This window comes from Microbulbifer sp. VAAF005, assembly GCF_030012985.1.
In the GTDB taxonomy this organism is placed as follows: domain Bacteria; phylum Pseudomonadota; class Gammaproteobacteria; order Pseudomonadales; family Cellvibrionaceae; genus Microbulbifer.
In genome coordinates, this window is record NZ_CP120233.1 from 1,211,103 (window position 1) to 1,326,445 (window position 115,343).

The window sequence follows — 115,343 nt, forward strand, 5'->3', positions numbered from 1 at the left end:
TTGATATTTTCGTTGTTCTGATTCATCAGATCAGCAACGCCCTCTGCACCTGCAGAGAAGGCACCACCAAACTCAGTGATATCAGCACCAACAATGAAGACGCCTTTACCGCTGGTCAGCAGTACACCTTTTACACCATCCGCTGCTTCGATAGCATCCAGCGCTTGGGAGAATTCAGAAACCGTCTGACGGTTAAATTTATTGACGGATTCGCCTTGCAGGTCGAATTTGAGCTCGGCGATGCCGTTATCCAGCATCTGTACCGTGAGCGCTTTGCCACTAAATAACATTGATTGACCTCTTTTATTCTGGGCCGCGATCCTGGGCCCGGGGTCGGAATTTTTGTGCAACCAAGGGCCGCCCCGCACAGCGCGGTGACACTTAGGCCCAATTTGGTCAGCCGTAGTATAGCCAGATTCAAACGATTGTTTGAATACTATTTCTTACAAATGGAGTGGCACCAGGAGTGCCAAAGTACAGAAATTCGCCAGTTTGCGAACGGAAAGAAATTAAAGCTGGGCTAGTCTATCTCGGATCGTGCCGCCCTATCAGCCACTTGGCACGAACTCCCTCTTTTCTAAACCATCTTTCAGGAATTGGGCTCTTGAAGGTCGGGATGCCCATAAGCCGGCATCATTGCGCTGACAACTACACAGTCACAGCGACCTGTATTTCGAAAGCGGTGCGGACGCTGAGCATCAAAATAATACCCATCGCCGGTACTCAGCAGGGCAAAGTCGGAGCCAACCGTAACCTCCAGGTCACCACTGACAACCACCCCACCAATCTCCCCCTCAGCAGATTCGAGAGAAAAGCCGGTGTCATCCCCAGCGGGAAACACTTTCCACAATAGCGACATGCCGCAGTTTGCTTTTGCCCCTCCAAACAAACGGCAGGATACAGTACCGTGACCGATGTCTGGCACTTCACTTCCACGAAAAAAAATCTGTTTTGCGCCCGACATCTCTAGGGAAAAGAAATCGGTTAGCGACATAGGTATTGCACCCAATATCTTCTGTAGCGAACCGACAGAAGGGCTAACCTTTCCAAGCTCTATAAAAGAAATTGTTGCGTTAGTCATCCCAGCCCGCCTCGCCAATTCCCTCTGCGAAATACCGTAAATGTGGCGCACCATTTTTAAACGGGCGCCAACATCCTCTTCAGGATCATCCATGCTCCCCAAAAGCTCCTTTTGCGTTATTTTCCCTCAGGTAAAAATCAACACATTTGAGGTATTACTTGAAAACCAATCACACCATATCTTCAAATGGATTTCCATTTGGCAGCTTCACTGGCGGCATCCCGGGCAAACATATTTCCTCTTCTGAGATAGCTATCTCATTTTCGTCGATCATGCCCTCACCAAACCGATAAATAACATCCAGTTCACCGCGAGAAGCCTTGGCATTGTATTTGTCACTCTGCTCTACAACTTTCTCATTTAGCACTTGAGAAGCTGTAATCGCAGACTTGCCATGACGCTTTTCCATCATTGTTTTTGTAATCTGGGGCGACAAAATTGTCGCTGTCGCATTATTACCACCAAAACCTTTTGAGTTTAGGAACGCAAGATCCAGCGTTCCCCGCCCTCTATCCGTATGCTCCAGAGAGATATCAAGATGCTTACAATGAACATCGTCAGCGATGCGATCAACGGTGGTCACTCCCGGGAGTATGCCGCGATCAAATACACCTAACGCTGTAACTAACTGATCCCCACTGGCTGAAGCGACGGTATGCCCCAAAAAGGCCTTAACCGCACAAATCGGCCATTCAGTAATGCCAAATGCGCCGGCCAAACGATCAAAAATGGCGGACTCAGTAACTCGATTTTGCGGCGTACTGGAGCCATGGGCCTGCACAAAGCTGCGACGCCGCAAACTATCCTCACCCACAATTGCCCGCGCCTCCGCCATTGCTCTGGCCATCGTCAGGTAATTCCCGGGACCCGGCGCAGAAATCGATTTCTTTGTGCCGTCGGCATTGGTAAACACACCGGCAACCGAACCATATACAGAAGCACCCAACTCGAGCGCCAGAGCATCGTCCATTAAGATGACCCACTGGGTACCCTCACCCAAGGTAAAGCCACAGTTCTCACCGAACGGGCGACTGGTGCGTCGATAATCAATTTCTCCGGGGAAAAGCTTGCGTAAATTCTCGGTAGTGGCAAGGGCACCCATCGTTGAATAGCCATCGACAACTTCAGGCACAAGGGGCGCCTCAGCCGCACCAATTACAGCGACCCGCGCCCTACCCGAGCGAATATCTTCAACGCCAGCGCGAAGGTTGTACAGGAAGGTCGCGCAAGCACCGGCAACAGCGCCGGTAGAACCGACATTTCCGAGCACATAAGCGTTAACAAAATCCGCTGGCATACTATTTAAACCAAGCGCTAGTTGTTTAGAACTTACGCGACTACCTCGCAGGCGAGACTGCAATAGACCGCCGTTACCAAATGGGTCCAACTGACTCATTGCCGAGGCGGCATAGAGGGCAATATTCCCCGGCCCAGCCGCAGACACAACAGTATCCCAGTCAACCCCCAAAGACTGCACCGCATCTGACGCACCCAAGAGGGCCAGCTGCAACCCCCTGGGATGAAATCGAGAGTTATATTTAGTGCCCGGTTCAAATCCAGTTGGGAGCTGGCCGGCGGCGGCCACACTTATCTCGCGGTGGCTATCCAACAAAACTGACAGCTCAGTTGTGGTGACTCGAACCCTACCGCCCTGGATATGCTCCAAGTGCCAATGAGCTGGCACAGGCTGCGGAAGTTGCCGGGTGGAAATTTCGAATGTCAGGCCCTGGGGGTTTGCAAGCTGGGCAGACTGATGGAAATGGCACTTGCGGTAGTCGTAATAGCGACTCTCTAGTTCGCGCACCAATGTACCATCCAACACCTGCTGCTCAAGGGCAGGATCCAAAATGCCTTCGGCGTTGTCTCCGGTTCGCAAGCCCATCAGGGCAGCCAGGTCGGAAAGAGTGCTATCCCGCTCTTTCTTACTCAGTTTGTCTAGCACGAGGCGAGAGTACCCCTTATGGAAAGAACTACGTCCAGCAGGGTTGAATCCACCGAATGCGGTGATTACGGGAAGGCGCTGCATCCTGACCTCCAGCCAAGTACTTAACACTATAAAAATAAGAGATGCGAGTGTAGGGGGTGGCGATTCTGTCCAGTTATGGGCATACTGGCCAGCAAAATTGAGTGTTTTGGCCAATAGCGCAAGTGCGCACAGATATGTAATGCGAACAGTAACTTTTCTACTTATCGACCAGATGCTGGCAACCGGCACCGTTCTTCCCCTCGAGATGCTCCGTGGCGCAGAGAGTCGCGCAAGAGTGGAGGGTATCAAGGGCAACCTAAAATTGGTGACCGCCAGTCTGGATGGGACACCAGTAAATACCCGCTGCGGATTTACCCTTCAGCCGGATGTCGCTCTCAGCGATGCACCAGACAGCGATCTAATCTACATCCCGACCATGTGGCGCAACCCCCGCCCCGCCCTAAAACGAGGCGGAAAAATATTAGAGTGGCTGCGCCAGCAGGAAAAACAAGGGGCCGCTATCAGCGCTGTGGGTACCGGGGTGTGCTTTCTGGCCGAAGCAGGTCTTCTAAACGGTAAGCCCGCAACTACCCACTGGCATTATTTTGATCAATTCAGCTCAGACTATCCAGAGGTAAAGTTAAAGCGTCAATATTTTATCACCCAAGCAGACAAGCTTTTCTGTGCAGCAAGCGTCAATGCCTTGGCAGACGTTACCGTTCACATGATTCGCCAACTGTATGGACCAGCCATTGCCAGCCATGTGGAGCGAAATTTCTCTCACGAAATTCGCCGCCCCTTTGAAGAGATCGCCTATTCTGAGGGATCTGTTCAGCTACATCCAGACGAAGATATCGTTCAAGCCCAAGCCTGGCTCAAAGAACACTGCAATACTGAAGTACGCCTTAGCGAAGTGGCACAACTCTTTGACATGAGCGTGCGATCATTCAATCGCCGGTTCAAACTAGCAACAGGACAGACACCCTTGCAATACTTACAAAATGTCAGGGTTGATATGGCGCGCGAACTTTTGCAATCAAGTAATTTATCGGTCAATGAAATTGCTGAAAAAGTTGGCTATCAGGATATGGGGCATTTCACTGCACTTTTTAAAAAGTTTTTGGCAACCACCCCCAGCGAATACCGCACTACGGTGCGCGCTAAACTATTCAGGGTCAATACTTAATTTTCTCAGAAAAATAACATCACTATGGACAAACTGGAGCTCGGCACCTAGTGACCGAGCCAACCACTCAAATGTCTTCACACTAAAAAAACAAATGTGTGTAGGATCTCTAATGTAGTGCCAATTGGCGAAACGCTCCGCAGAAATAACCAATTTGGTCATCAGGGCCATAACACCTCCGGTGCGCAACCTACCCCAGAGGTTCTCGATCTCCGCTCCAGGCTGCCCCAAATGCTCGATCACCTCTGTTGCGACGATAAAGTCATAATTCCCATGCAGCGCCTTTTGAGCTGGCGCATAAAAATGATCATACAGATCGACTCTATGCCCATTGCCCTCTAAAATTCTGGCCAACAAGGGGGCCGGCCCGCAACCAAAATCCAGACCATAACAACATGAGCCCTTCAGCTCTTTTAGCAAGGGCTGCGCGCAACGACTGAGAAATTGACGGTAACCTTCATCCTCTATCGAATTCTCATGAAGGTCGTAGTAAGCTTTTTCTTCATCGGGACTTAAGTGGAATTTCGGGGGAACAAATACGAGCGCGCAGTTATCACACTGATGATAGCTGCGGAATTTATCTCGATGGTAAGGCTGCACCGCACGATGGCGGCACAGCGGACACTGCAGTGACAACTTACGCTACTGCCGCACTGGACTCGGTGTCACTCTTTGCATGCTGGAGAATATTGCCTTCTGTAATCGAGATTTTTCTCGGCTTCATTGCTTCAGGTATTTCACGCACTAACTCTACATGCAACAACCCATTCGCCAACTTTGCATCAGTTACTTTTACATGATCAGCGAGCTGAAAGCGCCGCTCAAAATTTCTTGCGGCAATACCCCGGTGTAAATACTTCCCCTGACCATTATTTTCCGGCTTAGTACCGCTAACCACTAAACGATTTTGCTCTACTTGAATATCAAGTTCAGACTGCTCAAAGCCGGCAACAGCCATAGTAATTCGGTAACTATCATCACCGGTTAACTCTATATCGTATGGGGGGTAGGAAGGCTGCTTTTGCTCGCTAGTGGTCATTGCATCAAGCAGGCTGGCCATACGGTCAAAGCCAATAGCAGATCGATAAAGTGGGGAGAAATCAAAATTACGCATTATCATATCCTCAGTTCAGAGCAATATTTGAAACTACGTCCGTCAAATGACCAGACTCTTTTCAGGGGCACTTTCTATTGAAGCTACCGCCTGCATAAAAGAAATATGGGCAGAGATTTCTTATTCAAGGGTGAAAGATAAATTTTATGTCAAAAACTCACAAAAAGCTTCTCGAGCCCACCTGCAGAATTTTTATTGGCATCCAGCTAGATGAAACGACACAGGAGTTTTTAAATAAGTTAACGGTCGCCATAAAGCGCAAACAAGATGCTGCATCAATTACCAGCACTCGCTGGATAACCCGCCAAAACCGTCATATCACCCTTTGTTTTCTAGGCCAGTTACCTATTGAAGTAATCCCTCTACTTAAAACCGGGCTCACATCCATTGCAGAGGCCACAACTGAATTGAAAACCAATTTTTTTAAACTCGGCACCTTTCCGGGCAATGACGCTCACTTAATTGCAGCAGAAGTTGTGGCTACCCAGCAATTGGAGGCTCTACATGAATCCATCAAGCAGCTAGCCAAAAGGCTATCCTTACCGGCAGAGAGCCGGCGCTATCGTCCGCATATCACCCTATGCAGGAGCGGTAAGCAATTTCAATGGTTTTCTCCATTGAAGCTTGAGCACCCACTAACACTAAACAACATCACGCTCTACCAAAGCCAACCCAGCCAATATGGCAGCCGCTACTCTCCCCTGCAGACAACAACCCTACGCCCACTAAAAAATTCAAACGCACAATTATAATCCTGCGGAATTACAGAACTTTACCTGGTACCCAAAAGTAAAAAAGCGAACCAATGGCTCGCTTTTTTACTTAACGGTATAACTGGGGTGGTCAGTTTAACTCTGCCAATACATACTCTGGGTACATAACCAACCGCGGCCTAGATAGGCGGCGCGCATCAAAAATAAAGACATAGCGAGCACCATCGTCCTCAGCCGGGATAGTGCGGCGGAATTTCCAGGTATTAATCTTGTAAGTTTGTCGGCCTGATTCAACAGTAGTCACCAGGCGATACTGATTTTCACCCAGAAATTCAAAAGGAACCCTCTCTCCACCAATTGGGCGCATTTCAAGGTTATTAAATGTTTTCCTGTCGTTACCCTCTTCATCAGCCAAGAGGTCATTTAGGCGCGCCGTCTCACGCTTCACATATTCCAGCAGCTCGCCGTCAATCTCGCGCTTGATAGTAACCTCTTCCTTCGCCGGTTCTTCACGCTTTGGCGGTTCAACTTGAGCCCGAATTTTAGGGGGCTTGGGCTTTTCAGTTACTGCGGCGGCTTTCGCCATTGCAGCTCTTCTTTCAGACGCCTCCGCCTTTGCAAGCATATCCTCGACCATCGCACTGATTTTATCCTGCTGAGCAGAAATCTTCGCTTTAGCATCAACAACTGCCCGCTTCTCCTCAACAAGTTTTTGTTGCAATTGCTGATGATTTTCTTTGATGAAGTCAAGGCGACGTGAACGGCTATCCACCCCCTCTCCGCCATAGCAAATGCATGCTTGGCCTTCTTTAAACGGCGCTCAGTGTCGGAGTTGGAGCTTGACTCGTGAGCTCGATTCGCTTGGTTGAGTTCCTGGCGACTCGCCTCATATTCCAGACGCAACTCATCAAGGGACTTTTGGGCTTGCTCGAGCTTATATTCATACGAGAGCAGCTCATTCTCAATATCTTCAAGCACAACACTCCTGTTTTCAAGAGACTGCTCTAGCCGCGCAAGGCGGTTTTTCTCCGCCGTGAGGGGCGTTTGCGCTTGTGCCACTGCCCCACCTATAACCACTAAGCCCGCCAAAAGAAGCGAGCAACACCGCTTTACCGCCATCGTCCTGAACCCATTTCTCGAATTGATGTGTTTCGTATGTTGGAAGCGCAGTTTCTCTATGCCTTCTAGCAAGGTGAAGATACTGCACAATGCGGTCAATTTTACGCACGGAGCAAGCTATCGGCAATGACCTTGCGTCCATCTGAGCCTACCGGCTGATCAATTAACCTTCAAATACACAATGTTGAGTCACTAAAGTGACACAGCGCCCAAATTTATGTGAAATTTTTCCGCAATAGCGCTTGATTTTTTTTTCAGCGGAAGCATTATGGATACCAGGGAGAAGATCGCTGGACTCAGCGGAAACCCGACCCGGACGTAAAACACCCATAGCTGCTTTGTCAGCAAACAATCGTTGCGATTCCGGCAGCTCGGCGCTTCAACTGCAGCCTCGAACCCTCCCACTAGGGCGCCCTACCTTCTTTACAGCAAACCGCAACAGCGGCCTGCATGGTTTCTTTTAACCGGAGGTATGTGCCCATGAAATCAGCGCCTAACGATAACATTGTGTTCCGCGACATCGACAAGTCAGCCGCCCTGGCGACTACCGTGTCCAAGAAATTAAACAAGCTGGAACGTTATTGTGGCGACATCATACATAGTCGCGTTGTCCTCGAAGCCCCCCATCAACACAAAACTAAAGGCAGACACTTCAAGGCATCATTAGAGCTTGCCATTAGCGGCAATCCCGTGACTATTAGTAGTGAGAACGAATCGATCCACCGAGCCGTAAACGACACATTTGCCTCTGCCGAACGCTGCCTAAAAGAGCGCAGCGAACGCAAGAAAACTCGGCGACACCAAGCCATACAGGAGGTGATGGTGGTGGAAGAGCCTAGCTAAAAATCGCTATATAATTAAAAGGCGGCCCATCCGCCGCCTTTTATCACCCTCCTCAAGCGCAACTCTTATACAAAGATAACAGCTCACATTTAAGCGCTAGGCGTCCTCATTGTCACAAACTCCTCAGCTGCTGTAGGGTGAATACCAATTGTTGAGTCAAAGGTACTTTTAGTCGCCCCAGCCTTCAAAGCAATAGCAATTCCCTGAATAATCTCTCCCGCGTCATCCCCTACCATATGCACGCCAATCACCTTATCGCTGGCAGCATCCACAACCAACTTCATAAGTGTCCGCTCTGAATTGCCACTAACAGTGTGACGCATTGGTCTAAATTCAGACTTATAAATGGTGACACTAAGACCAGAGTCTCGCGCCTCCTCCTCCGACAACCCCACAGTACCTATATTCGGCTGACAGAAAACCGCTGTCGGAATATTGTTATAGTCAATCTCTGCAGTTTCACCTGTGCGCCAATGCTTCACCAAAGCCATAGCCTCTGCCAAAGCAACAGGAGTAAGCTGAGGCTCGCCAGTTACATCCCCCAGCGCATAGATCGACTGTACACTTGTCCTAAAATTATCATCGACAGAGATTGTTCCATCTTTGTGCAAGACAACCCCCTGCTCCTGAAGCCCCAACCCTGCAGTGTTGGCGACACGCCCAGTGGCATACAGCACCATATCCACATTAATACTGGAGCCATCATCAGCATGGGCAAGTAAACTACCATCCTGGAGCTTTTCGATAGACACAACGTTATGATTGAATTTCAGCTCGATTTTTTTCTTCTGCATTTCATCGCGAACAAAAGAGCGAATATCGCGATCAAACCCCCGCAAGAACAAGTCCCGACGATACGACAGGTGCACATTTGCTCCCAGGCCAGCAAAGATACCTGCAAATTCAACAGCTATATAACCGCCTCCAACAACCAATACACGCTTGGGAAAAGCCTCCATTGAAAACACTTCATTAGAAGTCAGCGCAAACTCACGGCCAGGAATGTCCGGGATAAATGGCCACCCGCCAGTCGCCACCAAAATACGCTCTGCAGTGACTTCTTTACCATTGACAACTACGCTATGGGGCCCATTAATGCTGGCTCTACCATTCAGAGTTTCCACCCCAGAATTTTCCAGCAGGTTGCGATAAATCCCATTGAGCCGGGCTACTTCTTTTGCGTTGTTATCCCGGAGTGTCGACCAATCAAACGCAACATCCGCACAGTTCCAGCCATATGCCCGGGCATCAGAAAAATCTGCAGAGTAACCACTCGCATACACAAATAATTTCTTGGGAACACAGCCTACATTTACACAAGTTCCTCCCATGTAACGGTCTTCAGCCACAGCGACCTTCATACCTTGAGCCGCAGCCATCCTGCTCGCACGAACGCCTCCAGAACCTGCACCAATAACGAACAGATCAAAGTCATACTCAGCCAAAATACACTCCCACTTAGCGATACTTTCGAATACTTTTTACACAGCAAAATATTAAGTTTGTCGTGCACAACCATTTCAAGCTGACAATTCTTACTTAATAACCATTGACACTTGACTTTGCATTAGATATTCATGTGACTGCTGTCACAGATATCAGCCCGCCAAGGACATTGCACAACAAAAAAGACCTTAGGCGGATAAAATAACAGCCATTAATAAGAGCAAAACCTATGGGCAATAAAATGAGATACTCAAATGCATTGATGCAGCGCGCCCTATTGCTTACCTCTCTACTGCTCATCAGCAATTTAAGCAGCGCAAAGTCTCACCCTTCCTATCTATCAGAAAAATACTGCGGCGATGTGGTTGAGCAGTTTGTCGGCTCAGGCATGCGCAGCCTCGACAAGTATATCAATCACAATTTCAACCCCGAATACACGGGGGGAATTCGCAATACAATACAGTTTCTGGAACAGCGGTTAGACTGGCTGAGCGAATGCGATGACTACTTAACGGACACCACAAAAAACTCAGTATTTCACAGTAAAGATGACACACAAAAAATCTTTTCAGCCATCAGAGAATTAGCCAAGGAACTCCAACACGTCCGGTCTGGTGTTGAATATCGGGATGAATCGGGAAATAACAACCCCGCACCCTTTATACAACGCCGCTATGAAACCTTGGCCCAACTGGTTGATCGGCATCACACTCGTATACTGATGAAAAAACAGTTTCAATAAGTTGCTGACTAAGGGGGCAGGTTTTCGCCCCCTTACATCAAATAGGCAGCCCAAGAGATTTGCTTACGATCTCAGTAGCTACTCGGTACCCGCCTTCCGAGCCCTTGCTTCCTTTCGCGAGCTAAGCCCAACCATAGAAAACAACTCGGGCATCTTCTCTTTAAGGCCACCACCAATACGGGCCATAACTGATCTCAGGCGAGGGCGCTGCTTTTCAGTAAAAGGGATTGGTCGACAGCTTTGCATTGTCGCCAAGCCGATACGCGCAACAAACAGACTGGCTCCGACCCCCTGCCCCAAACGCACAGAGACTGTACTGAGCATGCTATCGCCAACAAGTTCCGGCCACATTTCACTGATCGCATACTCACTCGCGCCAGTGTAGGCGACCAGAGACAAAACCCTCTTGAACAAGCGCCATCGCACCACTAGAGACGGCTGCACGCCATAAATTTGCGCCACATCATCAATCATTCGCAGTGACTGCCTCAGGGCAACCAGAATATCGATACTGGCAAAAGGGCTCAGCCCAACCAGTGCACCAGTGCTCGTTGAGTGGCGTACGACTCTCCTTAGAGCCTCTTGGTCAAGGGCATTTAAGAAGGTAACCTCTAAATGCTCTAACAGCTCACTGCTATCGTAATAGTCAGCTGCCTCATCTAGGACTCGATTGAGCAGCACCCCCTGGGGCTTACCGGCAAAGTGCTCCTGCAAATTGCGTCTGAATACTTGCGCCTCTTGGTGACTGCGACAGTCTCGGACTTCAGTAGCAATGGCTTGAGTTTTCTCAAGCTTATTCAGTGGGCGCCCCGCTCGGAAAAACTCCCACACGGAACTGCCAATGATTACACCGAAGCCCGCCATCAAAACGGCCACAAAAAGTCCCAGACTCCAATGCTTGTCTACAGCCCATTGATAAAGTCCATAAAACTCCCATCCGACCACGGCCACCACTACTGCAAGCGCAGAGAGCACTGCTGGCTTTAGCCACTTAAACCGGAAAGTGGGTAGGCGCAACTCGGAGAAAGCAATCCGATCTGGAAGAGACTCTCCAGTAGTTATGGACCTAGGAATCTCCCCTGACTCTTCCGCAAGCGGTTCCACCCGCGTCGCATCTCTGTGCGGGACCTCCTGCCCGGGCTCATCTAGCGACTCGATACGTGTTTCGCGACGGTACTCAGTATTTTTATCACTATTAATCAAACCTTATCTCCCAACAGAAGGTTCAAAAGAGCATCCACCCGTATATGTGGAATATGTCCTGCCTGCATTCCCACTGGAGGCCGCAGCTGTGGTGGTGCAGCTCCCGCATAGTGGCTCCACCCCTGCTCTTCATAGGGCGCCTGGGCAAAAATTTCCGCATTCTCAAAACCTAAATACTGGCCCTCGAGGTCATAACCCATCAGCATTCTCCGTCCATTCTTCTGCCCCTCTCTAGAGCAGCGAACCGCGGCAACCGCCTCACTAAATACCGGCAAACCCCGGTGGCGGGCATCGGAGAAAGTCTGTTGTAACTGCTGGCCTAGAAGCTGCCTCAAAGCATCGTGGTCGGCAGCAAGTACCTGATCGACTTTAGTCGCAGCAAAAAGGAGTCGATTAACCTTTGGGCGCCATAGTTTGCTTAAAAACCCCGATTCGCCATAGCGGAATGTATCGGCGATATGAGCAAATGCCAGACGCATATCTTCCAGGGACTGTTCACCAGCAAATAGAGTGCCAATCATATCTACCAGTACCAGTTGTCGATCGATATGTCGAAAATGGCTGTCTACAAAGGGTTTTACCTGCGCCTGCACATAGCGTTCGTAACGCGCCTGCAAAACCTTAAAAACACTACTCTCAGACAAAACAGCTAACTGCCCAGCATCTAAACCACGCAAATCCAGGAGTGGAACTACCCCGTACGCCTCCTCATCTAGCAGCGCTCTACCAGGCTGTAAATAACTGAGATTCAACTTGGTTCGGCAACTCAGGAGATAAGCTCTGTATTCCCCCCATAATTCGTCCAAATTTACTTCACTGGCATTCGCCTGGGGGGACAGTGCTGCCAGCTGAGCTATCAACCGGGGGGCCAGCATTGATCGCGCATCTGTAGAAAATAGGTGTGCTTGATGACGACACCACTCTGCATAGTCCATACGCAATAGCGGCAAGTCCATCAACCATTCCCCTGGGTAGTCACGCAACTCCACTACCAACGTCTTTCTACCATTACCCCGAAAACGGCGCCGGCTGCGTAAATGGATGTGTAACTCCATAGCCGAAGCATCTCTAGTGCTCTGTGGCCAACTAGGTGGCTCAGCCATCAGTGCCGACAGGCAGGTCTGGTAGTCAAACGGCGCCAAACCAGAGTCCAGCGCTGGCTTCAACTCTGCCCCCAACAGATCGCCATTGAGTGCAGGGGCAAAACCAGGTAATTGGGACTTCTCCGGATTGCAGAGTTGGTATATCAGACTGGTGAGAAACGTGGACTTCCCAGCACCACTGAGCCCAGTGATACCGATACAGATGCGTCGGTCCAACAAGCGCTCGGCGGCCCAGTGGGATTTATCCTGGGCCTCTCGGCTCCAGCGCCGTAGCTTTTCTTTTAAATGTGGGCGAGATTGACTCTCGCGAGACATAGAATCTTCGCGGTCCAGCGACACACACTCTGTCACTTTGGGTTCCATATAAAGCTGACTTCCAGAAATGGGGATAGGGAGGATGATGGAGGCTCAAGAATACCCCCAAAAAGAAATAGGCGCACAGCCCTACTGGCCGAACGCCTTAGATGCAAGGGGGCTCAGGAGCCGCGCTTAGTCAACCAGCGCTACGTCTCCCGACCCCATTACTGAGAAGGAGTCACTTCCCGGCCGTTTCAAGACAATATCTCCCGATCCCATTATTGAACCGCTGGCATTATCGGCGCGCAGACTGCGGCCAATAAAATCACCTGAACCCATGAGGCGAACGTTCACATCGGCAACTCGCCCGCCAACCAATATATCGCCGGAACCTTGTATCTCCGCAAGTAAACTCTCACCGGTAATAGTACTTATCTTCATGTCGCCAGAGCCAGTCACCGCTACTTCCCCTTTGACAGTCAATGCCTTATTGAGGAACAAATCACCGGAACCAGTAACATACGCTTTCAAGGATTCCGCAGCGACCTTGTCGATATTGATCATTCCTGAGCCCGTCACCCCCAAAGTTAGGCCTTCACTCTCAACACTTGAAGATCTAGCCTCACCAGAGCCAGTCACCTTAAGCGCCTCAACTTTAGGCATAGTCACGGTGAAGTTAACTTCATCTCCTTGCCCTCGGGATATGGTGACAAATCCAAAAAGGTTCTGGGTGTTTTCCTCCACAGATAACTCCAACCTTTCCCCTTTTACCTCAACTTTGACGTAGGGCATTGTGCTGACAGGGCCGACAGCGACAACCTCAAAACTGTCCCCCTGAATCAACTTCAAGTGAGAACTTCCCTTGAGAGACACCTGAGTGAACCCTTCCATATCGAAACGCTTAGTTTCCATTTCTTCTGCCTGGGCATTAGTGCAAAACGCAGCGACTGTAGCGAGGACTACTAGCAGCGGGGCAAAGAGCGTCTTCTTCAAAATCATCATTAGAGGAATCTCATCGTTGTTACCAGTTCATACCTATGTGACTCAGTAAGCGGGGGACTTGGATGCAGTGTCCCACAAATATTTTGGGGACACCATATGACCGACCAGTCTAAAAAATCAATCTTAACGTCCTAGCCGCACTCCGCCTCGCTAAAGCCCAGTTCCTTTAAGGATTGTCGAATCTTTTCCGCCTCATGTGCCAACTGCTCTGAAGAAGCAGGCTTTTGCTTAGAGAAGTCAAAGTCTGACAATTCATCTACGGGTATCAGGTGGATATGGGTATGTGGCACTTCAATCCCAGCGATCATCACACCCACTCGCTTCGGTGAGTAAGTTGCTTTCAGCCCTTTCGCCACCTTTTGCGCAACCAGCATTAGATGAGTCGCCAGCTCCTCTGGAACATCATCCCAATGATTAATTTCCTCAACAGGGATGACCAAACAATGACCAGCCTTTATGGGTGAAATGGTCAAAATAGCTACGACCTTTTCATCTCTCCAAATAAAATTGCCAGGTAAATCGCCATTAATTATCTGAGTAAAAATACTTGCCATAAACTTTCCCAAAAGGTTGAATTTTTTTATTTGGTTCAAACGTGCAGTCTAACACCAAGCGGAAAAAATAAAGTGTAAAGACACGGAAAATACTTGCACAAACACTATTTTTCCTCTTTGGCGAAATAAGCCTCTAATATATGACAACCTGTCGAACAGAATGACAATTTTCTTAAACCAAGTTGGCATACAGAAAGAATATGTCTTAGGCTCGTCACCAATTAATGCTGTACCGCCATTGAGCCAATGCACATTGTGCTTCTTGTAACCAAAATACTTTTTCGGCTCTGCGGGTAAACTTTAAATCAGTGCCAACTGCTCACCGGGGGAGAGATATGGAAAGCCTGTTGGATCAGGTCGGTGGTGCTAAATTTGTTAACCGTACAGTCAGTGAATTTTACGGTGCTCTCAGCCACCACCTTTCAGCCTACGAAACTTGCGATTTCCGCAAACAGTTAAGTCGCCAAGCCCAATTTCTAAGTCACGCATTATCGCCAACACCGGAACCAGACCGGAGTAGTCGCGCACGCTTTTTAGCCAGGGGACTAAACCCTGAGCTCTTTGATTCAATGTTGGAATATTTTGAGGGGCGCTTGTTAGAGTTGGGATACCAGCCGGACTTCAGCACAGAGCTGGTTACAGTCGTAACCAACCTCTATGGCGGTTGTGAGCAAGACCTATCAATCGCTTGCTAATCTTTACCAGCAGCGCGAACGCACAAGTTGCGGCGCGCCGCCCCTGTCAATACAATTGCGCTTCACAGCCTTTACCCCCCGTTTTATTGCGCAGCGGTAAGCGCTCATTCACATACTCTTTTATATCAGAGATTATTCATGAAGATTGCCAACCACACAGTTGTGGAGATCCACTACACCCTGAAAGATGCTGACGGAACAGTCATTGACTCCTCAGCCAATGGAGAGCCACTCAAATATCTGCAGGGGGTCGGCAATATCATTGCAGGGCTTGAGCGCGAAATGCTGGAAAAGGCACCTGGTGACAAATTTACCGCAGTAATTGCTCCAGAAGACGGCTACGGGGAGCAAAACCCAGAGCTGATCCAGACTATGCCCCGCAGTGCCTTTGGCGGTGTTGAAGAGTTATCTGTAGGCATGGCATTCCGTGCAGAGAGCACCGAAGGTCACCCGATTGAAGTGGAAATTATCGACATCGACGGCGACGAAGTCACTATCAATGGCAACCACCCCCTCGCCGGCGTTGAGCTGCACTTCGAAATCGAAGTTGTTTCTGTGCGCGAAGCGACTGCTGAAGAGGTTGACCACGGTCACGTGCACTGATCCCATGATATGAAACGCCGCCAGTCGCGCGGCGTTTCCCCCTTCCTCAATGTCATTGCCAAACAACATCATCCTGTTTGATAGCATCTGCAACCTGTGCAATCGCTGGAGTCAACTAATACTCAAGCGCGACAGAGAGCAGCGCTTTACCCTGTGCCGAGTGCAGTCCAATGCAGGCCAACACTTCCTTAAACAGCTGAACCTGCCGCTGGACACTTACCAGACCATGATTTTGCTGGAACGACATGGTGGCACTTACCAATCCTTTTACAAAAGTGAAGCGGCACTGAGAATTGCCAGCCGCCTACCACAACCCTGGCGTTTATTGGCCATTTTGCGCTACATTCCCCGCCCGGCAAGGGATTGGCTCTACGACTTGGTTGCTCGAAACCGCTATCGCTGGTTTGGTCAACGGGAAAGTTGCCTATTGCCGTGTGACGCTGACAAACAGCGGTTTTTGGAAGATGTACCTGAAGAGACCCCAGATGAGCTTGTCTGACCAGTATTTACAGCGATTTGGCGGCATTGCTCGCCTGTATGGCGATAAGGCCCTCGAAATTTTATCCTCTGCTCACATATTGGTGATCGGTATTGGTGGCGTAGGGAGCTGGACCGCAGAGGCCTTGGCGCGAAGCGGCATTGGTCAGTTGACGCTAATAGACTTGGATGACGTCTGCATCACCAATACCAATCGTCAGAGCCACGCACTCGCCGATACTGTAGGCCATATCAAGGTCGAGGTGATGGCAGAGCGCCTACGGCAGATTAACCCGGAGATTACAGTTCATACGGAAGAGGACTTTATCGCTAATGACAATTTCTCAGAGCTGATCAATCCCGATATACACCCTATCGATGTGGTGATTGATGCAATAGATTCTGCACGGGTAAAAGCCGCCCTGATCGCTTACTGTAAAGCCCGAAAAATACGCTTGATAACGGTTGGTTCCGCAGGAGGTAAGCGCTCCCCCGATCGCATTGAGTGCGCCGATCTCGGCCGTACAATTAATGATCCGATGCTGGCAAAAGTCCGCCAACATCTATACCGCTTTCACAACTTCCAGAAGAGTCGCAAGCGCCAGTTTGGCATCGATGCGATCTTTTCCACTGAAGCAATGGTATACCCGCAGCCAGATGGGCAAGTATGCCAGCAGAAGAGCGCTATGCAGGACGGTGTTAAATTAGACTGCAGTGGCGGCTTTGGTGCGGCAACTATGATTACCGGCACCTTTGGGTTTTTGGCCGCCAACCGGGCCATCGAGCGACTTCTCCAGGCAAAAAACTAAGCCGGGGTTAATTGAGCCCTCAGCTGATCGCGGTAGCGCCTGCTCACCGGGATCAGCTGGCCGCCAACCAAGTGAATACGCGCATCACCGCTCTCCAGGGGTTCAATCTCCGCAATAGAGTCCAAGCGCACAATATAGGAGCGGTGGATGCGAGCGAATGATCCTGGATCCAAACGCTCCAGTAACTTGGTCATAGTCTCCCGCAGGGGGTAAATTCTATCGCCCAAGTGCAGATTGACATAGTTGCCAGCAGCTTCTACCCATTCGATATCCTGCACATTAACCAGAAATTCTTTTCCCAGCTTTTTCACCAGAAGACGCTCCGGCCTTTCTACTGGCTCAGCAGCATCTCCCTCATCTGGCTCCTCTAGTAAGCGCGCCTCACCCTGTAAACGTACCAACAAAAAGCGGTACAAATAAACAGAGCTTAAAAGAGCGGCATAGGTTTGAATATCTTTGAGATATTCATAGAAAAATTCTACAGGCCAGTTACCAAAGTTATAGGAACCATCATTGAGGTGATAAATGACCGTCCTCATAAACACCATGCCGGAAACGTGGATCAAGGACCAAGGCAAAGTGAAAAATAAATGTATGGCCAAGCTCTGCCGAACTCTCCCCTTGCGCAGGGGGAAATAATGATCAAGAAGCAATATCAGCGGAAATAAGATTGCGATCATTAGGATACTGGTTCCCTCCCACACCAGAAATTCCCATGGCTGAAAAATAGAACCCCAGCGGCGGTGATCAAAGTATGCCAAAGCGAACTGAACAAGCCATTGGCCGACAAAAAACAACAACCAGAACCCCACCTCAAACTGTCGCCGGCGCGCCAAATACTGCTGAACCGTCATTGCTCCTGAACCAGTATAAAATTCATCGGCAGTCTACCCCCGATTCACCCCCAAAAACCACCACTGGCCCCTAATACCGCACAAACCGGCACTTTGGGATAGCTAATGGCAGTTACTAACGGGAGCATAGCGAGCGACTAAAACAGCCTTGAACGACGAAACCTATGCAATCAATAACACAGAGACGCCACGATATTGACGCCCTTCGTGTACTAGCCTTTGGCCTACTTATTCTCTACCACCTGGGAATGGCCTATGTCGCGGAATGGGGGTGGCATGTAAAAAGCAGCTACCAAAGCGAGCCACTACAACTGGTAATGCTAGCGGTTAACCAGTGGCGGATGCCGTTGTTGTTCCTGATTTCAGGTGCAGCCAGCTATTTTCTCTTCCACAAGCTGGGCACTGGGGATTACTTACTGAGAAGAATGAAACAACTATTGATTCCGCTGGCATTTGGAATGCTGGTGGTGGTTCCACCCCAGGCCTACTATGAAGCGCTAAGCAACGGCATTGTTGAGCCTGGATACTTATCATTCCTGCTGAAGTACTTCTCGTTCAGCCCCTGGCCAGAGAATGCCTTTGCTGGGAGTGAGTTTGGCCTGACCTGGAACCATCTGTGGTATCTACCCTATCTGGCATGCTACACCCTGGCCCTTATTCCTCTAGCCCTGTGGTTTAAACACCAACGGTGGCTGGGCCGATTCATGGAGAATATTAAATCTTGGCAACTGCTAATTCTGCCGCTTGTACCCATGATGGTGTACGGCCTGGTCCTATTTCCGCGCTTTGGTGGGATAAACTATGCCGTCGTCGACGACTGGTACACCCATGCCAGATTTTTTACTTATTTCTTCTGCGGCTACTTGCTGGTCAGCAGTAACGCCCCCTGGGAAATACTGGCAAGACTGCGCAACCGCTTGGTTATTGCAGCGCCCCTCACTTTCGCCCTATATCTATTATTTGATCGAGTACTACCTGATAGCAGTATTCCCGCCCAAAAAATACTGCTTTTTACTGTTATCTATACAAATCGATGGGTATGGATCCTGGCTGTTTTAGCCTGCGCTTATCAATTTTTCAATAAGCAATTCCGCTGGTTACCCTATGCCACTGAAGCGGTTTATCCCTGGTATATCCTCCATCAAACCATTACCGTAATCGCTGTGTATCAATTAGGGCAACTCGCCCTGGGGCCCATCCTGGAGCCCTTACTAGTATTATTAATCACTATTTTTGGCTGCTGGGCTTCATATGAATTTATCATCCGAAGAAATCCAGTTTTGCGGCCGCTGTTTGGTTTAAAGCCTATTTCCAATATCGGGCCTATTGCGGTGGAGCCCCCCATACCCCGCTCCAGTTAAGTTAATGGGAGGTCTGCTCCACCAGATTCAAAGCACGTTGCAGCAATGCGTAAAAACCATTGCTGCGCGATTCACTTAAGTGCTTACCGAGTCCCAGCTCAGCAAATAACAGGGAAAGATCTCTCTCTCGAATCTCAGTAGCCGTGCGGCCATCAATTTGTGAAAGTAATAACGCACCCAGGCCTTTTACAACCCGGCTGTCGCTTTCCAATCCAAAATAGTGCCTACCACCCTCTGTCCGGTGCGCTAACCAAGCTGCAGACTCACAACCCCGCACCAGGTTTTCTTCGGTACGTATCTCGGGCTTTCGGGCAATAGTTTTACTCCACAGCATTAATTCTCTATAACGTCCCTGCCAGTTGCGCTGGGAAACCAAACTCTCGAGTAATAACGAGGAAAAATCATCCCTGGCCCATTCATCACTCTGAATACTATCCCCCTGTTCAATTGACTTCTGGATCTCACAATACTCTTCCAGGGCCTGCAAAAAAGCCTGAATATCACTATCGGTATTGTAGGCTGCGACTGATGCTCGGACCGTCACCAAATCACCGCTCTCTTTACCTAACAATTGTGCACAGTGATGGCCTACTCTCACTGCAATATCGCGCTCGTCCAGCCAGTGCATTAAATCGGCAGCGCTACCATGAATAGGCACAAAAGAGACAATACCCAGATTGTGGCGCACTTGGCTGATAACCCTAAAATTGGGGGACGCTATCAGTTCGCGATGTATCCATCGCACCAATTTCTGCTCATGCGCCGCTATTGCGACCCGATCTTGCTGCTCAAGAAATTCCAGTGCCGCTCCAAGACCCGCTATTGCCGCCAGCGGAGAAGTGCCTGCCTCAAATTTGTGCGGCAAGCCTGCATAATGACTCGTTTCAAGCTCAACATCGGAGATCATTTCTCCACCACCCAGCCATGGCGGCATAGACTCCAAAAGTGTTTCCCTACCGTATAAGAAACCAATTCCTGATGGGCCATAAAACTTATGTGCGGAGGAAACAAAAAAATCACAGCCAATTTTCTGTACATCAATCACTTCATGAGCTGCCAACTGGGCGCCATCAACAATCCACATCAAGTGCTTTCTGCGCAGCAATTGCCTCACTGCAGCCAGGTCCGGCCGCAATCCGAGTGCGTTGGAACCGCCGGTCAGGGATACAATTCTTGTGCGCTCATTCAGCACTTCTCCCAGGCGATCAAATTCCGGGACACCCGCTACATGGGGTACATAGCGCAAACTCAAATTGAATCGCTTGGCCGCCATCTGCCAAGGGATAATATTTGCATGGTGCTCCGCTGTTGAGATGACAATTTCGTCCCCAGCCTGCAACTCACTACACAGGCTGTGCGCCAACAAATTCAATGCCTCAGTAGCACCGCGACAAAATACAATTTCCCTTGTGCTGGCAGCATTAACAAACTGTGCCGCTTGGCGACGCACTCGCTCCACCATTTCTGTAGCCTTACGCGCCAAACGGTGACTGGAGCGATGCGTATTGGCATTGCTGTGCACATAGTAATCGCGTACAGCATTAATCACTGCCTCTGGCTTCTGCGTCGTTGCAGCATTATCCAGGTATACCAACTCCTTATTCTCCTCTTGAGCAAAGAGGGGAAATGACTGCCTGAATGATTCAGCGGAAAAACTCATAGGGAAAATAACTTCTCAGTATTTCGACAGGTAGCATTGGCGATTTCCCGCACGGAAACTCCCCGCAAATCAGCCAGTGCTTGTGCAATTTTAGAAAGGTTTTCAGGGCTATTACGCATACCCTGCTGACCTGAAAGGGGCATATCCGGGGCGTCCGACTCAAGCAGTAATCTCTCCATCGGCGCACGTGACACAGCCCGTCGGGTTTTCGCTGCCCGTGGGTAAGTAATTGTTCCACCGATACCCAGATAGAAACCGCGCTTCCAGTACTCTTGCGCCATTTGCTCACTTCCACTGAAAGCGTGGATCACACCTCCTCGCGGGAGCTTGAATTGCTTTAACAGCCTCAGGAGTTCATTGTGGGCCCGGTGAACATGCAGAATAATCGGCAGTTCATGGTTACTAGCAATCTCCAAATGAAGCTTGAGAATATCTTCCTGCTTATTCAATTCAGTGCCGATAGAGGCATCCAAGCCACACTCTCCAACAGCGACACATGAGTATTTCTCAAGGCTCTCACTAAGCCGTACTCCCAACTCCATCAGGTTTTCCCGCCAGCTGGAATCTTGCGGGATTTTCTTCACCCACCAAGGGTGAACACCAGCAGCCATCATCCAACCGGGCTGTTCCGATACCAGAGCGCCCAACGACTGCCACTGAGCCTCGCAAACGCCAGGGATAATGACCCTATCTATTCCGGCATTGAGACATCTTTGCCACACCTGGTCCCGGTCCAGAGAAAAAACCTCAAAATCAAAGTGGCAATGGCTGTCTATAAATTTCACTTGTGATACCCATTATTCGCGCGCATATTAGCATGAAGTCGCCTTTTCCTCTGGTACACCTGTGATTGAATCTCTTTTGCCGATCGCCCTTTTTGCTTTCTCAGCCAGTATTACACCGGGCCCTAATAACCTGATGATTATGTCCTCAGGACTCAATCACGGCATCTACAGTTCAACACCTCACCTACTGGGAATTTGGCTGGGATTTCCCGCCATGGTGGTTGCCATTGGCTTGGGACTGGGAACAGCCTTCAATCACTTCCCTTTTCTGCATGAAGTTATTCGCTGGGCAGGCATTACCTATTTACTCTACCTGGCATGGATAATTGGTTCGACCCGGGAAATGGGTTCTGGAAATTCAAGCCAACCCCTGAGCTTTACCCAGGCGATGGCTTTTCAGTGGATCAATCCTAAAGGCTGGATTATGGCCACTGGAGCACTGGCTGCTTTCACCAATCCCGGCACAGAAATATGGTCAGGAGTTGTTAAGGTTGCACTGGCATTTATCACCATTGGCGGGCCTTGTGTTGCCATTTGGCTATTCTTTGGCGTTGGGCTAAAACGGTTCCTGACTGAACCACGCTACTTGCGACGCTTTAACATTGCTATGGGATTGTTGCTTGCTGCAAGCGTTATCCCCCTGGCCCTTGAGGGGCTTACCCCCTTTGGCACAGCCACCTGAAAGGCCTCTTCAATAGCTAAAGCTCGGGAGCCTTCAACTCCCGAGGCGCTCAAAGCTAGGAAAAACTAGCGAGACGCAGCCTGGAAACGGCTTGCTGCACGAAGCTCGGCTGAGTCCTGTAACCAAACAATATCTTCAGCCTCTACTTGCTGCCCTGTTATCCCTGATAACTGATCACTGAGTACTTCTAGTCGGGTATTCTCATCGACGCCTTCCACTGGAAGTCGAATCCAGACCTGCCCCTCTTCGTCTGTAACCTCCGCAGGTGCCCCCTGTTCAGTGCTGCTTAAATGGCGATCAAACACCGAGCTGTGACCTGGCGGCAAATAAATAGTGCCATTGGTAATATCGACAGCGAAGGCCACTATGCCCGGCAGCAGGCCAAATAGCAGGCCTGCGCCGTCCAAGATTACGACCGCAGGATCAACTCGCCCACCCGCCTGCCCTTTGCGCTCCGGGTATAAAAAGTAGCCACAGGCACTCAAATTCAGCACAGAAACAAGTACTGCAGATACCGCAATACCACGCTTAACCACCCTATTCATGTGTCACCTCTCACGACAACCCCTGTTCGGGGCTATTATTTGTTCTCTCTCAACCTACATAGGCAGTAGGATTTAGTTGCTATCAGTATCAATTCACGTCAGATAGTCTTCAGACCAAAAGATCACCAAATTTACGCCGTTCCAAACGTTCGTACAACATTAACTGGAATGAATTGCCTAAACTTTAACCAGCACCTGCTACGGAATGTTATGGAGATTTACTAATTTCTGACAGTGTGGAGTGACGCACTTGTGATCTGACCGGGCAGTAAGCAGTCGCCTGGGGTCCGACACCGGAAATTTCAGGGAGCAGTAGTCGTAGCAGGTGCCGCCAGGGATTGGCTAAAGCACGGTATCCTTATCGATGCCGTGCTTTTCTATTTCACTAAATAAGGGATATTTCGTCCTATCGCACCCAAAATTGGCGAGATCCCCTACCTTTCTTCCTGGAAAATTCCCCCTACCGCTGTATCCTGCGCCCAAGAACAAGAGTGGAGCTCTCTACATGTATATCAGCAGCGCCTTTGACAGCGGCAACATCGAAGTTATCAATACCGACAGCAATCCAATTGAGCTGGCAATCCGTCAGGATAACAATTCTGACTTCTACCAATGGTTTCACTTTCGTCTGGAAGGAGATATTGGCACCAGCTATCCCTTGCGTATCGTTAATGCCGGCAAATCCGCCTACCCGGAAGGCTGGGAAAACTACCGCATCTGTGCCTCTTACGATCGCCAAAATTGGTTCAGAATTGGCGCCAACTACGACGGCAATACTCTGGACTTCACTGTAACCCTGGATGAACCCAGTATCTATCTCGCCTATTTCGCCCCCTACTCCTGGGAACGCCACCTGGATCTGCTTGCTTGGGCGCAGAGCCACGACCTGGTCAAACTGCAAACTCTGGGTAAAACCCTTGATGAGCGTGATATGACTATGCTCACGGTTGGCAACGCCGACACCGCGAAACATCGTGTTTGGATGATTGCCCGCCAACACCCAGGAGAGACCATGGCGGAATGGTTTGTTGAGGGCTTCCTGGAAACGTTGCTCGACCATGCCAATCCTACTGCGCAAAGCTTGCTGGCAGATACAGTATTTTATGTAGTACCCAATATGAACCCCGACGGCAGCGTTCGCGGGCATCTGCGCACTAACGCTGCGGGCGCCAACCTGAACCGTGAGTGGCTCAACCCCACAATGGAGCGAAGCCCGGAAGTCTTTTTGGTCAAGGAGAAAATGTTGGAGCTAGGAGGGGATATCTTCCTGGATATTCATGGTGATGAAGCCCTGCCCTATAACTTTGTTGCGGCTTGTGAAGGCATTCCCGGCTATGACGAGCGCCACGCCAAGCTGGAAGAGACATTTAAGCAAGCTTATGAGGCAGTCAGCCCCGACTTCCAAACGGAGCATGGATATGAGCTGGATAAACCCGGCGAGGCAAATTTGACAATTGGTACCGCCTGGGCTGGACATCAATTCCGCACCCTGGCTCTAACATTGGAGATGCCGTTTAAAGACAATGATGACCTGCCCGACTTGATCGAAGGTTGGTCTCCAGCGCGAAGCCAACAACTCGCTCGCGATATTCTTTTCCCAATTCGCGAAGTGTTAAAAACACTCAAATAATCTCTATACGGTGAACTAAATCACCGTTACCAGTAAGAGAAATTAATTTGAGCTGGGCTGTTTCAAACAGCAGCCCAGTTTTAGAGAGACTTTTCTTATTGCAATTATTGATTTATAAAAACCGAGTAGGCGTTTATTTTTGAGCCAAAAGTCACAGGACAGCCTCTATATTTCAAAGATTGCAGAGATCATCAAAACAACATCTCTAACTTTTCTTATTACACTGTGATTTTTTTAATAATACAGCTACAGCAACCAACAAAAGAAAAGTAAATACCACCAACCCCCACATCACCGACTGAAAAGCCTGGGCAAAAGCCTCATTAAACATGTTAGCGATGCGACCGTGCAGAGCAGCAGACACCCCCATTGCGCCACGCTCTATCCTTTCAGGGTTAATCAGCAATGCTTCGATATATTTTTCCAGTACACTGGTAATCTGCACCCCACTTTCCTGCAATTGATTTAGCAAAGTCTGTTTTTCCATTATCCGGAATACAGTACCCACTACAGCCAAACCAAGTGCTGCGCCTATGTTTTGTATGCCCCACAACATTCCGGTTGCTATACCTGCACTATTAGGCGGCAAAGCGCCAATAGCGATTGGCGCTGTCGCACTAAATACAAACCCCCAAGCCACACCGAAAGGTATAAAAGCCAGCAAAAGCGTCGAAAAATTGGTATCCACTGAGAATTGTGTCATTACGATTGCCGCAATCAAAATACATATGACACCAATTAAGATTGGAGCCGCAGGTGCGGAATTAGCCGCCATTCTGCCCGCCACAGGAGATACCAAAGCCATTACCAAGGTAATAGGGAGCAAAATCAAGCCGGACATTACCGTTGTATCCTGACGTACAATATGCAAATAAAATGGTAATAAAAAGAAAGCAGAAATGAGAAATATCAACAAACTAAAATTGGTTAAAACACAAGCGGAAAATAGCGAATTCTTAAAATAGGCAAAATGGATCAACGGTTGCTCCAGTTTTCGCTCAACACGAAAAAGGGCAATAAAACTCAATATAGAAATAACCAGTAACAACAGTATCGGCCAGCTCAACCAACCCACTTGCGCCCCTTCAACTACTAACACCACTAGCGAACCCACACTAAGCGCAAGAAGTATCATTCCACGCCAGTCAATATAACTTTTTTCTTTATCTAAATTTTGCGGGCTCCGCATCACAAAAAGACCAAGCACCATACTAACCAACACAAAGGGGATATTAATAAAAAGATCGACCTCCAAGACAAATACTCACATAGGACCCCACCCAATACCGGACCAAGAGCAAAGCCGACAGCCAATACCGACATCCACCATCCCATTGCAAATCCGGCTTCTTTTTCTACAAAAGTGTGGGACAGCAAAGCAATATTATTCGGCACGATTATGGCAATGGAGACACCTTGAAAGGCCCGCCAGACAATTAACCAAAGTGGATCCTCAGCCAACCCCGCGAAAAGGGAGCTAACTGCAAGTAATACCCATCCAATATTGAGCATCTTCAGGGAGCCCACAATATCCCCCAATCTCCCCATACTGGCCATCAGGATACATAGCATCAACATAAATATATTCATAACCCACTGGGTTTGAATAAAGGATGCACCTAAACTCTGCTGGATTGTCGGCAGCGCAATACTGACAATGGTGTAGTCCAACCCCAAAATAAAGGTGGCTGGAAAGGAGCCAAGCAAAACAACCCACTTATTCATTAGTCGCATAATTCCCCTTATGCAGCTTGTTAATTAAAGCAAGGAAAGACCCTGAATAATTTATCGGCATTTATTGCTGAGAGAGCTACACAACCCATCCATTATCAATAGAATTATGATGCCACCAGAAAACAACAAGAAACCAACCCTCTTCACATAGACAAAAAAGTCCAATTCGTAGTAAAAAGCAAAAATAATAAAAACGGTACCTTAAGGCACCACACACCAATAAAAATTAAAAAATATTCACTAGCGTCTACTGCAAAGGTAGCGTATCTACTTAGTCCGGAGAAAAATAATGAAACACACTATCAGACAGATGATCCTATCGATTCTATTTGTACTTTCCTTCGCCTCTCCCCCCTTTGGGCCGATAGCATTTCTGATTTCCAAAACAGCTGGACAGGCACAGCCTTGGATCTACAGCGTCAAATAGACAACCACACTCCCATGAGTGAAAACAATATTTTGGGGACACACAATTCTTACAACTCAGAAGTGTATCGCGCCTGTAACTTCTCAGTGGGATGTCGCTACCTGGACCCTCAACAGGAGCATTCCATAAAAGATCAATTGCGCATGGGAGCTCGCTTTATAGAACTGGATGTCCATTGGACAACGAAAATGGAGAGCCTTTTTTCCTATCCCAAAAGATTACTTCTGTGCCATGGGCTCTGCAGTATCAATGACAAGTACGCGACTGAAGGATTTAACGAAATAAAGGACTGGCTAAATGACAGCGCCAATCAGGACGAAGTCATCATTTTATATATCGAGGACCACTCTGATGGGCGCCATCAAGATCTCTACAACCAAATAACCGATCGATTCGGGGATAAGATTTTCTACAGTGGCGGCTGCCAGAGTATTCCCAGTAGCCTTACAAAAAATGATGTGCTTGCTGCAGGGAAACAAGTCGTCGTGTGGAAAGATAGCGGCTGCTCTGGAAATGGTGACATGAAGAACATGGCCTTCACCGGATTAGGGGAAATCGGTCGAGTGTGGGAAGACAGCACCACTATTGGCACTATAGGAGAAATTTTTAGCGGTGGTATTGAACGAATCACAGCCGACGATGTGCGCAATGGCTTTGCTATAGGCCACAACATAATCAACCTCGATAATATGAATACGACCGATGGGCGCATCGCTGCAGCTATTTGGTCATGGGATCAGAATGAGCCAAATAACTTGAACAATGAGGACTGCGCTATGCAGTGGGGCAACGGGCGCTGGAATGATGCCAACTGCAGCAACCAATATAGCTTCGCATGTAAGAACACGGCTGACGGTAGCTGGCTGGTCAGCGCCTCAACAGGCCCATTCTCTTATGGTGCCGGGGTGTGCCAAGCACTGGGCAATGACTACGTGTTTTCCGCCCCCACCAATAGCCAGGACAACCAAGCCCTTAAAAGCGCCAAGGAAACCACTGGCTATGACAAGGTATGGATTAACTATCAGGACCAGATAACTGAGGGCCAGTGGCAGCACAATTAACCTCAAAAATCTCGACTTGAGGATTTAGGCTGGATAGGAGGCTAAGCCCGAGCCTCCTATCCAAGGCGAGTTTTATTGAAACCTCTCAAACACAAACCCTGTCACCATATTCAACTAAATTACCAAAACGGGAATATAGCTCTGGGCCCAGCCACACTCTACTCTCCACTGATCGCTGATATGTCGTTAGTTAAGACAAGATCAGGCATAATCTGCCTCCTAACAAGACTGTCAGGACAAAATTATGCGAATTCCTACCACCTGGCGCCGCCTTGGCTTGGCTATAGCCATCGGCGGTGTTATCAGCGGTTGTAGCAAGGGCAACGAAGAAGTCAGCTCACAAGCGCACTCCCATAAAGAACATATCGAGCACAGCACTGAAAAGCTCGATCTAGAAGCCGCTGAGAAGGCTCAAATTGATACTGTCGCCGCCGACCTGCACAAGCATGTCGCCGTATTGGCCTCCGATGAATTCGAAGGCCGCGCTCCCGCCAGTAAAGGTGAGGAGCTGACGGTAAACTATCTGGCAGAGCAATTTAAGGCGCTCGGACTTACCCCTGGTGCCGTAGATTCCGACGGTAACCCCAGCTGGTTCCAGGAAGTCCCCATTGTAGAGATGGATATTCAATCCACTTCCCTTACTATTCAGGGCGAGGGTGTAGGCCAGGTTCTAAAACCTATTGACGACATGGTCGCGTTTACCCAGCGGCAAACCAGCGCATCCAGCCTTAATGAAAGCGAATTGGTTTTTGTCGGTTACGGCATCGTAGCTCCAGAAAACAACTGGAATGACTACGCAGGTCTGGATATGGAAGGCAAAACCGCAGTCATTCTGGTGAATGACCCCGGCTATGCCACCCAAGATGAGGCTCTATTTAATGGCAATGCCATGACCTACTACGGTCGCTGGAGCTACAAGTTTGAAGAAGCTGCCCGTCAGGGCGCCGCAGGGGCCATTATTGTCCATGAGAATGGCGCTGCCGGTTACCCCTGGGAAGTAGTGAGCGGCTCCTGGTCTGGCGCCCAGGTAAGCCTTGAAGCAGAAAACAAGAATATCGATCGCGTGGCGATTGAGGCCTGGATCACCAACCAGGCAGCGAAGGATCTGTTCCAGGCAGCAGGTCTCGACTTGGCCGAAGAAATGGCAGCGGCAAAAGCATCGGGATTCAAGCCTAAGTCACTGGAACTCAAAGCCAGCATCGAACTCAGCAACAGCCTTGAGAAGTCCAACTCTCGCAATGTTATTGCTAAGTTACCCGGCAAAAAGTACGCAGATGAAACCATTGTTTACACTGCCCACTGGGACCACTTAGGGGTCAACAGAAATGCTTCTGGCGAAGACCATATCTTCAATGGCGCAGTGGACAATGCCACCGGCACCGCTGGACTACTTGCTCTTGCAGCCCAAGCAGTAAAAGAGGATCAAGCTGATCGCTCCCTGGTATTCGTTGCAGTAACTGCTGAAGAGTCCGGTTTACTCGGCTCCAAATACTATGCCGCCAACCCAGTTGAACCTCTGGAAAAGACGGTTGCCGGCTTTAACTTCGACGCTATGAATGTCTTGGGCCCCACCAAAGACATCACCGTCGTAGGCTTCGGCAGCAGCGAGCTGGAAAATCTCTTAGAAGCAGCCGCCAAAAAGCAGGGCCGCTATCTGGCTGCTGAAGAGCACCCGGAACGCGGTTACTTCTATCGTTCAGATCATTTCAGCCTGGCAAAAGAAGGCGTGCCAATGCTGTATTTTGATTCCGGTAGCGAAAACCATGAGCACGGCCGGGAGTGGGCACAATCCAAGGACAAGGAATATCTCAGCCAGCACTACCACAAGCCGGGAGATGAATACGACCCCAACTGGAACCTGAAAGGCGCTGCTATGAACTTGCAGCTGGGCCTGCAATTGGGCCTGAAGTTGGCAAACAGCCGCGACTGGCCCAACTGGTATGAAGGCAATGAGTTCCGAGCTATTCGCGACGCCAGTGCCGAAAGCCGCAAATAACTAAGCAGGATACACATCCCGCTTTTCCTTGGTGGCACCTCCTCGGTGCCACCAAACTTCCCACCCCAAACATCAACTCTGCATTAGCTGCAGGTGCCTCTCCCTGAATCGAAACCAATAAAAAAAGCCCCACTGTCTCCAGCAGGGCCTTTTATGCGAATGAGCTCTTTAGCTAAATAGCGACTTAAGCAGCGCTAGTAGCCTCAAGCTTTTTCAACTCTTCATCGCGAAGTTCGCGGCGTAAGATTTTACCCACATTAGTTTTGGGTAAGTCCTCACGGAACTCCACATGCTTCGGCACTTTGTAAGCCGTCATATGCTCACGGCAGTAGGCGACAACTTCATCTTCAGTCAAAGATGGATCAGCCTTCACCAGGAAGAGCTTCACCTGCTCACCACTTTTCTCATCCGGGATACCGATAGCGGCAGCTTCAGTGACCTTCGGATGCGCGCTGATCACGTCTTCAATTTCATTGGGATATACATTGAAACCGGACACAATAATCATGTCCTTCTTACGATCTACGATTTTGATGTAACCATCATCCTGAATAACAGCCATATCGCCGGTATTCAACCAACCCTCACTGTCGATGGTATCCGCTGTCGCTTCCGGACGCTGCCAGTAGCCTTTCATCACCTGAGGTCCGCGCACGCACAGCTCGCCAGGAGAGTTGTTTGGCAGGTCATTGCCATTCTCATCGACAACCTTGACCTCAGTACCGGGAACAGGAACACCCACTGTGCCCAGCTGAACACCATCAGTAGGGTTAAATGAAACAACCGGGGAGGTTTCAGTCATACCGTAACCTTCCATGATCATACAGCCGGTCATTTCCTCCCAGCGCTTAGCCGTATCGCGAGTTAACGCCATGCCACCAGAAGCTGTTGAGTGCAATTTGCTGAAGTCCAGTTCAGCAAAATCCTTGTTGCGCATCAGGCCATTGAACAGGGTATTGAGCCCAACAAATCCGGTGAAACGCAGGCCTTTCAGCATCTTCACAAAACCCGGAATATCCCTCGGGTTGGGCACTAACAACGAGTGGTTGCCCGTGGAGAATAGGCACATGCAGTGGATGGTAAATGCGTAGATATGGTAAAGAGGCAAAGGTGCAATATAGAACTCCTCACCTTCTTTCATACCACTGGCAAATGCGATACGAACCTGCTCCATATTCGCAACCAGATTGCCATTTGTTAGCATTGCCCCTTTGGCAACCCCGGTAGTACCGCCGGTATACTGCAGAACCGCAATATCTTCTTTGGTGCGCTCAACATCCTTATGAGGACGCTCAGCGCCTTTTGCCATGGCATCGCGGAAGCTAACTTCATTGGCAAACGAAAATTCGGGCACCATTTTCTTAACGTACTTCGCCACACTGTTGATCAAGGTACGCTTCAGCGGACTGTGCAGATCCGCAATCTCAGTAACAATAACTTGTTTTACATCGGTTTCAGCAACCACCGCAGCAGCGGTATCGGCAATATTCGCCAGTACGATCAGAGCCTTGGCCCCTGAATCATTCAGCTGATGCTTAAGCTCGCGCTGCGTGTACAGCGGATTGGTATTTACTACAACCAGACCTGCGCGCAGTGCACCAAAAACAACTACTGGGTACTGCAGCACGTTGGGCAGCTGGACAGCGATGCGATCACCGGGCTTCAAGTCGGTATGATTTTGTAAATAAGAGGCGAATTTTCCACTTAGCGTGTCAATATCATTGATTGAAAGTGTACGCCCCAGGCATGTGAAAGCCGGCCGGTCACCGAATTTGGCGCAAGCGCCTTTAAAGACATCAAGTATGCTGCGATCAATGTCCAACTCTCTTCTCCCATTCCTGATTGTTGTCGTCGCTTGCCCACACCTTCCGTCTCCATAGGCGAAAGCTGCCATATCTCTGGGCGAGCGAGAATTTATTTATTGTTTGTAGTATCTTTGAGATGGTGAAAAAGAAGGTTTAAAACCTCTCTTTACCGATCTCCCTCTTCACTATTCGCAGGAAATAAACCTGCCAATGCTGCGGCCAACTCGCGATTTCCAGAATATTGAACATCCCCCAAAAGGAAGGCGTGACGCCCACTTAATTGACCGTCCAATATAGCACTGAGAGTGCTGTTTTCCATTTCCAATGTTAGTTCTGGATTATCAGTCTGACCAAATTCGGAAATCACTTTGTAATTTTTAGATACTTCGGTGACATAAACATAGAAGTCACAGGCATCTGGCAGCCGGAACTGTACCCGAGCCAGCGGGTACGAACAAGCTAAGTGACACAGGCGCTCTTGAACCGAATCCGGCAATTGCATCGGAAATTCTCCGTTTAAGCCGCTTTATTACTCACAAAAAAACCGCCGGCATTTGCCGGCGGTTTTAATTTCAGAGCGGGATCAGAATGCAAAATGCTCGGCATCCAATTCCATCAAGTTGCCTGCTCCACTCAACATGGACGTTGCGTGGCTGGAAGTGCGAGGAAGGATACGTTCGAAGAAGAAACGCGCGGTAGTAATTTTCGCCTTGTAGAAATCTTCTTCTCCAGTGCCCGCTGCCAGTTTTTCATTGGCAACTTTAGCCGCCTGTGCCCACAGGAAGGCCAGTACGGTGTAGCCGGAGAACATCAGGTAATCTACGGAAGCAGCACCTACTTCGTCTGGGTTTTCCATAGCTTTGCCGCCAACGTGCAAGGTCAGGTCGCCCCACTGTTTGTTCAGCTCTTGCAACTTAGCAACGAATGGCGCCAGTGCTTCGTTATCAATTTCCGCCTGGCAGAATTTGTGAACCTGCTTGGTGAAACCGCGCAGCAATTCGCCCTGGGTCATCAGAACCTTACGGCCCAACAGATCCAGAGCCTGAATACCAGTGGTGCCTTCATAGATAGTGGAGATACGCGCATCACGTACGTTTTGCTCCACGCCCCACTCGGCAATATAACCGTGGCCACCAAAGCACTGCATACCCAGGTTGGCAGATTCAAAACCGGCTTCAGTCAAAAACGCTTTCGCGATCGGCGTCAGGAACGCCAGCATATCGTCAGCGGCTTTCTTCGCGTCAGCATCGCCTTTGTGAGTGATATCAACCAGCTGTGCACACTTAACAACCAGCATACGACCACCTTCGGAGAAGGCTTTCTGGGTCATCAGCATGCGGCGCACGTCAGGGTGAACAATAATCGGGTCAGCCGGGCCTTCCGGGTTTTTCACGCCCGACAGAGAACGCATTTGCAGGCGATCTTTTGCGTAAGCCAGGGACTTCTGGAAACCGATCTCGGAGTGAGCCAGGCCTTGCAGAGCAGTGCCCAGGCGCGCAGTGTTCATAAAGGTGAACATGTAGCTCAGGCCTTTATTCTGCTCGCCGATCAGGAAGCCTTTAGCACCGTCAAAGTTCAGCACTGCAGTGGCGTTGCCGTGAATACCCATTTTGTGCTCGAGGGAACCACATACCACACCGTTGCGCTCACCGGCAGAGCCATCAGCGTTCGGCAGGAACTTGGGTACGATAAACAGGGAGATACCCTTGGTGCCAGCAGGTGCGTCTGGCAGGCGGGCGAGTACGATATGAACAATGTTGTCAGTCATATCGTGCTCACCGGCGGAGATAAAGATCTTAGTGCCGGTAATCGCGTAGGAGCCATCTTCATTCGGCTCGGCCTTGGTGCGCAGAATACCCAGATCAGTACCGCAGTGAGGCTCGGTCAGACACATAGTGCCGGTCCAGCTACCTTCAACCAGCTTGGTCAGGTAAACCTGCTTCTGCTCTTCAGTACCGTGCTCTTCCAGGGTGTTCATGGCACCGTGGGACAAGCCGGGGTACATGCCCCAGGACCAGTTGGCGGTGCCAACCATCTCGCTCATGATAGTACCGAGCGAGGGCGGCAGGCCCTGGCCACCGTACTCAGGATCGTGAGGCAGCGCAGCCCAGCCACCCTCTACAAACTGCTGGTAAGCTTCTTTAAAGCCTTCCGGGGTAGTAACTTCACCGTCTTTCCAGGTGCAACCTTGCTGGTCGCCAATTTGGTTCAGTGGTGCAATAACGTTTTCACAAAACTTTGCACCCTCTTCCAGGATGGCATCCACGACATCAGGAGTAGCCTCCTCATATCCAAGTGACTCATAATGCTTTTCTGAGTCCAGCATCTCGCGCATTACGAAACGCAAATCACGCAGTGGCATTTTGATATCGGTCATCCTGATAACCTCAATTCGCTTATGTTTGGGACCGGAGGTAAAACCATCCAGTCATATTTATGACTAATTTCTAAGATTGGTTCATCATAGTAGTAAGCGAGCAGCCCCCTCTATGGCCAAACCCGTCCAAAGCGGTGACAAATCGAGGCGAGAGGATGAAAAAAGGTGACTGGCCCAGTCAAATATCCAGGCCAGCTGCGGCGCGACCACCCCGGCGATACTCGCCTGGCGTAATTCCCGTCCACTTTTTGAAGGCGCGGAAGAAAGCACTGGATTCATCGAACCCAAGCATCTCTGCGATCTGCCCATTGGAAAGATCCGGGCAGCTCAGGTAGTGGAAAGCCGCTTCCATCCGACATTCGTCTTTGAGCTTCTGGTAGGAGGTGCCCTCCTGTTGCAGGCGACGACGCAACGTGGTGACCGACATATTGAGCCTCTCCGCCACCGCCTCTGCGGCAGGCATGGACTCACTCACGTCCCGGTTCAAAATGGTTTTCACTTTGGTCTTGATACTATTGGCACTGCCGTCGCTAATTACCAGGTGATAAGGAGCGGTGCGAATAAAGTCCTCGACCATCTGCGGGCTTTGCACCACAGGGTATTCCAGGTAGCGGGTATCGTATTCGAGCGCATTAAACGGCTGCTCAAATAACAACTCATTGGCCTCACTCTGTGCGAGACTGCGAAACTCTTCCGGGCAAGCAAATGAAAAGTGCAGCCTGGCCAGCGGAATCTCCCGCCCTGCCAGCCAGCAATAAAACCTGTGCCAAACCGCTAAGGTTGTACGTACCACACTGGGGCTTGTGTTATTCAGCAGCTGCTCAAATTCGCCTTTGCCCAGCGAACTGATCCCGCAAATTTCAACCCGCTCGCGCCCATGGCCACCTTCTCCGAGTACCGGCTTCACCTTAAAACCTCGGCAGATTTCCATAAATTCGGCACAGAGCGTAATCGCCTGGCGGAGGGTTGCACAGTTCACCACCGCCAGACACAACAAGCGAAAAGACCCGGAACGGACCCTTCCACCGCTAAGCATGCCAAACCACTCATTTTGCGCCAGCCACATCACGCGCTGGTACAAGCGGCCGTACTTCACTGCTGAAAATGCGGATACGCCCTGCAATTCAGACTCATCGATATCGACAGAAGCTAAAAGCTCCTTGCGATCACACCCATGCTTGGTCGCCTCTTCGAGCAGTCGCTCGAGGTAGGCGATAGGGATGCGAATATCCTCTTCCGTTGACGCCATCTATTATTTACGCCTGCGCAACCAATTCAATAAAGCCCCGCACCCAAACGCCAGAGCAATGATGACAAGCAATATCACCAACAGAAGAATGAAATAGGTGACAACATCCTTAACGGGCAGGTCCCAGCTGTAGACTGCCGCCACTACAAAGGCGACACAGGCGAGGACACTGGTAATAAAGGAGCGGCGACTTCTTTTAGCCATGACGATCTGGATACATTGATTTTCAAAACAGGTGAGACTGCCACATTTTGTGGCGCTACCATTGTATTGTCGGCACCCAGTACCGACGCGGCGTCGAATCGTGAGGGATTGGCCGGTTCCTGTCAACGCCGCAGGAGGCACCAATGAGCAGAAGAATGCTGGAACCAGAGGATCGAGCCACGCTGTTAAGGCTTTTGCACTGGCTTATGTGCCTGACCGCCATTATATCGTTAATACTGTTGGGAATCGCCTTTTTTGCCCCTAGCTGATCAACCCACCCTTAGCCAAATGGGCGGGATCTAACAATTCCTCAAGCGTTTCTCTATCCAGGTCCGTCATTTCAACAGCAACATCCAGCACTGGCCTACAGCTGGCATAGGCGGCCTTGGCAATCTCCGCCGCTTTCAGGTAGCCAATCACTGGGTTAAGGGAGGTCACTAAAATGGGGTTGCGGCCCAGGGTTCCCTCAATATGCGCCCGATTCACCGCGAAACTGGCAACGGCTCGATCAGCCAGTAGGGTCGATGCATTGGCGAGCAGGTTAATACTTTCCAGCAGCGTACTGCCTACTAAAGGCAACATAACATTCAATTGAAAATTGCCGCTCTGTCCCGCCACGGTCACTGCGGTGTCATTACCCATCACCCGGGCACAAACCATAGTAACTGATTCGGCAATAACCGGATTCACTTTGCCCGGCATAATGCTGCTCCCTGGCTGCAAGGCCTCCAGGGCGATTTCGGAGAGACCAGCAAGGGGACCGCTGTTCATCCAACGCAAGTCATTGGCAATTTTCATCAGGGAAACTGCCAACACCTTGAGCTGCCCGGACAATTCCACCGACGTATCCTGACTGGAAATTGCGGTAAAAAAGTTCTCTGCCGGGCGAAACTGATGAGATGTGTGAGCGCTGATTTTTTGCGCGAACAGCTCGGCAAAATCCGGGTGAGCATTGAGCCCGGTACCAATCGCCGTACCGCCTTGAGCCAGCTGGGCAAGCCGAGGCATTACCGCGCGAATTCTCTCCCGGCACGCCTCTATTTGCGCAGCCCAACCTCCAACCTCCTGCGCCATTGTCATAGGCACTGCATCCATCAGATGGGTGCGACCGGTTTTTACAATACTTTCAAGCTCCGTGGACTTGTCGCACAAGTCAGTGTGCAAATGGCGCAACGCAGGCAGCAGGGTGTCTCGCACTGCAAGCAGGGCGGACACATGAATTGCGGTGGGAACCACGTCATTACTGCTCTGACTCATATTCACGTGATCATTGGGGCTGATGGTTTGATCACTGTGCTTTTCTGCGAGGTGAGCGAGCACCTCATTAACATTCATATTTGAGCTGGTACCAGAACCTGTCTGGTAAATATCGACGGGAAAATGAGTGGCATACTCCTCATCACCGAGACTGTCGCAGGCATTGATAATGGCCTCAGCTTGCGCTTTATCCAACAACCCCAAGTCCCGGTTGGCCTCCGCAGCAGATTTCTTTATCAACACAATGGCGCGGATAAACTCTGCCGGCAAGCCGTGACCACTGACAGGAAAATTCTCCACGGCGCGCTGGGTTTGCGCGCCATACATCGCCTCAGTCGGCACCTGAACTTCGCCCAGGCTGTCCTTTTCAGTGCGGAATTCGCCACCCATTTCACTCTCCCCAGATGCGCTTAATGCATCGACAGAAGGTTATTTAGCCGCTGCAGCCCTACTCGACCACGACGGTAATTTTCTTGGACATCACAGGCTCTTTATGTGGCACATGCATATAGTTGCCCAGAACCAGTTGTAGCGTATGTTTGCCGGGTGGCAAGGTAACTTGAGTCTCGGTTTGCCCGCCACCAAAGTGAATGATGTTCTTACTCGCCGGCAAAGGCTTGCTCATATCCGGCATATCATCCACATCAATCAGCAGATGATGGTGGCCGGTATTCTCTTGATTGGTACCCGCCGGTGCCACCCCCATACCAGACAAACCAAACTTCACCGTAAATGTCTGGGGCACCTTCTCTCCATCTTTCGGCGAGATAATATAGACCTTGGCATCTGCTGGGGCCTTACTGCTCATATCCATTTTGCTTTCGTGCTCAGACGCATGTAACAGCGGCGACAACATCAGTGCGCTGGCAAACAGCAGAGAACTGGATTTAATCATGTGTATTCCTTCCTGATAGGGCGCCCAGATCGCGCCAATTCTTATAATCTGGCTTTACAGCTTCTCGGCCGCGGCACCTTGGTACCGTTCGGCAAAGACACTTTAACAGACCAAAGTTTCAGTTCCAGAGACTATCAGGGAATATAGTTGCGGAAAGAAAAAGAGAGATAGGATTTGTGACAGCGCTACTTATTTAAATCTGCTTTGCGGCAATTAGGCAAGAGAGAGCCCGGACCAACCGGGCCAGAAAAATCAGATACTCACCCGACCCTCTTGGGTCCATTCGCAGCGAACCTGCATATCGCCGCTGCCAGGCTCGTGATAGAGGCCAGCGGACTCCCAGCTGAAAGAGTGAACGCCGGAAAGCTCAGTTTCCAAATGCACAGTTGCCGAAACCCAATACATACTCTTCAGCAACTCTTCAAACTTCTGTATCCACAAATCCCACTCGTATTCTACCGCCCGATAGGAAGCGCCAAAGTGGATAACATCGGTTTGGTACTGAGATTGCTTCACCTTAATGGTGGGAATAGCAAACATATCCCGGCACAGGAATGGCCATTCATCAGCACTGGGCAGAGCGAGCACAGCATTGCGGTTCACCCTGCGCCGATCGCTGCCGCCAGCGAGGCTATTGCTGTCTTTGATACAACCGTAAACGATGGATTCCTGATCGCCCTGAAGCATTAATTCCATTCCTTACCACAGTGCCACTGGACATCAGGTACCCAGGGCAAAACAGATCTAAGGCATCAACTTTAACGGCGAAGCGACCAGAAAGCCACAAAACAAAACACGAACCTGCAAAGTGCTCAAAAGTTCGGCTATTCAGTTACTAATGGTGCCCCGCCTAAAATACCAGGACTAAATCTCATAGCCCCTTTCGCGCAGCATATCCAGAAGAGCCTCTTCATCCATAACCGTGATACCCAGCTCCTGTGCTTTGGTCAATTTTGAGCCGGCGCCTGGCCCGGCAACCAGAGTGCCGGTCTTGGCGGAAACACTTCCTGCAACTTTCGCACCCAGCCTCTGTAAGTAGTCTTTTGCTTCACTGCGGGACAGGGTTTCCAGTTTGCCGGTAAGCACCCAGGTTTCCCCTGCCAGGGGCTGATCCTGCTCGTCACTCTCTTCCGCTTGCCAATGCACACCCGCCTGCTGCAGTGCCTCCACCTCTTCTTGGGCATGAGGCTGCTGAAAAAACTCAGCAACAAAATGAGCGACCACTGGGCCCACATCTTCAACTTCCTGCAAAGCCTCGACATCTGCCGACATTAGCGGATTCAATTCACCAAAGTGCCGCGCCAAATTACGCGCTGTAGCCTCACCCACTTCCCGGATACCCAGGGCATAGAGGAATTTAGGCAGCGTGGTCTCTTTACTGCGCTCCAGTGCATCAAGGAGGTTCTGGGCAGACTTTTGCCCCATTCGCTCAAGTCCCGCCACCTGCTCCAAATTGAGGTGGTAGAGCCCGGACACCGAGTGTAACAAGTCCTCATCTACCAGCTGCTCTACCAACTTGTCTCCCAGACCATCAATGTCCATCGCTTTGCGCGAAGCGAAATGCTTGATGGCCTGCTTGCGCTGGGCACTACAAATCAAGCCACCGCTACAGCGGACCACCGCCTCACCGGGCGTGGATTCCACCGGCGAACCGCATACCGGGCAATGCGTGGGGAATTCAATAGCGTGACCACCCGGCTTGCGCTTGCTCTCCACTACAGAAACCACCTGCGGGATAACGTCTCCAGCACGGCGAATAATGACGGTATCACCCACCTGTACGCCGAGGCGCTCGATCTCATCTCGATTGTGCAGAGTTGCATTGGAAACGGTAACCCCGCCGACAAACACCGGCTGTAGGCGAGCAACTGGGGTAACCGCACCGGTGCGCCCTACCTGGAATTCAACATCCAACAATTCAGTCATTTCCTCCTGAGCGGGAAACTTATAGGCCATGGCCCAACGGGGTGCGCGGGCAACAAAACCGAGACGGCGCTGCAGGGGAATACTGTTGACCTTAAAAACAATACCGTCGATATCATAAGCGAGGTCCTCGCGCTTCTCGCCGATTTCCCGGTAGTAATCGATGCAGCCCTGAATATCCTTAGCGACGCGCATCTCCCGGTTTGTACGGAAGCCCCAATGCCCCAACAGCTGCAAAGTCTCAACGTGCTTTTCCGGCAGCTCACCGCCCTCTACAAGGCCAGTGCCATAAACACACAATTCCAGCGGTCTCTGCGCGGTTATGCGGGAGTCCAATTGACGCAAACTACCAGCAGCGGCATTTCGAGGATTTACGAAAAGCTTCTCACCCGCTGCGGCCGCTTTGCGATTCAATTCGGCAAAGCCCGCTTTCGGCATATAGATTTCGCCGCGCACCTCCAATACATCCGGATACTTTTCAATACCATCTGCTTGACGCAAACGCAGAGGTACAGATCCCACGGTGCGTACATTCTGGGTGATATCCTCACCCGTCGTGCCATCCCCTCGCGTTGCCGCTCGCTCAAGCACGCCGTCGCGAAATAAAAGGCTGATAGCGATACCGTCTAACTTGGGTTCACAGGCGTATTCCACCGGCCCTTTACTGTTGAGGCGCTCACACACCCGGCGGTCAAACTCCAGCAACTCTTCATCATTAAAGGCGTTATCCAAAGACAACATCGCCACCTCATGGCGAACTTCCTGAAAAGAGGAGAGCGGCTCTGCGCCTACCCGCTGGGTGGGAGAATCCGGTGTCAGTAGCTGAGGGAATTCACTTTCCAGGTCCTGCAACTCGCGCAGGCGCCGGTCGTACTCAATATCCGGCAACTCGGGATCATCAAGCACATAGTATTGGTGATTCGCACGCTGGAGAATTTCATGTAATTCCTGAACACGTTCGCGCACTTGAGGGGAAATAGTTTGATGAGTCATCGGCAATTCGAGTGAATAAAAATAATAGTTAGAAAATTATTTCGATTTTACATGCAAATGCGGCCCGAGCTTACGGCTAATTTCCAAAATGAAAATCAGCCGGCATCCCGGGCCGCATTAAAAATGGCAACAATTATTTAGAGATTGCGAGCTAGCTTTGCGCCATCGCTAAAGTCCTGCGGCGCTGGTACTCCACAACCCGCTGACGATAATGCTCCGCCGTTTGCGCGGTAAATACACTGCGATTCTCATCCTTCAATTCGCCACCGAGCAGCTCGGCAATTTTGTATGAGGTGGAAAGCAGTTGATCGAAAGCTTTAATCGCCTCGCCTTCCACAGGTAGTGTCAGGAACAGGCTAACGCCCGGCGTGGCAAATTCTTCCATCTGGGCCAGATCGAAAACGCCGGGCACAACAATATTGGCGAGACTAAAGATAATGGCCCCATCAGCACCGCCGTGCTCATGGTAGTGAAAAATATTCATTTCACCAAAGCGCATGCCACAGGCAACCATTACCCGAAGTAAGTCATTACCCTCGAAGTAATCCCCTTCTGGCGCCATTACATTAATCACCAACACCTCACGGGTGGGAGCAGCTTCACCAACACTGCCAGAGCTTGGAGATTGAGAAGATCGCTCGGGTTGAGAATCCTCATGCACCGCTTCATGCTCAGGACCGTGAGCGCTATCCATCGCATTTAGGCTTTCAGCCTCATCCAATGCAGGCTCATAGCGTTGCTCTTCACCAACCGACTCCATCAGGGTGGGGACTTGCTCTTCCAAATCGAGGATACCCTGCTCTTCCGGGCTCCTCTGGGGGTTGCTGCCGGCGAGCGGTTTGCGCGAGGAAATAAAGCTCTCCTGCACCTGGCGATTCACATGTAGCGCATCCTCTAGTGGACGGCGCTGAACAACGCGAGCCTGCCCGGGCAATTCGCTGTTTGCGGGCTTAGGCTCCCGCGTCTCTGGGGGTTTGCGGACCGGAGGCTCTTCTTCAGCCTTCTCTGAGACCGGGTCAGCTTCATTTTTTACTTCAGATTGCATGGCCCGCGACAGATTGCGGGAGACCTTAACTGCCGCGCGCTGTCGCAAGATCGCTCGGCGTATGCCATCGACCACAACGACCAGCAGAACGACAACCAGGATTGTAACCAGCCAGTTATCCATTTTTTAGCGCCTCTCCCTTTACGCCCTTATGCAGAAGCCAGCTCGGCTGCTTCTTCCACATTCACCGACACCAGTCGGGATACACCCGGTTCGTGCATGGTAACCCCCAGCAACTGATCCGCCATCTCCATTGCGATCTTGTTGTGGGTAATATAGATGAACTGAACGTGTTCTGACATTTCTTTAACCATTCGTGCGTAACGACCAACGTTAGCATCGTCAAGGGGAGCATCCACTTCATCCAACATACAGAAAGGTGCTGGATTCAGACGGAAAATCGAGAATACCAAAGCGATCGCCGTCAGCGCTTTTTCTCCACCCGAGAGCAGATGGATTGTGCTGTTGCGCTTGCCCGGCGGGCGAGCCATGATCGCGATACCAGTATCGAGCAGATCTTCACCGGTAAGTTCCAGATAGGCATTACCACCACCGAAAACTTTCGGGAAGAGTTCCTGCAGGCCCGCATTTACCTGATCAAAAGTTTCCTTGAAGCGGGTTCTCGTTTCCTTGTCGATTTTCTTAATTGCATTTTCCAGGGTCTCCAGCGCTTCCATCAGATCCCCATGCTGGCGATCCAGGTAGTTCTTGCGCTCAGATTCCTGCTTATATTCATCGATAGCGGCGAGGTTAATCGGCCCGAGACGCGAGATACGCGCAGCTACCAACTCCAAATCTTCCTGTACCTGTTTAATCGTCAGATCGCCAGGTAACTGTTCGAGCAGCTGATCGATATCGTGCTCGCTCTCGCGCAGCTGCTCTACTAATCCGTTTCGTTGCACTTCCAGAGTCTGCGCAGCGAGACGCTCCTGCTCAAGTTGCGCGCGCACCCCCTGAAGAGCCGCCTCCACTTTGTGGCGCTCCTGTTCCTGCTCACGCAGGCCAGTCTCCACTTCTTCCAGCTTTTTGCGCGCATCGGCGAGTTCCGTTTCCACCTCAATACGCTCGCCGAGTTTTTCTTCCAACTCAGCCTGAAAATCCTGGGAGGGGTCCTGGGTCTCCTCCATTTGCTCCTGCAATTGCTGACGACGACTGCGCAACCTTTCCAGCTGCTCGCTCATCACCTGCAAAGTGCGCTCGAGAGACACCATTTGGGTGCGCACTGATTGCTCGCGCATAGCCAGTTCATGAGCGCGATCCTTGTCCTCCCGCGCACGCTGGCGCACGGCATCCAAAGCTTCGCGCAATTCCTCCCGGCGTGCCATTAGCGTTTCGCGACGATCGGTATCATCGCTCATCGCTTCGACAGCTTCCTGCAGCATTAGACGAGCTTCCGACAGGGACTCCCCTTCCAGCTCCTGCTGCTCACGCACCTCATCGATTTCCTGCTCAATTCGGATACGGCGCTCATTCATCTGCTCCGCACGCGCCCGTCGGGCGGACAACTGGCTGCGCAGCTCTGCCTCGCGACGCCCGAGCTGGTCGGACTCATTGCGAGCCTGTTCGATGGAGCGCTCGAGATCGACCGTTTGCGTGCGCAGGGACTCGCGTCGCTCGGCAATACTCTCTATCTGCTCCTCACATAGGGCCAACTCCTGCCCCAGGGTTTCAAGATCCTGCTTGCGCGCCAGGACCCCTGCCTCTGCATCACTGGCACGATTCACTCGCAACCAGTTGGGGCCGAGCCAGAGCCCATCGCGAGTCACAATAGACTCATGAGCTTGCAAACTCGCTCGCCTGGACAGCGCCTCTGTCAAATCCTCTGTGGTATAAATTCCCGCCAAGATGCCGGAGAGAGATGCCGGCCCCTGAACCATATCCTGCAGCGAAGGAAGCACTCCCTTCGTGCAGCTATTTACAGCACTGTTATCGATCAGAACCGCTTGACCGCTTTCCAGTGCCGCCAATCCTTCAGCCACGGACTCGAGCTGTTCGACACATACCGCCTGCAATTGGGGGCCGAGGATAGTTTCAACTGCGGTTTCCCAGCCGGGCTGGGCTTTAATCTGGTCGGCGAGCCGGGGCTTGTCAGCCAGGGCTTGCTGCTGCAGCCAATTCTCAACTGCCTTGCCTTGCCCTAAAGCAGCTTGCTGCAAGGCTTCCAGAGACGCCTGACGGCCTCGCCCGGTTTGCAGCTGCAAGCGTAACTGATCGAGTTCGGTAGCCAGCTCCCGCTCCTGCACACGGAGACTGTCCAGAGACTCGCGACGCTCTGCCGCTTCCTCGCGGCGCTCTTCAGCCTGCATTTCCAGCTCGGCCATCTGCTCGTTCAGCTGCAGTGTCTCTTCATCGTCGTCAGAGACCTGGAGGCCGGACTGCTCCGCCAATAGCTTATTGATCCGCTCCAGCAGCCGCTGGCCAGAAGTTTCCAGGTGCTGGATTCGGGATTGTTGCACTTCAGCTTTCTGACGGGAGCCAGAGGCACCCTGGTTAAACTGGTCCCACTCGTTCTGCCAATTGCGCATCTGCTCTTCAGATTCGAGCAGCGCCGCAGCAGATTCCTCTTCTGCTGCCAAGACCATCTCCAGGTCCGGCAGGATAATCTCAAGTTCCTCCTCAAACTGGGCCGCTTTTTCGCGATCCACTTCGAGGTTGGTCTCCGCCTCGCGATATTCCTGTTCGGTTTGCGCCAAATCGGAATGCAGGCGAGTAGAGCGCTCACGAGCGTGGGCAATGCTCTGCTCCAAGCGGGCGATATCTCCACCGACGGCGTAGAAGCGCCCCTGGACTTCGTTAAAGCTGTCAGATAGCTCGTGGTACCCCACGCGCTTTTGCTCAATGCCTGTGTCACAGGTGACCTGGCGGGTAACCAGCTCTTCAACGGTGAGTTCAAGCTCACCTATTTGTTGCTGCTTGGCCTTGGATTGGTCATCCAGTTCGCGGTATTTGAGTGCCTGTAAGTTAGCCTTGTGGCTGCGCTCTTCCTCTTTAAATCGGCTGTATTTTTCCGCTGCTGCGGACTGTCGCTCCAGTCGGGACAACTGACGATCCAGCTCATCGCGGATATCCGTGAGGCGCTCAAGGTTTTCCGAAGTCCGTCTCATCCGGTTTTCGGTGTCCCGGCGGCGCTCCTTGTATTTGGAGATACCGGCGGCCTCTTCGATATAGACGCGCAGCTCTTCGGGCTTGGCTTCGATCAACTTGGAGATCATGCCCTGCTCAATAATGGCGTAACTGCGCGGGCCCAGGCCGGTACCCAAGAAGAGGTCGGTTACATCGCGGCGGCGGCACTTCTCGCCATTCAGGTAATAGGTGTTCTGTGCTTCCCGGGTTACCTTGCGCTTGACGGAAATCTCCGAGAAAGAGGCATAGGCTCCAGAAAGCTTGCCCTCAGAGTTATCAAATACCAACTCTATCGAGGCCTGCCCCACGGGCTTGCGGCCACTGGAGCCGTTGAAGATAACGTCCGTCATCGAATCGCCGCGCAGGTTCTTTGCGGAAGATTCCCCCATTACCCAGCGCACCGCATCGATGGTGTTGGATTTACCACAGCCATTGGGACCCACCACCGAGTTGAGGTTTGTCGGAAAATAGACAGTGGTAGGGTCAACAAAAGATTTGAAGCCCGCTAGCTTGATGCACTTCAGACGCATGTATTTATAAACTCGATATTTTTCTCTGCCGGGCGGGACACCAAACCTTCAATCTTACTTGGTGTCGCCAGAGCATTCAGCGCTATTCTTCACAGTAATGTTCAGTCGGGATTATCAATCCGACCAAGCAGCGGTCAAGTCAAACATGACGATCGCTACCAAATGCCAACTTGCCCCAATAGAACTCATCAATATCGGGGCAATGTGAGCTTGAGGCCAATTAGACGCAAGAATGCCATCCGGCCGCAAATAAAAATGAGGCCACAGCTTACACTGTGACCTCATTTTCGACAGTCACAGCCAGTTACAGCTGACTATCGATGGCTATTGACTGAGTTTCACTCCAGCGGGATTTAGGTAATTCACTAATCACTCCTTGCCAATCCCCTGGAGCTGGACGCGCATCCCCCTTAATGGCCAGTCGCGCCACCAACTGTACAGAGTCGACAGTGGCGATGGAGCTTCCAGGCATCATTGCTCGGGACTCATCCAGCACAACCTCTGCCGGTAACTGCCCAGCCGTGAGGCGCACAATAGCCAGAGGCATCGGGCTCGCAGCACTGCGTGCATAGATAAATACCGGGGTAGATTCTGGAGCTTCAACCCCCTCCCCCAAACTGACCTGAACTCGAATCTGCGGGCCTTTCTCTTTCGTTTCTACCTTTGCCTGCACCGCTACAGCCTCACCGCTGTCTGCCAAAGCGCTCTCGGCCCTGGCAACGCCAGCCTGAAGCGCCTCTGCTGCTGCAGATCCTGGGGGAAGCTGGCTAAGTGCTAGCTGCCAATGCTGGCGAGCCTTGCGGTAGTCCCCATCTTCAAAAGCGGCAATACCCGCCAGGCCCAGCACAGTGCCATTGGATGGCTGCACCTGTAACACCTGCTCAATCAAGGAGCGGATTTCATCGGTAATCTTGGAACCGCCTTCAAAAAACAGCGCTTGCGCCAGCTCAGCTTTAACATTGGCCGCCTGGGGCTCGCGAGCCACAACATAGCGATAGGAATCTACCGCCCCAGCCAAATCGCCACTCACCAGTAGCCGCTGCGCCAATATATAGCGACTGCTAAGATCATCTGGATGAGTTTTAGCCCGCTCCTGCAACTGACGGGTGATTTTTGCCTCTTCCTCCGAAGAGGTGTGCCCACCTTGGCTCGCCACCATATCGCGATACAAAGCTACTTCGGACGGTCGGTCGGAAAACCCGTAGGCAGCTGCTGCAATTGCAGGCACCAAAACCGCCAGCCCGATTAGCAATCGGCCGCCACCCTGCCTGGCTTCACCAGATTGACTTTCCTGCTGAGCCGCCAGCAGTTCCCGCGCGAGATCTGCCTCCAGCTGGGCAAACTGCTTTTCATCCATCGCACCGCTCTGCACCGCAGCGCGAAGTTCTTTACTGCGCTCCCGGTAGAGCGCTGCCATAGCCTCTCGCTTGCTACTACCGCTGCGACGTCTGCCTGCAGCTCTCAAAGCAGGAATCAGAAATACAAAAGCTACCAACAGTAGCAGTAGGGCTACACCAAACCAGATATCAATCATTTACCTTCCTTCCCGCTATCACCTTCATCTACAGCTCCTTCTCCCAACAACTGCTTTAATCGACGCCGCTCATCATCAGTGAGTTCCCCACTGCCGTCATCTTGGCGAGCCCCGGTACCACTTTTTGAGCGCATCACGATCACAATCAAGGCCAGAAGCCCGAAAACGGCAAAGACTCCCGGAGCCAACCACAGGATCAAAGTATTTTTCTGAACAGGTGGGCGGTAGAGCACAAAATCCCCATAGCGGGCCACCATGTAGTCAACGATTTCCTGGTCCGTAAATCCCTCCTCCAGCAAACGGCGAATTTCACGGCGCAAGTCCGAGGAAATAGACGCATCGGAGTCTGCCAGGTTCTGGTTTTGACATTTGGGGCAGCGCATCTCTTCAATAAGCACGCGATACCTTGCATCCAGCTCGGGAGAGGACAATTTTTGTGTCTCAACTACCGCATGTGCAGCGATGGACAGGCAAAAAATACCGAATACCAGTACAAGTTGGGCCAGCCAGGTCTTCTGTGTCACAGCTTTTCTCACGCTCTAACTAACGGGAATTGGGGCGATTATAACAGTGTCACCCCCCGGCGGACACGCCCACGAATTCACACAAAAGCGCGTTAACTCATTGAAAGACAAAAAAAAATTCAAAAAAGGCGTTGACGCCACGAAGAATATCATTAAGATACGCAGCTCCTGACACGGGGTGGTTAGCTCAGTTGGGAGAGCGACGGCCTTACAAGCCGTAGGTCACAGGTTCGACCCCTGTACCACCCACCACTTCTCTTACTCTTGCCCAGCAAGAGAAGCAGGAATGCGGACCGGTAGTTCAGTTGGTTAGAATGCCGGCCTGTCACGCCGGAGGTCGCGGGTTCGAGTCCCGTCCGGTCCGCCATATACAAAAAAGCCCTGCTGCAAGAGCGGGGCTTTTTTGTTTGTGCCTCATATCTTTTCATTTTTCTCATATTTTATTTTCAGTTGCTTACGCTGGAAACTTGAAAGAGCCACAAAAAAATAACCAAATCTCAGCGTAAAAAAATAGTGCGAGCCCCGTGCTGGCAAAATTTTTCTGCAACAATTTTCTCTAGCCTGAATTTTTATTTTCTGAATTTCTACGCAGCTGATTTTGATCGATAAAAACAGCTTAAAGAACCCTCAAAAAATCCTCTAATTAATTAATTTTTAAACAATTTTTGGATGTTTTTTATTCTTAAAAAAAATTTTTAAAAATCTCCCAACAAAATTGTTGACCGCAAAAAAAATATCATTAAGATACGCAGCTCCTGACACGGGGTGGTTAGCTCAGTTGGGAGAGCGACGGCCTTACAAGCCGTAGGTCACAGGTTCGACCCCTGTACCACCCACCACTTCTCTTACTCTTGCCCGGCAAGAGCAACCAAAGAGAAGCAGGAATGCGGACCGGTAGTTCAGTTGGTTAGAATGCCGGCCTGTCACGCCGGAGGTCGCGGGTTCGAGTCCCGTCCGGTCCGCCATATACAAAAAAGCCCTGCTCGCAAGAGCGGGGCTTTTTTGTATATGAAAAATTCAAAACCACTTTTCAATACACAACCACCTCCCCACTCCCCACCACAAACTGTGCAGACCGACTAACAAAACTAATAGAAAACCGGGGCAATGAAAGTAGCACCCTGTTTTATTACCAAATATTGCCAATAGACGAGCAGCAATTTCTTCAAATACACACCCACTTCTCACACTTAAAGCCAGACGCAAACTTTTTTAGAAAAACTTCCCTAAGTTGTTGACCTAAGTAAAAAAATCATTAAGATACGCAGCTCCTGACACGGGGTGGTTAGCTCAGTTGGGAGAGCGACGGCCTTACAAGCCGTAGGTCACAGGTTCGACCCCTGTACCACCCACCACTTCTCTTACTCTTGCCCGGCAAGAGCAACCAAGAGAAGCAGGAATGCGGACCGGTAGTTCAGTTGGTTAGAATGCCGGCCTGTCACGCCGGAGGTCGCGGGTTCGAGTCCCGTCCGGTCCGCCATATACAAAAAAGCCCTGCTCGCAAGAGCGGGGCTTTTTTGTATGCGCTAATTAGAAAAGAGTTTGGTTTTTTAAACTTCAGCTGAAGCCGCCTGGCTCTCCTCCCATTCCCCATCCACTGCTTCTTCGCCGCCATGCAATAGATGCATCAATCGCTCCAGCTCCGGCATTTCGTTAAAGCACTCCGCCTCACCAGAAATTTCATCCCAGGATGCTTTGGATTCAGTGCAAAGATGGGCCACGACCTTCCCATCGATATCCCCCTCCAGCAATCCAGCAGGCACCCAGAAGTGCGTTGTATTACTCATTAAGTGAGGAACTGTACTTCCGCATCCACCGCAAAAGTCAGATCGATAGCCCGTAGGAGTCCGGAATGAAGAGATTCTGTCTAAGCCCCGCACCCAGCGAAACTGATCCCGGCTAATAAACATGGCAGTATCCGAGGCGGAACCACTCAATTTGCGGCAGAGCGAGCAATGGCATTGGTAAAGGTTTGGAATTGGCTCTTCCAGCTGGAACTCAACCCCACCGCATAGGCACTTACCATTCATCCCTTTCTCCTTCCGCAAAACTGTTATTCGAAGTCGTCCATGAAATCGCAATAGGTTAGCAACAATATCTCAGTCCTACCCAAGACTCCTATAGACACACAGTGAAGTAAATGCCATTTGGCGCCTCATTCAACGAATATCATTAAATATCCAAGGATCTGGGGTTTAGCTTCGCCGTGAGGATATGATCCTCCCAACATCCATTGATCTTCAGGTATTTTGCCGCCCTACCCTCGACAACGAAGCCCAGTGCCTCCAGTAGAGCAGCCGACCTATCGTTGCTAGGCATGTAGTTTGCCATCACCCTATTCAAATTTAGGGTGTCAAAAGCATAATCAACGACATGACGACACAAGCTCCCCATTAAGCCCCGCCCCTCGTGGGACTGGTCAACTGCATATCCCATATTACAGGCCTGAAATGGGCCTCGGATGATATTCGTCAAGGAGCAAACACCCAGTAATTGATCACACCCGGACTCTAATGCAGCAAACTTTAAAATTCCTCCAGAGCTTATGCGTCGAATCCAGGACCCGGAACTGTGAAAACCGGGCTCACGAATGGGCTCCCAGCGCTTCAGGTGCTCTTCATTAGATAAATAAAAAGCAGATATGGCGGGCGCATCTGTCACTCCGAGCAAACGTATTTCCACCAGTCGATTACCTCACCATTCACATTCTGATTAAGCTCAATCAACCCATTCATACCGGCACTACTATTCAATTGACGGTAAAGAGTCCCGCTGACCGGGAAGCTCACGAAGAAATTCCCAACCCCGGGTCCTGCCGCTCTCATAACCTTCCTCGAGCAACTCTGCTTCCTGGGTAAAACGCTTAACCGGGAAATTGTCTGGAGGCGCAATAACCGAAACCTGGCACCCCTCTGGAGGCACCTCGATAAACTCCAGAGCCCGATTATATTTCTCCCCCTCTCCAGCACGGCCTCAAATAGCCGGGCATGATCACGGAAAAACTGTTTGATAAACTTTGGAGCAGGCCCCTTAATTTTCCGATACCCCAGAGGGCGCGAAAGAATAACGGTTATATTTCTGGCCCCCTGCTGATAGGCCTGAATAATCGGTATCGAATCAGCCAGGCCACCATCGGTCATAGGCTCCCCATCCACTTCAGGAAACCCCCGGTAAGCAACCGGAATGGCACAAGAAGCCGGGAAAACCTGGTGCATGTTTTCCGGAGTTACTTTCAGGTATCTAGCCTCCCCCGTGTTGATACTGGTAGTCACGGCATAAAGCGGTATTCCATTCTCAACATAACTATCGACACTGAGCGGAATATCCTGATATGACGCATGCCACAACCAGCCAATATCACAAAAATGACCGCCTCGGAGATAGCGGCGCCAGTCAATGAAGTCCGCCCGCCGGGCATGGTCCATTAGTATTTGCCGACTTCGCCCATGGTTTCCCGCCAGATAACCAATCAAGTTGGTGGAGCCTGCGGATACACCGATCGCAAAATCAAATGGCCGATAGCCCGCCTCCAAAAATGCATCCAATACGCCTGCAGCGAAAATCCCCCGCATAGCACCCCCTTCGACCACAAGGGCTGACTGGGAATTCTCGTTAATCAAAATACAGTCTTCCATAGCGAGCAACCGTTAAAACCAAACCATCTCTACCTTTGCCAAGCAGATTCCAATAGCACTATGATTGAGGCATTCAGGTAATCCGTTGAGTTAAACCAAGTATGCCAACAATTGCGTTTAAAGCGCCGTGGAGCCGCCAGCTCCAAATTATCAGTGCCATATGCACATTACTCCTACTGGGACTGCCGCTCTTTCTGGCATCGAGAGCACCAGCTGCTCCATCTACCCTCTATAGCATTGCCATAGCACTTCCGCCTGCAATACTGGCTCTCAGCGCCTTCTTTGCCATCCGTGGTTACGCCATCAAAAATGGCAACCTCTTGATATTGCGCCCGGGCTGGAAAACCACCATCTCCTTGGAGGGGCTATCTGAAGCATTCCCCGACTCAACCGCCATGCAAGGATCAGTCCGCATCTTTGGCAACTCCGGCTTATTTGGCTATATAGGCCTGTTTCAAAACCAAAAATTGGGGCGCTATCGTGCATTTGCTACCGATCAGCAAAAATCTGTCGTACTGCGTCTGGCTACACAAACTATCGTGATCACCCCCGATAAACCGGAGCGGGCAGCGGACATTCTCCGCCAACACTGCCAACTTCAACCCAATCCAAATTAATTGCTCCGACAACAACGCCACACGAATAGGCACGAGAAGTCGACAGGAAGTTCAAACCGATGAAAAAGTTCGCTTTTATAATTGCCGCCGCATTTACGCTGCTATCAGCAAGTGCTCACTCCGCTTGTGTGATTTTATTGCATGGACTAGCCAAATCAGATAGCTCAATGGAGAAACTGGCAAAGGCCATAGATGCCGAAGATTTCCAAACGGTCAATATTGATTACCCTTCGACCAAGCACTCCATTGAAACCTTGGCCAGCATGGCCATAGCGCCTGCTGTCGAGGAGTGCGGTAACGCGCAAGAGATCAATTTTGTCACTCACTCCATGGGCGGCATTCTGGTAAGGCAATATCTACATTCAGCTGAAATCAAAAACCTGAATCGCGTTGTCATGTTGGGCCCACCCAATAAAGGCAGCGAAGTAGTTGATAAACTGGGAACATTCCCCGGCTTCAAATTTATGTTTGGCGATGCTGGGCTACAGCTGGGTACTGGTGAGATGAGCGTCCCCAACAAGCTCGGTAGTGCAGATTTTGATGTAGGTATTATTGCCGGTACTCGCAGCATCAACCTGATTCTATCCCGCCTTATCCCAGAAGCCGATGATGGTAAAGTCTCCGTATCCAGCACAAAACTGGATGGCATGAATGATCATCTGCAAATGCCAGTGACCCATGTGTTTATGATGAAAGATAAAAAAGTTATCTCTCAAGTTATCCATTATCTCAAGCATGGATTCTTTCATAGAGCCGGCAATCAGGCATCCAATTAAAATTAATCGATCTTATAAATAATCTATACCTTTTAACTCCAATCACATTACAAAATTAGTGACAATAATTTGGAATTCACCTTTATGCAGTGGCAATGGTGCAGCTTTAAAGAGCTTACGCTCAGTCAACTTTACGAAGTTTTGCGAGTAAGGCAGGAAGTTTTTACGGTAGAACAAGATTGCCCCTATCAGGATGCCGATGGCAAAGACCAACACTCCTGGCACCTGATCTGCTGGGAGGGAGACGAAAATAACCCGCAGGTTATGGCCTACCTGAGAGTTGTTTTCCCAGGCCTTAAATACCGGGAACCCTCGATAGGAAGAGTGTTAACCGCAGAAGCCAGTCGCGGAACAGGCCTGGGCAAGGAGCTGATTCGCCGAGCCGTAATGCACACATGCGAAGAATACCCCAACACTGGTATTCGCATTTCAGCTCAACAACATTTGGATAGATTTTACGGGGAGTTTGGTTTTGAGCAGGTGTCTGAGCCGTACCAGGAAGACGGCATCCCGCATATCGAGATGCTTCGCCCCGCACATAACTGAGGGGGCGCTAGGGGACTGCAGGGTTACTGCAGCCCAGGAAATTAATTGCTACCCAGAGGACTGGCACTGGCAGGCACAGGCTCACTACCTCTCTGGCGAGCCTTGCTGTAAAAGCATGAAGCTGCAATGCCTGCAGCAATTATCAGCCAAACAGCATTAGCTACCAGGGACGCCCGCACAAAGGAGTCCCCACCAAATTGCGCAACATGCACCGCTACAGCTCCAACACAAGCGAGAATGGTTGCAATCCGCAGAAACATGGACCACTTAGCCACAGTCCCTACAAACGCCGCCACAACACTTAGCAGCAAAGTCACCAACCAGAATACCTGTGCCGCATTGAGCTTAAAGGCCAGGTAGGTAACCGCACTCAGCGCTATAGCAAATGGTATACCCCATACCTGAGCAGTCCAGACTCGCTCAAGGCGCACAGCAGGATTACCACGTTGGCGCTTGCGTACGAACCAGATATTAATACCGGATACCACCAGCAGGCACATCCCCACCCCTAACAGAAAGTAGGCGATTTTCACCGGAAAGCCTGAAAAGTGGCCAAAGTGTAAGCGGTAAGTAGAAAGATAAACCTGCTTGGCCCCATCGCCCTCAGACCAGCCCTCTTTTTGAATCAGGCTGCCGTCGGGATTAAAGTGATATCGCTCACCCCAGACTAACCGCTCAGGAACCCGAGTCCACACCTCAACAACCTGACCCTCGCGCCCTGGGAATGCTACCTCAATACGGGTGCGCTCCTCCTCTGGTGCGATGCGATCCATCGTTGCCAAGATCGCAGCGTAGTCTGGATAATCGACTTCAGGAGCATTTTCCTCCATCACTGGATGGTCCGCATAGAGCATATGCTCGACCTTTTCCGTATCTCCATCAAAGAATACGCCGGCAATTGCAAAAGCAGCTACCTGGGACAACCCAATAAAAGCACCCGTAATAGCGATAGCAAGATGGAAAGGTGAAGCCCAAACACCCAACCGATTATGTAAATCCACTTGCTGCAAGCGCTTAGAGCCCGCAAGACGAAAAGAAAAAGCATCTTTAATGATTTTTGGATGGGCCAACAAACCGGAGACAATCAATGCTGACATCACCACACCGATTAGGCCAACCAGTATAACTCCATAGCCAACCGGGAGGTTGAGCGCAAAATGCAAATAGGCTAGGAAGTGGGTCCATTCGTGTTCAACTTTACCAAGCAGGGAGCCATCTTCAGCGACATACCGCTCCATATCACCAACTTCAACCACCAATCTAGGCATATCCTGATTGGGGATGGTGAATTTGATTGACTCGAGATCTTCCTTTTCTTGCTTGGCCAGCGCGATAGCATTCTCTGTCGCAGTCCGGTACACAGAGGCTTCAACATTAAGGTTTTCCAACTCTGAGGCCTGCTCCCAGCGTTCGAACTCATTGTAGAAAACCGCCAGTGTTCCGCTGACACAAACAATATATAAAAGGGTGGATATCGCCAGACCGAGAACTGAATGCCCATCAGTCATATTACGGACAAAGCCAGGGGTCGGTTTAAAGGAAAGTTTCACGTTAAATTCCTGCTCAAGTCCGTTGATTTATGCTGCCGAAGCCGGAAGCGAAAATGCCAATAACAAACCGCTAACCGCTGAGAACGCCAACAGGGCAGCCGAAGGGCGTAATAATTTTTTATCAGCGCAGCACCAAATCATCGCCAGGGTCCAAATGGTCACTGACATGAAGGCACCACCAACTAATCGGGCAGCTTCAGAAAATCCGGTAAAACCGAAGAAAAGCAGACCGGCGATTAGGCCACTAGCAGTGGGCAACAGAAAGGCTGCCATAAAACGCATGAAGCCCCGCAACCACAATAGAAGCAGGGCTTGAGATTCGGGTGTCCCCGAGCGCTGTTTTTCAATCGGCCTGGGACCCTTGGGCCAGTCTGCCTTTAGAGCCAGCAGAGCAAAGGCCCCCAGCATCACAATCAGAGTGGCAATACTAATTCCGAATTCCACTCCAACAATTGAGCTCCAGCCAATGGCCGATAACACCATGGCAGCCCAACCACCCCACCTGCGTACTGGCTCTGCCCCACTACGGCTCCAGGCGGAATAAAGGAGCAAAATACCAGCTAAAGCAAAAGCACTGGAGGCACCGGCAATCATATAAAAAGACATTGGTATTACCATCACAGCGGGATTCAATTCCCGTCTGATTGCTAAAACGTAAAAAAGGGAGCCTGCCCACAGACTCCCCCTGCGGACAAACTCCCTGCCTACACTAACTTAGAAGGTGTAGCGTGCTTCCGCAGTTACGTAGCGACGCTCACCGTAGAAGCAGTCACCTCGGCTCAGACAAGCGGTAGTGTGAACTTCATCGGTCAAGTTCTTTGCATTCAACTGGAACTTCCAGCTTTCCAGGGTATAGCCGATAGCGGCATCATACAGAGTGTATGACGGGTTATAGGACGGGAAGGTTCCGGTTGAATCTTCGACACCGGTATAACTTTGACCCACATAACGAACACCGATGCCGGCATTCAAACCAGGTAACAGGTTGCCAAAGTCATAGTTCCCCCAGACGGAAAACTGCTCTTCAGGGACAGCTTCGATATCCTCATCAATGTTGAGGCTACTGTAGTTGGCAACCAGACTCAAATCACCAAGCTTACCTACTGCCTCCAATTCAAAGCCATCGAGCTCGGCTTCGCCAAGTTGGGTTTGGTAGCCCTCATTATCGTAATCGTCTACTAGCAAATTCTTCTGCTTGATTTCAAAAGCAGAGGCTGTAATCAACAGATTGGTACCTTCAGGTTGGTATTTGATACCTGCCTCTACCTGCTCCCCCTCAACTGGCTTGAACGGAGTCTCATTCGCATCAGAATCGTTTACAGGTTCGAAAGATTCAGAATAGCTTACGTAAGGTGTGATACCGTTATCGAAGGCATACATTACACCAAAGCGCATAGTCGTAGCATCATCCTCAAATGAAGAATCACCAGAGTCGGACTTCGCATTATCGCGACGAATTCCAGTGGTGATAATCCAGTTTTGAATGCTCATTTGATCCTGGAAGTAGAATCCAAGCTGCTCGGTATCTGTACTGCTCTCAGACCAGTAATCAGTTAAGCCTTCCAAGTCATTCAAGCTACTCAGACCAGCAGGCACGTAACCGTAAACCGGGTTAAAGATATCAATGGTCCCGCCGTAGCCATACAAATACAGACGATCATTGGTTGTTGTTGCATCCTGGCTATCCAGACCAAAAGAAACCTGATGCTCCAATGCGCCTGTGGCAAACTCCCCAGACATACGCAAATCGAAGATGAGCAGGTCGCTTGTCGCATCACTCATGTAGATAGTACGTGTTGCTTCACTGATATCCGGGTTGAGGCGCGTGGCATCAAAGTTGGTCCACATAGAGTTGTAATCAACTTCCCCTTCGGAGTAACGCAATCCGGCATTTAATGCCCAGCTATCACTGAAGCGGTGATCAACCCAAACACTGTAAGAGGTTTGCTCTGTATCATATTTATCCCAGCCCGGCTCACTTAAGAAAGTATCGGTGGGAATATCACCGTTTGCGTTATCAATCAGGGTACCGCCCCAAGGCAAAAATGCGGTGGTAGTACCAGATTCATCTTTTTGATAGGAGGTCAGGAAAGTAACTTCAGTATTAGCACTCGGGCGCCAAGACACTGAAGGCATAAACAGGGTGCTGTTATCATCTACATGATCAACTTGAGCATCCGCATCACGGTCATATCCAACTACACGATACAGCCATTGCTCGGAACTATCTATCGCTCCAGTAACGTCACCAGCAAAAACGAGACGATCGTAGTCGCCAGCCTGAACCATCACTTCGCCACCAAACTCATTTTTAGGGCGCTTAGAGACCAGGTTCACAATACCGCCTGTAGAACCCTGACCGTAAAGCACGGAAGATGGTCCTTTTAGGATTTCAACGCGCTCAAAAGCATACGCATTAGCGCGAGAGCTGGTGTAACTACCAAAGATAGACTGCAGGCCGTCAATAAACATAACCGGATCTACGCCGCGAACTGTCGACCAGTCACCGCGCGCATCCACACCATAAGTCCCACCATTAACGCCAGCGACATACTGCAAAGCATCTTGAACGGACTTGGCACCGATAGAGTCCAGGAAGTCTTTATCCCGTAAAGAGATGGAAAAAGGAGTCTCATCAACCGGAATATCCAGCTTACCGATAGAGGTTTGGCGAGACAGGTTCAATTCACCGGTTACATTTACCTCTTCAATACGATCATCTGTGTTATCCGCAGCAAACGCTACAGAAGAACCGCCCGCAGCAATAGCCAGTGCCAACAAGGAACGGCTGATTCCAGAAATTACAGGAGAAGCTTTTTGCATACTTTTCGTTCGAGCGGTACTCATAGAGATCTCTCAATGCCAACTGAATTTAGATAGATCACGTTTTAGGTGTGACCTTGATAACTGGTCGCGAATCCTAATAGGAATCGTTATCATCTACAACATTATTGGAACATTTTTTTACTAAAAATGTCCTCGCGGCAGTTAATGACAAAAATACCAGCAGAGAAAGACAATCTCACAGCAGCTAAATTGCACGTTTTTACCAGTTAATTCAGACCTAGAATGGGGCTCAGGAGGTTTAGATTCGGCTTGAACACAAGAAGATAGCTGGATGACCGCTCAGCAGCCGCCATCCAGTTTAGTATTTTATTTTATTCGACCAATTCGCCTAGGGGTGCTCCAGCCACTCAAGGGTAGGTATAACTAGCCTGCACTCCCAAAGGCATTCCCAGTGTCCAGTAAGCCACCAGGAACAGCGACCAGCAAATCAGGAACACAATGGAGTACGGCAACATAATGGATACAAGTGTCCCAATACCCGTTCCCTTCACATAGCGCTGGCAGTACACAACCACCAAGGGGAAGTAAGGCATCAACGGGGTAATGATATTGGTGGAGGAATCACCTACCCGGTAAGCGGCCTGGGTGAGATCAGGGGAGAAACCGATCTGCATCAACATAGGCACAAAGATGGGGGACAGCAGCGCCCACTTGGCAGAGGCAGATCCCACAAATAAGTTGATAAAGGCTACCAGTACAATAATGCCCATCAGGGTAATCGGGCCCGGCAGCTCCATCGCCGCGAGCAAGCTCCCTCCCTCTACCGAAAGCAGCGTACCCAAACCGGAGCGGGCAAACTCAGAGATAAACAACGCACAGAAAAAAGCCATCACGATGTAATAAGCCATGGAGCCCATGGTTTTGGACATCGCATCAATAACATCCTTACTCTGGCGGAAGGTACCGGCCGCATAGCCAAACACCACACCGGGAATCACAAACAGCAGGAAGATCAGCGGCACAATCGACTTCATAATCGGCGCTGTGAAGGAGGCTAATTGCCCTTCTGCATCGCGCAAGGCTGAGGTTTCCGGCAGCATCCAGGCCACAAGCCCGACGATACCCGCCACCATCACAGTTACAGCCAGGTACATGGCTTTTTTCTCGCGGGCGCCCAGCTCCTGCATTACTGGCATATCCGCTTCATCGCCATCCACCTCTACATTCTTGAGGCGGGGCTCGATGACCTTATCCGTCAACCACCACCCCAACAGGGTCACCAGCAGGCAGGATGCCGAAGTGAAGAACCAGTTATTAAGGGGGTTTACCTGCATTTCCGGGTTGGCGATTTGTGCCGCTGTCTGGGTAAAGCCTTGCAGTAAGGGATCAATCGCTGAAGGAACAAAGTTGGCAGAGAAGCCGCCTGAAACTCCGGCAAATGCCGCAGCGATACCCGCTAAAGGGTGGCGCCCTGCCGCATAGAAGATCACCCCTCCGAGAGGAATTACCAATACATAACCCGCATCTACGGCTGTATGGCTGACGATGGCCACCAAAATCAACATAGGTGTCAGCAGCATCTGCGGCGTTACCGCCAGCAGCTTTTTCAATACCGCATTGATAAAGCCACTCTGCTCAGCCACACCGACCCCCAGCATGGCTACCAACACCACCCCCAAGGGCGCAAAACTGGTAAAGGTAGTTACCATACCAGATAGGAAGCGGGCCAATTCACTACTGGAGAGCAGGTTGGTTACCTGTATCGCCTCGCCGGTAGCGGGGTGTAAGGCTTCGAAGTTAACACCGGAGAGAAGCCAGGAGAGCACCCAGATTCCCACCATCAAGATCAAAAACAGAACAGCGGGATCGGGTAATTTATTACCGACAACCTCAATAAAATTGAGCGCTCGATTAATCCAGCCATTTTTATTATCGGCACTATTGCCGGCATCAGGATTTGCCTGAACGTTTTCCATGTTTGCACCCTGTACATTTATTATTTTTTATTAAAAAGGAGGCCGCTACTCCATGGCCTCCTGCTTTTTCAGGAAAAGCTCTAACCTATCTTGCGGATACCAACCGCGTGACGCAACTTCTCGATAAAGGGCGCAGAGTAAGCGCGAGCCTTAATAGCCCCCTTCTCCAGCTCCGTTTCAATTTGGTCTGGGTTAGCCAGCAGCTCATTGTAGCGCTCGCGAGCCTCACCGATCTGGCCGTTCACCAGCTCAAACAACTGCTTCTTGGCCTCACCCCAGGCAATGCCCTCTTCAAAAGCTTTGCGCATTTCTGCTGTCTGTTCTTCGCTGGCAAATGCCTGCCAAACCTGGAATACAGTGGAAGTATCCGGATCTTTTGGCTCACCCGGCTCCAGCAGGTTGGTTTTGATCTTATTAATGTGCTTTTTCAGCTTCTTCTCAGGAAGGAACAGCGGAATAGTGTTGCCGTAACTCTTACTCATTTTGCGGCCATCCAGGCCTTGCAACACAGCTACGTGGTCGTCAACTACCGCTTCTGGTAAAGCGAAGTGCTCACCGTAGTGGTGGTTGAAGCGCTGGGCAATATCCCGGGCCATTTCGATATGCTGTACCTGGTCTTTACCCACCGGCACCTTATTGGCGTTGAACATCAGGATGTCCGCGGCCATCAGGATCGGGTAGCTATACAGCCCCATGGTGACGCCAAAATCGGAATCTTCGCCATCGGCGCGGTTGGCATCTACCGCTGCTTTATAAGCGTGGGCACGGTTCATCAGGCCCTTGCCGGTCATACAGGTGAGCAGCCAGGTTAATTCAGGAATCTCATGGACGTCGGACTGACGGTAAAACACCACATTGTCGGTATTCAGGCCCAAGGCCAGCCAGGTTGCAGCGATCTCCAGGGTGGACTGATGGACCTGTGCCGGGTCCTGGCACTTAATCAGTGCGTGGTAATCGGCCAGAAAGTAGAACGATTGGTTGTTTTCATCCTGACTCGCGGCGATCGCCGGGCGGATTGCACCCACATAGTTCCCCAGGTGTGGAGTACCGGTTGTTGTAATACCGGTTAATACGCGCTGTTTCGTCATAATTCCTTCGTAGTCTGTACTGTCATCAGGCAATAGAGACCGAATCATACCCCTTTAGTGCCCAGGGGTGTATCAACCAAAGGTACCGACTCCCCATAGCTGTACCAACACGCGGCCAACGTTAAGCCTCAACCGCCACTTTGGCGGAACCCTGGAATTGGCGCTGATATTCGCTGGGTGAAATCCCAAACGCCCGACGGAAATGGTGTCGCAAGGTCGCGCTACTCTCAAAGCCAGCCAGTTGGGCTGCTCTGTCTACAGACTCCTTACCGGACTCCAGCGCCTTCTGCGCCGCCCGCAAGCGCTGCTGAATCAGCCACTCCTTGGGAGCAATTCCCATCGACTGGCGAAACTTTCGGTCAAAACTACGGCGGGATAAATGAGCGCGCTGCGCCATATCATCAATTTTGATAGCGCCATCCAAATTGCCAATCGCCCAATCCAGCGCGGCGGAGAAGTGGTCTGGCCGTTTGGCAACCGGCATCTCCACATATTGGGCCTGGCCACCCTGCCTATGGGGTGCCATCACCAGCCTGCGAGCCACCGAATTGGCCAATTCATAACCATGGTTGCGCCGTAAAAACTCAATCCCCAGATCAATGGCCGCACTACTACCCGCAGCACACGCCAGTGCGTCCTCCCACACGTAGAGAACATCTCCCACATACTCCACCGCAGAGAAGCGCTCACGAAAACGCTCCGCAAACAACCAATGGGTAGTCGCCTGCCGGCCGTCAAACAGTCCCAATTCCGCAGGCAGAAAAGCACCGGAGCAAAAAGTTAGAATCTGGCGGCCGGCAGCGGCAAACTCAGCGACCGCCCTATATACCCGCTCTAAATAAGCATCTTGTGGTTGTGCATTAGTCGACCAACAGGGAATCACCAGCAGATCATAATCCATCAAACTCTCTACCCGCCGACAAGCCAGAGCCAGACCGCCGGTCGCCAGAGGGCTTTCCTCAGCGAAAGTCACAATTTCACCCGTATAGAGCTCGCTAAGTTCAGGGCGGGGTAGGCAAAAGAGTTCGGTAGCGCAACCGAGTTCGAAGAGTGAGACCTGCCGGTGGGCGAGAACAGCCACTTTCTGGCTCTTATTAGGCTTTTGTGCCAACGTCGACATAGGTACTCCTAACCCCCATAAATTAGGTTAACGAATAAATCCAACCCAGCATACCCAGTTGAGCAGTTATTGAAAGCAATGCCGGGAATAAAACCCTCAACCTTTGAAGCATTATTTAATCGGTAAACCACCATCATCCTCAGATAAGTAAAGCCGCACCCCACTAGCCAAAACCGACCCACAAGTTTGTACGCAGAATTGGCGCAAAATTAATGCTATCTGGCTCAGAGGCGGATCGCCCGGAAGCAACCAAAAAGGGACACTAACGCCACTTGGAAACCTGACGAACACCGAGAAATCACCGGGAGTAATATATGAGCTCAGCCGTAAGTAGAGTGCCCGCTGCCAACAGCCAAGATGCGCTAAACCACTTTCAAAACCTCCTATCTTTTGAAACAGACTGCTGGGATGTACACCACGCAGTCAGCCAGAATCGCAAGGATTTCGTACTTTTAGATGTGCGAGGTGAAGAGGCCTATAAAAATGGACATATACAAACGGCTGAGTCCTTACCATACAGCCGTATCAATAAAGACAAGCTGAGCGAATACCCTTCAGATACTTTATTTGTTGTCTATTGTGCAGGCCCTCACTGTAATGCGACAGAAAAAGCAGCTATCAGGCTGGCCACACTTAACAGGCCGGTCAAGAAAATGATCGGCGGCATCACCGGATGGTTAGATGAAGGGTTTACCCTCATCCAAGAAACAGCCAAATCAATTTAATTCCTATTGTTGACCTCTTGCAGGATGACATAGCTTGGCATAAGGATGTGTCAAGCTATTAACCGCCGGCTCAAAGAAATACTGATTAAATGGTACTGATATGTTTGTTCGCCATGCCCACCCCACTGACTGTTTTTATCTTTACAATATGATGCGCTGCTTAGCCAGGCATAATAATTCAACGGACTCTTTCCATATTACCCAAATTGAATTGCAAAATAGGTTGTTTCAGAGGAAAGAGCATCAAGTACTGGTTGTGGAACAAGACCACAACCTTGAGGGGTATATCAGCTTTAATATTATCCCAGAAAGTGAAAGCTCGGCGGCCTGGGCTATTATCAGTGAGCTATATATCGGGGATTGCGATACAAACCGAAAAGAAGAGATTACCCAAGCCCTATTGAGTGCAATTGCGAAAGAAGCTCGGAAGTATCGCTGCATGGATATAAGGTGGAATGTATCTTCAAAGGGGCATAAATAAAAACTGGCTTTTTAGCAAGGGTTGCAAGTTCAACTTGTAATATAAAAAAGATGGAGAATTCTAAAGCTCACCTGACAGAAAATAATTAGCCCTTCCGCCACCTAACTAGCTTTGATATTCAAAAGAGCCTTTTGGCAGCAAAGAGACACTCGAACCAGAGTGCGTATATCGCCTGCCAGCCAAAGGCTAAAACTTTATGTTTGGAGTCTAGTTTCTTAATCGCCTGCCCCCCGGAATTGTCCCCCTTACGACATATTCAAGCCTCCACTTTCTGTTTCTTTTTGATCCTCACATAGACTTCTTCACGGTGGATAGGCAGTGACTTGGGTGCACTTATACCTATCTTAACTTGATTACCTTTTACCTCCAGCACTGTGACTGAGACATTTGCTCCGATTCTTAGATGCTCACCTGTCCGTCGCTTTAAAATCAACATTCTCATTTCCTTCAATAATCAAAGTTTGGGCACTTCCGGGATGGGGGAACTTGTGATTCAACGTTTGGAGGAAATATGGGGTGGTGCGCGAGGACAGTAGACAAGGAAGAGGAAAAGGCGGGCGCTAGACTTCCAGAGCTCGGGAATTGATCCCAAACTGCTGAATGTACTCCACTTTATTGAAGACGAGTGGGTTTCTAGCGTATTATCCATATAGCCAGTGCGTCCTGAGTATTTTTTTTTATAAATAAAAAAAAATACGTGCTATCCAGGAGATGGAGGTCGGCCCTCCGTTATCGCTTTGCAGGAAGTGATAACAAACCCCCTCAAGGTGATCGGAGTAAAGAGCTTTGGTTAGAAGCGCTTGAGGAAAAGGCGTACGAGATACGTCAGGTATGTTGTGTAGAGACGAATGCAAATGAACCACTGATGAGGTGTCGAAAGCGTATTACCAAGATGATGTCAAAACCCGTGCACTGGCTAAGTGCGGGGATAAGCTTGGAGGTTACCTGTTTACCGACCGAGTGGCATCCGGCATAGAGGTGGCGTGAACACACAACAGGCTTTTGGGTGGAACAGGAGAACCTGTCGTCCAGGTGTTAAGGAAGAGCGTCAAGTAGAGGCCCTGCAAGACGTTGAGTACCAAGACTGGTCACAGGGGCGGAACAACCCGTAGTAGTGGAGAAGCGGCTGTAATGGACGTGGAGCGAAGGGGTTGTCGTATTCGGCGACTAACCGTGTAATCAACCCAGATGGGGAGGAATTAACGATTAGCGCAAAGCCATTCAATATTCCCAAGCGAGCGGTTTGGGAAGCGTGGAAGCAGATCAAGGCCAATGGCGGCGGAGCGGGGATTGATGAGATAACGATAGAGCAATATGAATCGAATCTCGCCAAAAACCTGTACAAGCTATGGAATCGGATGTCATCTGGCAGCTATTTTCCATCAGCCGTCAAACGAGTGGATATTCCGAAACTCGATGGCAGCCTGCGACCACTGGGTATCCCCACAATCGAAGATCGCATTGCGCAAATGGTGGCTAAGCAACTGCTGGAGCCAGAATTGGAGAAGGTATTTCACCCTGACTCCTACGGCTATCGGCCAGGCAAATCTGCTATAGACGCAGTGCGCCGAGCTCGACAACGATGCTGGGATAGAATCTGGGTAGTTGATTTAGATATCAAGGGTTTCTTTGACAATATTAATCACGAACTCCTGCTGAAGGCATTAGATAAACATAATAATCATCAGTGGGTCAGGCTCTATGTACAGCGCTGGTTAACGGCTCCAGTACAACATCGGGACGGACAGCTTGAAGAGCGAACACAAGGTACTCCACAAGGGGGTGTAATCAGCCCTCTACTGGCAAACTTGTTTTTGCACTACGCGCTGGACGCCTGGATGGTGAGAACGCACAGAGATATTCCTTTTGAGCGTTACGCGGATGATGCTGTTTACCATTGTCGTAATCCTCGAGAGGCGGATCGCTTACTGGCGGCTCTAAAAGCACGCTTGACTACCTGCGGGCTTGAGGCTCATCCAGAGAAAACGCGCAAGGTCTATTGCAAGAACAGTAATCGTAAAGACTCCCACCCAGTGATCCACTTTGACTTTCTGGGCTTTCGATTTGGTCCCAGAAAAGCAAGGAATCGCCAAGGACAGATCTTCACCGCATTTAGTCCTTCAATGAGCCCTAAGGCCTTCAAGAGGATTAAGGATAAGGTCAGGCAATGGCGAGTAATAAACTGGGTGGATCGATCACTATCTGAAATGGCAAAAGTACTTAATCCCGCAATACAGGGTTGGCTGAACTACTATGGTCACTTTGGGCGGAGATATGGTGTTTATCGACTTCAGAAGTATCTTGACCAAACGCTGATGCGTTGGGCCAGGAAGAAGTTTAAGCATCTGAAGCGAAGCTGTTTCAAAAGTTGGGCCTTTATTGGAAAAGTTCGTCAACAAATGCGCGGCTTGTTTGCACACTGGAGAATGGGAAGATTGAAAATGTGCTGAATACGAAGAGCCGTATGAATTGAGAGGTTCACGTACGGTTCTGTGAGAGGTCGAAGGGGAAGTTCCTTTGGTCTACTCGACTTTTGATAGTGTCTGTATCAATTTGGTTAGCTGACCCCGGGTGTTGGTAGCACCTTGGGTCAGCGCCTTTTACTTACTCTTATGTCACGCTACCGTTCTCCTTTTAGGGGATGGGTCTTTTAGAAAACTCTCAGCTCTCTCTAGGCTTTCAAGCCTGTAAAGCCGCTTTAATCAGCTCACTCAATTACGGTCAAAATACTAGAAATATCTATCGATTTTACGCAGCTTTGACATTAAAACAAACTTAATAAATTCCAATAAGATCATTTTCGTGCCTATATTTTTTATATTTCCGACTTGGAAAATCTTAAACAACAACCAGATACTGCTATTTAGATTGGAACTCCTACTATGTTTTTTAGAAAAGCTTGAAGGATAGAGTTCTAAATATCATAGCTAGGGAGAGCTTGCAGAATCAGGTTAAAATTTCATGTGAATAAAATTCACGCATATTGGTTTGGTCGTCGCATTGATGCAGGAATAAATTATGGTATTCAAGCTACCACTGGTGCCAGCCTTGGGTCACTGTTATATGACGCTTTGAATGATGATGCGACGGATGACTTTGGGGAGAAAGCCGCCCGGCACCATGCCAAATGTAGTAAAATTCTTGAAGAAAATCCGCTCCAACCCGGTAGTGGATACACTGGTGATAGTTATACAAATCATTTCCACAAATGCGCTCAAGAATGCATGAAAGAAGACGATGACTGTAAATAGGTAACTAAGAAATGGATAACGATATAGCCTATAAAGTTCAAAAGAAAATTTACAGCGAACACCCTGACATTGAAGAAAACATTGACAACAGAACAGACAAGTATGGTCAGCTAATATCAGGCTAATTTTCTGATAAAAGATGATTCAACATTTGTTCGTGTCTATTCAAAAAATTCTTTGTGACACTGTAGTGTTCAGTATCTTGATAGCTCACAGTGTCAATTCCATTTTCTGAAAAGTGATATATCTTCGCATTCGGATATGCCAGTAAGATAGGTGAATGTGTCGCGATTATGAATTGCGAGTCATCTTTGACCAAATCATGAATTGCCGTTAAAGCTGCCAATTGTCTTGTTGGTGAGAGTGCAGCTTCCGGCTCATCCATTATATACAACCCTTTTCCTTTTAGTTTCGTAGTCAAGGTCGCCATAAATGATTCACCATGGGACTGTTCGTGTAGCGACTTGTTTGAATAGGTTGTGTAGTATCCAGTTTCATCCATCAGCGTGGCTAAATTGTAAAAACTTTCTGCCCTTAGAAAATATCCATTTCGGGGATGTTTGAAACTCTTTATTGTTTTAAGGCATTGATGAAGATTTGAATGCGAGCGCCTTGTAGAAAAGGTCGAATGCTTCGTACCTCCTTCAGCGTTAAACCCTAATGCAACTGCAATGGCTTCGATCAAAGTTGACTTACCAGTACCATTTTCACCTATAAAGAAGGTGACATTAGGGTGAAATCTTAGTGAAGTTAAGGTCTGGACGGCAGGTATGCTATATGGATAGATATCGAAAGAATCGATACCATCCCTTTTAAGTTGGATTTCGCGCAAATACGGTAGGTCTTCAATGGTCATTTCGAATTCAACTAAGCCTATTGCTACTTTGTTATTCTGATTAACCAGACTTCAGTTCTGGGTATTCATCGAATATTGGGTTCACTATGTTCAGTGGCATGCCCCCATCAATAATGCCACTAAACTTCGATAGTTTTTAAAATCCTTGTCAGTGCATCTCCCGAACCAGACTAACGGACTGATCAAGTCTGCCGCAAATTCGATATTAAATCAGCTATTTGAGAAGCCATTTATTTATCCATGCTATTCACAGTCATCGTCTTCTTCCATGCACCCTTGAACACATTTGTGGAAACGACTTGTATAACTATCACCAGTGTATCCACCACCGGGACGGTGCGGATTTTCTTCAAGAATTTTACTACATTTGGCACGACAGCGGGCGGCTTTCTCCCCGAAGCCATCAGTCGCATCATCATTCAAGGCGTCATATAATAGTGACCCAAGGCTGGCACCAGTGCCAGCTTGAATACCGTAATTTATCCCTGCACCAATGCGACCACCAAACCAATATGCACCGCGTACTGCTGGATGTGCAAGTATCTCACCTGTTGGGTCGGTATGTTCTTACCCATCCGTACAGGTGATTCAAACCATTGACGTACCCATAGTCAGGGATAGCTAAGCCAATTTGCGTGGCGATTCGCCTTTGCGGATCACTAAAGTCCAGTAGGATGCCACGGGGATCGCTTTGAATATGCCGTCCAATATTGGGGTCATAGTCCCGGAAGTAGTTGTAATAATGCGCAGTTTCAACGCCCTTGAATAGCTAATCTCAATCTGCGCCACTGGCATATTGTTGAGATAGATATAATCGACCTGGTTTTAGATCTCATTGCCATCAGCAGCGATATTGGTCTCCGCCAGGTATTGGCCACTCAGATCATAGTGCAGCAGGTTATCTTCTGTTTTATCTGTGTGTACTCGCTGGCCAAGGGCATTGTAATAATAGGTACCCTTAAGGGTGCGATCTTCGCTATAGGTTTTAAGGCGATTGGCATGATTACAGGTATACTGCTTGGCACCCTCAGCCATGCTAATCGTGCTGCCCACCTCATCGGTCACCCAGGTCTCACTACCTTTGCTGATCAGTCGGTTGGAGCTGGCTTCATAGCTATAAACAGTACTGCTCTCAATATCACCGGTGCTGGTAGCGTCCTGCTGGGTGCGATTGCCCACCGAGTTGCAGTAATAGCTGTTTTCGCCCTCGACATAGCCTTCATCCGTAAGCCGGTTTAACTTATCGTAGATAAATCTCCGGTCCTTGGCGTTATCCAGGTTATCCGCTATACAGGTGATATTGTTGGCTAAGTCATAGGTATAAAACTCAGAGCGAACATTACCGATCCCCGAGGCACTTACAGTTTCCAGTCCGCCATCCAGGTCGTAGCTATAGCTCTGGCTGATACCATTGCCGTAATCCATAGAACTAATACCGCCGAAAGGCTCACAATTTTGGATACCCAGAATTAGCTAGCCAAAAATCTACCAGATACCGACTCGCAAACACAGATTTTGGGATTGCTAGTTTTGTGAAAAAAACTAGAAGGGAAAGACAACTAAGGGATAAAGCGAACTTTAAGAAACGACAAAGCCCGGCGCTGCTGAGCTTTGTCGTTTAGTGGTTAAGAAGAAGCCTACCCTTTATTCAATTCGCAACGTAGCTGCACAAAAGACCCTATTTTATTTCAACTCTACAATCATTCGGCGCCCAGGATCCCCCCCTTAAAATTATTCCCGGAATTCCAAGTAAGTTATAGCAGACTGAATTGCCCCACCATACAAAAAAGAAAAAGCGCCCCACGCTAGAACCTGCCCCCAAAGAAAACCTGCTTGGTACTGACTAAGTATCGCCGCAATAAAACCAGGTAGAAATATAGCCTCTAAAATAACACTCGCTATAAAACTTACGCCCCACCCGCCGAAAACAGCCAAACAAATTCCGCAAACCAAGTTTAACTTAAGTCTAACTATAAGAGCAGCAAGCAACACAACACCCAATGACTGAAGCAACAATAAATAGGACTCACTATACTTAAATTTAAGTTGGGATTAGCCATAACCATACTACGCTAGCGGTTACGAATACTGACAAGATTCGCCTTATAAAAGCTCGATCATTTAACAGTTGCACCTTCAAAGTTCTCCGAAAGATTTCCTGGAAGCCAAGTCTGACCATCTAGGCGATTGAAAACTTTCGACTTATTAAGAACGTCTGATGTATTCATGGAGCAAGTTAACCCAACGGCCGTAGAACGTTGTATAAATATTGCTTCCGGAAATTCATCAAAACAACAAAGAAAAAAGTCTAAACGTCACATACATTGACACAACAAAGGGATCACGACAATATACTGTATATGAAAATATATTAAATTTGTTTCCACAACCATACCCCGATGCTCACAGAACTCTCTTGATGCAACACCCTACTATCACTGCATCACTCATTGTGTACGCAGGGCATTCCTTTGCGGGAAAGATGCTCAGCCAGGGAACACTATGAGCATCGCCCCAGTGGATTGAGGCCAGAATGCAAAAACTGGCTGGCAGTTTCGCCCTTGATATCGCAGTCTATGCAGCAATGAGTAATAACTATCATATTGTGCTCTATATTGACTCAAATACATCCAAAACTTGGCCCGACACTGAAGTCATTCATCTCTGGCGGGAGCTTTTTAATACTCCCATACTGGCTCAACACTATGTTCAGAGGTACACCCTTAATCACGGTGAGATGGAAAAGCTCAAGGAACTTATTGCTCTCTGGAGAGAAAGCTTGATAGATATCAGCTGGTTTATGCGCTGCTTAAATGAATCTGTCGCTCGCCAGGCCAATGCGAAAGATAACTGCACAGGCCGCTTTTAGGAAGGATGCTTTAAATCCCAGGCCTTGCTAGATGAGAGAGCTCTCACTGCCTGCATGGCCCATGTCGATCTCAATCCTATCCGAGCCAAAATAGCAAAAACCCCGAAAGATTCTAGCTATACTTCCATTCAGCAACGTATTCATGCAGCAATCTGAGGTGAGCAGCCCAAAGAGCTGCTCTCGTTTGTTGGCGATGAGCGACTAAACATGCCTAAAGGACTTCCCATTCGGCTGGATCACTATTTAGAGCCAGTGGACCGGAATGGTAAAATTTAGATTCCAGAAAGCGCGATTCCATTTCTGAGAACGCTCCCCCAATACTCGAACGACTGGGTATACCATCAAAACATTGGCTTTATCTCAGTCACAACTTTAAAAACCGCCTCAAAGGCTTAGCTGGATCAGCAGAGACCGTACGAAAAGTCTGCAAACAGCTCAGTAACACCGGGGGTACGGCATCCGCGATTGCCCGCGCTACTTTTCTGTAGCACCCTACTGATTATTCCCTCCTTAGCTACCTTAACTCCTCTTGGTTTTTACCTTAATAAATGCAAAGGCTAATTGTTAATTTTCTCATTACGCCTTTGTATCAATTAAAGAAAAAGCAGACATTATGGGGGCCTTTATGGATGTCCGCGATGTTAAGGGTTCGAGGTAATTTCTGGATGTTTAGTATTTAGTGTACTCTGTTGGAACCATATTACCAAAACCACCGTACGCTGGGCTCTCAGTAAAGATTAACAAGCTCAAATAACCCTGCGTAAACTCCGAAAGAGAGATAGAAAGTCGAACACTGCTGCCTTTCTTTGCAGCACTGGGAGTAAAAAAGCTAGAAAATCACTTCCGCAAACCGCTTACAGGAACTCCAACCCAAATTATAGCCTTTTCGGATTGAAGCCCCTTCAGGTAAAAAATAAAAGAGAGATTTAATTAATAAATATAGACAGCACCCGCAGCATCTGCATCATTTATGTCCTGATCAGCTCCTGAACCCTGCTCCTCAGAAGCACCAACTACCAATGTGTTTCCATCACCACTTATAGCAATTGAAGTCCCAAAGTAATCTCCCGCATCAGTATTTTTCGCTTTCAGGTAAGCGCTCTCAACCCATTGTCCATCCATTTTCTTGTAGAGATAAGCAGCACCTGCATTCGCTGCCGAATTATCACTGGCATCAGCATCGAAGCCTTTGCCAGCGCTGCTCTCCTGAGACCCTACCGCAAGTAGTGAGCCATCAGTATTAAGACTAATAGCCGAACCAAAGACATCACCTTCATCAGTGTTACTCGCTTTCAGATATTCATCCTGAAACCAAGCATCTCCATCGTGGGAAAACAAATAGACAGCACCATTGTTATAGCCGCTAAGGTCATCGGGATCTTGTGAGGCTCCTGCCTGGAGCGTTGCGCTCACCGCAAGTAGGGTACCATCGCCACTAAAGCTTACATCCCAACCAAAGCGATCCCCTATATTTGCATTACCTGCAGTAAGTAACTGCTCCTGAACCCAACCGTCACTATTGGAAAATATATAAGCAGCTCCTTTGGCTCCGTTTCCACCAATAGCGCCAACTGCCAAAATGGAACCATCATCACTCAAGCTCACGGATGAGCCAAAGTCCATACCTGCATTGCTATCACTTGCCTTCAAGAAGGCTTCCTGATTCCACTCAACCCCGGAGTACTGGAATATATACACCGCACCGGAATCGAGAGCATAATCATTATCAAAGCCGGCACTGATACCAGTAACACTGCTATCTTCAGATGGGGCTGCTACTGCCAAGGTTGTTCCATTACCACTTAGACTCAACGCCCGCCCAAAAAAATCATAGTAGCCATGATTATCTGCTCTTAGTTTAGCGCTGTGAGTCCACTCCAAATTCTCACGAGTAAATATATGAACTGCTCCAGCTGAAAAATTGTCATCCTCACCATTTTCTTTATAAGCACCTACAGCCAAAGTATTCCCGTCACCACTGACACTAACTGCAGATCCAAATGCAGCTCCACTTTCCACTACTGAAGCTTTTAAAACATCTCGGTAAACCCACCCATCCTCACCATAGTCAAAAATATATACAGCTCCCGATCCGCTAGCTGCATTATTGAATTCACTTAGCTCATTACTATCTTCACCTGTAGCACCAACAGCTATGACAGAGCCATCATCACTAACCGCAACAGACCAACCAAACTGATCGCCGGCATCAGTATTACCAGACTTAAAATAACCAATACTTTCGAACACTTCTTCATCAATCGATATTTCTCTTGAATCCAGGCAGGCTATATCATCACAGGTTTGCAATATATAACGAGCGTTCAGTCGCTCAAATACAGGCACCTTGATTTCCACAACTTCAGAGCCTACAGAAATTGGGTCACTAACCACCTCATAGCCAGACTGGCCATCCTTGTTCTCAAGAAGCTGATAATAAGTAGCACCATCAATATCTGACCATTCAAAAGTGAAAACTTTTGCGGAATCAAAATATAGATAGGGGATCGCCGCTTCTGAAAATGCTGGTGTGGCAACAGTATCATCTGCCCCCCCATCGGATGAACCACCCCCACATGCACTTAGAAATAAACTGCATGCAACAATGACCGGTATATTAATAAATCTCACAACATCCCTCCCCAAGGATACAATTTTTTCGCGCGCACCCTATCAAACTTCAACAAAAAGCAAAACCATAAAAGGTTAAAGCGAAAGACGGAGGAGACAACACTAGAAGACAGTCGCAACAGCTAATGTCTAAGCTTCATATAAAACATCACTTTTGAATTGGCATACTTGTACCGACTACACTTCTTACACCTATTGGTTACTGGCAACTGTCGGGTATCAGGTAAAATGACTCACTCAAGGGGTAGATTTGGCAGGATACAGTATTGCTTTCAATCAAATAAAGACAGAAAAGGAGTAAAAAAAGACGCCTTTCTGATAAAAATATACCAGAGCAAAGGAAATAGAAGTGGGGTGAACCTGATTAGATAAAGCTGCTTTTTGGCGTTGAATGTCAAACTTGTTCCCCCCAAGCCCCAAATATCAGAACCTGGAGGAAAAAACAATAAAAGGCTATTTAGCTTCCTAAAGTTGCCCCACCATCAACAACAATATCTTGCATGGTGATATGCGCAGCCATATCCGAGGCTAGAAACATAACAGTATTTGCTATATCAGAAGTACTCGCGATCTTTTTTAAGGGGATACCCAGCTTATATCCTTCTGGATTACCGGCAACAGTAGCAGCCTCACTGCCTTCACTTCCCCACAGTTCACGCAGCATCTCAGTATCTGTAGATCCTGGCGAAACTAAATTACAACGGACGCCATATTCTGCTAGCTCAAGAGCTACGCAATGGCTCAGTCCAACCAGGGCAGATTTTGATGCGCAGTATGCCGTCATTCCCAGTCTTGGAACATGGGCTGCATTAGAGGCTACATTTACAATAGCCCCTTTACCCTGATTTTTGAAATGGAGCGCCAGCTCTTTTATCAAACTAAAGGGGCCTGTCACATTTACTGATAAGCAATCATGCCAATCGGAAAGTGTCAGTTCGGATATACCTCCAATCCGTAGAATACCCGCTGCATTAACTAGAATATCCGGGCCCAGGTTATCAGTAAGTAATCCCTTACAAACCTGAGTAATCTGATCTGAATTTGAAAGATCCAAAGGGACAGTCTCATATCCATACTCAGCCTCTGGAAATTTAATATCGAAACCAAATACAGCAGCACCATTTTTACAAAATAAATCCGCTATGGTCGCTCCAATTCCCCTACCGGCACCGGTAACCCAAACCCTCTTCCCTGAAAAATTCATATGTCCACTACTCTTTTAATTCAGGGTATTTACCCTGAATCAGCTTCCACCACCCATTGAGTGAGGGGGCAACAGCCAGCTCTTCGAATATCATTTGGACTCCGAGCTTTTGCCAATCAGTAATCAAGCCCATTAGCTGGGCCGAGTCCAGCCCATAATCAATGAGATTTTCATCTGCATCAAATTGGTCAGGCTCTTCATCAATCAGCTCCAGCAATTGCTCCTTGAGAAAAGACCAGGTTAACTTATCCTTTGATGAAACCCCGAGAGATACGACATCATCTGTTGCAATGACACTTCCGCAACGATTAGCTACATATTTAAGTGCCATAAGATGCTCTTCTTCAGAGAAATCACCAACAGCATCAGCCACCATGAATGGCTGAACATCTCGCATAAAAGCATCCAATGCTGTGGTTAAACAGCCGATATGCGCATATATACCGCATATCAAGAGTTGATCCCTTCCTTTCTCTGCAAGAATTTCCTGAAGCTCAGATCGGTAAAAAGCACTATATCGCCACTTAACCAATACAATATCATCTTCATCTGGCGTCAAAGCAGGCACTACTTTTTGCAAGCTGGGGTCAGCTTTGGTAAGTCCTGGCCCCCACATATCGTTTAGCAATGCGCGATCTTTATCGCTTTGCTCAGTGGGTTGAGCCGTATAAATTACCGGTACCTGATGCTTTTTAGCCCAAGCCCGCACCGCAACAATATTGTTTTCTATATTGCGGACCAACTCGCTTCCTTCACCAAAAAAGCGGACGAAATACTCCTGCATATCATGAATAAGCAAAGCACTTCTGGAGGGGTCAATCTTCCAGCCCACCTTATTTTGGGGGAGAGAATCAATCGTGGGTAGACTATAGTTATCCAGTAATGGAATTGACATAAATATTAAGACCTTAAATCTTTGGAGCGGCTATACTTTCAAGCAGTTCTTTGCGCAAAATTTTCTTGTCTATTTTTCCTACCGGAGTAAGCGGCAAAGTCTGCACAAATTTAAATTTATCTGGCAGCTTGAATTGAGCTACCCCGAGCTCTCGCAAGTACTTTCTCAGAGTTACAGGGCGCAAGCTATCATCACTTGACACTAAAAAAGCACAACTTTTCTCGCCCAGTAAATCATCCGGCATTGCTACCAAGGCCGCTTGAGTAATGGATGCATGACGTAACAAAAGACTTTCTATCTCTTCAGCCGCTATCTTTTCTCCACCGCGATTGATTTGATCCTTTTGCCGACCCACTACTTTCAAGTATCCACGGTCATCACGCTGCACCAGGTCCCCGGTGCGGTAAAAACCCTCACTGTCAAAAGCTTTTTTGTTATGCTCCGGGCTGTTGTAGTAACCGCGTATTGTGTATGGGCCTCGAGTAACCAGCATACCGGTCTCTCCGGCAGGAACCGCATCTCCGTTCTCGTCAATGACCCGGACTTCATCATCAGGGCACATGGGGCATCCCTGGGTGCAAAAAGCCAAAGCAGTATCATCATCCAAGCGGGTATAGTTAACCAAACCCTCAGCCATACCAAATACTTGTTGCAGTTGGCATCCTAGCTCTTCCGGCACTCTGCGAGCGACACTTTCAGCAAAATTTGCTCCACCCACCTGTATTAGAGAAAGCGTGGTCAACTTTTCACTGTGCTGCGGGGCAGCTTTAAGCCAAAGTGAAACCGCCGGAGGTACCAGTGCCACCATATTAACTTCGTGCTTTGCTATCAGCGCAAAACAATTTAATGGCTCTGGATCAGAAGCTGTTATTACGGTGCCGCCGCTATCAAACACCCCAAGAGAACCTGGTGAGCTTAATGAAAAGTTATGTCCAGCGGGAAGTGCGCATAAATACCGGGTCTGAGGACTCAGATCGCATATCTCTGCACTTCTACGAACGCTGTATAAATAGTCATTATGGGTGCGGGGAATGAGCTTTGGTGTACCGGTACTGCCACCCGAAAGCTGAAAAAAAGCAACTTCTCCAGGAGGAGTTGGCTCTAATTCCCCATTAGGTTCCGTTATATTTATACTAGCATCAAGTGAATCGGCAGAGTTATCCTTTCCCCACAACAATACATGATTTACAGAGGAAGTTTTCTGCTTTAGCTCTTCTATAAAAGCAACATCAGAAAATAACGTGTGGGAGGCCGAGGCGATAATAAGAGTAGGGTGAAGCTGATCAGCATAAGCCAATAGCTCCAAGCGCTGATGACTGTACAGCGCATTGACCGGAACGACACCTGCTTTTAACAGTCCAAAGAATACAATATAAAATTCAGCAATATTCGGTAGCTGGACCAAGGCCGTATCGTAAGGTTTAACCCCTTTGATTTCAGGGAGCGAGCCAGGTTATCAGAAAGCTGATCTAATTGGGCATATGAGAAATGTCGACCACCACAAATAATTGCTGTGGCATTAGCATCTCTTTCACAAGACACTCTCAAGATATCCGTTAGCGGCTTATCCTCCCAATAGCCAAGATCCCGATAACGGCGAGTCTCCGACTCTGGCCAGGGCGTAAATTCAATACTCATTAAAGTGCTTCCTGCTGTGTAATTCCCAGAGCATTGAGCATTGTGCCCAACTTCGCACCAGTTTCCAGCCACTCCGATTCAGGGCAGGAGTCCTCAACAATACCCGCCCCAGCAAATAATTGAACATGATTGCCGTTAACCGTGCCACAGCGAATAGTAACTACCCACTCACCATTACCTTCAGCATCACACCACCCCACCATTCCAGTGAAAACACCTCTTTCAAAAGACTCCACTAAGCGGATTAAATTACGAGCATCTTTTGTGGGAAAGCCACAAACAGCAGGCGTTGGATGCAGTTGACAAGCAAGTTCCAAAGCAGAAATTTCAGGGTCTTTCAGCTGACCGTGGATGAGAGTCGATAAATGCCACATAGCCGGGGTGCTTATAAGTGCAGGAGCAGCAGGGATATCGAGCGAGCTACAAAACGGTGTGAGTACCTGGCGAATTTCATCAATGACCAATTTATGCTCGTAGCTGTCCTTTGCAGAAGTAAGTAGCGATTCACTTACAGCTTTATCTTTCTCCAGATCATTCTGCCGTTTAGCTGAACCGGCTAAGGGATTGGAAGTCAGTTCGCTTCCTACTTTTCGTACTAACAACTCAGGACTTGAACCGATAAGCTCCTGATCTCCCTCAATGGGGACCCGAAAATGATAACCGGAGGGATTCTGCACAATTAATCTTGAAAGAATTTCATCAACAGAAACTTTATCAGCCAACTCTACGTTTAGTACCCTGGACAGTACGGCTTTACGTAATTCGCTGTGTTGGAAATTAGCAATCGCCTGCTCCACCGATTGCTTAAAGCGCCACTCGCTGGGAACGCTTTGCATCTTTTCTACCCGGGGGACAGACGTGCACTTTCCTTCAAGGGCTGAAACCATTTCTCTGCGATCAAAAAACTCACAGTCGGCAGGAATAAACAAGCGAGACTGCTGGCTGAGGTCGAAAGGAACTGCACCAATTACAACAGGGTTGCAGATTCCCGCCTCTCTCGCTTTGGCAAGAGCCCCCTGCACCGACTCGTGAAATAGCTGGCTACCTCCACTCGCTCCCGGTATCACCGGCTGGTTGATCTCTGCAAAAACTCCCTTGCCCCGCAAGCTTCTGTAAGAGGAGGAAAACAAAAAATCAGCGGAATTGGAAATAGGCGATCGTCCAGATTCCATGTCCTGAGTCGGGAAGAGCATAAACGGACACTCCATTGAACATGCAAATGAGAATGACTATCATTATAATTCACACCCAGAAGCATTTGTCAATTGGTGTACTCAATATTTGAGAAGTATCTGCAAGAAAGGCAGCGAGGGAGGCGTCACACGAGCTAAGAAGCTAGGCAAACGTTTAAATGTGCGAGACAAAAAAACAAGAGTGATCTAAAAAATAAATTTTTATTTATTTCAGTTGTAGCCACCCAGGCAGATTTTCTCTGTTTTTCAGTAACCTCTTGCAATTTCCGTCACACTTAATTGCCGTCAAACCATGCAACTAAATAAAATTTTCCTTGCTGAGTTTTTGAATTGCCCCACACAAGACGCGAATGATAATAATTTCTATTTACACCAGCCATCCTCTTGCGGTAGCCTGTTGGCAAGTTATTACTACTTCTTGAAAAGTAGAATTAAGCACATGACTTTTCATAAAACTCATGGAAAGTCCAACCATTAAAAACGGGAATGCCATGACCGCTGTCATGCTCTCAAATTTGTTGCGTATTACTCAATCCAGTGTTTCTGAGATTGGCAGCGCGCTTTGGTGGTCGGAGATGGAAAGGCAGGGGCTACCGCTTGTTAATAAAAATCCCTCGAATAAAGAAAATTTAATTCTGACATTTTTGTGGAGAGATCCAGATGGTAGCGAATCTCACTCACCGATCAAACAAGTTTATATCGATATAAATTGTGTAACGAACCACCATACATTTTCACCGCCCTCCCTAGAACGGTTACCAAATACAGATGTGTGGTATTGGCAAGTAGAGATCGAAAAATCCTGGAGGGGTAGCTATCGCTTAATTCCAACTACAGAAAAATGGATCGGCTCCAACTGGGAAAAAGCACTTCAACCCAACGACGATTCCCGGAAAATGCAAAGACATTGGTGGCGCAACCTGCTTAAAGCAGCCATACCCGACCCGCTGAATCGACAAGCACCGAGTGTCGGTTCGTGGAACAAAAAGTTTTCTGCAATTCATTTGCCAGGACTTATGGAGCAAAGTCTATGGCAAAAATTCGATCTAAAACCTGAGTCTTCAGAGTCGGAAAATAAAAATTCTTCCGGCGTGGGAGAAGTGTGCTGGCAAAGTTCCATCCTGGGAATTAGCCGCAGGGTCTGGACCTACGCATGTGGCAAAGCATCTGATCCTGAGAAGCGCCCACTTGTAATTCTATTGGATGGTGATCGATGGGCAAAAGAAATGCCTATTTTCTCAGTTTTGAAGGAACAGACACAATCCGGACATTTACCTGCGGCACTCTATTTATTAATTGATTCAGTCAGCGGGAAACAGCGAGAGAAAGATCTTACTTGTAGTGAGGACTTTTGGCTGGCAATTCAGAAAGAACTGATCCCCCAGATTAAAGAAGAGCTACCTCATACTGAAAATCCAGCGCATACAATTGTTACTGGACAAAGCTATGGTGGACTAGCTGCGATGTTTGCAGGATTAAAGTGGCCCGCAAGATTTGGCTGTGTATTAAGCCAATCAGGCTCCTTCTGGTGGCCAAACAATAAACTCATGGGTAAAGATAATAACAGCGCTGACAAAGGCTGGCTCACAGAGCAGATCTTATCGGAAACCTACCAGCCAGCCAGACTGAAGATTTTTCAGCAGGTGGGCACTCGGGAATTTTCCTTAATCAGAGTAAATGACCAGCTGAATAAAGTCCTAAATAGTAAAAGCTTTGATGTTAAGTACCAGAAATTTGTCGGCGGACACGATACTCTGTGTTGGCGTGAGGGACTAATCACGGGTCTTTCATATTTATTACAAAATTTCAGTTATCAGGATTAAAGTTGCTATGCAATCAGAATACCAAAATCCATTTGATGATGAGAGCCACCAATTTTTGGTGTTAACTAACGATCTTGGCCAACACAGTCTGTGGCCAGAATTTGCGGGAATCCCAAGGGGCTGGAAGACAGTATATGGACCTCAGGATCGTCGACTATGTGTTGAATATGTAGAAGAGAACTGGAAAAGCCTCAATCATTGATAGCCGTCAGTTTCTGCGGTTGTGCTACTTCTCGTAAAGAGTAAATACAACCAATGAGACTTGAGAGGTTTAAGACTCTATTTATTGGCGGTTAAGGGACTAACTGCAGCTGGAAAGTGCCAGCAACACCCGCTTGAAAATACGGCTAAGGTCTGTGCCACACTATTTTCATATTTCAGGGGCGTGGCCAAGTAGATCAGGACGAACTATTTGGCCACTTTTTTCCCACCTAGACATTGTGCCAACTCAATATGTTGAAAAAGGATTGTTACTGTGCAAGAAGAAAGCGCAACCATTTCTGCAAGTAAGCTTAGCGATAACACGTACCCTTTGGTGGGACCTCAAGTAGGAATCTGGTTGGCTGATCAACTTTCGGAAAGCAGCAATACCTTCGCCGTGGCCCAGTATGTAGAGATCCACGGCGCAATTAATGTGGAGCTGCTGACAAAAGCTATTCATATTGGATTAAGTGAAGCTGACACGATTCATGCAAAATATCACCAGGAAGAGAACGTTCCGGTCCAACAGCTCCAGTCAGCGCCCGAACCTGAATCCTTAAACGCTGTAGACCTCATAAAAATTGAAGATCCGCTTGATCCGGTAGCTGCTGCAAAATCCTTGATGCTCAATGATATTCAAGGTGAATTAAGAGCAGATAGCGAAACTTGCCTCTATCATCATATTATTTTTCAGTTACCCGATAGTTCAAATGGGCAACACTTTCTCTGGTACCAGCGCTATCACCATTTAATGCTGGATGGCTTCAGCTTTACCGCCCTCACTAAAAGAATCGAGAAAATTTATAATGCACTTACTAACGGTGCACCAATAGCCAGCTCTCCATTTACGGGGTTTCCCGCAGTCGTTGATGAGTACTTAGAGTATGCCGAATCGGAAAAATTCAAACAGGATCGAGCCTTTTGGACAGAATACGCCAAGGGCTTGACAGCACCACTGACGTTGTCGAGTAAGACTACCAGCTCGCTCGACAACGCCAACAGCCTTGTGCATCGTCAAAGTATTTCGATAGCTCGAAGTTTAATTGAAGATCTAACCCAGCTGACGGACGCAAAGAAACTGTCGGTGGTCGACCTTACCACAGCAATGATCTTTATTTATTTATCCAGAATATGTGATAGCAATAAAGTTACCGTAGGCTACCCATTTATGCGGCGTATGGGCTCCTCCGCGCTTAACTCTACAGGTCCCGTTGCTAATGTACTGCCATTACAACTTGAAATCAGCGCCGAGCAAAATATTTTTGATATTGCCCGCTCTCTATCCAGGGAATTACGCAAAATCCGTAAACATCAGCGCTACGAATCCGAGCAGCTACAAAGAGATCTTGGGCTGGTCGGCTCACACAGACGTCTGTATGGCCCCACTATCAATTGCAAGATCTTTGACTACACACTCAATTTTGATGGGGCCCCCGGTAAAACCTATCAAATAGCAACAGGCCCCATTGAAGACATAGAGTTTTCAATTTACTTCGGCAAAGAAACAATAACTATTGAACTCGCAGCCAACGCTCATCGATACAGTGAAAAGGAGCTAGAACTCCACAGACATAGAATCAGCGATCTCTTTGTTCAGGCTCACCATAATAGCCACTGTTTATCCAGTGAATTCTCTCTAATACCTATCGGTGAAAAAGGCCTTATCGACAGCTGGGCTAAAGGCATAGAAATCACCAATACTGAAAGTCATATCAGTGCCTTGGATATTTTTTTACAGCAAGTGCACACTCGCAGCAATGAAACTGCCCTGGTTTTCGAGGGGCAGGAAATTTCATTCAGTGAACTTTCACTGCGCGCGCTACAGATTTGTGCTTCCTTACAGAACAAGGGAATAACACCACAGGACATTGTTGCCGTCGCTCTGCCAAGAACCGTTGACTCTATTGCCGCCATCCTGGCAGTGTTCTACTCTGGTGCCACGTACCTACCGCTCGACCTTACGCACCCGGATGAGCGTATTGCCATTATGTGTGACGATGCGCAGCCGGCACAGGTTATTACATTATCCAATCATGCCCACAGGCTTCCATCCTTTGTTGACCAAGTGCATCTGAATGCAGCAGCGCTTGCCACCCCCAAAACGTATAGCGACCAGGCATTGATTAATTCTGGGGAGCAGAGGGCCTATATATTTTATACCTCAGGTTCTACCGGAAAGCCTAAAGGTGTAATGGTACCTCACGGGGCGCTCCTTAACCTGGCGCTAGCCCTGCAAAAGGAAATTTTTGAAAATGCCATTGAACATTGTGCCAACACCCGCTTAAAGGTAGCACTGACTGGCTCATTTTCATTTGATACATCCTGGGATCCAATTCTTCTTATGATGCTCGGCCATGAGCTGCACTTGTTTGGTGACTATGCCAAACGAGATGTTTATGGGTTAATCGATTCTATCCGCACATTAAAAATAGATACTCTTGCCGTCGCTCCATCATTGGCTACTCAACTAATGGAAGCCGGACTTATGGATGAAGGCCACCATCACCCGATCTTGATGGATATTTGCGGGGAGGCCATATCTCCAGCCTTATGGTCTCAATTACAACAGTTCCCCAAACTGCAAGCGCATAATATTTACGGCCCCACAGAATTCACCGTCTATGCGACCAGTGCACAGGTATCCACAGATCTGGTGGACCCGGTTATCGGTAGTCCGCTAGCCAACACCGAAGTTTATGTATTGGATAAACGACTGCGTCCAGTTCCCATTGGTGTCCCCGGCGAGCTCTATCTCGCAGGGGACAATATGACCATTGGATATCTGCGCCGCCCAGAAACCACTGCCAGCCGCTTTGTAGCAAACCCCTACCGCCCCGGTAAAGTTATGTACTTAACTGGGGACTTGGTTCGCTGGGGCACCCATGGAGAATTGGAGTTTATCGGGCGCTGTGACAACCAGGTAAAAGTACGCGGATTCAGGGTTGAGCTCGGCGATGTAGAAGCTGCGTTTTCATCTCTCGACGAAACCAAAGAAGTGGCTGTAATTGCCAAACCAATTGCTACAGGAAATCAATTGCTTGCTTACTGTACGCTGAAGACACCGTCTAACGGCAATAAGCAGGAGATTGAGAGCCGACTTATACAACAACTGAACGAGCAGCTACCAGATTATATGGTGCCTGTTAGCTTAATTATTCTCGAAGAGTTTCCTCTAACTGTGAGTGGCAAGCTCGATAAAAAAGCCTTGCCAATGCCTTCTGCGACGCCTCAAAAAAGTTCAAGAGCGGCAATAGGAACCGCTGAGAGACTTGTGTGTAGCGCTATTGCGAGCACTTTGGAGATCGACAATATTGGAGCAGAAGATGATTTCTTCCAATTGGGAGGAGACAGCATTTCAGCAATGCGCCTTTGCACGGCAATGCGCAAAGCTGGCTACGACCTGCGCCCAAAAGAAATTTTCAAGTTGCGCTCTGCTGAGCAGATTGCCCTCAATCTCACACCTTTAGAGAAGCAATCCAAAGAAATTTTACCGGCGAGATTGGGATTACCCCTGGTTGAAGCAGAGACCAAATATGGCCCTCTGACCGCTGTACTCCCTGTGCTTCCCCTGCAGGAAGGTCTACTGTTCCAGACCCAATTGGGTAGCGAGGAAAACTCCTATAGCTTTACGACAAAATTAACTCTCGAAGGCGAACTGGATATCTCCCGGTTGGGCCGAGCCCTAAACTCCACTTTAGCTAAGCACCCTCAACTAGGAGCCCTATTCGACTGCGAATCCTGGGATGCCCCTCTGCAGCTTATTCCCCAAATCAGTAGCGATGCCGATACTGCTGGAAAATGGCCTTTGACAGAAATTGACTTGAGCCAGCTACCAGAACCACAGCAACAGGAGATGCTACTTAATCTGGAGCTGCAGCAGGCCGGGCTGCATTTTGATATTCGTATGCATGCCGAAACCCGTACACCTCTGCTACATGCTCATGTTGTAAAAACATCAGTAGAAAATTACGCTCTGCTAATCACTGCACACCATCTGGTTATCGATGGCTGGTCGACTCCAATTCTATTGCAGGACCTGCTTGAAGCTTATCGAGAGGATACCGGGAAAGTCACATCAGAACCTAACCGTTACAGTCCGGTAGTAATGGAACTGTCTAATAAGGAAAAACAAAATACCATCAAGCATTGGGGAGATCTTCTCAAAGGTGTCATCCCCACTATCGCGTTCGCAGAGAGTCGCGATAAAGAAACAGTTCATGAAATAGAAGTCCCACTTTGTGAGCACTTACACAAACAGCTGAATAAGCTCTGCCAACAGGAAGGGCTCACGTTCAATACAGTGATCCAGGGTGTTTGGGGCGCAATGTTGGGATCATTAACCGGGCGCAATGACGTAGTATTCGGCAGCCCAGTTTCTGGACGATCCAGTGCGGTAGATGGGATTGATGAGGTGATTGGTTTATTCAGTAACACCCTACCCGTTCGTGTCCAGTTGCAACCTCAACAACCCCTGATCAAGCAGCTGCAATCATTGCAGAAGCAACAAATCGCACTGTTTGATCATGACGGGATTGGCCTGGGTGAAATCCAACGTATTGCCGGCACAGATACCCTGTTCGATACACTTCTGGTTGTGGAAAATTACCCGGCCGACGAAGCTCTGACACAGCAGAATCACGCCGGGATTCATTTAAATGCAGTTCAAAATCGCGGGTTTACTCACTATCCACTGACACTATTAGTATTACCTGGAGAAAAACCGAGAATACTTTTTGAATATCGGGATGCGGTTGTCAATGCTGTAAACCTTGTTCATCGATTTATCGACCTGCTTACACAGGTTGCCGAAAATCCAGAACAACCGTTGGTTGCCATGTCCCTGCAGACGGACACTGAGCACAAGCTTCTTGAAAGTATCAATGACACCAAACAGACATTTGATCGTGTCACTTTACGCGATTTATTAATTAGGCAAGCTCAAGTTAGCCCAGATGGTAGAGCGCTCACAGACGAAATCAGCTCCTTTGACTATCAAAGTATGCGTCAAAGTGTGCGCAGTATTGCTGCACAACTCAACGCTCAGCGCGTGGGTCGCGGCGATATTGTCGCCGTGGCTGTTGAGCGCAGTGTTGAGCTCAGCATCTCCCTACAAGCTGTAATAGAAGCCGGAGCCGCTTACTTACCATTGGACATTAGCTACCCGGATGAACGCTTGGCGCTCATGCTGGAGGATGCTAACCCTAAACTGATAATTGCTGGAGAAAATCAGTTTCACCGATTTGGTGAAAATTCTGCGGTGCCCTGCACCGCACCTGTACTAGCTATTGAAAATCTTCTCCAGCAGTCGTCACCCACTGAATTAATTGCTGTGGAAATTCGACCGGAAGATCCCGCTTACCTGATTTACACGTCAGGGTCGACAGGTCGCCCCAAAGGTGTTCTGGTTTCCCATGAAGCCATAGTGAACCGGCTGCTTTGGATGCAAGCGGAATACAATCTCACAGAAAATGATGTAGTGCTGCAGAAAACACCATCAAGCTTCGATGTCTCAGTATGGGAGTTCTTCTGGCCACTGATCCGGGGGGCAGAGCTGGTCATGGCCCCACCGGAAGCACACAGAGATCCCGAGCATCTACTGCAGATTATCTCCAAATACCAGGTAACAACCATGCACTTTGTACCCTCAATGCTTGCAGCCATGGTGGACTACCTGGATAGCCAGCCATCTTCAGTACCTCTTACCAAGTCGCTGCGCCGGGTATTTTGTAGTGGCGAAGCACTTTCGAAAGAACTTGCCTCTGCCTATGCAAGTTACTTTAAAGCGCCTTTGCACAATTTATACGGCCCCACTGAGGCCGCTGTTGACGTTACATACTGCCCCGCTGATTTAGGGTTAAATCTTGGAGAAGGTACAGGCATACCTATCGGCAAACCGGTTTGGAATACCCAACTGAGGATTCTCGATCAATTTTTACGCCCGGTAGGCATCGGTGTTCCCGGAGAACTCTACCTAAGCGGTATGCAGCTCGCACTCGGTTATCTCAACAGGCACGGCCTGACTGCCGAGCGGTTTGTAGCCGACCCCTATGCAGTAGGCGAGAGAATGTATCGCACCGGTGATGTCGTTCGCTGGATGCCTGATGGTAACGTTGAATATCTGGGGCGCAGTGATGATCAGGTTAAAATTCGTGGACTGCGAATTGAGATTGGTGAGATTGAAAAAGCGCTATCTTCCCTTGAGGGAGTGAGGCAGGCTGCCGTTCACGCGCGCGTATTGAGCCAAAGCAAAGCGACAGGTGATAACCGTCAATTGGTCGGTTACGTAATACTGGATAACCCAGAAAAGTTCCCGGAGACTCTTAGCCCACTTTTGGATCAGCTGGCCCAATCCTTACCCGCACATATGGTGCCGTCAGCATTGGTTGCTGTGGAAACGTTCCCACTCAGTGCCAATGGCAAGCTCGATAGAAAAGCACTGCCAGACCCAGAAGGCGATAAAACTGATTCCGGCCGTCCACCCAGTGAAGGGGCTGAGCAAATTATTGCCAATGCCTTCTGCAAGATGCTGGACTTGGAATCCGTAACAGCAGAAGCGAGCTTTTTTGAGCTTGGTGGTCATTCACTACTGGCTATGCGGCTGGCTGCAGAACTACGCCAATGCTTGTCCCTTCCAGTAACAGTAGGACAAATTATGGTATCTCCTACTGTTGAGGGACTTGCGGCGGTATTGACCGATGAGAATTTGCGCAAAGATCCTGAAAAAGCGGGCTTTGGCAATATTCTTCCGATTAGGGCTGGAACAGGTACGCCGCTGTTCTGTATTAACCCCGGTTCAGGTTTTTCATGGCAGTACACCGGATTCCCCAAATACCTTGAAGGAAACTGGCCGATTATTGGCCTTCAATCACCGCGACCTAACGGTCCTGTAGCTATCAGTGAATCGATGGACGAAGCCGTTGAGCGCTACTTACAAACCCTCTTAAGTGCACAGCCCAAAGGCCCCTATCACTTAATGGGTTACTCGTTTGGCGGTACTGTTGCCGTAGCCCTGGCATCCAAGCTGACGGCACTCGGCCACCAGGTAGCTTTTGTCGGATTATTCGATACTTACCCACCTGAAGGCCAGGAATGGAAACGACCCACCGAAGATGAAGCCAGGGAAGAAGTAGAGCGCGAGAAACAGCAATTCCTCAGCGCAGCTGAAGGCGAATTTGCCGATGAAGCAACACTGGCAGAGCAGACCAAAATGTTTAACGATATCGTAGCGAATTACGATGATACTGTACGCCTGCTATCGGATGCAGACACCCAACCCTATTCTGGTAATGTGCAATTATTTGTTGCGGAAAAGACACTGCCTGAAGGTTGGGACGTAGATAAGTGCTGGACTCCATTCCTGAATGACATGCAACAACACCGATTGCCTTTTGCCCATGACGATATTCTATCGCCGACATCTCTTGAAGTGCTCGGGCCCCTACTCAACGGTATATTGGCAAGGGTTCCAACTTTAACTAACCAGACAGAAAAAGCAGATCCCCAAGAGGCTGTAACATCCCTATGAACCGTTCACTATTTATGAGATTTGACTTGCTCAAGAGCAATGCAAACTTCCGCATGATCTTTGTTGCCAGGATGATTTCGATTATCTCCCTGGGGATGTTAACAGTCGCGGTGCCGGTACAAGTCCATGCAATGACAGGCTCTACTATCCAGGTAGGAGTCATTATGGCTCTGGAAGGTATAGCCATGTTTATTGGCTTGCTGTGGGGAGGTGTGCTCGCCGACCGCCATAACCGCCGCACACTGATTTTGATCGGACGCTTCGGTTGCGGCTTGGGTTTTGCTGCATTAGCTATAAATTGCTTCTTTACATCACCCTCACTAATAGCCCTGTATGCTCTTTCAATTTGGAGTGGTTTGTTTGGTGCAATTGGTATCACTGCATTAATGGCCTCAATTCCCTCAATTGTAGGCAAAGAGAATCTTGCCTCTGCCAATGCTTTGGGCATGCTCACCGTACGTATCGGTACCGTTATCTCGCCGGCAATTGGCGGATTGATTATTGCCGCCACTGATATCAGCTGGAACTATACCGCGGCCTCCTTAGGTACTTTTGCCACGCTGATCCCGCTGACCCGATTGCCCTCCATGGCGCCAGGAAAGCAGCCGAAAAAGCAACCTCTAAAAGCACTAGCTGAGGGTTTTTCATTTTTATTCAGTCATAGAATTGTTGGCAGTGCGATTGCAGTAGGGACATTGGATTCCCTGGGCAAAGGCATCCGCGTTCTATTCCCCGCAATGGTTACCGTTATTTTTGGTGGAGGTGCATTCGAAATCGGTCTGATGTATTCTGCTGTGCCCTTAGGGGCTATGTTGGGTGCCCTAACCAGCGGCTGGGCGCCCCAATTAAAACGTCCCGGTGCTGTTTTACTATTCACTTGCACCCTCTCTTTTGTTGCCTTGTGCGGCCTCACTCTCGCCAACCATCTCTATATCGCTTTAGTTGCACTAGTCGCTTATGGCTATTTAGGGGCTATTAGTTCACTAATTCAGATTACTTTGGTTCAGAGTCATACTCCTAACCAATTACAAGGAAGAGTTAACAGTCTCTGGGCTTCCCAAAATGTAACCGGCGATACTTTTGGCGCAATGGGATTCGGCATCTTAGGCAAGCTGTTTGCCCCAATGGCCGGTACTCTCTACTTTGCTGCTACAGCAATTGGCATTACTGTTGCTATGTCCTTGGGATTCAGAAGTTTGAAGGACGCTGTATTTATTAAAAATAAATCGCAAACGCCTCCTAAAAGCCCCGCCCCGAAAAAAGAAAAAATGGATACTGAAGCCACAGCATCATGAATTGGGAATCCTCTTATAAAATTGACAACCCGATACCCAGCTTTTTAGGTCGATACAAGGTGGTGAAGTCCAAGTACTTTACGGGCTATATGGTAGAGACTACTTTTTGCCCGGAAAGGTATGATGATCAGTTCTTCTCCCAGTTGAATATTCCTTTTCCAAGTTCATTAGTAAAAGCCGTCCCATCACGACGAGCTGAATTTCTTGCTGGACGAAGCTGTGCTCACCTTGCACTCAACGAGCTGGGTGTGCCAGTGAGAGAAATCCCTATAGGTATAAACCGCAGTCCAGTATGGCCAGAGGGAGTACAAGCCTCGATTACCCATGCAGGCAACCGAGCAATCTGTGCAGCCAGCACTACTTCTCAAGGACTTGGGATTGATTATGAAACAACTATTGCAGGTAAAACTGCTGAAGAAATCAAGCGTAATATAGTCAGTGATTCAGAAGAATCCCTACTTTCAGAGAGCGGTTTCCCCCAGGAACAGTGGCTGACTATGGCTTTCTCCATTAAAGAAAGCCTTTTCAAGGCACTATATCCTCTAGTTGGAAAATACTTTGACTTTCTGGATGCTGAAATTACAACATTGTTGCCCCTGCAACAAAAATTAGAACTGAAAATTTTGCGGGATCTCTCATCCAGAGTTCTCAGTGGAAATACCTACACTGGTACATATCAACCACATCAAGACGGCATATTGAGCATCGTTGAGTATTAGTCAATCTCGACAATAACAGCGCTATCTCAGTTAAAAGAAAAGGACCATTTTATGTCTGACGTTCCTGCTATTTTGAGCGCACGGACTCATATGCAACTTCCGGGTAATGATGAGCTAATCCGAAAAATGCCATGCCCATCTACTATCGCTTTAACTATTGAACGAACCCGTAATGAGATTTCCCGAATATTACGAGGGGAGGATGATCGACTTTTGGTTGTGGTAGGCCCGTGTTCAATTCATGACCCCATCGCCGCACTAGATTATGCGCAAAAGCTATCTGAGATTAAGTCCCAGTTTGAAAGTAATCTCTGCCTGGTAATGCGTACCTATTTTGAAAAGCCACGTACCACCATCGGCTGGAAAGGTTTTATTTACGACCCCAATTTAGATGGTAGTGCCGATATGCATACTGGGCTCACTCTGGCTCGGGAACTATTGCTTAATATCAATGCTCTGGGCCTGGGAGCAGCCACCGAATTTCTTTGTCCCTTGAACGCACTATACATCGCAGACCTGATTTCCTGGGGAGCCATTGGTGCCCGCACCACAGAATCACAAACACACCGGGAATTAGCTTCAGCACTTCCTTGCCCTATCGGATTTAAAAATAGTACCGACGGAAATATCAAAGTTGCAATGAATGCGATCCAAGCTGCCCAATTTCAACAGATATTCTGCACCACGATTCGCAATGGAAAATTTGAAGCAGTTCAGTCTACAGGCAACTCTAATTGCCACTTAATTCTTCGCGGAGGAACAATACCCAATTACTACCCCGAAGACATCAAACTGGCGATATCCCAACTTGACTCTGTATCGCTACCGACCGGCATTATGGTTGATTGCAGTCATGGTAATAGCCAAAAGAAACATGGTAACCAAATGGTTGTTGTGGATTCATTGTGCGATCAAATGGGTTCAGGACAACAAAACATTTCAGCCGTAATGATTGAGAGTTTCCTCGAAGAGGGCAATCAAAAGATCAGCAAACCAGCCAATATGCGCTATGGGCAATCCGTTACCGATGCTTGTATCGGATGGAAGGATACCTACCATATTTTAGAGCTGCTATCTGAAGCAGTTGTCAGGCGCCGCCATCTATTCACCGCATCGCACAACATGGAAGTGGAGCTGAGTCAAAGTGCTATATAACTATTCTACGTTAGATTTAAGCTGCTATCCCCGAAGGCGGGGTAGGCAGCAATGAACAAATTCTGCAATCCCTAAAGCAACTTTATTTGAAATAACTTAATCCAATAGATATAGATTAAATCCAAAATATACCCAGAAAGTAATTGAGGAAATATGGGCATACTAGTATTGCTTACCCTATAGCAAAAGAGATATTTCATGGCAGTTCAACCCACCATGACTAGAATCGGATTTACCAAGATGAATAAGCCCATATTTAGTATATAAATCAATAAGATCATCCTGACATATCAGATAAGTTCTCTTTTTTCCTAGATCTCTCATAGAACTAATATAATTAGAGCACCCAAAACAATTTAGCCTTTTATCTAATCAATAGCACCATCAATAACATCAAGATTTTCCTGATAGGCCAAGCCTGCCCCATCCACCTTTAGAGTTACCAATCATTTTTAGCCGGACATACAAATTTTGAAATTTGCGAAACGCTTTAATTTTCACCAGAAAAATATTCAAAGTACGCCTAGAAAACCAAAGTGAAATGGATACCTTCTCAAATACTCCCAATGTACACACTTGGCTACCAACAAACTACATACCTATCCCTCCCCAACATCTTCCATATTTTCACCTAAACACGCATCTATAAATTGTTGACCAAGGCTTGTTACAAACATATATTCTCGGCTTTCTTGCTCAACTTTCAAGTTGCCGCCTGAATTTGAAATCTCAATTTCGCCGACTTCTTGCTTAAAATCAATAAGCTGTAACCTCCGAAGATTATCAAGATAGCTTAAATACAGCTCAGGACATTTCACCTCAGCCCTTTCGCATATGGCTTTGAATCGATTTTTCATATCACCATAAACTTCATACTTCCACCAACTACGGGCAAACCAGTTAGCATCTATTTCTGGATAACCTGGAAGAGCGCCAATAAATGCCAATAACTTAGCTTCATCTGGCGATAATTGCCGAATAATTTCAACAAATGTTGGGTGAGCTCTAATAGCAGCATCCTTATCCATTGAAGTAGCCAGTAAGTGTAAATACATCTCCCTTAATATATCTTGATAACCTGTAAACTTTAAAGACTCAAGTAACGGTCCTGCCAAATGGAGTTCTGGAGTAACAATTTTTTTAGGGTCTTTAGATCTTATCTTTTTGGGGAGTTCTGAGGCAATATAGTCTTCAATTTTCTCATACCCCCAAACAAGCCCAGCCACTGGCCGCAGTGCAAGGTTCGCGGCTTTAGCAATAGTCTGAAGACCTTTTCCAATTTCTTTTGCGGCAGGACTAATAGCATCCTTATAAAGCTCTGGAACTACTGCCCCAACATTTAATGTCTTAGCTGTATCAATAATGTCATTTTCTTCTGTGTCTAACATAATACTCCCTAGCAGGGAAAATAAATCTGCAGAAAATTTTACTATACTTCTTGTTCAACCAGAATTCATCCAGCCAAACATTAGATCAACCTCCCACCAGTCAAACTAAAATAACTTGACTATCGATTCATCCACCCAAAATCCTTGCAACATGGTTAATCAACAAATATTGCCATATCTCATCAAATTTTCAATACTATTTATCAGACACAGCATCAATCATATACCCCAAATCTAATTTCTCCTCAGACACCATCAATTTACCTTCTCTCAAATCGATTGTAAGCCACCTATCACTTTATGTTATCGAAAAATATTCGGCCACATTTCCTATTAAGCGCCTTGAGCTTGAACTTTAAATACATTGACATTTAAGATAACCATCTAAACCCACCAAGATCAGGCCTTTTTATATTTTCTATAACCCCCACCTTTTTACAGGGACACCCTCTCAATTAACGAAAATTGATATTAAAGTAAAACGCACTTTAAACTAATATTACTCATAACTTAGGGCAACTATTAAATGACCAATTAAAGTTTTTATACTTTTCCAGACCCCCAGGTATATCTCCATATATTTCCACCCTCTGATTGAGTATTCTACCTTACTCACCCCCTCCCTTAGGTATTTATTAGCTTGCTCAATATATAATTAAAATCGACGCTTACGTATTCTCCCACCTTCATTTGCAAAGCTTTCCTCCGCCATCCAGAAACCGAGAAAAGTAAACGGAATATAAAACCATAGAAGCACGAACTTTTCTTTAGTAGCGATGCCACAAATGCAGACGTAAAGCCGCCGACAACCTATACGAATACATCTAGATAGCAGATACCGCCGCTACTTAATGGATGCCTATAACCGTATCTTTTGTACCACACATCTTAGCTATCCTAATATTTTTTTAAGCAATAAACGAAATTAAGCGCGGGCAGCCTGACGGGAAATCGCTTTTATAGCTGGAACTGGTTCAATCAGTCAACTAAAGTCCATCAGTCTATTTAATTCCACAGCATTTAAAAACTTATTACTCAAAGAGATACCACCAGCAGTGCTTTCCCTGCTTGTAAAAGACAGGATCTTCCACAAACACATCCCATATCTACGACTCCTAAAGAACAAGAAGATATATATACGGAAATTTCCAGTAAAAAATAAAAATCCTTTCGACCAATCATTCAGATTGGATACAATACGTATAAGCACCCTAAAAGGAACAAAATTAAAATCGATAGGTTGCCTTCAAATTCAACTCTTTTAAGTCTAATGAAAATTCCCTATAAAATAATTCAGATCAGAGTATCCGAACGGTCGTTAACTTTTGTTTGCTAAAGGTTATGCCCATTGTACCTGGCTTCATTGATCGTCCAGATTATGCCAGCCAAAAGATAACCAGAAGCAAGGCAGCCTAATAATACCGGCAATGTCTCCATGCTGAAAACAGGCTAATTATTAGCCAGCTGCCTTGATAAAAATCCCGGGAAAATAAACAAACAACCTGCCGCCAGCATCCCTCTCGTCAATACAAAATAAAGCGACCCTTTAGTACGAATCTTTTCCCATCTTTCTTTCGACTTCATTGCAGATCTCTACCCTTGAAAATTAAGACCTTCAGCAGTGGGAAATTACAGATCCAAAAGATTCGTAATTTCCCCGATCACCTAGATTTGTTAGGAATGTATTACCACAGTTTTGGATAGATAATCGTGAAACCCCCGCTTCTTGCTATCCCACCCCACCCAGAAATAGCCCAGGCATAAAGGAATCATTGAGATAAAGTAGCCAACGTACCTTAAAGAGTACTTAAGAAGCCCTGGAGGCTCGTGCGATTCCGCATCTACAACCTTAATACCACAAACCATTTTACCTGGAGTAGCCTGCCATTTTTGCCAAAACCAGAGCACAAGTATGGCAGGCAGAATAAATTGGGAAAAAAGATATAGAGCTATGTAGGCAGCGCTGTCCGCCTCAAGATATTCACCCCATATCACAATTATAATTGGAGTAAACATGACCACTGTCAGCCACATAGAATCAACCATGTTTGCAGCAAACCGCAACCAAAACCCTGCATATTTTTTATCATCCACCACTTACCATTCCTTCATTAATTTTTACATTCATATCATTATATTAAAACCGAATCATTATTGTATCACTTGTTACAACACTCAAAGAAGGATAAACCAGCAATCAGTTAAAAGCCCAACAACTAATAATTGGTACAAAATATACAAGTAAATACGCCAAGCTGAGCTTGACCCCAGCTATTGACAATTTACAGGATCAACAAACTGAACTCGAAAGAGATGTATTTGGAAGAATAAATGAAAGCCCCAAAATACTTCCAACTTAAGGCTATCTATATCAGCCAACTCTATAATCTAGGCATTTAACAAACAACTTCTCTACTTTAGATATCAAGAATCAGCCTGATCAACACCGATGAGAATATAGATTTTCCAAAAAACACAGCAAAAAACGACACCTTTCCCCATATGGAATTCATCATTCAATATCCAGCCGCCTCATAAGGGCCAAAATTTTTTCGGTACACTAACAGTGTTCGCTTATACGAACAGACCTGTTCACCGTGCTGATTTTGAGCCCGCGAGCATATATTGAGTAGCCCTTGGTCTGGCCGCGATTTTGACTCTCGCTTGGATAGTATCTCAGACTCAAAGTAGAGCGTATCTCCGACAAAAACAGGCTGGAACTCACAATCAACCATCTCTAAATTTGCAACAACTTTGCCAAATGTCTTTGTTGTGTGTGCCATAGCACTAAGGACAAAAATTTCTAAAACACGCGCTCTACTACCATACACTCGGTGCGCATAAACCTGATCTGTAATAAATGGTGTAAGATCAAATGAATGAAGCGCATAGTTAGTGCAGCTAGCCTCAGTAAATGTTCTCCCAGGGCGATGTTCAAATACCTGCCCCACTTCGAAATCTTCGAAATCGATGCCTACAGTTTCTACGTAAACATTTTTTTCAACTTCTCGCAAAAAGTTAAATGATTCTTTCATCGAAACTACCTAAACGGAGACGATATGGTTTTACATCAGTAGCCATTAGCTGAGAACGGTAGGTGGTCACGCTTATAGATCAGCATATCGCAATGCATTTCACAAACAGTCTTTTTATCTTGATTCTTACCATAAATCACAATTCGTACCAACCCAGCATCGGAGTGTTCACTACCTGCCTGCACTTCCAAAATTTCACTTTCAGAGTATAAAGTATCACCGCCAAAAGCTGGTGCCACCATGGCAATTTTCCCCCACCCTATAATTTTTTTCCTCCGATTATATGTTTTCCAGATCAGCCCCATTAACTGCTGAACAGCCAAGGTAGTATCTATCAGTGGTCTACCAAACTCAGTTTGGGCGGTATAACACTCATCAAAGTGCAGCATTGCCTGGTTTAATGTATTGATACACTCTTCCTTGTTGTCATGCTGACTTATGGTGACCCCAGGCCTATGCCGAAAAACCTGCCCCACTTTAAAGTCCTCAAAATCAAGACCATAACGCTCTCTGTAGCGATTATCGCCGGTTTCAATATACGCGGGGAAATAATAGCGGGGCATAGAAACCTCTTACTTAACCAAAAGGCTCTGGTGAGTTGCGCTCTACAACAGCAACGTCACAATCCCTTCGAAGCTGCCACAGTTTTCAATGCCCGCTCAACCACTGGCATATCCACCATCTGTCCATCAACTACAAGGACTCCTCCGTGGTTCTTTTCATAGGCTTTCAGTACTCGCTGAGCATGCAATAGCGCTTCACTGGATGGTGCCAATCCTTGGTGAATCGGTTTAATTTGCCGTGGATGGATGGCTACTTTTCCAGAAAACCCCAGAGCGGAGACCCTCTGCGTTTCCTCCAATAGACGTCTTTCATCATCCAATTCCAAAAAGGGGCCATCTACAGCATCAATACCGGCAAATGCAGCAGCCTGAACCAGCCGCCCCCGACCATATAGAAGAGCATCCCAACTCATATCTGACCCAACAGCCGCACTGTAATCAGCTGCACCAAAGGCCAAACAGACCACCTCCTCTACCTGAGCAATACTCAACGCATTTTCCAAACCTTTAGGGGATTCAATCAGGGCTATTATTCGAATTGTTTTATGGGAGGGGGCCATAACCTGGCAAAAACCAATCACTTCCTCTGCGGATTGAACCTTGGGAAGAATCACAACATCTGGCAGCCGTGGCAGATCTAGCAGCATCAGCATATCCTTGATGCCGCAATCGCTGTCAAGCTGGTTGATTCTCAACGCGCGCTGAGTGGGAACAATATCTTTTCCTGTAAAGAATTTGACCACCTGCTCCCTTGCGGTGTCTTTATCTTCCAGGGAAACGGCATTTTCCAAATCCACACAGGCAACATCTGCCCCGCTGGCCACTGCTTTTTCATAGCGATCCGGCCGGGTCGCAGGGACAAACAGGACGCTGCGGAAGTACTTGCTTTTGTTAATGACACTGCCCATCTGGTGGCACCCTTTCAACAAATTTACAGATAGCCGAATATCCATTCCCGGTGCACTTCTCAACAACCGGATTCCAGACCAATCCAGTAGCTCACCCAAAAGATTAGCAACTCTGTATTGAATCGCGACATCCACCTTCAGTGAGTCCTGCCTAGCAGCCAGGTCGCCAAAATACGAGTGACCAGTTATTCCCAATATCTACCAATTACCCCCCGCGAATTTACAGCTCCTACTCTATGCTGAGGAGTACGGCGTATCTGTATTTAGTGGAATATTCCGACATGTTACCTCTCTCAGGCTTGCGGATTGTGGCAGTGGAACAATATGGTGCAGGCCCTTTTGGCACCTTGTATCTGGCAAATTTGGGGGCGGAAATCATTAAGGTCGAAGATATATCCCGTGGAGGAGATGTAGGCCGTACCGTTGGCCCCTACTTCCTGGAAAGTGAGCCTGGGGATAATAGCAGCCTTTTTTTCCAGGCTTTCAATCACAACAAACGCAGCTTATCCCTGAATCTTTCTTCACCCCAAGGGCAGGAAATCTTGCACAAATTAATTCTTAGCGCAGATGCCCTGACCGATAACTTACGGGGAGACGTACCGGGCAAGCTGGGTATTACTTACAAACAACTGGGAAAGCTGAACCCCAAAATTGTTTGCGCCCACTTGACGGCCTACGGCCGGAATGGCGAAAGGGCCAAATGGCCAGGGTATGATTACCCCGTGCAGGCGGAAGCAGGATATTTCAAATTAACAGGTGACCCTGACGGTCCGCCCACCCGGTGTGGCTTGTCCTTGGTGGATTTATCCACTGGAGTAGCTCTCGCGCTGGCCGTTGTTTCCGGAGTGCTTAGTGCTAGGGAAACTGGCAAGGGTCGAGATATTGATGTCAGTCTTTTTGACAACGCTTTATATAATTTAAGTTATGTGGCCATGTGGCAATTAAATGCAGGGCACAACCAAAAGCGGGTGCCGCGATCAGCACACTTTTCCCTGAGCCCTTGTCAACTTTATAAAACAAAGGACGACTGGATTTACCTGATGTGCAATAAGGAAAAGTTCTGGAAAGCCCTGTGTCAATGTATTGAATATCCGGAATTAGCTGACGCACCCAAGTTTGTAAATTTTAGGGAGCGTAGGAAAAACCAATCGGAGTTAACTGAAATACTCGATGAGATATTGTCAAAAAAAGATACCGCAGAGTGGCTAAAAATTTTAGCTGGTCAGGTGCCAGCAGCCCCGGTATATGACGTTGAGCAAGCGCTAACAAACCCCTTTGTTTCCGATACTGACCGCATCCAAACAATGCCCAGTGATCACGGCAAGGATATTAAAATACTGGCGCCGTCAATTCGCTGCGATGGAGAGATGGTTAATTTCAAGCGGGCTCCTACCCTGGGAGAGGACACCAAGGATATCCTGGCTGAGCTTGGCTATTCCGGGGCTGAGATAGCCAAGCTCGCCAAATACGGCATCATTTGAAAGAACTATTGATCATCGAGAACCTGAAAATTCTCTGCCAATAATTGTGCCTGCAATTGTGACCACTGATCCTCGGGAAGTGAAACTGGCACAGTGACGTTACTGGCATATTCCACCTGCCCGCAATTCCCCAGGTGACGCCCCACTAAAAAGCGCAGGCGGGCTTCCTGGGCAAAATCACAGCGAACCAAAACATGCATCAGGGGAACAAAGGGCTGCAATGGAATATCTTGCAGCGCGGCACCTACCGCACCGCGATAGGCACGCATCAAGCCACCCACACCAAGCTTGGTGCCACCAAAATAGCGGGTCACTATAGCGCCCACATTGCCGACACCCTGCTTCAGCAGCAATTCCAGCATTGGCCGCCCCGCGCTACCACCGGGCTCGCCGTCGTCATCTGCCTGCATTACTTCCGGGTTGGAAGGATTGCCGATCACCAACGCGGTACAGTGGTGGCTTGCATCGGGATATTGAGCGCGGACAGTTTCCAGCTGCTGCTGAAAAGCCGCTTTATTCTCTACTGGCCCCAGCCAACAAATAAAACGGCTCTTCTTTTCTTCTGTCTCACTGACAACGGGAGATGAGGGAATCTGATAACTCACCGACAATATCGTCCCAGCGCTGGTTTTTTAATTTTTCGTACAAGGGCTGGAGCTTGGTCTGCCAGACTTTATTGTCGACAACGCCAACGTGTTTGCACCGAATAGTCCCTTCGGAATCCACCAGGAAAGTTTCCGGCGCACCGAAAACACCGAGGTCCAGAGCCAAACGGCCATCTCTATCGGCGAGGCTATACAAGTAGGGATTGTGGAATTTCTCCAACCACTTGATTGCTGCCTCATCCTCATCTTTGAGGTTAACGCCAACGATCGGCACACCCTGCTCAGCCAGAGTATTCAAATAGGGGTGCTCTACCCGGCAAGCTACACACCAAGTGGCCCACACATTCATCAAATGCGGGCCATTGGGAAGATCTTTCTTCTCTACAATTTGGCTGTTATCCGCCACTTTTTGCAAAGAGAATTCCGGCACCGGTTTATTCAGCAGGGCCGATGGCATTTCCTGTGGATTCAGGTAGAGGCCCCGCCAAAATAACAGGGCCAACACGACAAATATTACCAGGGGCAAAAAGAGTTTGAGTCTAGACATTATCCTTTCCAACTATTACGCCGTAGCAACATTGCCTGTAACTTCTACATCTACAGGTTTAGCGGCTTTCGCTTTGCGATAGCGCTTATCCGCTACAGTAATAGCTCCACCGATCGCCATCAGAAGCGAGCCCAGCCAAATCCATACCACAAAGGCTTTGTACTGAAGTCGCACAGCCCAATCACCGCTTGGGTTAGACCTGTCCATCGGCTCACCGAGGGCCACATAAATATCGCGGAAGAGTCCGGTATCGATCGCCGCCTCTGTCATGGTGTTGCCACCAGACAGGTAATTGCGTTTCTGGGGATGCAGCTCTGCAACCGGCTTCCCGTCCTTGCTGACATGCAATACACCTTCAAAGGCCCGGTAATTAGGCCCCTGAACCATACGAACACCGTCAAATTTGAAGTCGTAACCGGAAACCTGGAAACTGTCCCCAGCACCCATACGCACATCTTCCTCAATGCTGTAAACGGTGGTCAGTACTACCCCCAACACAGAAACTGCCAGGCCGATATGTGCGATATGCATCCCGTAGTAACTGGCTCTCTGACGCTTAAGGCCGGCAAAGAATGAGCTGGAGTTGCGGGTTTTAGCCACGATATCAGCGATGCTGGAAGCAAAGACCCAGATACCAATAAAGATTCCCAGCGCCGCTCCCCAGTGGAAATCTCCCAGGGCCAGGGTCCACAGCAACGCAACTACCAACGAAGCGACAAATGGCAAACGCCATGCGCTCAGCAGTTTGTCCCAGCGGCTGTCTTTCCAGTTGGCGCGCACGCCCATACCCACCAACAGGCAGAGAACAACCATCAGTGGCACGAAGAAAAGATTAAAGAAGGGCGGACCCACACTCACCTTGCCCCAGTTCATGGCGTCGGCCAGCAGCGGGTAAAGAGTACCGGTCAAAACCATGCCCATAATCAGCATCAACAGGATGTTATTGCCAAGCAGGAAGGTTTCCAAAGAGCGGAAAGAGAAAACACTGCGAGCGCTCACTGTCGGTGCGCGCAGGGCAAACAACAGCAGCGAAGTGCCGACAATTACAGCCAGGAAGCCCAGAATAAAGCTGCCTCGCAGTGGGTCAGTAGCAAATGCATGCACCGAGGTAATCACCCCTGAGCGCACCAGGAAGGTGCCGAGTAGGCTGAGACTGAAAGCGAAAATCGCCAGCAGGATAGTCCAGCTCTTAAACAGCCCACGCTTCTCAGTTACCGCCAAGGAGTGCATCAAGGCAGTCCCCACCAACCAAGGCATCAGGGATGCATTCTCAACCGGATCCCAGAACCACCAACCACCCCAGCCCAGCTCGTAATAAGCCCACCAGCTACCCAAGGCAATACCCAGTGTCAGGAAGCCCCAAGCCACAGCCGTCCAGGGTCTTGCCCAACGGGCCCACACCGCGTCCAGCTGGCCACCGAGCAGTGCCGCAATAGCAAAAGCAAAGGCTACCGAGAAACCCACATACCCCATATAAAGCAAGGGCGGATGGAAAATCATACCCGGGTCCTGCAACAGCGGGTTCAGGTCAGAACCTTCCATCGGCGGGAATGGCAGGGTGCGATCAAATGGGTTGGAGGTAAATAGAATAAACAGGAAAAACCCGATCAGTACAAAACCGAGTACGGATAAAACCCGCGCGGAAAGCTCTGGGGGCAGCTGCTTACCAAACAGCGCTACTGCCGCAGCCCAACCAGCCTGAATCAAAAGCCACAACAGAATGGAGCCCTCATGCCCACCCCATACAGCGGTAACTTTGTAATAAACCGGCAGGATACTGTTGGAGTTCTGTGCTACGTAATTAACCGTGAAATCACTTTGCACAAAAGAAGTGGTCAGGCAGGCAAAAGCGATCAGAACGAACGCAAAAATACCCAGAGCCAGCGGACGCCCCGCATCCATCCACACAGGGCGCGATGAATAGCTACCGGCCATCGGCACTGTTGCGAGAGCAACCGAAAGCAGCAAGCCGACAATTAACGCAAAATGGCCCAGCTCAGGGATCATATTTTCGCTCCATCGGAACAACCTTCATGGGAAACCATGGTGTCGGCTACTTCAGGTGGCGTATAAGTTTCATCGTGCTTGGCCAGAACCTGGTCCGCACGCAGAACACCGCTTGGCATCAACTGGCCGGTAATCACTGCTGCTTCGCCTTCGGCAAATAGATCCGGCAGGATTTTGTCAAAGACTACGGAGAGTTGAGCCTCGCCATCAGTAATCACAAACTGGACTTCCAGGCTATCAGTAGTTCGCTGCACACTGCCCGGGACAACACAGCCTCCCGCGCGAATCCGCTTTTCCACCGGGACTTCACCCGCTGCAAAGGCCTTGGGGGCATAGAAATAATCGATATTGCCGCGCATCGCATAGGCTACAAAACCTACTGCTGCACTGGACAATACCACCAGGACAAGTACGAGTATCAGGCGTTGCTTGCGTACAGGGTGCATTGTCTAAGTCCTACTCCATAACTATTTAATTCTATTGCGCTGATAGGTTCTCCATCGCCCTATCCGCTGGAACCCGGCAAATTGAAATTAAGCCGGTTCCTCTGCTGTTTCTTTCTTTGTGGTTACTGTGCGCTCACTCACTGCCTGGCGGCGGCGCTGGGCAATTTTCTGCTGTCGCACCAGCTCTGCCTTCAGGCCGCGGCGGGCAATGTAAGGGTAGAGAGCCATCCCCGCGAGACTCAGGAAAGTCACCGCGTAGGACACCCACACAAATACACCGTGGCCGTCCATCGTCAGGAAATCAGCCAGGTTGGCAAATTGAAACCCCACTTTATCGACCTCCCGCCAGTTCTTCCTGTACCCACTTGGTGCGCATCTCGCGCTTGAGCAGCAGAGTGCGGGTGTGAGTCAGCAGGGTCCAGGCATACATACAGTAGAAACCGATAATCATGGTCAGCAACGGGTAGAACATGCTCGGATCAATACTGCTGGATTCGGTCAGGCGAATGGTCGCGGGCTGGTGCAAGGTAAACCACCAGTCTACGGACTTGTAAATAATCGGGATATTCACGGTGCCCACCAGGGCCAGCAACGCAGAAGCTTTGTCGGCGACTTGCTCCCGGTTCACTGCGTGGGTAAGTGCCATAACGCCGACATAGAGAAACAGGAGTATCAGCATTGAAGTAATGCGGGCGTCCCATACCCAGTAAGCACCCCATGTAGGTTTACCCCACACAGCACCGGTAAATAGCGAGACAAAGGTCAATACCGCACCGATCGGCGCGGCAGCGCGCATCACGGCAAAGGAGAGCTTCATCTTCCAGATCAAGCCGATAGCACCGCTGATCGCCATAATGTAGTAACCGGCCAGTGCCAGGAAGGCGGCGGGTACATGGATAAAGATAATGCGGTAACTATTGCCCTGCTTGGCATCTTCTGGGGCAAAACCCAGGCCCCAAACACTGCCTACAGCGAGCAATACAACACTAGCCAGCGCCAGCCATGGCAGCCAGGCTTCAGTTTTTTGATAGAACCAGCGGGGCGAACCCAGGCGGTGAAACCATTGCCAAGCCAAGAAAGACCTCCAAATCAATTATCCAGGCTAATACGTATTGCACCCGCAGCAGCGAGTGGCGCCAGTGCCGCAGCAGCCGCTAGGAGTGCTGCCAATATCGCCAGTTGGGCGCTGTAGGCATAGCCATCAATTGCCGCCTGAACTGCGCCGGTGCCGAAGATTAGCACGGGCACATACAGCGGCATAACAATTAGTGCCAAGAGCAAACCGGGGCGGCGCAAGGCAACAGTGAGTGCTGCGCCAATAGCTCCGATCAAACTCAAACTCGCGGTTCCCAGCAATAGGGAAACCAGCAAACAAACATAACCATCCACCGGCAGATTCAGCATTAAGGCGAGCAGCGGCGATAGCAATGCCAGCGGCAAGCCTGTGGCAATCCAGTGCACCAGGGATTTTGCAAGAACCGCAAAGTAAAGCGGTTGTGGTAACAGGGTGAGCTGCTCCAGGGTGCCATCTTCAAAATCACCTTTAAAAAGGCTTTCCTGGGATAGCATTGTGGACAGTAGGGCCATTACCCAGATCATGCCTGGAGCCATCTTTGCCAGAAGTTCGGGCTCAGGTCCTACCCCTAACGGCAAAAGTGCTAAAACCGTCACGAAAAATAATAAGGGGTTGGCAATATCTGCTCTTTTTCTCAACGCCAAGAGCATTTCAATCCGGAACAGCGCCATAAAACCGGGGCCACTGCGCACTTCGCTCACCGGCGTTTGGACATCAACTGTCGACATGCTCTCCCCCAAAATCCTCAAAAGGCTCAGAGACTGAATAGTCAGACAAATTAACCTCACTGAGTCCGGCTAATGACAGAGGTTGGTGTGAGGTCAGCAGAATTGAACCACCGCTATAAAGATGAACCGCCATTTGCTCTTCCAAAGCAGCAACACCCACAACATCGAGGGCAGTCAAAGGCTCATCGAGTATCCATAATCGAGGGGAATCAGGTAGAAATAATCGCGCCAAGGCAACACGGCGATTCTGGCCGGCGGAAAGGGAGTGGCACAAGCTATCCTCAAAGCCGGTCAGGTCGACTTTGTCGAGCGCATTGAGCGCGTCCTCATGGTCAGCACCATACCAGGTGAGGTTTTCCAGCGGAGTCAGGCCACTGCGCACTCCGCCCCTATGCCCGATATATAGTAAGGACTCACGCATCGCCGAGAGCGATTGCGGATAGGCGCTATCACACCAAAGGATCTCTCCAGTGAAATCACTGCTACTGCCAATCAAAGTGCGCAGCAAGGTCGTTTTACCCGCGCCATTACTGCCTTTGATTTGAATTGCAGCGCCGGCTTGAAGGGAAAACTGAAGGCCCTCAAACAAGCGCCGACCATCCCTTTCGCAGGCGAGATCTCTCACTTGCAGCACAACTTGGGACTTAGGGGTCACAGACATTCCAGGATAAAACCGCTCTGACAAATCTGAACGGCATTATACCGGCACCAGCGCTAATTGCATTGTCTCAGCGAGCAACATTTTAGCAACCCTTGATCTTTCGCAAGAATGCCCACTGATTCACACTGAAAAGCGCTATTTAAATTGGCACTGAATTGTAGTTTTGGTATTTTCACACCGTCGTGAGACGGTGTACCTGTTTCTCGCTGTACCCTCAAGGAAGTGGGTAATCTCAGAGGTCGACATAAAGCTGGCCCCCAAGAAGGGCCTATCCCTCTGCTCGTAAGGATGCGTGTCTATGAATAATCTCGCCACCCATATCGGTCCGTGGCTCGACGCTACTACTTTAATTGGCCAAGAAAGCCAGATTCACCAACAGCCATTTCCTTTCTTCGTTGCCAAGAACTTGCTGGCCGAGAACCTGATGGCATCCTTTGTCAAAGACTTCCCAAAGCTTAAAGGGGCAGGCTACCTTCCCTACGATAGAAGCAGTTGTGGCACCACAATAAATGAACTGATTGAACAGTTTAGGGCTCCGGAATTTGCCGATGCTATTGGCAACAACCTGGGTATTGAGAATCTTTCTCAATACCCAACCTATGTTTCCATTAGCCGTACACTCAAGAAACGCCACGGCCGCATCCATACCGACGGACAGTCAAAAATTGCTACCGCCCTGCTCTACCTAAACCCGGAGTGGTCCTTGGACGGCACAGGCTGCCTGCGCTTCTTAAAAAGCGGCGATAACTTTGAAGATACCGCAGCCCCGGAAGTAAAACCTTCGTACGGTACCCTGGCCGCATTTAAGCGAGCCGATAACTCGTTCCATGGGCACTTGCCTTTTGAGGGTAAAAGATTGGTTATCCAGGTAGCCTGGTTAGTCAGCGATGCTGACAAGAACAGAAAGGCCAAGCGCGGCAAATTAACTTCAAAACTCAAGCGTCTGCTGGGCTGGTTTGGAGGCAACTCTGCGGCCACACAAAATATGTAGCTACAGTCAACTCAATACCTACGATAGAGCCCGCATCCCTTACGGGCTCTGTACATACACATCTTCCTCCCTCTTTTCAAGGCAACCATTGTAAAAGCAATAAACCTAACAACTTTAATTAATGGGAAATACAATACGGGGAAACAGAGCCCAACGATTTAAAAACACAGAGAAGAGCTAGGGAAAAACAGCAGTGACTTGGGCAGGAAAGGCAAATTTTCAATAAAATCTATTAACTACGCAGAGTACAGTTTAAGCAACCCTATTTTTAGATTACTTTTATTTATTATCTGCACCCTGCATAGCTGGCTGTAGCCGTTAAAGTTTCAGCATATTTCGTTAGTCGAAATCATAGTCCATTAATTCACGCCTTAAACGCTTTTCCTCCAATTTGTCTTCTACCATTCGACGTGCGTCGCGTGGTGGCTGAGAGGTAGCTTCCTTCAGCACTTCAGTTGCAATTTGTGGAATACCCACATTATCAAAATCTAGGCGTCTTTCGTTAACGTGGCCGCTCATACGAAACTCCATAATCTTGATTAGAGAAAGCAGAAATATCCTTATCGCACCAAGGGTGCAATTGCAGGTTATCCAGCTCAATCAATCGTGGTCAAGCAATAATTTATCAAGTGGAAATGCCGCTTTCACTTCAAAACTTTCCAACTGATCCCTGAACAAAGCTATCCGCAAAAACCGCCATTTCGAAGTCAAAGTAGCGAAGAAAAAAGACAGATTTATGAAAGTTTTTCGAAAATTTTAAGAAAAGGGAACGACGGGAATAGCAGTAACCGGGTGGCGCCAATGTTACCCTCAGTGACACAACAAATTGGTACGATTTGATGGAAGGTGAGTTAATAGTGAAAAGCATGACATGACACAGGGCTTTCCACAGGCTAGAATAGCGCCGCTCTTCAGCAGTGCTGATACCCGCCCCCGTCGGTTAACAGGATAAACCACGGACCTCCTAAGTCCGGACTGGTGGTTCGAGTCCACCCGGGGGCGCCATACATATCAAGGCAAATTAGCAAACGACTGCCTTTGCCGAATGCATAAACAGCGCCAGGAACAACCCAGCCAACAGCACCCCACCCCAGAAGAGCCTGGTAGAACGGCTAATTGTTCTCCCGCGCCTGGCTTCGTTTCTTACAGTCTTTCCCATATCACAAATCCATTTGCCTACTTTTCGTCCATTCACCATAAATACTAACCGAAACCATTTCGCTGGTGAATCTCCATCTCAGGATAGACAAAGCCCGGCACAAGCCGGGCCCAGAACAATAGCAATGCAAGTATTGACGAACAGCGCCTACTGGTTAGTCCCGTTTGTGCCACTGCCACCATTACTATTGTTCATCTGAGTGCCATCCTGCATTTTTTTCTGCATCTTCATCATCTGCTTTTCAGCTTTGTCCTTCTTGTGGTGCATCCCCACCTTGTGCCACTCATCTTTGAACTTAGCCCAGAAAGATTCTTTTGGCGCTTTGGTGCAGGCGGTAATCACCATCGGCGTCACTTTTTCTGTGCCTTCAATATCCAGCATATCCCCCTCTTCCGTGCCTTTCTTGGCGTAGGCGGCAGCCCAATAAACTGCTTTAGGTTTAAACTCATCGTCGATAGCCAGGAAATCCGCACAGGTCCAGTCTTTCGCCGGCTTCTTGGGATGGTTATCCGCGAAGGCAGCAGAAGCAGCAAGACTGGCAATTACCAAAGGAAGAATGAACTGCTTACTTTTCACAATTAGATCTCCAAAATATCCAGGGTTATCACCCCGTAAATCAATTGCAGGTAATGTGCAATCCGCTCGCTACCCACGGGCCGGGGAGGACTGGCCGGCAAGTCACTAAAATGACTGCGACAAACAGCGAGGCAAGGAATAGCCCCGGATTCACCAGCCTTACGACAGCGGAAACGCAAGCCAAGACACTGAATCAACGAATGCTTGGCCCATTGAAAGGATAGACGCATTTTTCATTTTTTGGGGAAAATCAAAAACACATCCTTACCCACTTGCATACAAACTTTATTGTCCAGACGCATTCCATGTGAAGAAGCAGGCTTTACCTATGTACACCTTTAGCTATTAGCGCTCGGAATAGAGTTTGCTGCCTCCCATTTTTGACTGTGCCTACCCAGCCTTAGCAAAGAGAAACCTAACCAAATAAACCAGACTATTTGGGAAATTCCGAATATTTCTGTAAAGATATCGTCCGGATAGATAGTCGCAATTCCCGCCACTCCCACTAACACTCCGATAAAGTTTAATGGCCGGGAAAAAAGTCCAATTTGCAATGCAGCAATGCTAATTAGCAGAACCCAAAGTCCACCCACCAACTCATTGCCACCACCAAGACTCTCAACCATCAAGTATATTATTCCCCAGGTATCGAAAGCTTTCTGAACACTGACCTCCATAAGCCCCAAAGCATAGGCGAGCCCTATATTTGCGATCATACCGCTCGCTATTACAAGGCCCACCCAGACTGCTCCAAACAAGGATGCCAATGCAGCAATCTCTCTCCTCTTGCTTTTTAGCTTTTCATATAAGTTAACTACCACACAGCCCAGTAAGATCGCAAAGACCAAGTACATTAGGGTATAGGCAATATTAAAAATCAGTTGATTTTCTGCCAAGAACGTCATTTTTTCTATGGGGCTCCCATCCGATGGAAAAGGCCAAAAAGCACCAAAGAATACAAACGCACTAATATAAATTAACCCCATGCCAAACGCCGAGATACCAGCAACTCTATCCATAGCTCTCCCCTATCATCTTTGAACTCAATTCAATGCCTGTAAATATCACTTTAATTATGTAACCCAAGGAAGCCAAATTCGTAACACCCCACCCTATCTAAGCAGCAAGTAATCGCAGAAATGAATATTCAGCAAGAGAAGAAAGTCACAGTGCTTTAACCGAAGTGTACATTAATGCCATTTCTGACTAGCGTTCATGCCAGGACCTGTAGGTTAGGTGGATAGCTAAATATCACTATTGCCAATTAACCCGAAGGAGATAATAGGATGGGGAGCAAGGAGTGAAGGATCTAAATAATCCGGAGATCAGTGATTTCCATCAGGAGCCGATTTACTTAAAAATCAGCTCAATGTCAGCTCTAACGGTAGAGTGTCGTATTCAGTCTCCAAGCCGATACTTACGGGCCACAACCTCAAACTGACGAATATAAATGGCTTGAGCTGGCTTATAGGGCGGCAGCCACTGATCGGGCCCTTTATCTCCCTTACTGCGATTGTGGCCATCATCAACCAGCCACAAATTTGCAGGATCTTCTGCAAAAGCTCTACGCTGCTCCCGGCTCCAGCTAGCACCACCGTACTTATGAGCCCAAGATAGCGGTACTATATGCTCCACATCCAGATCCGAAGCTTTTTCAAAAAACCGTCCCGTATAGGGATCCATCCACAGGCCTGAAACCACTGTACAGCTCTTTTCATTGCTGAAGGCAACAGGAGCCAAAGAGAGACGGATCAATAGCTCCTGGCGAGTATTCTGGCAATCACCATCGACATCAGACCACCGTGGCAACCACTCACTGCGATCATAAGATTGAGGGGTTACTTCATAACACCCGCTGAGGGTCAGCATGGACACTATTAATAAAGACTTGAGTCGCATAAAGCTAAACTGCGGCTAATTACTGCTGGGGGAGCATTTTGATTATAGCTTTGAGCTCCGTCAAGAAGCCAATCCAGTTTGACATGAGCAAAAATCGGTACAAGTGTACTTTATCCACCCACTCCAACGAATGAATATCATTAAGCTAATATACGACTGAAAAAATTTAGATGGTTAAGAAATCGGTATGTAGTAACAATAGCTATCCCCTATACTACTTAAAGGTCGAGAACCATTACAGCAAGGATATAAGAGACAGAATAATGAAGTTATCTTTAGCACTAACTTTCATCACACTTCTTTCTGCCAACGCTTCATCTCAAGTCAACATCCCTGGCACCACACTCCAAGAACGGATATTTGAACTAAATCCCCCAGTAATAGATTCACCCACGATGTCCTTTTCGGAGATTAGACAGAGTATATTAAAACTCAATCAGTTTATTGGTGGATACCCACCCAGTTTTACAAATGAGAAAGAAAGAGAGTTGATCTATCGAAAATGGCTTGTATTAGTTTCCGAAGCAGAAGCATTTTACACAGTACATAATGGCTCAGAAGAGTCGCTTTACCTGCTATCAGAACTTTACCGACAGGGCCACAACATGGATGTAGAGGGTAGCGCGGAAAAAGCATTCAATAACCTAAGTGCGTGTCTTCACACTTTTAAAAAGTCCGTGATGTGCAACTTTTCAGCATCCTATTTCTACCTGTCAATTGGCCCCGCATACTTAGACAAAGCAGAGCTAAGCTTATCCATACTAAAAGAACATTTTAGCCCCAATCTTAACAGTGAGGTCGAATCTGGTTATGTATTCTTGCATATCTATCGCCAAGACATCCCCAAAGCAAAACAGCAAATCGACTTCTTTATCCAAAAATTCCCCAACTCTAGCAGAGTCGCAATGTTTGAAAACATAAAACAAAATTTAGGCGATACCATAGAGTGGAAACAACATTAACCAATGCCCTTTTATAACTCAGGAGCAGCACAGCGCTTCACATTAAACGGCTCAATAACTAAATCGCCGGACACTACCTATACGTCACTTTCCGAGCGATGTCTTACCCTCTAGGTTACTTAACAGCATTAAGCTATAGAAAGGAGGACGTAGCCCCTTCATTGTACAAGTGTACAGGCATTCAACCACATATAGCACCTCAACTACTTCGGTTAGCAGTTATTAACCTAGCGGCTACAGTCATGGCCTAACTTCTATCAAATACAAAATACTTACCTGAGGCTAATACACTTGTTTTAACAACTCTAAACATCCCATACAGAATGTCATTGAACGAATCTACAAGAAAATACAATGACCCGTCTGGTAAGATCAAAACCGCTTAGGTAAAAGTAAGGAAAAACTGATCGAATTCACTATAATCGAATAGCTCAGTAAAAAATCCAAGGAACATTAATTCGAGAGACAGTTGATAGGCAATTCCTCCCGCATTTAGAAAATATGATTCAGAAAATGTAAATTTAACCTTACCTCAATAACAGTACTCTGCAGGTCAACCTTCAACACTTTACGCCTCTTGTAATCCCCACTCATTAACAGTACAAGAGATATCCTATTTCGCACATAGACATACTGCAGATTAGCCATTTTCAAGATAACACGGAGTTAACGATCTAGATGAAAGAATCGCTGAGTTCGCTCAAAATTACCGTTGTTTTTTTAATTCTCACAGCGAGCCTCTACCCTATCGGATACTGGCTAATTTTTCACATGGAAAGCGCAGTACCCTTAATGCTTTCTGTTGGGCTTGCCACGGTCACAACATGCTTGATATTCAAGAAGAGCCTGGGCTCCTTAGGATGGTCTTGGGGAAGCTGGAAATATCAGTGGTTAAGCTATTTGGTACCCTTGGGCTATGTAGCAGCTGCCTACCTCATTATGTGGATCTTAGGTTTCGGGGAGTGGTATAACTCAGAATACGTTACGGCACTAAGAGAAGGGTATAAAGTAGATGGCTGGAGTGATACCAGTGTAATCCTCTTTAGGTTCTTAATTACTGCGAGTATCAGCTTTATATTGATACTGCCTGGAGTTTTAGGAGAGGAGATTGGATGGCGTGGATTGCTTGTACTTGAGCTCTCAAAGCTTATGTCCTTCTCAGGGATCGCATTAACCTCTGGGTTTACATGGGCCGCCTGGCATTGGCCCATGATGGTAGCAGGTGTCTACGGGAATGAAACAGCCCCTCTCAGCTATCAGTTGTTTTTCTTTACGCTAGGCTTAATGTCAATGTCAGTCATCATGACTTACGTAAGATTAAAGACTAACAGTGTTTGGCCTGCCGTTATTTTCCACATGAGTCACAATGCATTTATTCAAAAATTCTTTAATCCTTTGACCCTACAAAGCACAGATTCAGGCTGGTATCTCAATGAGTTTGGTATGGTTTTACCTGTAGTTATTTTTTGTATCAGCATTTATTTCTGGAGAAAGGGCCAACAAGAGTTCGGCTCCGCTCAACCAGCAAGCGAACTGTTGTCTCCAAAAAACTCTTGACGTAGCGCCATGGATGTATGACAGGGGCTTTGATTAAGAACAATCATGAGTTTTTGGCAATTTTACCGCAGGCATATAGAAATACATTATGGATAATGAAGTAGATATTTTTGCTCCAGTTACTGATCTAGGAAAAAGAGATGCCCTTGAATGCTGGAGATGGCTAGTTGGCAAACAGGCCTCCATGTGCCTTCTGACCTCCATGGGAGATTTATTCTTCAAAAGGAAGGAAGGCCTACTGAACAAGGAACGTGTCTATTTCCTAGATACTGGCACAGGAGAAATGGAACTTGCCGCTAAATCCTGGATTGTATTCCGAGAGATGATGGCAGCAATGAAAGATATTCCGGGCCACTGGTTTAAATATAGATTATTACTTGAGTTAGTGGAGCAACCATTAACTCAAGGTTGTTGCTATTCACCAATCCAACCACCGATAATGGGCGGGGAGTACATTACAGAAAATTATCAATCTATATCTTGGGAAGTCCATCTAGATCTGTTAGGACAGATACATGAGCAACTCAGCGGCCTTCCCCCAGGAACACCAATAGCTAGTATAAGCTTAAAAATTGAAGAAGATTGAGAGGCCACCATTCAAAAGGGTTATCCCTGAATCCAGCATTTAAATCTATAATTTATGTCAGGACTTGTCCTTATGATAAGCATTGAGTTTTTGATTACCTCTTTTATCGTTGTGTTGATACCGGGAACGGGAGTTCTATATACAGTTGCTGCGGGGCTATTCAAGGGTAAAAGGGCAAGTATTTCTGCAGCGTTAGGTTGTACGCTAGGCATCATCCCCTCTATCCTTGCTTGCATCATGGGGCTGTCCGTAATCATTCATACCAGTGCATTATCATTCCAGCTTGTAAAATATGCAGGGGTCGCGTACTTACTGTACTTAGCTTGGTCAATGCTTAAATCCAGCAACTCTCTGACTCTAGAAGAAAATCAAAAGAAACAGAGTTTAACTTCAATTGCTTTCAAGGGATTTATGATTAATATCTTAAACCCAAAGCTAACCATCTTCTTCCTGGCATTCTTACCCCAGTTTATTCCCTCTCAAATACAGAACCCCGTAGATAGTATGCTGATACTTGGGCTTGCCTTCATGGTTATGACCTTTCTGGTTTTCATTGTTTATGGCTTACTAGCAACAGTCATTCGAAATTATGTTATTCACTCAGAAAAAATTAGCGTTATCATTCAACGAGCCTTTGCTGGTAGCTTCGCAGCTTTAGGACTCAAACTCGCCTTTACGAGCAGGGAATGAGCCCCCCATTAACAAAAACAGTAAAGCGATTACTAACATTAAGTTTAATGTTGCTTCAGGCATACCCGATTCAAGCTTACCCCTAAGAATCTCAATCGTAAAAGAATAAGCACAAACAAGCATGAAAATTTTTTTGACCTTTTCGGTACTCGGATTTTTCTTAACTCCATCACCTGAAGTAGTCGCTTCAAAGGCAGACCTTATGACCAACAGCGCTATTGGTCAAATGCCCTCCCAGTCCTTTCCCTCTAGCGGCTCCGAATATTGGATAGAGCGAGAACAAGCAGTAAGTTTCGCAAAAACCGATGACTGGGAAAAAGCTATTCCCTTGCTCGAAAAACTAACCGCCCAATATAAAGATGATGGAGACACTTGGTTTTTACTCGGGCATGGATACATTGAGACGAACCAATGTAACAAAGCAATCCCCTCACTCAAACGAACCCTAGAACTAGGGACAATCATGTCGGGGATAAGATCAGCTTCATCCCCCTCTAACGATATAATGATTAAAATTGCACAATGTCATTCCAAAATGGAAGAGAAGGACCAAGCGCTGGGCTGGATTCAAAAAGCACTCGATTCCAGATGGGATGACCGGAAGAGTCTCATTGGCAGCAGCGATTTTCAACACATATCTCAAGACGACATGTATAAGGAGCTTTCAGGGGAAAGCCAGCTGGAAAATTTATCGAGAGATGAACGCTGGATGACAGATTTAAAATTCCTAGCTGATGAAATATTACGCCTACATGTTAACCCCTACCATCACTCATCAAAGAAAGATCTAGCATTACACATAAACGAAATTAAAACAGAAATCCCCCACTTAACCGACCAACAAATCGTATTTAGAATGATGGCGCTACTTGCCAGCTTAGGGAATGGACACAACTTTATTGTCCCAACCCACTCTAGGAATGGCTCATTCAGCAAGTTACCAATCCAGCTCTATTGGTTTAATGATGGGATATTCATTGTAGGTGCCGATACCGAATATAAGCATCTTGTAGGGAAAAAACTCCTTTCTGTAGCCAACCAGCCGATAGATGCAGTAATGAAAAAGATTGCCACTGTAAATGCCCGCGATAACGAAATGCAACAATACTGGCTGGGGCCTTACTATCTGGCTTTACCGGAGGTTCTCGAGGGTTTAGGCATAGTAGAAAGTGCATCGAAGATCCCACTAACTTTGGAAGAAAAATCAGGAGCCAAAGAGCAAGTAGTTCTATCAGGAAAACCTTTCAACTTTACAGGTTTTCCAACCTTACCCGCACCTAATAATAGGGACAACTTACTTTACCTAAGGAACAAGAAAGAAAACTATTGGCTTGAATACAATTCTGGCAATGATCTCCTATATTTACAATTTAATAGGGTCGCACAAGATAAGTCACACCCACTGGACGTATTCAGCAAAAAGATCACAGCATTCACCAAGGGTAGAAAAGTCAAAAATCTTATTCTAGATTTGCGTCACAACAGCGGCGGCAATGGTTCTATTATCCCTCCCTTAACAAGATCGTTAATTCATTTTTCAGAAAATAGCGAAGAGAATAATCTATTTGTGATTATTGGACGAAATACTTTCTCCGCTGCACATTTGTTACTTGCAGACCTCGATCGCTTGACTGACATCATTATTGTCGGTGAACCAAGTGGAAGCAGACCCAACCATTTAGGTGAAGCAGGATGGTTTAAACTTCCTTACAGCGGTGTCTGGGGAATTATTTCATCTCAATATCATCAGGCCTCAAAGGCCGAAGATCATCGTATCTGGATTGCACCACATGTTCCCGTAACACTCTCATCTGAAGAGTATTTCGCAGGAGAAGACCCCGCAATAAATCATATAATTAGAATAATAAGCCACAAAAAAGAAAAAGCAGCAATACCCTCACCAGGGTCAGTTATCACGGCAGGATTTTAGAGTAAATTATACAAAGGAAACGGATCAACATGTCTTTAACTTGGGTTATTGTAGGCTCATTTCTTCAATTGTCTTTTTGCGGATTCCTTTTTATGATGGCCGCATTCGCTGGAGGTGGCGTAGCTAATAGAGGAAATTTATCAAAACTATCATCAGTGATACTTGCGGCTTCCCTATACTTACTACCCTCAATTAGCATACTTGCCGCCGGTATTGTTATATACCAATACAACCATGGAGGGGACGCCTCCTCTTATTGGTGGCACTTCATGCCTATTGCGGCGGCGGCTTTATATATCATTTATATAAACTCACTATGGGAAAAATAGCGTAACATAAAAGAAGTCAATAGGAGCTTCGTCCGTGAGTAAATGCCTACTTTTTGATAACGACGGCACCTTAGTTGATAGCGAGCATCTCTCCAGTATTGGCTTAGCTATGATGTTCGAAAATTACAGAATAAAACTAGATGCTGATGAACTGGTCATAAGATTTCGGGGTTGGAAACTGGCAAGCATTCTATCCCTATTAGAAGAAGAGAATAATATCAAACTGAAAAGCAATTTTGTTGCAGCTTATCGCGATATAGTCACAAAACTCTTTATCAGAGAGTTAAAACCTGTTGAAGGTGTAGCAGACGCTCTTGAGGCACTTGATGGTGAGAAAGCGGTAGTATCTAGCGGCCCCCTGCAAAAAATCAAGCATGCATTAGATATATGTGGGCTATCTAAGTATTTCGGAAATAATTTATTCAGTTCATATGAAGTAGGTATATGGAAGCCTGACCCAGGCATATACCTACATGCCGCCAAAAGTATGGGCCACCATCCTGAGAACTGCTCCGTTATAGATGATGGGCCAGTGGGAGTTAAGGCTGGTAAAGAAGCAGGCATGAAAACTTACTTTTTTAATCGTTTTAATGAAGAATCTAATACCGTTGGCGTAGTGTCCTTTCTAGCGATGAGAGAGTTACCAAAACTAATAGGTAACTAATCCCCCAAGAACACTATACCTTTAGTTTATTAACATCATTCATTCAAGCTCATGCTACAACCGGTCATCATGGGCGGCAGAGAAAAGATGGTTCCCGACAAGCAATATCTATTTGGCTCTTTGCCCATGGGAGGTACAATTTAGCCATTAACAGTAGTGCAAAATATAAACAGAAAACCTATCATTCCATGTCTAATAGGATGTCGGTTTCACACGACACCTTCAGCACTAACCCTTGTACCCATCCTCACAAAACCTATATCTGGCTACAGTAAGAATGTTCTCAAAGTTATTTAAAAAGAGTAAACCACGAGTCTATCTGGATAAAATGATTGTCGTCTCACAGAATGAATTTAGCAAGATTGGTGCTTGGGGGGCTTTTAAGGGCGAAGATTTAGAGGCGGGCATTCGTCATAGGCTGGTAGAAATTTTCTCCTTACCACATATATCGAGTCGAATAGAACTTAAATCCAATGATTTAGCACTAGAGGTTGTAGTCTTAAAAGTAAGAGGGGGTGAGTTTGACACCGCATACTTTGGAGAATTTGGCGCAATGCCTGTATTCTGGCGGCCAAAGATTGAAGTCGCAGCTCGACTCTATTACGCCGACTCCAATAAAACACACTCCTCTTATAGGGCTCGAGAGAAAATGCCATGGAGAGAATATTTTTCAGGAGTATTCAGCCTAAGAGGGATGCTCAGACATAGGCCTGTTTTTGGAGCAAAAGAGCTAGAACCTATTCTCTATAGAGCATGTGAAAAGCTGCTTGCCAGTATGGTGAAGTCAGTATGAAATACTGTAGATTTAGGCAATCCGCTACTACTTACGGACTTATTTTTTCCTGCGATAGAG

General features: G+C 48.2%; 102 protein-coding genes and 7 tRNA genes (1 of these 109 only partly in view). 43 read left to right on the plus strand and 66 right to left on the minus strand.

The genetic code is table 11. The features are described 5' to 3' along the window. From fadB to P0078_RS05315, 3 genes are all read right to left on the minus strand, one after another. Positions 1-290 carry the 5' portion of a fatty acid oxidation complex subunit alpha FadB gene (gene fadB, locus P0078_RS05305; protein WP_282933433.1) on the minus strand. 1,867 nt of this gene lie to the left of the window's left edge, so the window shows 290 of its 2,157 coding nt (coding positions 1-290); the start codon lies at positions 288-290; its stop codon lies off the left edge, out of view. 299 nt (positions 291-589) lie between these two features. Then, a complete protein-coding gene (locus tag P0078_RS05310; RefSeq protein WP_282933434.1) occupies positions 590-1,174 on the minus strand; it encodes a helix-turn-helix domain-containing protein in 585 nt (194 codons plus the stop codon). A gap of 76 nt (positions 1,175-1,250) precedes the next feature. Then, a complete protein-coding gene (locus P0078_RS05315) occupies positions 1,251-3,107 on the minus strand; it encodes a beta-ketoacyl synthase (RefSeq protein WP_282933435.1) in 1,857 nt (618 codons plus the stop codon). Between the two features lie 139 nt (positions 3,108-3,246). Between P0078_RS05315 and P0078_RS05320 the strand changes: the two genes are divergently transcribed. Beyond that, entirely contained in the window at positions 3,247-4,233 is a 987-nt protein-coding gene (locus P0078_RS05320) for a GlxA family transcriptional regulator (protein WP_282933436.1), read from the plus strand. On the opposite strand, the gene P0078_RS05325 is transcribed toward P0078_RS05320, so the two are convergent. Then, positions 4,213-4,869 carry a class I SAM-dependent methyltransferase gene (locus P0078_RS05325; protein ID WP_282933437.1) on the minus strand — a complete coding sequence of 219 codons (657 nt, stop codon included), beginning with the start codon at positions 4,867-4,869 and terminating at the stop codon, positions 4,213-4,215. The two genes, P0078_RS05320 and P0078_RS05325, sit on opposite strands and share 21 nt — an antisense overlap. A 1-nt stretch (position 4,870) precedes the next feature. Then, positions 4,871-5,347: an Hsp20 family protein gene (locus tag P0078_RS05330; protein WP_282933438.1), complete on the minus strand. Its 477-nt coding sequence runs from the start codon at positions 5,345-5,347 to the stop codon at positions 4,871-4,873. 146 nt (positions 5,348-5,493) lie between these two features. On the opposite strand from P0078_RS05330, the gene thpR reads away from it, so the two are divergent. Continuing rightward, a complete protein-coding gene (gene thpR, locus P0078_RS05335) occupies positions 5,494-6,099 on the plus strand; it encodes an RNA 2',3'-cyclic phosphodiesterase (protein ID WP_282933439.1) in 606 nt (201 codons plus the stop codon). 91 nt (positions 6,100-6,190) lie between these two features. Here thpR and P0078_RS05340 read toward each other — a convergent pair whose 3' ends face one another. Further along, entirely contained in the window at positions 6,191-6,832 is a 642-nt protein-coding gene (locus P0078_RS05340; protein WP_282933440.1) for a hypothetical protein, read from the minus strand. 510 nt (positions 6,833-7,342) lie between these two features. Beyond that, positions 7,343-7,531: a hypothetical protein gene (locus P0078_RS05345; RefSeq protein ID WP_282933441.1), complete on the minus strand. Its 189-nt coding sequence runs from the start codon at positions 7,529-7,531 to the stop codon at positions 7,343-7,345. 128 nt (positions 7,532-7,659) lie between these two features. Here P0078_RS05345 and P0078_RS05350 point away from each other — a divergent pair, with 128 nt between their 5' ends. Next, complete coding sequence (locus P0078_RS05350) at positions 7,660-8,022, plus strand: HPF/RaiA family ribosome-associated protein (protein ID WP_282933442.1); 363 nt, start codon at positions 7,660-7,662, stop codon at positions 8,020-8,022. A gap of 89 nt (positions 8,023-8,111) precedes the next feature. Here P0078_RS05350 and gorA read toward each other — a convergent pair whose 3' ends face one another. Continuing rightward, entirely contained in the window at positions 8,112-9,467 is a 1,356-nt protein-coding gene (gorA, locus tag P0078_RS05355; protein WP_282933443.1) for a glutathione-disulfide reductase, read from the minus strand. A gap of 242 nt (positions 9,468-9,709) precedes the next feature. Between gorA and P0078_RS05360 the strand changes: the two genes are divergently transcribed. Next, complete coding sequence (locus P0078_RS05360) at positions 9,710-10,210, plus strand: hypothetical protein (RefSeq protein WP_282933444.1); 501 nt, start codon at positions 9,710-9,712, stop codon at positions 10,208-10,210. A 78-nt stretch (positions 10,211-10,288) separates the two neighbouring features. Here P0078_RS05360 and P0078_RS05365 read toward each other — a convergent pair whose 3' ends face one another. From P0078_RS05365 to P0078_RS05380, 4 genes are all read right to left on the minus strand, one after another. Continuing rightward, a complete protein-coding gene (locus P0078_RS05365) occupies positions 10,289-11,413 on the minus strand; it encodes a TIGR01620 family protein (protein ID WP_282933445.1) in 1,125 nt (374 codons plus the stop codon). Continuing rightward, complete coding sequence (locus tag P0078_RS05370) at positions 11,410-12,879, minus strand: YcjX family protein (protein ID WP_282933446.1); 1,470 nt, start codon at positions 12,877-12,879, stop codon at positions 11,410-11,412. Before P0078_RS05370 ends, P0078_RS05365 begins: the two co-directional genes overlap by 4 nt. 126 nt (positions 12,880-13,005) lie before the next feature. Beyond that, on the minus strand, positions 13,006-13,815 hold the full coding sequence (locus P0078_RS05375; protein WP_282933447.1) for a GIN domain-containing protein: 810 nt from the start codon (positions 13,813-13,815) through the stop codon (positions 13,006-13,008). Between the two features lie 131 nt (positions 13,816-13,946). Next, positions 13,947-14,369 (minus strand): HIT family protein, encoded by a 423-nt coding sequence (locus tag P0078_RS05380; protein WP_282933448.1) that lies wholly within the window; start codon positions 14,367-14,369, stop codon positions 13,947-13,949. 335 nt (positions 14,370-14,704) lie between these two features. On the opposite strand from P0078_RS05380, the gene P0078_RS05385 reads away from it, so the two are divergent. The 4 genes from P0078_RS05385 (at position 14,705) to tcdA (ending at position 16,953) form a co-directional block, all read left to right on the plus strand. Continuing rightward, entirely contained in the window at positions 14,705-15,064 is a 360-nt protein-coding gene (locus P0078_RS05385; RefSeq protein WP_282933449.1) for a hypothetical protein, read from the plus strand. 138 nt (positions 15,065-15,202) lie between these two features. Then, on the plus strand, positions 15,203-15,667 hold the full coding sequence (locus P0078_RS05390) for an FKBP-type peptidyl-prolyl cis-trans isomerase (RefSeq protein ID WP_282933450.1): 465 nt from the start codon (positions 15,203-15,205) through the stop codon (positions 15,665-15,667). A gap of 49 nt (positions 15,668-15,716) precedes the next feature. Then, positions 15,717-16,166 carry a thiol-disulfide oxidoreductase DCC family protein gene (locus P0078_RS05395; RefSeq protein WP_282933451.1) on the plus strand — a complete coding sequence of 150 codons (450 nt, stop codon included), beginning with the start codon at positions 15,717-15,719 and terminating at the stop codon, positions 16,164-16,166. After that, positions 16,153-16,953 carry a tRNA cyclic N6-threonylcarbamoyladenosine(37) synthase TcdA gene (tcdA, locus tag P0078_RS05400; RefSeq protein ID WP_282933452.1) on the plus strand — a complete coding sequence of 267 codons (801 nt, stop codon included), beginning with the start codon at positions 16,153-16,155 and terminating at the stop codon, positions 16,951-16,953. Before P0078_RS05395 ends, tcdA begins: the two co-directional genes overlap by 14 nt. On the opposite strand, the gene P0078_RS05405 is transcribed toward tcdA, so the two are convergent. Further along, positions 16,950-17,807: a LytR/AlgR family response regulator transcription factor gene (locus tag P0078_RS05405; protein WP_282933453.1), complete on the minus strand. Its 858-nt coding sequence runs from the start codon at positions 17,805-17,807 to the stop codon at positions 16,950-16,952. The two genes, tcdA and P0078_RS05405, sit on opposite strands and share 4 nt — an antisense overlap. A gap of 164 nt (positions 17,808-17,971) precedes the next feature. On the opposite strand from P0078_RS05405, the gene P0078_RS05410 reads away from it, so the two are divergent. Next, positions 17,972-19,168, plus strand: a complete 1,197-nt coding sequence (locus P0078_RS05410; protein ID WP_282933454.1) for an acyltransferase family protein — start codon at positions 17,972-17,974, stop codon at positions 19,166-19,168. Between the two features lies 1 nt (position 19,169). On the opposite strand, the gene P0078_RS05415 is transcribed toward P0078_RS05410, so the two are convergent. Together P0078_RS05415 and P0078_RS05420 are read right to left on the minus strand one after the other, a co-directional pair. Further along, positions 19,170-20,828 (minus strand): aminotransferase class V-fold PLP-dependent enzyme, encoded by a 1,659-nt coding sequence (locus P0078_RS05415; RefSeq protein ID WP_282933455.1) that lies wholly within the window; start codon positions 20,826-20,828, stop codon positions 19,170-19,172. Beyond that, on the minus strand, positions 20,825-21,613 hold the full coding sequence (locus P0078_RS05420; RefSeq protein ID WP_282933456.1) for a TatD family hydrolase: 789 nt from the start codon (positions 21,611-21,613) through the stop codon (positions 20,825-20,827). Before P0078_RS05420 ends, P0078_RS05415 begins: the two co-directional genes overlap by 4 nt. Before the next feature lie 61 nt (positions 21,614-21,674). Between P0078_RS05420 and P0078_RS05425 the strand changes: the two genes are divergently transcribed. Further along, positions 21,675-22,295 (plus strand): LysE family translocator, encoded by a 621-nt coding sequence (locus tag P0078_RS05425; protein WP_282933457.1) that lies wholly within the window; start codon positions 21,675-21,677, stop codon positions 22,293-22,295. Positions 22,296-22,360: 65 nt separating this feature from the next. On the opposite strand, the gene P0078_RS05430 is transcribed toward P0078_RS05425, so the two are convergent. After that, the gene (locus P0078_RS05430; RefSeq protein ID WP_282933458.1) at positions 22,361-22,840 is read right to left on the minus strand and encodes a hypothetical protein; all 480 of its coding nucleotides are present in this window, start codon (positions 22,838-22,840) and stop codon (positions 22,361-22,363) included. A 505-nt stretch (positions 22,841-23,345) separates the two neighbouring features. Between P0078_RS05430 and P0078_RS05435 the strand changes: the two genes are divergently transcribed. Further along, a complete protein-coding gene (locus tag P0078_RS05435; protein WP_282933459.1) occupies positions 23,346-24,470 on the plus strand; it encodes a M14 family metallopeptidase in 1,125 nt (374 codons plus the stop codon). Positions 24,471-24,675: 205 nt separating this feature from the next. Here P0078_RS05435 and P0078_RS05440 read toward each other — a convergent pair whose 3' ends face one another. Both P0078_RS05440 and P0078_RS05445 read right to left on the minus strand, forming a co-directional pair. Further along, on the minus strand, positions 24,676-25,725 hold the full coding sequence (locus tag P0078_RS05440; protein WP_282933460.1) for an MFS transporter: 1,050 nt from the start codon (positions 25,723-25,725) through the stop codon (positions 24,676-24,678). Next, on the minus strand, positions 25,659-26,195 hold the full coding sequence (locus tag P0078_RS05445) for an MFS transporter (RefSeq protein WP_282933461.1): 537 nt from the start codon (positions 26,193-26,195) through the stop codon (positions 25,659-25,661). Before P0078_RS05445 ends, P0078_RS05440 begins: the two co-directional genes overlap by 67 nt. 414 nt (positions 26,196-26,609) lie before the next feature. On the opposite strand from P0078_RS05445, the gene P0078_RS05450 reads away from it, so the two are divergent. Both P0078_RS05450 and P0078_RS05455 read left to right on the plus strand, forming a co-directional pair. Beyond that, a complete protein-coding gene (locus tag P0078_RS05450; RefSeq protein WP_282933462.1) occupies positions 26,610-27,692 on the plus strand; it encodes a phosphatidylinositol-specific phospholipase C domain-containing protein in 1,083 nt (360 codons plus the stop codon). 244 nt (positions 27,693-27,936) lie between these two features. Then, positions 27,937-29,688 carry a M28 family metallopeptidase gene (locus P0078_RS05455; protein ID WP_282933463.1) on the plus strand — a complete coding sequence of 584 codons (1,752 nt, stop codon included), beginning with the start codon at positions 27,937-27,939 and terminating at the stop codon, positions 29,686-29,688. A 184-nt stretch (positions 29,689-29,872) separates the two neighbouring features. Here P0078_RS05455 and P0078_RS05460 read toward each other — a convergent pair whose 3' ends face one another. From P0078_RS05460 to P0078_RS05520, 13 genes are all read right to left on the minus strand, one after another. Next, positions 29,873-31,510: an AMP-binding protein gene (locus P0078_RS05460; protein WP_282933464.1), complete on the minus strand. Its 1,638-nt coding sequence runs from the start codon at positions 31,508-31,510 to the stop codon at positions 29,873-29,875. Between the two features lie 149 nt (positions 31,511-31,659). Beyond that, positions 31,660-31,995 carry an SCP2 sterol-binding domain-containing protein gene (locus P0078_RS05465; RefSeq protein WP_282933465.1) on the minus strand — a complete coding sequence of 112 codons (336 nt, stop codon included), beginning with the start codon at positions 31,993-31,995 and terminating at the stop codon, positions 31,660-31,662. Positions 31,996-32,076: 81 nt separating this feature from the next. Next, the gene (locus tag P0078_RS05470) at positions 32,077-33,870 is read right to left on the minus strand and encodes an acyl-CoA dehydrogenase C-terminal domain-containing protein (protein ID WP_282933466.1); all 1,794 of its coding nucleotides are present in this window, start codon (positions 33,868-33,870) and stop codon (positions 32,077-32,079) included. 178 nt (positions 33,871-34,048) lie between these two features. Continuing rightward, entirely contained in the window at positions 34,049-35,119 is a 1,071-nt protein-coding gene (locus P0078_RS05475) for an AraC family transcriptional regulator (protein ID WP_282933467.1), read from the minus strand. Positions 35,120-35,122: 3 nt separating this feature from the next. Further along, on the minus strand, positions 35,123-35,323 hold the full coding sequence (locus P0078_RS05480; RefSeq protein ID WP_282933468.1) for a hypothetical protein: 201 nt from the start codon (positions 35,321-35,323) through the stop codon (positions 35,123-35,125). 261 nt (positions 35,324-35,584) lie between these two features. Continuing rightward, entirely contained in the window at positions 35,585-36,970 is a 1,386-nt protein-coding gene (locus tag P0078_RS05485) for a class II fumarate hydratase (RefSeq protein ID WP_282933469.1), read from the minus strand. A 58-nt stretch (positions 36,971-37,028) separates the two neighbouring features. Continuing rightward, positions 37,029-37,475 carry a DUF4399 domain-containing protein gene (locus P0078_RS05490; RefSeq protein ID WP_282933470.1) on the minus strand — a complete coding sequence of 149 codons (447 nt, stop codon included), beginning with the start codon at positions 37,473-37,475 and terminating at the stop codon, positions 37,029-37,031. 252 nt (positions 37,476-37,727) lie between these two features. Beyond that, entirely contained in the window at positions 37,728-38,162 is a 435-nt protein-coding gene (locus P0078_RS05495) for a hypothetical protein (protein ID WP_282933471.1), read from the minus strand. Positions 38,163-38,339: 177 nt separating this feature from the next. Further along, entirely contained in the window at positions 38,340-40,391 is a 2,052-nt protein-coding gene (gene ligA / locus P0078_RS05500; protein WP_282933472.1) for an NAD-dependent DNA ligase LigA, read from the minus strand. Positions 40,392-40,542: 151 nt separating this feature from the next. Then, positions 40,543-41,559: a cell division protein ZipA gene (gene zipA, locus P0078_RS05505; RefSeq protein WP_282933473.1), complete on the minus strand. Its 1,017-nt coding sequence runs from the start codon at positions 41,557-41,559 to the stop codon at positions 40,543-40,545. 26 nt (positions 41,560-41,585) lie between these two features. Further along, positions 41,586-45,089: a chromosome segregation protein SMC gene (gene smc / locus P0078_RS05510; RefSeq protein ID WP_282933474.1), complete on the minus strand. Its 3,504-nt coding sequence runs from the start codon at positions 45,087-45,089 to the stop codon at positions 41,586-41,588. 304 nt (positions 45,090-45,393) lie between these two features. Then, positions 45,394-46,623, minus strand: coding sequence for a c-type cytochrome biogenesis protein CcmI (gene ccmI / locus P0078_RS05515; RefSeq protein ID WP_282933475.1), 1,230 nt, complete (start codon positions 46,621-46,623; stop codon positions 45,394-45,396). Beyond that, positions 46,620-47,147 (minus strand): cytochrome c-type biogenesis protein, encoded by a 528-nt coding sequence (locus tag P0078_RS05520; protein WP_282933476.1) that lies wholly within the window; start codon positions 47,145-47,147, stop codon positions 46,620-46,622. The genes ccmI and P0078_RS05520 overlap by 4 nt, the downstream gene beginning before the upstream one ends. A gap of 176 nt (positions 47,148-47,323) precedes the next feature. On the opposite strand from P0078_RS05520, the gene P0078_RS05525 reads away from it, so the two are divergent. The 6 genes from P0078_RS05525 to P0078_RS05550 all read left to right on the plus strand — a co-directional run bounded on the left by P0078_RS05525 (position 47,324) and on the right by P0078_RS05550 (position 48,627). Then, positions 47,324-47,399: transfer RNA gene (locus tag P0078_RS05525), tRNA-Val, on the plus strand. A gap of 38 nt (positions 47,400-47,437) precedes the next feature. Next, positions 47,438-47,514, plus strand: a tRNA-Asp gene (locus tag P0078_RS05530). A gap of 396 nt (positions 47,515-47,910) precedes the next feature. Beyond that, positions 47,911-47,986 (plus strand) — tRNA-Val (locus tag P0078_RS05535). Positions 47,987-48,035: 49 nt separating this feature from the next. Further along, positions 48,036-48,112 (plus strand) — tRNA-Asp (locus tag P0078_RS05540). A 314-nt stretch (positions 48,113-48,426) separates the two neighbouring features. Then, positions 48,427-48,502: transfer RNA gene (locus P0078_RS05545), tRNA-Val, on the plus strand. 48 nt (positions 48,503-48,550) lie between these two features. Beyond that, positions 48,551-48,627: transfer RNA gene (locus tag P0078_RS05550), tRNA-Asp, on the plus strand. A 70-nt stretch (positions 48,628-48,697) separates the two neighbouring features. Here P0078_RS05550 and P0078_RS05555 read toward each other — a convergent pair. The 3 genes from P0078_RS05555 to P0078_RS24745 form a co-directional block, all read right to left on the minus strand. Next, entirely contained in the window at positions 48,698-49,177 is a 480-nt protein-coding gene (locus tag P0078_RS05555; protein ID WP_282933477.1) for a GFA family protein, read from the minus strand. Positions 49,178-49,319: 142 nt separating this feature from the next. Continuing rightward, entirely contained in the window at positions 49,320-49,829 is a 510-nt protein-coding gene (locus P0078_RS05560; RefSeq protein ID WP_282933478.1) for a GNAT family N-acetyltransferase, read from the minus strand. Next, positions 49,805-50,782 (minus strand): patatin-like phospholipase family protein, encoded by a 978-nt coding sequence (locus P0078_RS24745; protein ID WP_282933479.1) that lies wholly within the window; start codon positions 50,780-50,782, stop codon positions 49,805-49,807. Before P0078_RS24745 ends, P0078_RS05560 begins: the two co-directional genes overlap by 25 nt. A gap of 101 nt (positions 50,783-50,883) precedes the next feature. On the opposite strand from P0078_RS24745, the gene P0078_RS05570 reads away from it, so the two are divergent. The 3 genes from P0078_RS05570 to P0078_RS05580 all read left to right on the plus strand — a co-directional run bounded on the left by P0078_RS05570 (position 50,884) and on the right by P0078_RS05580 (position 52,721). Further along, positions 50,884-51,399 carry a PH domain-containing protein gene (locus tag P0078_RS05570; protein WP_282933480.1) on the plus strand — a complete coding sequence of 172 codons (516 nt, stop codon included), beginning with the start codon at positions 50,884-50,886 and terminating at the stop codon, positions 51,397-51,399. Positions 51,400-51,458: 59 nt separating this feature from the next. Next, positions 51,459-52,175, plus strand: coding sequence for an esterase/lipase family protein (locus P0078_RS05575; protein WP_282933481.1), 717 nt, complete (start codon positions 51,459-51,461; stop codon positions 52,173-52,175). 84 nt (positions 52,176-52,259) lie between these two features. Then, a complete protein-coding gene (locus P0078_RS05580) occupies positions 52,260-52,721 on the plus strand; it encodes a GNAT family N-acetyltransferase (RefSeq protein ID WP_282933482.1) in 462 nt (153 codons plus the stop codon). A gap of 41 nt (positions 52,722-52,762) precedes the next feature. Here P0078_RS05580 and P0078_RS05585 read toward each other — a convergent pair whose 3' ends face one another. The 6 genes from P0078_RS05585 to P0078_RS05610 all read right to left on the minus strand — a co-directional run bounded on the left by P0078_RS05585 (position 52,763) and on the right by P0078_RS05610 (position 61,242). Continuing rightward, positions 52,763-54,271 (minus strand): PepSY-associated TM helix domain-containing protein, encoded by a 1,509-nt coding sequence (locus P0078_RS05585; RefSeq protein ID WP_282933483.1) that lies wholly within the window; start codon positions 54,269-54,271, stop codon positions 52,763-52,765. Between the two features lie 27 nt (positions 54,272-54,298). Continuing rightward, positions 54,299-54,877 (minus strand): hypothetical protein, encoded by a 579-nt coding sequence (locus tag P0078_RS05590; RefSeq protein WP_282933484.1) that lies wholly within the window; start codon positions 54,875-54,877, stop codon positions 54,299-54,301. A gap of 108 nt (positions 54,878-54,985) precedes the next feature. Beyond that, positions 54,986-57,118 carry a TonB-dependent siderophore receptor gene (locus P0078_RS05595; protein WP_282933485.1) on the minus strand — a complete coding sequence of 711 codons (2,133 nt, stop codon included), beginning with the start codon at positions 57,116-57,118 and terminating at the stop codon, positions 54,986-54,988. 347 nt (positions 57,119-57,465) lie between these two features. Further along, positions 57,466-59,034 (minus strand): AbgT family transporter, encoded by a 1,569-nt coding sequence (locus tag P0078_RS05600; protein ID WP_282933486.1) that lies wholly within the window; start codon positions 59,032-59,034, stop codon positions 57,466-57,468. Between the two features lie 80 nt (positions 59,035-59,114). After that, positions 59,115-60,122, minus strand: a complete 1,008-nt coding sequence (locus tag P0078_RS05605; protein WP_282933487.1) for a tryptophan--tRNA ligase — start codon at positions 60,120-60,122, stop codon at positions 59,115-59,117. A gap of 121 nt (positions 60,123-60,243) precedes the next feature. Then, positions 60,244-61,242 (minus strand): helix-turn-helix domain-containing protein, encoded by a 999-nt coding sequence (locus tag P0078_RS05610; protein WP_282933488.1) that lies wholly within the window; start codon positions 61,240-61,242, stop codon positions 60,244-60,246. 314 nt (positions 61,243-61,556) lie between these two features. Between P0078_RS05610 and P0078_RS05615 the strand changes: the two genes are divergently transcribed. Both P0078_RS05615 and P0078_RS05620 read left to right on the plus strand, forming a co-directional pair. Further along, positions 61,557-61,967, plus strand: a complete 411-nt coding sequence (locus P0078_RS05615) for a rhodanese-like domain-containing protein (protein WP_282933489.1) — start codon at positions 61,557-61,559, stop codon at positions 61,965-61,967. A gap of 100 nt (positions 61,968-62,067) precedes the next feature. Next, positions 62,068-62,448, plus strand: a complete 381-nt coding sequence (locus P0078_RS05620; protein WP_282933490.1) for a hypothetical protein — start codon at positions 62,068-62,070, stop codon at positions 62,446-62,448. 256 nt (positions 62,449-62,704) lie between these two features. Here P0078_RS05620 and csrA read toward each other — a convergent pair whose 3' ends face one another. Next, the gene (gene csrA / locus P0078_RS05625) at positions 62,705-62,884 is read right to left on the minus strand and encodes a carbon storage regulator CsrA (RefSeq protein WP_282933491.1); all 180 of its coding nucleotides are present in this window, start codon (positions 62,882-62,884) and stop codon (positions 62,705-62,707) included. Between the two features lie 715 nt (positions 62,885-63,599). On the opposite strand from csrA, the gene ltrA reads away from it, so the two are divergent. Beyond that, complete coding sequence (gene ltrA / locus P0078_RS05630) at positions 63,600-64,898, plus strand: group II intron reverse transcriptase/maturase (RefSeq protein ID WP_282931929.1); 1,299 nt, start codon at positions 63,600-63,602, stop codon at positions 64,896-64,898. A 513-nt stretch (positions 64,899-65,411) separates the two neighbouring features. After that, entirely contained in the window at positions 65,412-65,699 is a 288-nt protein-coding gene (locus P0078_RS05635) for a hypothetical protein (protein WP_282933492.1), read from the plus strand. A 121-nt stretch (positions 65,700-65,820) separates the two neighbouring features. On the opposite strand, the gene P0078_RS05640 is transcribed toward P0078_RS05635, so the two are convergent. Further along, positions 65,821-66,555, minus strand: a complete 735-nt coding sequence (locus tag P0078_RS05640; protein ID WP_282933493.1) for an AAA family ATPase — start codon at positions 66,553-66,555, stop codon at positions 65,821-65,823. Positions 66,556-67,380: 825 nt separating this feature from the next. After that, on the minus strand, positions 67,381-67,980 hold the full coding sequence (locus P0078_RS05645; RefSeq protein ID WP_282933494.1) for a hypothetical protein: 600 nt from the start codon (positions 67,978-67,980) through the stop codon (positions 67,381-67,383). A 1,108-nt stretch (positions 67,981-69,088) separates the two neighbouring features. Here P0078_RS05645 and P0078_RS05650 point away from each other — a divergent pair. Continuing rightward, a complete protein-coding gene (locus tag P0078_RS05650; RefSeq protein ID WP_282933495.1) occupies positions 69,089-69,424 on the plus strand; it encodes a hypothetical protein in 336 nt (111 codons plus the stop codon). Positions 69,425-70,354: 930 nt separating this feature from the next. On the opposite strand, the gene P0078_RS05655 is transcribed toward P0078_RS05650, so the two are convergent. The 5 genes from P0078_RS05655 to P0078_RS05675 all read right to left on the minus strand — a co-directional run bounded on the left by P0078_RS05655 (position 70,355) and on the right by P0078_RS05675 (position 76,985). Further along, positions 70,355-72,055 (minus strand): FG-GAP repeat protein, encoded by a 1,701-nt coding sequence (locus tag P0078_RS05655; RefSeq protein ID WP_282933496.1) that lies wholly within the window; start codon positions 72,053-72,055, stop codon positions 70,355-70,357. Between the two features lie 457 nt (positions 72,056-72,512). Beyond that, positions 72,513-73,259, minus strand: coding sequence for a 2,3-dihydro-2,3-dihydroxybenzoate dehydrogenase (gene dhbA, locus P0078_RS05660; RefSeq protein WP_282933497.1), 747 nt, complete (start codon positions 73,257-73,259; stop codon positions 72,513-72,515). A gap of 7 nt (positions 73,260-73,266) precedes the next feature. Continuing rightward, positions 73,267-74,154, minus strand: a complete 888-nt coding sequence (locus tag P0078_RS05665) for an isochorismatase family protein (protein ID WP_282933498.1) — start codon at positions 74,152-74,154, stop codon at positions 73,267-73,269. A gap of 13 nt (positions 74,155-74,167) precedes the next feature. Further along, complete coding sequence (locus tag P0078_RS05670) at positions 74,168-75,559, minus strand: (2,3-dihydroxybenzoyl)adenylate synthase (protein WP_282933499.1); 1,392 nt, start codon at positions 75,557-75,559, stop codon at positions 74,168-74,170. A gap of 232 nt (positions 75,560-75,791) precedes the next feature. Continuing rightward, positions 75,792-76,985 (minus strand): isochorismate synthase, encoded by a 1,194-nt coding sequence (locus P0078_RS05675; RefSeq protein WP_282933500.1) that lies wholly within the window; start codon positions 76,983-76,985, stop codon positions 75,792-75,794. 491 nt (positions 76,986-77,476) lie between these two features. Here P0078_RS05675 and fes point away from each other — a divergent pair, with 491 nt between their 5' ends. From fes to P0078_RS05705, 6 genes are all read left to right on the plus strand, one after another. Next, positions 77,477-78,808 (plus strand): enterochelin esterase, encoded by a 1,332-nt coding sequence (gene fes / locus P0078_RS05680; RefSeq protein WP_282933501.1) that lies wholly within the window; start codon positions 77,477-77,479, stop codon positions 78,806-78,808. Between the two features lie 7 nt (positions 78,809-78,815). Beyond that, complete coding sequence (locus P0078_RS05685) at positions 78,816-79,010, plus strand: MbtH family protein (protein WP_282933502.1); 195 nt, start codon at positions 78,816-78,818, stop codon at positions 79,008-79,010. A 273-nt stretch (positions 79,011-79,283) separates the two neighbouring features. After that, entirely contained in the window at positions 79,284-86,534 is a 7,251-nt protein-coding gene (locus tag P0078_RS05690) for a non-ribosomal peptide synthetase (protein WP_282933503.1), read from the plus strand. Continuing rightward, complete coding sequence (gene entS, locus P0078_RS05695) at positions 86,531-87,829, plus strand: enterobactin transporter EntS (RefSeq protein ID WP_282933504.1); 1,299 nt, start codon at positions 86,531-86,533, stop codon at positions 87,827-87,829. The genes P0078_RS05690 and entS overlap by 4 nt, the downstream gene beginning before the upstream one ends. Beyond that, a complete protein-coding gene (locus tag P0078_RS05700) occupies positions 87,826-88,548 on the plus strand; it encodes a 4'-phosphopantetheinyl transferase family protein (RefSeq protein WP_282933505.1) in 723 nt (240 codons plus the stop codon). The genes entS and P0078_RS05700 overlap by 4 nt, the downstream gene beginning before the upstream one ends. 51 nt (positions 88,549-88,599) lie before the next feature. Next, complete coding sequence (locus tag P0078_RS05705) at positions 88,600-89,703, plus strand: 3-deoxy-7-phosphoheptulonate synthase (RefSeq protein WP_282933506.1); 1,104 nt, start codon at positions 88,600-88,602, stop codon at positions 89,701-89,703. A 599-nt stretch (positions 89,704-90,302) separates the two neighbouring features. On the opposite strand, the gene P0078_RS05710 is transcribed toward P0078_RS05705, so the two are convergent. The 5 genes from P0078_RS05710 to P0078_RS05730 form a co-directional block, all read right to left on the minus strand. Then, positions 90,303-91,091 carry a DUF4393 domain-containing protein gene (locus tag P0078_RS05710; protein ID WP_282933507.1) on the minus strand — a complete coding sequence of 263 codons (789 nt, stop codon included), beginning with the start codon at positions 91,089-91,091 and terminating at the stop codon, positions 90,303-90,305. 1,674 nt (positions 91,092-92,765) lie between these two features. Continuing rightward, the gene (locus tag P0078_RS05715) at positions 92,766-93,188 is read right to left on the minus strand and encodes an RDD family protein (RefSeq protein ID WP_282933508.1); all 423 of its coding nucleotides are present in this window, start codon (positions 93,186-93,188) and stop codon (positions 92,766-92,768) included. Between the two features lie 419 nt (positions 93,189-93,607). Further along, positions 93,608-94,126 carry a MaoC family dehydratase gene (locus P0078_RS05720; protein WP_282933509.1) on the minus strand — a complete coding sequence of 173 codons (519 nt, stop codon included), beginning with the start codon at positions 94,124-94,126 and terminating at the stop codon, positions 93,608-93,610. Between the two features lie 35 nt (positions 94,127-94,161). Continuing rightward, entirely contained in the window at positions 94,162-94,689 is a 528-nt protein-coding gene (locus tag P0078_RS05725; protein WP_282933510.1) for a MaoC family dehydratase, read from the minus strand. A 56-nt stretch (positions 94,690-94,745) separates the two neighbouring features. Continuing rightward, entirely contained in the window at positions 94,746-95,792 is a 1,047-nt protein-coding gene (locus P0078_RS05730; protein ID WP_282933511.1) for an HpcH/HpaI aldolase/citrate lyase family protein, read from the minus strand. Positions 95,793-95,878: 86 nt separating this feature from the next. Between P0078_RS05730 and P0078_RS05735 the strand changes: the two genes are divergently transcribed. Further along, complete coding sequence (locus P0078_RS05735; RefSeq protein ID WP_282933512.1) at positions 95,879-97,078, plus strand: CaiB/BaiF CoA transferase family protein; 1,200 nt, start codon at positions 95,879-95,881, stop codon at positions 97,076-97,078. A 5-nt stretch (positions 97,079-97,083) separates the two neighbouring features. Here the strand turns inward: P0078_RS05735 and P0078_RS05740 are convergent, their stop codons facing one another. The 8 genes from P0078_RS05740 to ccmA form a co-directional block, all read right to left on the minus strand. Then, positions 97,084-97,683, minus strand: a complete 600-nt coding sequence (locus P0078_RS05740) for an IMPACT family protein (RefSeq protein ID WP_282933513.1) — start codon at positions 97,681-97,683, stop codon at positions 97,084-97,086. Continuing rightward, complete coding sequence (locus tag P0078_RS05745; RefSeq protein ID WP_282933514.1) at positions 97,646-98,230, minus strand: DsbE family thiol:disulfide interchange protein; 585 nt, start codon at positions 98,228-98,230, stop codon at positions 97,646-97,648. Before P0078_RS05745 ends, P0078_RS05740 begins: the two co-directional genes overlap by 38 nt. 15 nt (positions 98,231-98,245) lie before the next feature. Then, the gene (locus P0078_RS05750; protein WP_282933515.1) at positions 98,246-100,237 is read right to left on the minus strand and encodes a heme lyase CcmF/NrfE family subunit; all 1,992 of its coding nucleotides are present in this window, start codon (positions 100,235-100,237) and stop codon (positions 98,246-98,248) included. Continuing rightward, positions 100,234-100,683, minus strand: coding sequence for a cytochrome c maturation protein CcmE (locus P0078_RS05755; RefSeq protein ID WP_282933516.1), 450 nt, complete (start codon positions 100,681-100,683; stop codon positions 100,234-100,236). The genes P0078_RS05750 and P0078_RS05755 overlap by 4 nt, the downstream gene beginning before the upstream one ends. 87 nt (positions 100,684-100,770) lie before the next feature. Next, positions 100,771-101,013, minus strand: coding sequence for a heme exporter protein CcmD (ccmD, locus tag P0078_RS05760; protein WP_282933517.1), 243 nt, complete (start codon positions 101,011-101,013; stop codon positions 100,771-100,773). 1 nt (position 101,014) lies between these two features. Further along, positions 101,015-101,758 (minus strand): heme ABC transporter permease, encoded by a 744-nt coding sequence (locus P0078_RS05765; protein WP_282933518.1) that lies wholly within the window; start codon positions 101,756-101,758, stop codon positions 101,015-101,017. 14 nt (positions 101,759-101,772) lie between these two features. Next, positions 101,773-102,486, minus strand: a complete 714-nt coding sequence (gene ccmB / locus P0078_RS05770; protein WP_282933519.1) for a heme exporter protein CcmB — start codon at positions 102,484-102,486, stop codon at positions 101,773-101,775. Then, positions 102,473-103,141: a cytochrome c biogenesis heme-transporting ATPase CcmA gene (gene ccmA / locus P0078_RS05775; RefSeq protein ID WP_282933520.1), complete on the minus strand. Its 669-nt coding sequence runs from the start codon at positions 103,139-103,141 to the stop codon at positions 102,473-102,475. The genes ccmB and ccmA overlap by 14 nt, the downstream gene beginning before the upstream one ends. 304 nt (positions 103,142-103,445) lie before the next feature. Between ccmA and P0078_RS05780 the strand changes: the two genes are divergently transcribed. Then, on the plus strand, positions 103,446-104,138 hold the full coding sequence (locus P0078_RS05780) for a 2OG-Fe(II) oxygenase (RefSeq protein WP_282933521.1): 693 nt from the start codon (positions 103,446-103,448) through the stop codon (positions 104,136-104,138). A 339-nt stretch (positions 104,139-104,477) separates the two neighbouring features. Here the strand turns inward: P0078_RS05780 and P0078_RS05785 are convergent, their stop codons facing one another. Continuing rightward, on the minus strand, positions 104,478-104,657 hold the full coding sequence (locus tag P0078_RS05785; protein WP_108735213.1) for a PA3496 family putative envelope integrity protein: 180 nt from the start codon (positions 104,655-104,657) through the stop codon (positions 104,478-104,480). A gap of 410 nt (positions 104,658-105,067) precedes the next feature. Between P0078_RS05785 and P0078_RS05790 the strand changes: the two genes are divergently transcribed. Continuing rightward, a tRNA-Arg gene (locus tag P0078_RS05790) sits at positions 105,068-105,143 on the plus strand. Positions 105,144-105,444: 301 nt separating this feature from the next. Here the strand turns inward: P0078_RS05790 and hdeA are convergent. The 4 genes from hdeA to P0078_RS05810 all read right to left on the minus strand — a co-directional run bounded on the left by hdeA (position 105,445) and on the right by P0078_RS05810 (position 107,772). Then, the gene (gene hdeA, locus P0078_RS05795) at positions 105,445-105,873 is read right to left on the minus strand and encodes an acid-activated periplasmic chaperone HdeA (RefSeq protein WP_282933522.1); all 429 of its coding nucleotides are present in this window, start codon (positions 105,871-105,873) and stop codon (positions 105,445-105,447) included. Between the two features lie 2 nt (positions 105,874-105,875). Further along, the gene (locus P0078_RS05800; protein ID WP_282933523.1) at positions 105,876-106,103 is read right to left on the minus strand and encodes a hypothetical protein; all 228 of its coding nucleotides are present in this window, start codon (positions 106,101-106,103) and stop codon (positions 105,876-105,878) included. A 108-nt stretch (positions 106,104-106,211) separates the two neighbouring features. Further along, on the minus strand, positions 106,212-106,892 hold the full coding sequence (locus P0078_RS05805) for a hypothetical protein (RefSeq protein WP_282933524.1): 681 nt from the start codon (positions 106,890-106,892) through the stop codon (positions 106,212-106,214). Between the two features lie 379 nt (positions 106,893-107,271). Then, entirely contained in the window at positions 107,272-107,772 is a 501-nt protein-coding gene (locus tag P0078_RS05810) for an HNH endonuclease family protein (protein WP_282933525.1), read from the minus strand. Positions 107,773-108,035: 263 nt separating this feature from the next. Here P0078_RS05810 and P0078_RS05815 point away from each other — a divergent pair, with 263 nt between their 5' ends. From P0078_RS05815 to P0078_RS05845, 7 genes are all read left to right on the plus strand, one after another. After that, positions 108,036-108,734: a hypothetical protein gene (locus P0078_RS05815; protein ID WP_282933526.1), complete on the plus strand. Its 699-nt coding sequence runs from the start codon at positions 108,036-108,038 to the stop codon at positions 108,732-108,734. Positions 108,735-109,412: 678 nt separating this feature from the next. Continuing rightward, positions 109,413-110,291, plus strand: a complete 879-nt coding sequence (locus tag P0078_RS05820) for a CPBP family intramembrane glutamic endopeptidase (RefSeq protein WP_282933527.1) — start codon at positions 109,413-109,415, stop codon at positions 110,289-110,291. An 88-nt stretch (positions 110,292-110,379) separates the two neighbouring features. Next, entirely contained in the window at positions 110,380-110,877 is a 498-nt protein-coding gene (locus P0078_RS05825) for a T6SS immunity protein Tdi1 domain-containing protein (RefSeq protein WP_282933528.1), read from the plus strand. A 72-nt stretch (positions 110,878-110,949) separates the two neighbouring features. Further along, positions 110,950-111,567, plus strand: a complete 618-nt coding sequence (locus P0078_RS05830) for a LysE family translocator (protein WP_282933529.1) — start codon at positions 110,950-110,952, stop codon at positions 111,565-111,567. A gap of 121 nt (positions 111,568-111,688) precedes the next feature. Then, entirely contained in the window at positions 111,689-113,497 is a 1,809-nt protein-coding gene (locus P0078_RS05835) for a hypothetical protein (RefSeq protein WP_282933530.1), read from the plus strand. A 363-nt stretch (positions 113,498-113,860) separates the two neighbouring features. Then, complete coding sequence (locus P0078_RS05840; RefSeq protein ID WP_282933531.1) at positions 113,861-114,490, plus strand: HAD-IA family hydrolase; 630 nt, start codon at positions 113,861-113,863, stop codon at positions 114,488-114,490. A 277-nt stretch (positions 114,491-114,767) separates the two neighbouring features. Continuing rightward, on the plus strand, positions 114,768-115,283 hold the full coding sequence (locus P0078_RS05845) for a hypothetical protein (RefSeq protein ID WP_282933532.1): 516 nt from the start codon (positions 114,768-114,770) through the stop codon (positions 115,281-115,283). Positions 115,284-115,343: the final 60 nt, after the last annotated feature.

Bases quoted from the DNA above. Each gene is read 5' to 3' on its own strand.
- P0078_RS05310 (WP_282933434.1), bottom strand. From the start codon at position 1,174: ATGGATGATCCTGAAGAGGATGTTGGCGCCCGTTTAAAAATGGTGCGC.
- P0078_RS05315 (WP_282933435.1), bottom strand. From the start codon at position 3,107: ATGCAGCGCCTTCCCGTAATCACCGCATTCGGTGGATTCAACCCTGCT.
- P0078_RS05320 (WP_282933436.1), top strand. From the start codon at position 3,247: ATGCGAACAGTAACTTTTCTACTTATCGACCAGATGCTGGCAACCGGC.
- P0078_RS05330 (WP_282933438.1), bottom strand. From the start codon at position 5,347: ATGCGTAATTTTGATTTCTCCCCACTTTATCGATCTGCTATTGGCTTT.
- thpR (WP_282933439.1), top strand. From the start codon at position 5,494: ATGTCAAAAACTCACAAAAAGCTTCTCGAGCCCACCTGCAGAATTTTT.
- P0078_RS05350 (WP_282933442.1), top strand. From the start codon at position 7,660: ATGAAATCAGCGCCTAACGATAACATTGTGTTCCGCGACATCGACAAG.
- P0078_RS05360 (WP_282933444.1), top strand. From the start codon at position 9,710: ATGAGATACTCAAATGCATTGATGCAGCGCGCCCTATTGCTTACCTCT.
- P0078_RS05370 (WP_282933446.1), bottom strand. From the start codon at position 12,879: ATGGAACCCAAAGTGACAGAGTGTGTGTCGCTGGACCGCGAAGATTCT.
- P0078_RS05375 (WP_282933447.1), bottom strand. From the start codon at position 13,815: ATGATGATTTTGAAGAAGACGCTCTTTGCCCCGCTGCTAGTAGTCCTC.
- P0078_RS05380 (WP_282933448.1), bottom strand. From the start codon at position 14,369: ATGGCAAGTATTTTTACTCAGATAATTAATGGCGATTTACCTGGCAAT.
- P0078_RS05385 (WP_282933449.1), top strand. From the start codon at position 14,705: ATGGAAAGCCTGTTGGATCAGGTCGGTGGTGCTAAATTTGTTAACCGT.
- P0078_RS05390 (WP_282933450.1), top strand. From the start codon at position 15,203: ATGAAGATTGCCAACCACACAGTTGTGGAGATCCACTACACCCTGAAA.
- P0078_RS05395 (WP_282933451.1), top strand. From the start codon at position 15,717: ATGTCATTGCCAAACAACATCATCCTGTTTGATAGCATCTGCAACCTG.
- tcdA (WP_282933452.1), top strand. From the start codon at position 16,153: ATGAGCTTGTCTGACCAGTATTTACAGCGATTTGGCGGCATTGCTCGC.
- P0078_RS05405 (WP_282933453.1), bottom strand. From the start codon at position 17,807: ATGACGGTTCAGCAGTATTTGGCGCGCCGGCGACAGTTTGAGGTGGGG.
- P0078_RS05410 (WP_282933454.1), top strand. From the start codon at position 17,972: ATGCAATCAATAACACAGAGACGCCACGATATTGACGCCCTTCGTGTA.
- P0078_RS05415 (WP_282933455.1), bottom strand. From the start codon at position 20,828: ATGAGTTTTTCCGCTGAATCATTCAGGCAGTCATTTCCCCTCTTTGCT.
- P0078_RS05430 (WP_282933458.1), bottom strand. From the start codon at position 22,840: ATGAATAGGGTGGTTAAGCGTGGTATTGCGGTATCTGCAGTACTTGTT.
- P0078_RS05435 (WP_282933459.1), top strand. From the start codon at position 23,346: ATGTATATCAGCAGCGCCTTTGACAGCGGCAACATCGAAGTTATCAAT.
- P0078_RS05445 (WP_282933461.1), bottom strand. From the start codon at position 26,195: ATGAATAAGTGGGTTGTTTTGCTTGGCTCCTTTCCAGCCACCTTTATT.
- P0078_RS05455 (WP_282933463.1), top strand. From the start codon at position 27,937: ATGCGAATTCCTACCACCTGGCGCCGCCTTGGCTTGGCTATAGCCATC.
- P0078_RS05465 (WP_282933465.1), bottom strand. From the start codon at position 31,995: ATGCAATTGCCGGATTCGGTTCAAGAGCGCCTGTGTCACTTAGCTTGT.
- P0078_RS05470 (WP_282933466.1), bottom strand. From the start codon at position 33,870: ATGACCGATATCAAAATGCCACTGCGTGATTTGCGTTTCGTAATGCGC.
- P0078_RS05475 (WP_282933467.1), bottom strand. From the start codon at position 35,119: ATGGCGTCAACGGAAGAGGATATTCGCATCCCTATCGCCTACCTCGAG.
- P0078_RS05480 (WP_282933468.1), bottom strand. From the start codon at position 35,323: ATGGCTAAAAGAAGTCGCCGCTCCTTTATTACCAGTGTCCTCGCCTGT.
- P0078_RS05485 (WP_282933469.1), bottom strand. From the start codon at position 36,970: ATGGGTGGCGAATTCCGCACTGAAAAGGACAGCCTGGGCGAAGTTCAG.
- P0078_RS05490 (WP_282933470.1), bottom strand. From the start codon at position 37,475: ATGATTAAATCCAGTTCTCTGCTGTTTGCCAGCGCACTGATGTTGTCG.
- P0078_RS05495 (WP_282933471.1), bottom strand. From the start codon at position 38,162: ATGCTTCAGGGCGATCAGGAATCCATCGTTTACGGTTGTATCAAAGAC.
- ligA (WP_282933472.1), bottom strand. From the start codon at position 40,391: ATGACTCATCAAACTATTTCCCCTCAAGTGCGCGAACGTGTTCAGGAA.
- zipA (WP_282933473.1), bottom strand. From the start codon at position 41,559: ATGGATAACTGGCTGGTTACAATCCTGGTTGTCGTTCTGCTGGTCGTT.
- smc (WP_282933474.1), bottom strand. From the start codon at position 45,089: ATGCGTCTGAAGTGCATCAAGCTAGCGGGCTTCAAATCTTTTGTTGAC.
- ccmI (WP_282933475.1), bottom strand. From the start codon at position 46,623: ATGATTGATATCTGGTTTGGTGTAGCCCTACTGCTACTGTTGGTAGCT.
- P0078_RS05555 (WP_282933477.1), bottom strand. From the start codon at position 49,177: ATGAATGGTAAGTGCCTATGCGGTGGGGTTGAGTTCCAGCTGGAAGAG.
- P0078_RS24745 (WP_282933479.1), bottom strand. From the start codon at position 50,782: ATGGAAGACTGTATTTTGATTAACGAGAATTCCCAGTCAGCCCTTGTG.
- P0078_RS05570 (WP_282933480.1), top strand. From the start codon at position 50,884: ATGCCAACAATTGCGTTTAAAGCGCCGTGGAGCCGCCAGCTCCAAATT.
- P0078_RS05575 (WP_282933481.1), top strand. From the start codon at position 51,459: ATGAAAAAGTTCGCTTTTATAATTGCCGCCGCATTTACGCTGCTATCA.
- P0078_RS05580 (WP_282933482.1), top strand. From the start codon at position 52,260: ATGCAGTGGCAATGGTGCAGCTTTAAAGAGCTTACGCTCAGTCAACTT.
- P0078_RS05590 (WP_282933484.1), bottom strand. From the start codon at position 54,877: ATGTCTTTTTATATGATTGCCGGTGCCTCCAGTGCTTTTGCTTTAGCT.
- P0078_RS05595 (WP_282933485.1), bottom strand. From the start codon at position 57,118: ATGAGTACCGCTCGAACGAAAAGTATGCAAAAAGCTTCTCCTGTAATT.
- P0078_RS05600 (WP_282933486.1), bottom strand. From the start codon at position 59,034: ATGGAAAACGTTCAGGCAAATCCTGATGCCGGCAATAGTGCCGATAAT.
- P0078_RS05605 (WP_282933487.1), bottom strand. From the start codon at position 60,122: ATGACGAAACAGCGCGTATTAACCGGTATTACAACAACCGGTACTCCA.
- P0078_RS05610 (WP_282933488.1), bottom strand. From the start codon at position 61,242: ATGTCGACGTTGGCACAAAAGCCTAATAAGAGCCAGAAAGTGGCTGTT.
- P0078_RS05615 (WP_282933489.1), top strand. From the start codon at position 61,557: ATGAGCTCAGCCGTAAGTAGAGTGCCCGCTGCCAACAGCCAAGATGCG.
- P0078_RS05620 (WP_282933490.1), top strand. From the start codon at position 62,068: ATGTTTGTTCGCCATGCCCACCCCACTGACTGTTTTTATCTTTACAAT.
- csrA (WP_282933491.1), bottom strand. From the start codon at position 62,884: ATGTTGATTTTAAAGCGACGGACAGGTGAGCATCTAAGAATCGGAGCA.
- P0078_RS05640 (WP_282933493.1), bottom strand. From the start codon at position 66,555: ATGACCATTGAAGACCTACCGTATTTGCGCGAAATCCAACTTAAAAGG.
- P0078_RS05645 (WP_282933494.1), bottom strand. From the start codon at position 67,980: ATGGATTACGGCAATGGTATCAGCCAGAGCTATAGCTACGACCTGGAT.
- P0078_RS05650 (WP_282933495.1), top strand. From the start codon at position 69,089: ATGCAAAAACTGGCTGGCAGTTTCGCCCTTGATATCGCAGTCTATGCA.
- dhbA (WP_282933497.1), bottom strand. From the start codon at position 73,259: ATGAATTTTTCAGGGAAGAGGGTTTGGGTTACCGGTGCCGGTAGGGGA.
- P0078_RS05665 (WP_282933498.1), bottom strand. From the start codon at position 74,154: ATGTCAATTCCATTACTGGATAACTATAGTCTACCCACGATTGATTCT.
- P0078_RS05675 (WP_282933500.1), bottom strand. From the start codon at position 76,985: ATGCTCTTCCCGACTCAGGACATGGAATCTGGACGATCGCCTATTTCC.
- fes (WP_282933501.1), top strand. From the start codon at position 77,477: ATGACCGCTGTCATGCTCTCAAATTTGTTGCGTATTACTCAATCCAGT.
- P0078_RS05685 (WP_282933502.1), top strand. From the start codon at position 78,816: ATGCAATCAGAATACCAAAATCCATTTGATGATGAGAGCCACCAATTT.
- entS (WP_282933504.1), top strand. From the start codon at position 86,531: ATGAACCGTTCACTATTTATGAGATTTGACTTGCTCAAGAGCAATGCA.
- P0078_RS05700 (WP_282933505.1), top strand. From the start codon at position 87,826: ATGAATTGGGAATCCTCTTATAAAATTGACAACCCGATACCCAGCTTT.
- P0078_RS05705 (WP_282933506.1), top strand. From the start codon at position 88,600: ATGTCTGACGTTCCTGCTATTTTGAGCGCACGGACTCATATGCAACTT.
- P0078_RS05710 (WP_282933507.1), bottom strand. From the start codon at position 91,091: ATGTTAGACACAGAAGAAAATGACATTATTGATACAGCTAAGACATTA.
- P0078_RS05720 (WP_282933509.1), bottom strand. From the start codon at position 94,126: ATGAAAGAATCATTTAACTTTTTGCGAGAAGTTGAAAAAAATGTTTAC.
- P0078_RS05725 (WP_282933510.1), bottom strand. From the start codon at position 94,689: ATGCCCCGCTATTATTTCCCCGCGTATATTGAAACCGGCGATAATCGC.
- P0078_RS05735 (WP_282933512.1), top strand. From the start codon at position 95,879: ATGTTACCTCTCTCAGGCTTGCGGATTGTGGCAGTGGAACAATATGGT.
- P0078_RS05745 (WP_282933514.1), bottom strand. From the start codon at position 98,230: ATGTCTAGACTCAAACTCTTTTTGCCCCTGGTAATATTTGTCGTGTTG.
- P0078_RS05750 (WP_282933515.1), bottom strand. From the start codon at position 100,237: ATGATCCCTGAGCTGGGCCATTTTGCGTTAATTGTCGGCTTGCTGCTT.
- P0078_RS05755 (WP_282933516.1), bottom strand. From the start codon at position 100,683: ATGCACCCTGTACGCAAGCAACGCCTGATACTCGTACTTGTCCTGGTG.
- ccmB (WP_282933519.1), bottom strand. From the start codon at position 102,486: ATGTCGACAGTTGATGTCCAAACGCCGGTGAGCGAAGTGCGCAGTGGC.
- P0078_RS05780 (WP_282933521.1), top strand. From the start codon at position 103,446: ATGAATAATCTCGCCACCCATATCGGTCCGTGGCTCGACGCTACTACT.
- P0078_RS05785 (WP_108735213.1), bottom strand. From the start codon at position 104,657: ATGAGCGGCCACGTTAACGAAAGACGCCTAGATTTTGATAATGTGGGT.
- P0078_RS05800 (WP_282933523.1), bottom strand. From the start codon at position 106,103: ATGCGTCTATCCTTTCAATGGGCCAAGCATTCGTTGATTCAGTGTCTT.
- P0078_RS05805 (WP_282933524.1), bottom strand. From the start codon at position 106,892: ATGGATAGAGTTGCTGGTATCTCGGCGTTTGGCATGGGGTTAATTTAT.
- P0078_RS05810 (WP_282933525.1), bottom strand. From the start codon at position 107,772: ATGCGACTCAAGTCTTTATTAATAGTGTCCATGCTGACCCTCAGCGGG.
- P0078_RS05815 (WP_282933526.1), top strand. From the start codon at position 108,036: ATGAAGTTATCTTTAGCACTAACTTTCATCACACTTCTTTCTGCCAAC.
- P0078_RS05820 (WP_282933527.1), top strand. From the start codon at position 109,413: ATGAAAGAATCGCTGAGTTCGCTCAAAATTACCGTTGTTTTTTTAATT.
- P0078_RS05825 (WP_282933528.1), top strand. From the start codon at position 110,380: ATGGATAATGAAGTAGATATTTTTGCTCCAGTTACTGATCTAGGAAAA.
- P0078_RS05830 (WP_282933529.1), top strand. From the start codon at position 110,950: ATGATAAGCATTGAGTTTTTGATTACCTCTTTTATCGTTGTGTTGATA.
- P0078_RS05835 (WP_282933530.1), top strand. From the start codon at position 111,689: ATGAAAATTTTTTTGACCTTTTCGGTACTCGGATTTTTCTTAACTCCA.
- P0078_RS05845 (WP_282933532.1), top strand. From the start codon at position 114,768: ATGTTCTCAAAGTTATTTAAAAAGAGTAAACCACGAGTCTATCTGGAT.